The sequence below is a fragment of the Haloferax sp. Atlit-4N genome, assembly GCF_003383025.1.
GTDB classification, from domain to species: domain Archaea; phylum Halobacteriota; class Halobacteria; order Halobacteriales; family Haloferacaceae; genus Haloferax; species Haloferax gibbonsii.
In genome coordinates this window covers 57,672-173,014 of sequence record NZ_PSYY01000003.1, presented here as the reverse complement: position 1 = coordinate 173,014, position 115,343 = coordinate 57,672, and the positions used below count along the sequence as shown (strand labels likewise).

Annotated in this window: 94 protein-coding genes (2 of these 94 cut by a window edge); 54 read left to right on the top strand and 40 right to left on the bottom strand. The window is 63.8% G+C overall.

Annotated elements, in window-relative coordinates:
- Together C5C07_RS16210 and C5C07_RS16205 are read right to left on the bottom strand one after the other, a co-directional pair.
- A protein-coding gene (locus tag C5C07_RS16210) for an FAD-binding and (Fe-S)-binding domain-containing protein (RefSeq protein ID WP_115805562.1) crosses the window boundary here: on the bottom strand, positions 1-2,073 show its 5' portion. Its footprint begins 1,062 nt before the window's first position; 2,073 of the gene's 3,135 nt are visible here — the first part of the coding sequence; the start codon lies at positions 2,071-2,073; the stop codon falls past the left edge of the window.
- Positions 2,074-2,079: 6 nt separating this feature from the next.
- The gene (locus C5C07_RS16205; protein ID WP_049968805.1) at positions 2,080-3,048 is read right to left on the bottom strand and encodes a D-2-hydroxyacid dehydrogenase; all 969 of its coding nucleotides are present in this window, start codon (positions 3,046-3,048) and stop codon (positions 2,080-2,082) included.
- Positions 3,049-3,175: 127 nt separating this feature from the next.
- Between C5C07_RS16205 and C5C07_RS16200 the strand changes: the two genes are divergently transcribed.
- Both C5C07_RS16200 and ilvA read left to right on the top strand, forming a co-directional pair.
- Positions 3,176-4,483: an amidohydrolase gene (locus C5C07_RS16200; RefSeq protein WP_115805561.1), complete on the top strand. Its 1,308-nt coding sequence runs from the start codon at positions 3,176-3,178 to the stop codon at positions 4,481-4,483.
- Positions 4,480-5,778, top strand: a complete 1,299-nt coding sequence (gene ilvA, locus C5C07_RS16195) for a threonine ammonia-lyase (protein WP_115805560.1) — start codon at positions 4,480-4,482, stop codon at positions 5,776-5,778. The genes C5C07_RS16200 and ilvA overlap by 4 nt, the downstream gene beginning before the upstream one ends.
- Positions 5,779-5,853: 75 nt before the next feature.
- On the opposite strand, the gene C5C07_RS16190 is transcribed toward ilvA, so the two are convergent.
- Positions 5,854-7,212, bottom strand: coding sequence for an aminotransferase class III-fold pyridoxal phosphate-dependent enzyme (locus C5C07_RS16190; protein WP_115805559.1), 1,359 nt, complete (start codon positions 7,210-7,212; stop codon positions 5,854-5,856).
- Between the two features lie 185 nt (positions 7,213-7,397).
- The gene (locus C5C07_RS16185; RefSeq protein ID WP_115805558.1) at positions 7,398-9,032 is read right to left on the bottom strand and encodes a BCCT family transporter; all 1,635 of its coding nucleotides are present in this window, start codon (positions 9,030-9,032) and stop codon (positions 7,398-7,400) included.
- Positions 9,033-9,472: 440 nt separating this feature from the next.
- Here C5C07_RS16185 and C5C07_RS16180 point away from each other — a divergent pair, with 440 nt between their 5' ends.
- Complete coding sequence (locus C5C07_RS16180; RefSeq protein WP_008097264.1) at positions 9,473-10,126, top strand: hypothetical protein; 654 nt, start codon at positions 9,473-9,475, stop codon at positions 10,124-10,126.
- Positions 10,127-10,189: 63 nt separating this feature from the next.
- Here C5C07_RS16180 and C5C07_RS16175 read toward each other — a convergent pair whose 3' ends face one another.
- Positions 10,190-10,576 carry a Rid family detoxifying hydrolase gene (locus tag C5C07_RS16175; protein WP_115805557.1) on the bottom strand — a complete coding sequence of 129 codons (387 nt, stop codon included), beginning with the start codon at positions 10,574-10,576 and terminating at the stop codon, positions 10,190-10,192.
- Positions 10,577-10,594: 18 nt separating this feature from the next.
- The gene (locus C5C07_RS16170; RefSeq protein ID WP_008097269.1) at positions 10,595-11,974 is read right to left on the bottom strand and encodes an aspartate aminotransferase family protein; all 1,380 of its coding nucleotides are present in this window, start codon (positions 11,972-11,974) and stop codon (positions 10,595-10,597) included.
- Between the two features lie 158 nt (positions 11,975-12,132).
- Between C5C07_RS16170 and C5C07_RS16165 the strand changes: the two genes are divergently transcribed.
- Positions 12,133-13,800, top strand: coding sequence for an aldehyde ferredoxin oxidoreductase family protein (locus tag C5C07_RS16165; protein WP_115805556.1), 1,668 nt, complete (start codon positions 12,133-12,135; stop codon positions 13,798-13,800).
- 69 nt (positions 13,801-13,869) lie between these two features.
- Here the strand turns inward: C5C07_RS16165 and C5C07_RS16160 are convergent, their stop codons facing one another.
- Both C5C07_RS16160 and C5C07_RS16155 read right to left on the bottom strand, forming a co-directional pair.
- A complete protein-coding gene (locus C5C07_RS16160; RefSeq protein WP_115805555.1) occupies positions 13,870-14,667 on the bottom strand; it encodes an IclR family transcriptional regulator in 798 nt (265 codons plus the stop codon).
- A 654-nt stretch (positions 14,668-15,321) separates the two neighbouring features.
- A complete protein-coding gene (locus tag C5C07_RS16155) occupies positions 15,322-16,125 on the bottom strand; it encodes an inositol monophosphatase (RefSeq protein WP_115805554.1) in 804 nt (267 codons plus the stop codon).
- A 1,558-nt stretch (positions 16,126-17,683) separates the two neighbouring features.
- Here C5C07_RS16155 and C5C07_RS16150 point away from each other — a divergent pair.
- A complete protein-coding gene (locus tag C5C07_RS16150; protein ID WP_008097293.1) occupies positions 17,684-18,295 on the top strand; it encodes a molybdenum cofactor guanylyltransferase in 612 nt (203 codons plus the stop codon).
- Here C5C07_RS16150 and yqeC read toward each other — a convergent pair.
- Positions 18,292-19,023, bottom strand: coding sequence for a selenium cofactor biosynthesis protein YqeC (gene yqeC / locus C5C07_RS16145; RefSeq protein ID WP_115805553.1), 732 nt, complete (start codon positions 19,021-19,023; stop codon positions 18,292-18,294). The genes C5C07_RS16150 and yqeC overlap by 4 nt on opposite strands.
- 51 nt (positions 19,024-19,074) lie before the next feature.
- On the bottom strand, positions 19,075-20,829 hold the full coding sequence (locus tag C5C07_RS16140; protein ID WP_115805552.1) for an aldehyde ferredoxin oxidoreductase family protein: 1,755 nt from the start codon (positions 20,827-20,829) through the stop codon (positions 19,075-19,077).
- Positions 20,830-21,106: 277 nt separating this feature from the next.
- Here C5C07_RS16140 and C5C07_RS16135 point away from each other — a divergent pair, with 277 nt between their 5' ends.
- From C5C07_RS16135 to C5C07_RS16125, 3 genes are all read left to right on the top strand, one after another.
- A complete protein-coding gene (locus C5C07_RS16135; protein WP_115805551.1) occupies positions 21,107-22,222 on the top strand; it encodes a GTP-binding protein in 1,116 nt (371 codons plus the stop codon).
- 142 nt (positions 22,223-22,364) lie between these two features.
- Positions 22,365-22,754 carry an IS200/IS605-like element ISHvo18 family transposase gene (tnpA, locus tag C5C07_RS16130; RefSeq protein ID WP_115805550.1) on the top strand — a complete coding sequence of 130 codons (390 nt, stop codon included), beginning with the start codon at positions 22,365-22,367 and terminating at the stop codon, positions 22,752-22,754.
- The gene (locus C5C07_RS16125; protein ID WP_115805549.1) at positions 22,751-23,986 is read left to right on the top strand and encodes an RNA-guided endonuclease TnpB family protein; all 1,236 of its coding nucleotides are present in this window, start codon (positions 22,751-22,753) and stop codon (positions 23,984-23,986) included. The genes tnpA and C5C07_RS16125 overlap by 4 nt, the downstream gene beginning before the upstream one ends.
- A gap of 68 nt (positions 23,987-24,054) precedes the next feature.
- On the opposite strand, the gene C5C07_RS21780 is transcribed toward C5C07_RS16125, so the two are convergent.
- The 3 genes from C5C07_RS21780 to C5C07_RS16115 form a co-directional block, all read right to left on the bottom strand.
- Entirely contained in the window at positions 24,055-24,219 is a 165-nt protein-coding gene (locus tag C5C07_RS21780) for a hypothetical protein (RefSeq protein WP_193493643.1), read from the bottom strand.
- Positions 24,220-24,288: 69 nt separating this feature from the next.
- Complete coding sequence (locus tag C5C07_RS16120) at positions 24,289-25,446, bottom strand: glutathione-independent formaldehyde dehydrogenase (RefSeq protein ID WP_049968816.1); 1,158 nt, start codon at positions 25,444-25,446, stop codon at positions 24,289-24,291.
- A gap of 579 nt (positions 25,447-26,025) precedes the next feature.
- A complete protein-coding gene (locus tag C5C07_RS16115; protein ID WP_008097301.1) occupies positions 26,026-26,301 on the bottom strand; it encodes a hypothetical protein in 276 nt (91 codons plus the stop codon).
- A 223-nt stretch (positions 26,302-26,524) separates the two neighbouring features.
- Here C5C07_RS16115 and C5C07_RS16110 point away from each other — a divergent pair, with 223 nt between their 5' ends.
- Both C5C07_RS16110 and fdhF read left to right on the top strand, forming a co-directional pair.
- Positions 26,525-28,045: an NADH-ubiquinone oxidoreductase-F iron-sulfur binding region domain-containing protein gene (locus C5C07_RS16110; protein WP_115805548.1), complete on the top strand. Its 1,521-nt coding sequence runs from the start codon at positions 26,525-26,527 to the stop codon at positions 28,043-28,045.
- Complete coding sequence (gene fdhF, locus C5C07_RS16105) at positions 28,042-31,368, top strand: formate dehydrogenase subunit alpha (RefSeq protein WP_115805547.1); 3,327 nt, start codon at positions 28,042-28,044, stop codon at positions 31,366-31,368. Before C5C07_RS16110 ends, fdhF begins: the two co-directional genes overlap by 4 nt.
- 302 nt (positions 31,369-31,670) lie before the next feature.
- Here the strand turns inward: fdhF and C5C07_RS16100 are convergent, their stop codons facing one another.
- The 5 genes from C5C07_RS16100 to C5C07_RS16080 form a co-directional block, all read right to left on the bottom strand.
- Positions 31,671-32,132 (bottom strand): nucleoside deaminase, encoded by a 462-nt coding sequence (locus tag C5C07_RS16100; RefSeq protein WP_304999722.1) that lies wholly within the window; start codon positions 32,130-32,132, stop codon positions 31,671-31,673.
- A gap of 60 nt (positions 32,133-32,192) precedes the next feature.
- Positions 32,193-32,336 carry a rubrerythrin-like domain-containing protein gene (locus C5C07_RS16095; protein WP_004971811.1) on the bottom strand — a complete coding sequence of 48 codons (144 nt, stop codon included), beginning with the start codon at positions 32,334-32,336 and terminating at the stop codon, positions 32,193-32,195.
- 116 nt (positions 32,337-32,452) lie between these two features.
- Complete coding sequence (locus C5C07_RS16090; protein WP_115805546.1) at positions 32,453-35,317, bottom strand: bacterio-opsin activator domain-containing protein; 2,865 nt, start codon at positions 35,315-35,317, stop codon at positions 32,453-32,455.
- A 742-nt stretch (positions 35,318-36,059) separates the two neighbouring features.
- Complete coding sequence (locus C5C07_RS16085; protein WP_049968647.1) at positions 36,060-37,625, bottom strand: PAS domain S-box protein; 1,566 nt, start codon at positions 37,623-37,625, stop codon at positions 36,060-36,062.
- Positions 37,626-37,714: 89 nt separating this feature from the next.
- Positions 37,715-38,590 (bottom strand): hypothetical protein, encoded by an 876-nt coding sequence (locus tag C5C07_RS16080; protein ID WP_115805545.1) that lies wholly within the window; start codon positions 38,588-38,590, stop codon positions 37,715-37,717.
- A 131-nt stretch (positions 38,591-38,721) separates the two neighbouring features.
- On the opposite strand from C5C07_RS16080, the gene C5C07_RS16075 reads away from it, so the two are divergent.
- From C5C07_RS16075 to C5C07_RS16065, 3 genes are all read left to right on the top strand, one after another.
- Entirely contained in the window at positions 38,722-39,906 is a 1,185-nt protein-coding gene (locus C5C07_RS16075; protein WP_049913698.1) for an outer membrane lipoprotein carrier protein LolA, read from the top strand.
- A 343-nt stretch (positions 39,907-40,249) separates the two neighbouring features.
- On the top strand, positions 40,250-40,621 hold the full coding sequence (locus tag C5C07_RS16070; protein ID WP_008096768.1) for a helix-turn-helix domain-containing protein: 372 nt from the start codon (positions 40,250-40,252) through the stop codon (positions 40,619-40,621).
- A gap of 1 nt (position 40,622) precedes the next feature.
- Entirely contained in the window at positions 40,623-40,934 is a 312-nt protein-coding gene (locus C5C07_RS16065) for a hypothetical protein (protein ID WP_008096769.1), read from the top strand.
- 110 nt (positions 40,935-41,044) lie between these two features.
- On the opposite strand, the gene C5C07_RS16060 is transcribed toward C5C07_RS16065, so the two are convergent.
- A complete protein-coding gene (locus C5C07_RS16060; RefSeq protein WP_115805544.1) occupies positions 41,045-42,475 on the bottom strand; it encodes a DUF6498-containing protein in 1,431 nt (476 codons plus the stop codon).
- 73 nt (positions 42,476-42,548) lie between these two features.
- Positions 42,549-42,896, bottom strand: coding sequence for a hypothetical protein (locus tag C5C07_RS16055; RefSeq protein ID WP_115805543.1), 348 nt, complete (start codon positions 42,894-42,896; stop codon positions 42,549-42,551).
- Positions 42,897-43,016: 120 nt separating this feature from the next.
- Here C5C07_RS16055 and C5C07_RS16050 point away from each other — a divergent pair, with 120 nt between their 5' ends.
- The 4 genes from C5C07_RS16050 (at position 43,017) to C5C07_RS16035 (ending at position 47,525) form a co-directional block, all read left to right on the top strand.
- Positions 43,017-44,303, top strand: coding sequence for a DUF6498-containing protein (locus tag C5C07_RS16050; protein WP_233510416.1), 1,287 nt, complete (start codon positions 43,017-43,019; stop codon positions 44,301-44,303).
- A gap of 167 nt (positions 44,304-44,470) precedes the next feature.
- Complete coding sequence (locus C5C07_RS16045) at positions 44,471-45,736, top strand: hypothetical protein (protein WP_115805541.1); 1,266 nt, start codon at positions 44,471-44,473, stop codon at positions 45,734-45,736.
- A complete protein-coding gene (locus C5C07_RS16040; RefSeq protein WP_049968655.1) occupies positions 45,733-46,395 on the top strand; it encodes an ABC transporter ATP-binding protein in 663 nt (220 codons plus the stop codon). Before C5C07_RS16045 ends, C5C07_RS16040 begins: the two co-directional genes overlap by 4 nt.
- A gap of 38 nt (positions 46,396-46,433) precedes the next feature.
- Positions 46,434-47,525, top strand: a complete 1,092-nt coding sequence (locus C5C07_RS16035; RefSeq protein WP_233510415.1) for an ABC transporter permease — start codon at positions 46,434-46,436, stop codon at positions 47,523-47,525.
- An 87-nt stretch (positions 47,526-47,612) separates the two neighbouring features.
- Here C5C07_RS16035 and C5C07_RS16030 read toward each other — a convergent pair whose 3' ends face one another.
- The 6 genes from C5C07_RS16030 to C5C07_RS16005 all read right to left on the bottom strand — a co-directional run bounded on the left by C5C07_RS16030 (position 47,613) and on the right by C5C07_RS16005 (position 52,951).
- Positions 47,613-48,353 (bottom strand): ABC transporter ATP-binding protein, encoded by a 741-nt coding sequence (locus C5C07_RS16030; RefSeq protein WP_115805539.1) that lies wholly within the window; start codon positions 48,351-48,353, stop codon positions 47,613-47,615.
- A complete protein-coding gene (locus C5C07_RS16025; RefSeq protein ID WP_115805538.1) occupies positions 48,353-49,234 on the bottom strand; it encodes an ABC transporter permease in 882 nt (293 codons plus the stop codon). Before C5C07_RS16025 ends, C5C07_RS16030 begins: the two co-directional genes overlap by 1 nt.
- A complete protein-coding gene (locus C5C07_RS16020; protein ID WP_115805537.1) occupies positions 49,231-50,169 on the bottom strand; it encodes an ABC transporter permease in 939 nt (312 codons plus the stop codon). Before C5C07_RS16020 ends, C5C07_RS16025 begins: the two co-directional genes overlap by 4 nt.
- A 2-nt stretch (positions 50,170-50,171) precedes the next feature.
- Complete coding sequence (locus C5C07_RS16015) at positions 50,172-51,275, bottom strand: extracellular solute-binding protein (RefSeq protein WP_115805536.1); 1,104 nt, start codon at positions 51,273-51,275, stop codon at positions 50,172-50,174.
- 161 nt (positions 51,276-51,436) lie between these two features.
- Entirely contained in the window at positions 51,437-52,411 is a 975-nt protein-coding gene (locus tag C5C07_RS16010) for a deoxyhypusine synthase (RefSeq protein ID WP_115805535.1), read from the bottom strand.
- Between the two features lie 96 nt (positions 52,412-52,507).
- Positions 52,508-52,951, bottom strand: a complete 444-nt coding sequence (locus C5C07_RS16005; RefSeq protein WP_115805534.1) for a DoxX family membrane protein — start codon at positions 52,949-52,951, stop codon at positions 52,508-52,510.
- Positions 52,952-53,708: 757 nt separating this feature from the next.
- Between C5C07_RS16005 and C5C07_RS16000 the strand changes: the two genes are divergently transcribed.
- From C5C07_RS16000 to C5C07_RS15955, 10 genes are all read left to right on the top strand, one after another.
- Positions 53,709-54,446, top strand: a complete 738-nt coding sequence (locus C5C07_RS16000) for a 2-phosphosulfolactate phosphatase (RefSeq protein ID WP_115805533.1) — start codon at positions 53,709-53,711, stop codon at positions 54,444-54,446.
- Positions 54,439-55,236: a sugar phosphate isomerase/epimerase gene (locus tag C5C07_RS15995; RefSeq protein ID WP_115805532.1), complete on the top strand. Its 798-nt coding sequence runs from the start codon at positions 54,439-54,441 to the stop codon at positions 55,234-55,236. Before C5C07_RS16000 ends, C5C07_RS15995 begins: the two co-directional genes overlap by 8 nt.
- 327 nt (positions 55,237-55,563) lie before the next feature.
- Positions 55,564-56,370, top strand: a complete 807-nt coding sequence (locus C5C07_RS15990) for a hypothetical protein (protein ID WP_049968823.1) — start codon at positions 55,564-55,566, stop codon at positions 56,368-56,370.
- 19 nt (positions 56,371-56,389) lie between these two features.
- The gene (locus C5C07_RS15985) at positions 56,390-58,207 is read left to right on the top strand and encodes an ABC transporter ATP-binding protein (RefSeq protein ID WP_115805531.1); all 1,818 of its coding nucleotides are present in this window, start codon (positions 56,390-56,392) and stop codon (positions 58,205-58,207) included.
- Complete coding sequence (locus C5C07_RS15980; protein ID WP_049968662.1) at positions 58,204-59,163, top strand: energy-coupling factor transporter transmembrane protein EcfT; 960 nt, start codon at positions 58,204-58,206, stop codon at positions 59,161-59,163. Before C5C07_RS15985 ends, C5C07_RS15980 begins: the two co-directional genes overlap by 4 nt.
- Before the next feature lie 204 nt (positions 59,164-59,367).
- Positions 59,368-60,657 carry a sensor histidine kinase KdpD gene (locus C5C07_RS15975; protein WP_115805530.1) on the top strand — a complete coding sequence of 430 codons (1,290 nt, stop codon included), beginning with the start codon at positions 59,368-59,370 and terminating at the stop codon, positions 60,655-60,657.
- Positions 60,658-60,758: 101 nt separating this feature from the next.
- A complete protein-coding gene (rdfA, locus tag C5C07_RS15970) occupies positions 60,759-61,400 on the top strand; it encodes a rod-determining factor RdfA (RefSeq protein WP_115805529.1) in 642 nt (213 codons plus the stop codon).
- 204 nt (positions 61,401-61,604) lie between these two features.
- Complete coding sequence (locus C5C07_RS15965) at positions 61,605-63,548, top strand: archaea-specific SMC-related protein (protein ID WP_115805528.1); 1,944 nt, start codon at positions 61,605-61,607, stop codon at positions 63,546-63,548.
- 568 nt (positions 63,549-64,116) lie between these two features.
- A complete protein-coding gene (locus C5C07_RS15960) occupies positions 64,117-64,566 on the top strand; it encodes a TRAP transporter large permease subunit (protein ID WP_233510414.1) in 450 nt (149 codons plus the stop codon).
- Between the two features lie 126 nt (positions 64,567-64,692).
- On the top strand, positions 64,693-65,460 hold the full coding sequence (locus C5C07_RS15955) for an SDR family NAD(P)-dependent oxidoreductase (protein WP_008096802.1): 768 nt from the start codon (positions 64,693-64,695) through the stop codon (positions 65,458-65,460).
- Here the strand turns inward: C5C07_RS15955 and C5C07_RS15950 are convergent.
- Complete coding sequence (locus C5C07_RS15950; protein WP_115805527.1) at positions 65,455-66,495, bottom strand: NAD(P)-dependent alcohol dehydrogenase; 1,041 nt, start codon at positions 66,493-66,495, stop codon at positions 65,455-65,457. The two genes, C5C07_RS15955 and C5C07_RS15950, sit on opposite strands and share 6 nt — an antisense overlap.
- Positions 66,496-66,983: 488 nt before the next feature.
- Entirely contained in the window at positions 66,984-70,154 is a 3,171-nt protein-coding gene (locus tag C5C07_RS15945; protein WP_115805526.1) for a right-handed parallel beta-helix repeat-containing protein, read from the bottom strand.
- A gap of 986 nt (positions 70,155-71,140) precedes the next feature.
- Between C5C07_RS15945 and C5C07_RS15940 the strand changes: the two genes are divergently transcribed.
- The 8 genes from C5C07_RS15940 (at position 71,141) to C5C07_RS15905 (ending at position 78,049) form a co-directional block, all read left to right on the top strand.
- Complete coding sequence (locus C5C07_RS15940) at positions 71,141-71,917, top strand: IclR family transcriptional regulator (RefSeq protein WP_004971879.1); 777 nt, start codon at positions 71,141-71,143, stop codon at positions 71,915-71,917.
- A gap of 105 nt (positions 71,918-72,022) precedes the next feature.
- Complete coding sequence (locus tag C5C07_RS15935) at positions 72,023-73,183, top strand: amidohydrolase family protein (RefSeq protein WP_049904896.1); 1,161 nt, start codon at positions 72,023-72,025, stop codon at positions 73,181-73,183.
- A complete protein-coding gene (locus C5C07_RS15930; RefSeq protein WP_004971883.1) occupies positions 73,180-73,578 on the top strand; it encodes a Rieske (2Fe-2S) protein in 399 nt (132 codons plus the stop codon). The genes C5C07_RS15935 and C5C07_RS15930 overlap by 4 nt, the downstream gene beginning before the upstream one ends.
- A gap of 50 nt (positions 73,579-73,628) precedes the next feature.
- Positions 73,629-74,315 (top strand): RraA family protein, encoded by a 687-nt coding sequence (locus tag C5C07_RS15925; protein WP_081605171.1) that lies wholly within the window; start codon positions 73,629-73,631, stop codon positions 74,313-74,315.
- Positions 74,316-74,658: 343 nt separating this feature from the next.
- On the top strand, positions 74,659-75,600 hold the full coding sequence (locus tag C5C07_RS15920) for a glycine betaine ABC transporter substrate-binding protein (RefSeq protein WP_081605172.1): 942 nt from the start codon (positions 74,659-74,661) through the stop codon (positions 75,598-75,600).
- Between the two features lies 1 nt (position 75,601).
- The gene (locus C5C07_RS15915; RefSeq protein WP_004971890.1) at positions 75,602-76,351 is read left to right on the top strand and encodes an ABC transporter permease; all 750 of its coding nucleotides are present in this window, start codon (positions 75,602-75,604) and stop codon (positions 76,349-76,351) included.
- Positions 76,348-77,385, top strand: a complete 1,038-nt coding sequence (locus C5C07_RS15910; protein WP_004971892.1) for an ABC transporter ATP-binding protein — start codon at positions 76,348-76,350, stop codon at positions 77,383-77,385. The genes C5C07_RS15915 and C5C07_RS15910 overlap by 4 nt, the downstream gene beginning before the upstream one ends.
- Positions 77,378-78,049: an ABC transporter permease gene (locus tag C5C07_RS15905; protein ID WP_004971894.1), complete on the top strand. Its 672-nt coding sequence runs from the start codon at positions 77,378-77,380 to the stop codon at positions 78,047-78,049. Before C5C07_RS15910 ends, C5C07_RS15905 begins: the two co-directional genes overlap by 8 nt.
- Positions 78,050-78,149: 100 nt before the next feature.
- Here C5C07_RS15905 and C5C07_RS15900 read toward each other — a convergent pair whose 3' ends face one another.
- Both C5C07_RS15900 and C5C07_RS15895 read right to left on the bottom strand, forming a co-directional pair.
- On the bottom strand, positions 78,150-79,313 hold the full coding sequence (locus C5C07_RS15900) for an MFS transporter (RefSeq protein ID WP_004971896.1): 1,164 nt from the start codon (positions 79,311-79,313) through the stop codon (positions 78,150-78,152).
- 240 nt (positions 79,314-79,553) lie between these two features.
- Positions 79,554-79,898, bottom strand: a complete 345-nt coding sequence (locus C5C07_RS15895; protein ID WP_115805525.1) for a hypothetical protein — start codon at positions 79,896-79,898, stop codon at positions 79,554-79,556.
- 137 nt (positions 79,899-80,035) lie between these two features.
- Between C5C07_RS15895 and C5C07_RS15890 the strand changes: the two genes are divergently transcribed.
- Both C5C07_RS15890 and C5C07_RS15885 read left to right on the top strand, forming a co-directional pair.
- Positions 80,036-80,842, top strand: coding sequence for an aldo/keto reductase (locus C5C07_RS15890; protein ID WP_004971900.1), 807 nt, complete (start codon positions 80,036-80,038; stop codon positions 80,840-80,842).
- A gap of 2 nt (positions 80,843-80,844) precedes the next feature.
- Positions 80,845-81,891 (top strand): zinc-binding dehydrogenase, encoded by a 1,047-nt coding sequence (locus C5C07_RS15885; protein WP_049904898.1) that lies wholly within the window; start codon positions 80,845-80,847, stop codon positions 81,889-81,891.
- 71 nt (positions 81,892-81,962) lie between these two features.
- On the opposite strand, the gene C5C07_RS15880 is transcribed toward C5C07_RS15885, so the two are convergent.
- A complete protein-coding gene (locus tag C5C07_RS15880; protein WP_004971905.1) occupies positions 81,963-82,190 on the bottom strand; it encodes a hypothetical protein in 228 nt (75 codons plus the stop codon).
- 169 nt (positions 82,191-82,359) lie between these two features.
- Between C5C07_RS15880 and C5C07_RS15875 the strand changes: the two genes are divergently transcribed.
- The 7 genes from C5C07_RS15875 (at position 82,360) to C5C07_RS15845 (ending at position 90,332) form a co-directional block, all read left to right on the top strand.
- Positions 82,360-83,607, top strand: a complete 1,248-nt coding sequence (locus C5C07_RS15875; RefSeq protein WP_115805524.1) for a saccharopine dehydrogenase family protein — start codon at positions 82,360-82,362, stop codon at positions 83,605-83,607.
- A gap of 341 nt (positions 83,608-83,948) precedes the next feature.
- Complete coding sequence (locus C5C07_RS15870) at positions 83,949-84,359, top strand: EamA family transporter (RefSeq protein ID WP_004971910.1); 411 nt, start codon at positions 83,949-83,951, stop codon at positions 84,357-84,359.
- A 60-nt stretch (positions 84,360-84,419) separates the two neighbouring features.
- Positions 84,420-84,866, top strand: coding sequence for a universal stress protein (locus tag C5C07_RS15865; RefSeq protein ID WP_004971912.1), 447 nt, complete (start codon positions 84,420-84,422; stop codon positions 84,864-84,866).
- A gap of 127 nt (positions 84,867-84,993) precedes the next feature.
- Entirely contained in the window at positions 84,994-86,442 is a 1,449-nt protein-coding gene (locus C5C07_RS15860) for an aldehyde dehydrogenase family protein (protein ID WP_115805523.1), read from the top strand.
- A 344-nt stretch (positions 86,443-86,786) separates the two neighbouring features.
- Positions 86,787-87,551: an IclR family transcriptional regulator gene (locus C5C07_RS15855; RefSeq protein WP_004971916.1), complete on the top strand. Its 765-nt coding sequence runs from the start codon at positions 86,787-86,789 to the stop codon at positions 87,549-87,551.
- 152 nt (positions 87,552-87,703) lie between these two features.
- Positions 87,704-88,462: an HpcH/HpaI aldolase/citrate lyase family protein gene (locus C5C07_RS15850; protein ID WP_004971917.1), complete on the top strand. Its 759-nt coding sequence runs from the start codon at positions 87,704-87,706 to the stop codon at positions 88,460-88,462.
- 226 nt (positions 88,463-88,688) lie between these two features.
- Positions 88,689-90,332, top strand: a complete 1,644-nt coding sequence (locus C5C07_RS15845; protein WP_004971919.1) for a BCCT family transporter — start codon at positions 88,689-88,691, stop codon at positions 90,330-90,332.
- Positions 90,333-90,938: 606 nt separating this feature from the next.
- Here C5C07_RS15845 and C5C07_RS15840 read toward each other — a convergent pair.
- The 4 genes from C5C07_RS15840 to C5C07_RS15825 form a co-directional block, all read right to left on the bottom strand.
- Positions 90,939-92,492, bottom strand: coding sequence for a glycoside hydrolase 43 family protein (locus C5C07_RS15840; RefSeq protein WP_115805522.1), 1,554 nt, complete (start codon positions 92,490-92,492; stop codon positions 90,939-90,941).
- A gap of 320 nt (positions 92,493-92,812) precedes the next feature.
- Positions 92,813-93,136 (bottom strand): hypothetical protein, encoded by a 324-nt coding sequence (locus tag C5C07_RS15835; protein WP_115805521.1) that lies wholly within the window; start codon positions 93,134-93,136, stop codon positions 92,813-92,815.
- A 155-nt stretch (positions 93,137-93,291) separates the two neighbouring features.
- Positions 93,292-93,945, bottom strand: coding sequence for a ribonuclease HI family protein (locus C5C07_RS15830; RefSeq protein ID WP_115805707.1), 654 nt, complete (start codon positions 93,943-93,945; stop codon positions 93,292-93,294).
- Positions 93,946-94,269: 324 nt separating this feature from the next.
- Complete coding sequence (locus tag C5C07_RS15825; RefSeq protein ID WP_115805520.1) at positions 94,270-97,302, bottom strand: PGF-pre-PGF domain-containing protein; 3,033 nt, start codon at positions 97,300-97,302, stop codon at positions 94,270-94,272.
- Positions 97,303-97,753: 451 nt separating this feature from the next.
- Between C5C07_RS15825 and C5C07_RS15820 the strand changes: the two genes are divergently transcribed.
- The 5 genes from C5C07_RS15820 (at position 97,754) to C5C07_RS15800 (ending at position 103,957) form a co-directional block, all read left to right on the top strand.
- Positions 97,754-98,005, top strand: a complete 252-nt coding sequence (locus tag C5C07_RS15820; RefSeq protein ID WP_004971938.1) for a hypothetical protein — start codon at positions 97,754-97,756, stop codon at positions 98,003-98,005.
- Positions 98,006-98,108: 103 nt separating this feature from the next.
- Positions 98,109-99,446 (top strand): Trk system potassium transporter TrkA, encoded by a 1,338-nt coding sequence (gene trkA / locus C5C07_RS15815; protein WP_115805519.1) that lies wholly within the window; start codon positions 98,109-98,111, stop codon positions 99,444-99,446.
- On the top strand, positions 99,443-100,939 hold the full coding sequence (locus C5C07_RS15810) for a TrkH family potassium uptake protein (RefSeq protein WP_115805518.1): 1,497 nt from the start codon (positions 99,443-99,445) through the stop codon (positions 100,937-100,939). Before trkA ends, C5C07_RS15810 begins: the two co-directional genes overlap by 4 nt.
- Positions 100,940-101,206: 267 nt before the next feature.
- Positions 101,207-103,012, top strand: a complete 1,806-nt coding sequence (locus C5C07_RS15805) for a PAS domain S-box protein (RefSeq protein WP_115805517.1) — start codon at positions 101,207-101,209, stop codon at positions 103,010-103,012.
- A gap of 90 nt (positions 103,013-103,102) precedes the next feature.
- Positions 103,103-103,957 (top strand): MBL fold metallo-hydrolase, encoded by an 855-nt coding sequence (locus C5C07_RS15800; RefSeq protein ID WP_115805516.1) that lies wholly within the window; start codon positions 103,103-103,105, stop codon positions 103,955-103,957.
- Between the two features lie 370 nt (positions 103,958-104,327).
- Here the strand turns inward: C5C07_RS15800 and C5C07_RS15795 are convergent, their stop codons facing one another.
- On the bottom strand, positions 104,328-105,392 hold the full coding sequence (locus tag C5C07_RS15795) for a TrmB family transcriptional regulator (protein ID WP_115805515.1): 1,065 nt from the start codon (positions 105,390-105,392) through the stop codon (positions 104,328-104,330).
- Positions 105,393-105,499: 107 nt separating this feature from the next.
- The gene (locus C5C07_RS15790; RefSeq protein ID WP_199522751.1) at positions 105,500-107,509 is read right to left on the bottom strand and encodes a glycoside hydrolase family 15 protein; all 2,010 of its coding nucleotides are present in this window, start codon (positions 107,507-107,509) and stop codon (positions 105,500-105,502) included.
- A 97-nt stretch (positions 107,510-107,606) separates the two neighbouring features.
- Here C5C07_RS15790 and C5C07_RS15785 point away from each other — a divergent pair, with 97 nt between their 5' ends.
- From C5C07_RS15785 to C5C07_RS15770, 4 genes are all read left to right on the top strand, one after another.
- Entirely contained in the window at positions 107,607-109,097 is a 1,491-nt protein-coding gene (locus tag C5C07_RS15785; protein WP_115805514.1) for an extracellular solute-binding protein, read from the top strand.
- Between the two features lie 63 nt (positions 109,098-109,160).
- Positions 109,161-110,153 (top strand): carbohydrate ABC transporter permease, encoded by a 993-nt coding sequence (locus tag C5C07_RS15780; protein WP_008096891.1) that lies wholly within the window; start codon positions 109,161-109,163, stop codon positions 110,151-110,153.
- A complete protein-coding gene (locus tag C5C07_RS15775; RefSeq protein ID WP_049968680.1) occupies positions 110,153-111,151 on the top strand; it encodes a carbohydrate ABC transporter permease in 999 nt (332 codons plus the stop codon). The genes C5C07_RS15780 and C5C07_RS15775 overlap by 1 nt, the downstream gene beginning before the upstream one ends.
- A gap of 2 nt (positions 111,152-111,153) precedes the next feature.
- The gene (locus tag C5C07_RS15770) at positions 111,154-112,332 is read left to right on the top strand and encodes an ABC transporter ATP-binding protein (protein ID WP_115805513.1); all 1,179 of its coding nucleotides are present in this window, start codon (positions 111,154-111,156) and stop codon (positions 112,330-112,332) included.
- 81 nt (positions 112,333-112,413) lie between these two features.
- Here the strand turns inward: C5C07_RS15770 and C5C07_RS15765 are convergent, their stop codons facing one another.
- Positions 112,414-113,424 carry a HEAT repeat domain-containing protein gene (locus tag C5C07_RS15765; protein WP_115805512.1) on the bottom strand — a complete coding sequence of 337 codons (1,011 nt, stop codon included), beginning with the start codon at positions 113,422-113,424 and terminating at the stop codon, positions 112,414-112,416.
- A 124-nt stretch (positions 113,425-113,548) separates the two neighbouring features.
- Between C5C07_RS15765 and C5C07_RS15760 the strand changes: the two genes are divergently transcribed.
- Positions 113,549-113,863 carry a hypothetical protein gene (locus C5C07_RS15760; protein WP_233510412.1) on the top strand — a complete coding sequence of 105 codons (315 nt, stop codon included), beginning with the start codon at positions 113,549-113,551 and terminating at the stop codon, positions 113,861-113,863.
- 45 nt (positions 113,864-113,908) lie between these two features.
- Here the strand turns inward: C5C07_RS15760 and C5C07_RS15755 are convergent, their stop codons facing one another.
- Together C5C07_RS15755 and C5C07_RS15750 are read right to left on the bottom strand one after the other, a co-directional pair.
- A complete protein-coding gene (locus C5C07_RS15755) occupies positions 113,909-115,165 on the bottom strand; it encodes a PQQ-binding-like beta-propeller repeat protein (protein WP_115805510.1) in 1,257 nt (418 codons plus the stop codon).
- Positions 115,155-115,343: the end of a PQQ-binding-like beta-propeller repeat protein gene (locus C5C07_RS15750; protein WP_049968684.1), read on the bottom strand. The gene runs 1,002 nt beyond the window's last position; only the last 189 of its 1,191 coding nucleotides appear in the window; its start codon lies beyond the right edge, outside the window; its stop codon occupies positions 115,155-115,157. Before C5C07_RS15750 ends, C5C07_RS15755 begins: the two co-directional genes overlap by 11 nt.

The window sequence follows — 115,343 nt, the reverse complement described above, 5'->3', positions numbered from 1 at the left end:
GAACTCGGTGTCCGTCGCGTCGGCGTCGAGGTCGCCGCTCATGGCCTGCCAGAGCATGTTCGCGCGACCGCGGGTGGAGAGCCCCTCTTCCTCCGTGGCGCGGTAGGTCGGACACATCACGCCGCCGGTGGTCGACTGGTCGCCCCGACAGCCGCCGCAGCCGTGGCAGAGTTCCGCCATCCCCTGAAAGCCGTTTTCGGTGTCCCACTCGAGTTCGGGGTCGAAGCCGGCGTCGAACTCGTAGTCGGGGTCGAACCGGAGGTTCTCGGTCATCGACACGTCGCCGCAGACCTGCCCCGGGTTGAGGAGCCAGTCGGGGTCGAACGCGGTCTTGAGGTCGCGGAAGGCGTTCCAGAGGCGGTCGCCGTACAGTTTGCGGTTCCACTGGGTCCTCGCGCGGCCGTCGCCGTGTTCGCCCGACACCGACCCGCCGGCTTCGACGACGAAGTCCGTCACCTCGTCGGCGATGGTCTCGAACGAATCGAGGCCGTCGAGCGTCTTCGTGTTGACGAGTGGGCGGACGTGCAGCACGCCCGGCCCCGCGTGGGCGTAGAAACTCGTGTTGGCGTCGTGGTCGTCGATAACCTCGCGGAACCGCTCGACGTAGCCCGGCAGTTCGTCGGCCGGCACGGCGCAGTCCTCGATGAAGGAGATGTGTTTCTCGTCGGTCGTCCGGGAGAGCAGGATGGGCGCGGCGGCCTTGCGCATCTCCCAGAGCCCCGCGCGGGCCGCCTCGTCGTGGGCTTCCAGCGCGTCGAACGCGCGGGCGTCGTCGGCGACGCCGACGCCCGAAGATGGCGTCGCCTCCGACGTCACCGAGGGTGCGCGAGCCGTCAGCAGGTCGGCGACCTTCCGCCGGCCGTCAGCGTCGGAGTCGGCGTAGAACTCGACCAGCAGGGCCGCGCGGGTCCCGTCGGGGAGCGACGCGGCCACGTCGTGGAACTCCGCGGTGTCGAGCGCGAGGTCGATGAGCACGTCGTCGATGAGCTCGACCGCCGCCGGGTCGTGGTCGAGGATGGGGGCCACGTCGGCGGCGGCGTCGAACACGTCCTCGTAGGTGAGGAGCGCGACGGCCTTGGTCTCCGGGAGCGATTCGAGCGAGACGGTCGCCTCGGTCACGACGGCGAGGGTCCCCTCGCTCCCGGCGAGCAGGCGCGCGAGGTTCACGGTCCCCGACTCGCAGTCCGGGTCGGTTCCGGTCCCGTCGGCCAGCGGGCGCTCCCCGCGGGCCTCCTCGACCAGCGCGTCGAGGTTGTAGCCCGAGACGTTGCGCTTGAGGTCCGGGTAGCGGGCGTCTATCTCCGCTCGTTCCTCGTCGAGCACGCGGACGACCTCGGCGTAGATTCGGGGGAGAAGCGGACTCTGCGGCCCGTCGGAACCCCACGCGTCGCTCTCGGGGTCGGCCTTCTCCCGGAGTTCGTCCACGCGCATCTCGTCGAAGCGGTGGACGCTCCCGTCGGCGAGGACGACCTCGCACTCCTCGACGTAGTAGTCGGTCTTGCCGTACTTCAGGGAGTGCGCGCCGGTGGAGTTGTTGCCGATAGCGCCCCCGAGGACGCTCCGGTCGCCCGCGGCGGGGTCCGGGCCGAACGTGAGACCATGGTCGGCCGCGGAGTTATTGAGGTCCGCGAGCGTAACCCCGGCCTGCGCGGTCGCCGTCGCCGCCTCGGAGTCCACCGACTGGACCCCGTCCATGTGCCGCGAGAGGTCAAGGACGACCGCCTCGTTGACGGCCTGTCCGGCGAGGCTCGTGCCGCCGCCGCGGGGGAGGACGGGAATCTCGCGGTCGGCGCAGTACTCTACGACGGCCGCCACGTCGGCGGTCGAGGTCGGCATGACGACGCCGACGGGGAGCACCTCGTACGCTGAGGCGTCGGTCGCGTACAGTTGTCGGGTGTACTCGTCGAACCGCACGCCGCCGTCGACGAGGCGTTCGAGGTCGCTCACGAGCGCCTCGCGGTCGGTATCGCCGCCGACGTAGTCGTAGTCGGCGCGCGGGTCGTCGCCGGGGTCGACTGCCGGGTCGGTCTGCTGGTCGGCGCGAGAGTCGTCGGGACGTTCCTGCGTCGCCATCGGGAGTCAGTTCGACTCGGCGGCCAGCACTTGGTTCTCCAACTCCTCGCCCTCGTCGAGTCGCCCGAGGTTCCCGGCGACGATGTCGGCGAGGCGGTCCCAGTGTTTCGGCGTGTGGCCGCCCGTGTGGGGCGTGATGAGGCAGTTCTCCAGCCCCCACAGCGGGTGGTCGGCGGGAAGCGGCTCGGGGTCGGTCACGTCGAGCGCGGCCCCGCGAATCTTGTTCGACCGCAGCGCCGACACGAGCGCGTCGGTGTCGACGATGCCGCCGCGGGCGGCGTTGACGAGCACGGCGTCGGTCGGCATCGTGGCGAACTCCGCCTCGTCGATGAGCCCGCGGGTCAGGTCGTTCAGCGGACACGCGACCACGACGTACTCGCTCCGGGAGAGCGCGTCGTGAACCGCGTCGGGTTCGAAGCCGGCGACCTCGTCGGTCGGGCCGCCCTTCGACGGCGTGTAGCGGATGCCGATAGTCTCGACTTCGAAGCCCTGCAACCGCTGGGCGACGGCCTGCCCGATGGAGCCGAGGCCGATAATCGTCACCGTGCTGTCGGTGAACTCGCCGGACTGGAAGTGCCGCCATTCGGCGCGCTCCTTGCGCCGCCAGCCCTCGTGGAGGCGGCGGGCGAACACGAGCATGTTGCCGATAGCCTGCTCGGCGATGCCGGGCGCGTGGATGCCGCCGGCGTTGGTGACGGCGACGCCGTGTTCCGCGAGCGCGTCCATCGGGACGTGGTCGGTCCCGGCGAACGTGCAGGCGAACAGTTCGAGTCGATCGGCGTGGTCCAGCAGGTCCTCGTCTATCGTGATGCCCGTGACGACGCGGGCGTCGGCGACGAGTTCGCGTTCCTGTTTCGGCGTCCGGGCGAGCGTCACGGTCCGGTCCGGGAGGCGCTCGCGGAGCGCGTTCGCGTACGATTCCATCGAAAGGCCCTCGGTCCCCTCGCGGAGGACGACGATGTCTGTCTCGGTCATGGTGTGAGTCGCGCGTCGCGGGCGCGGTTGCTACATCGATTGGGTGATGTTCCCTTAGTCTTTTTGTGTAGCCGGTGTCCACGGATACCGTTTATGCTTAAGTGGGTGGCGAGTGGTACGTGTACGCATGGCCGACGCCGTTCGAGCGCGACTAGCGGAGCTTCGCAGAGACCTCCACCGCCACCCCGAACCCGGCTGGTGCGAGTTCCGGACGACCGCGCGGCTCGTCGAGGAACTGCGCGCCATCGGCGTGGACGAACTCGCCGTCGGCGCGGACGCTTACGACCCCGACGACCGGATGGCCGTTCCGAGCGACGACCGACTCGACGAGTGGTACGACCGGGCGCTCGACAGCGGGGTCGACCCGGACCTCCTCGAACCGCTCCGCGGCGGGACGACCGGTTGTGTCGCCGTCCTCGACCGCGGCGAGGGGCCGACGGTCGGCCTTCGGGTCGACATCGACGGGCTGTTCATCGAGGAGTCGGACGACGCGGGCCACGACCCCGCCGCCGAGGGCTTCCGCTCGGAGACGGGCGAGACGATGCACGCCTGCGGCCACGACACCCACATGACGTGGGGGCTGGCGACGCTCGAAGCCGTCAAGGAAAGCGACTTTTCGGGTCGGCTCGTCGTGTTCTTCCAGCCCGCGGAGGAGATCTCGGGGGGCGGCGCGCCTATGGCGAAAAGCGAGTACGCCGCCGGTATCGACTACTTCTTCGCGGTCCACGTCGGCCTCGACCACCCGACGGGGGAGGTCGTCGCCGGTATCGAGAAGCCGCTCGCCATGTGCCACATCGACGCGGAAATCGAGGGGACGACCGCCCACGCCGGCAAGGAACCGGAAGCCGGCGCGAACGCCATCCACGCGCTCGGCACCGCCATCGAGAGCGTCTACGGGATTCCGCGGCACTCCGACGGGATGACCCGCGTCAACGTCGGTCGGGTCGAAGGCGGCACCGCGAGCAACGTCATCGCCGACGAGGTCGAAGCCGTCGCCGAGGCGCGCGGCGAGACGACCGAACTCATGGAGTACGCCAAGTCCGAACTCCGCCGGCGGTTCGAGAAGGCCGCCGAACTGCACGACTGCGAAGCGACGGTCGACGTGGTCAGCGAGAGCCCGCGGGCCGACAGCGACCCCGAACTCGTGGAGGCCGTCGCCGACGCCGCCGAGGGCGTGCGCGGCGTCGACCGCGTCGTGCCGACCGCCGACTTCGGCGCGAGCGAGGACGCCACGTTCCTCATGGAGCGCGTCCAGCGCGACGGCGGCCTCGCATGTTACTCCATCGTCGGCACCGACCACCCGACGAGCCACCACACCGCGACGTTCGACGTGGACGAGCGAAGCCTCGAAACCGGCGTCGAAGTCCTCACGCGGTCGATTCTGTCGGTCGCCGGCGTCGAGTCGGTTCCAGAAATCGCGGGAGCGAACCGATGAGCGACGGGCGCGTCACCGGCGAGTCGGCACCCCCGGCGTCGGAAGTCGTCACCGCCGACGACGTTGCGGACGCCCACGAGCGACTCGACGGCGTGGTCCACCGGACGCCGCTCGATAGCTCGCGAACCATAGCCGACCGCTGCGGGGCCGAGCGGGTCGACCTCAAACTGGAGAACGTCCAGCGGACGGGGTCGTTCAAGATTCGCGGCGCGTACAACGCGATGGCGCAGCTCCCCGAGTCGGTGCGAGAACGGGGCGTCGTCGCCTCCAGCGCCGGCAACCACGCGCAGGGCGTCGCGCTCGCCGGCGACCTGCTCGACATCGACACGACCATCGTCGTCCCCGAAATCACGCCGGCGGTGAAAATCGACGCCACCCGCGGTTACGGCGCGGAGGTCGTCGTCGAGGGCGACCTGTACGAGGAGTCGTACGAACACGCTCTGCGACTCGCCGACGACGAGGGACTGGAGTTCGTCCACCCCTTCGACGACGCGGCCGTCATCGCCGGACAGGGGACCGTCGGACGGGAACTCGCGGCTGACGCGCCCGACGTGGATACGGTTCTCGTCTCCATCGGCGGCGGCGGCCTCATCTCCGGTATCGCCACCGCGCTGAAGGCGCGGAACCCCGACGTGCGCGTCGTCGGCGTCCAACCCGAGGGCGCGGCCCACGCCAAGCCCTCGCTCGAGGCCGACGAGATTCGCATGCTTTCGGAGGTCGATACCGTCGCCGAGGGCATCGCCGACGCGCGGCTGTTAGAGCGGACCTTCGCGGTCGTCCGCGACCGCGTCGACGACGTGGTCTCGGTCGACGACACGGACCTCGCGGTCGCCACCACGGTCCTCGCCGAGCGGGCGAAGACCGTCGCCGAACCGGCCGGTGCGGCCCCGGTCGCAGCGCTGCTATCGGGCGCGGTCGACGTCGAGGGCGAGCACGTCGCGGCCGTCGTCTCCGGCGGCAACGTCGGCCTCTCCGAACACGCCGAACTGACTCGCGTCGGGATGGAGGTGCTCGGACGCGCCGCCGAAGCGCGACTCGAACTCGACGACTGGCCGGCGGTTCTCGGCGACCTCTCCGAGGCCGTCGCCGCGTCCGGGGCCGAACTCGATAGCGTCGAGCGCGCCGCCCGAACCGCCGCCGACGAACCGAATCGGGTTCCGGTCGAGGTTCGCCTCGACGGGAGCGGTCCGGACCACCTCGCGGACGCGCTCGGCTCGCTGGCCGCGGTCGACGGCGTCGAAGTCGCTTCGCACTCGCTGGACAGGTGCGTCGGCGAGTCTGCTGACTCGGCCTGAGTAGTCCGGAAAAACGGGACAGACCGCGTCTCGGGTCCGTTTTTTCTCACGCTGTTCGTCCGGCGAAACCCACGCTCACGCGACCGCTTCGGTCGCCACGGCGTCCATCGCCTCGCAGAAGATGCCCACGCCCAGTTCGATTTCGCGCTCGGTGGAGTCGAGCGGGGGTAGGAGGCGAATCGTCTTCTTCCCGCAGCCGAGGGTGAGCAGGCCGCGGTCGAGCGCCGCTTCGACGACGGCGTCGCGGCGCTGTTTGGTGTCGAACTCGACGGCGAGCATGAGGCCCTTGCCGCGCACGTCGACCACGTGGTCGGGCGCGTCGTCGGCGAGGAGTTCCTTCGCCTGCCGGCCGCGCTCGGTCGCGTTGTCGAGCAGGTCGTACTCCTCGATGGCGTCGAGCGTGAGCGCGCCCTGCATCGACGCGAGCAGGTCGCCGCCGCCGAACGTCGACCCGAGGCGGTTCTTCTCGGTCGGGAAGACGTCGGACCTCGAGACGGTCGCGCCGACGCGGAGCCCCTTCGCGCTGGCGATGACATCGGGTTCGATGGGGTAGTGGTCGGCGGCCCACATCTCGCCCGTCCGCCCGACGCCCGACTGAATCTCGTCCACGACGAGCGGGATGTCGTAGGTGTCGCAGACGTCGCCCACCTCGGCCATGAACTCCTCGCTCGGGAAGCGGTAGCCGCCGACGCCCTGAATCGGTTCGAGAATCGCGAACGCGACCTCGTCGGGGTTGACGTGGCCGCCCTCCGGCGAGAGCGAGTTCCGCAACTGCGACCCGCCACCCGCGAAGAAGCCGCAGTCGCAAGAGTCCGCCGAACAGCCAGAATCCGAGCAGAACGGAACCGTCTCGATGCCCGCGACTTGCGGGTAGTGGCGGGTGTAGACCTCTTTCGATTTCGTGAGCGAGAGCGTCCCGAGAGTCCGGCCGTGGAAGCTCTGGTCGAAGGCGTAGCCGTACTTCGCGGGGGCCTTGTGGTCGTGCGTTATCTTCATCGCGTTCTCGACGGCCTCGGCCCCGGAGTTCGACAGGAATACCGTGTCCATCCCGTAGTGAGAGGACACGTCGGTGAGCTTGTCCATCAGGTGGCTCGACCCGGGGAACTCGGCGGTTTCGGGGTCCGGTCCCGCGCCGAAGTACATGTCTTGGCCGGCGATTTTCATCGGTTCGACGAGGTCGAACTCCCGGAGCTTCGACAGCACTTTCTCGTTGTTGTAGCCGAGCGGCGCGGCCCCGATGTGGCAGGTGAAGTCCAAGAGGACGTTGCCGTCCACGTCGGTGACGAACGGACCGTCGGCCTCGGCGGTCACGTCCCAGACGAACTCGTGGGAGTACTCGCTGGGCGCGGCGTGCTTGTGGTGGAACTCGACCCACTGCTTCGCGTTGGGTCCGGGCAGCGCTGCTGCGTCCGGTTCTGCGGTATCCCGATCCATACACAGGATTTGTTGATACCGTACATTAAAACTTGGTATCATAGGAGCTACCACACATCACGGTTCGCGGTCCGCCTCGGCGACCGCGCCGGCGGCGCTCTCGGTCGGTACGGGCCTTCGTAGAATGGAGATGACGGAGACGGGGACAGAGACGGGGACGGAACCGCGTTCGGCTGGAGTCGGCGTCAGTCGTCGTCGTGGCTGGAGACGTTCGCGGCCGGTGCCTGCCCGCCGGTCGACTCCGACTTCCCCCAGAGGTTCGTCTCGTCTTGGAGGAGCAGGCTTCCGTAGTCGTCTTGGAAGGTCCGGATGAGCCCGAGCGTCGCTATCACGCAGATGACGGCGAACGGCGCGCCCGTGATAATCGCCGCGGACTGCAGGGCGTTCACGCCGCCGACGACCATCAGGATGGACGCCACCGCGCCCTGGAGGACGGCCCAGAAGATGCGGTTGAGCGCGGACGGTTCCTTTTTACCGCCGGTCGTCATCATCGACACAGCCAGCGTCGACGAGTCGGCGGAGGTGACGAAGAACGTCGTCACGAGCACGAGGAACCCGAACAGGAGCAGCAGTCCGACGATGGGGAGATTGCCGAAGAGGACGTACCCCGAGACCGCTTCGCCGTACTCGGAGACCGGCCCGAGGACGTTCGCCGCGCCCGTGTGCTGCATGATGACGCCCGCGCCGCCGACGATAGCGAACCACGGGACCGTCGCGAGTGAGGTCGCACCGATGCCGGCGAACGCGACCTCGCGGACGCTCCGACCGCGCGAGATGCGGGCGATGAACAGGCCCGCGAAGGGCGACCACGCGAGCGGCCAGAGCCAGTAGAAGACGGTCCACGCGTTGACCCACTTACTGGCGCTGGTCGCGGTGGCCTGCGTGAACAGGCTCATCTGGAAGAAGTCGCCGATGAAGCCACCGGTCGCCTGCGTGCCGAGTTCGAGGATACGGAAGGTCGGCCCGAATATCAGCGTCGCGAGCATCAACAGGGTGAACACGACCATGTTGAAGTTCGAGAGCCGTCGAATCCCCTTGTCGACGCCCAGCACTAACGAGATGGTGAAGATGACGACCATGCCCGTGATGACGAGGATGGTTCCCACGTCGCCAAGTTGGATTCCCCACTGGAAGTTCAGGCCGGTGATGAACTGGCTTCCGATGAAGCCCAGCGAGGTTGCGACGCCGCCGAGGGTCGCGAACACGGCGAGGATATCGACGGTTTTCCCTATCGCGCCGTCGACGTTGTCCGCACCGAGAATCGGCGTCAGGACCGCCGACACGCGAAGCGGCGCGTCGTAGTTGTAGACGAAGTAGCCGATGGCGAGACCCATCACGGTGAAACACGACCACTGGGTCAGACTCCAATGGAAGATAGAGTACTGGACCGCCAGCGGCATCGCCGCCGAGGACTGGGCCTCGGCCCCGTACAGCGGCGGGACCGTCGAGTAGTGGAACAGCGCCTCCGCGGGACCCCAGAAGACGATACCCGCCGCGAGGCCGGCGGAGTACATCATTGCGAAGTACGAGAGGAAGCCGTACTCGGGGTCCTGGTCTCCGAGCTTCAGGTTACCCCACGGCCCGAAGATGACGAAGCCCAAGAACAGGACGAACCCGAGCATCGCCAACAGGAAGAACCAGTTGAACGTGGCGAGAATCCACCGGCGAATCCCGAGGACGAAGTCGTAGGAGGCCTCCGGATTGAGGCTGAACGCGCCGACGAAGAGCAGCGTTATCGCCGCGCCGAACGCGAACACCACCGGCTCGATTTCGTCGAGGAACTCACTCACGACGCCGTTTGAGGAGCTCACCGCCGACACCCCCCGTGCGTAATCGCCCCGTTCGACCCCGTCTGAACGAGACTGCCACCTCCCGACTGACTGGTCGAGGCCCGCGCCTCGAACTGTGCGCCACGATGACCGTTGCACCCGTGTGCTGTAATGTGGTCTGTCATACTATCGCTCCGACGGACACCATGCTACGTGATGTCTCACATCACGACAAGTGCAAACATTACCATAAAATTTGTGGTTATCGGTGACGCCGAGAACGAAATCCGTTTACAAACGGTCGGAAAGTCGGACGTCGACCCGCTGCAGTCGTGCGCTTTCCCCGCTGCGTAGCGCCTCGCTCCGCCCTCGACCGGTGCGTTCACACGAACTGTAGACGAGACTTCGGAATACCCCGGCTATCGCCCCGATTCGTCCGGATATTCGGCCCGTTCGTAACGCTTAATCGAATTCGTACACGCGTTCTGTATATGGCAAACGACGCCGACGGAACGGACGGCACCGACGACCTCGCCTACGCCGCCGACCGCGGCCGCGGCATCCTGACGCCGAGCGACCGCGAGTTCCTGCTCGGCCGGAAGACCGACTACACCGACCACTCGAAAAAGCAGAAGCGAAACCGGATTCGACGCCGCCTCCGCAACGCGATACTCGATTTCACCATCCTGTTCGAGTCGCTCGAAGACCGCGACCGCGAGACGGTGTTCAACCCCGACGCCGCCGACCGCGAGGCGTACACGCGGGGCATCACCGACATGCTCGCGTTCCTCCACCTCGGGACGATGGGCTACTACACCCCGTTCAAGGACATGCTCTCCGAGGGCGTCAACAAGGCCGAGCAGGAACTGGCCGGCTCCGACTACCGGATGGTCACGGTGGATTTCAACGTCGAACCGGTCGGCCAAATCGACGTCGACGCCGTCATCGACAAACTCGAACGCGGCGCGTTCGACCAGCTCACCGACGAGGAACTACAGGCGTTCGTCAGGCTTCTGGCGGAGTCAGACGACTTCTCGGCGACCGACCTGCGCGCCGATATGAAAGCCCAGATGTCCGAGTTCGTCGAGCGAATCGACGCCGCGAACGAGCGGCGCGACCGCCGAGTCGACGAACTGAACGACTGAGCCCCGGTTCGACTGGGCCGCGAATCTCCCGGGCGTCCGGGCGGCGCCGCCACGCGCTGCGGCCTACCCGAGATACGCTATCGCGTCCATCTCGACGCGAACGTCGCCGGGCAGGCGCGCGACCTCGACGCAGACGCGCGCCGGCGGCACCTCGTCGAACCGCGCGCCGTACGCCTCGTTGACCCGTTCGTAGTCGTCGAGGTCGGTGACGTACACCGTCAGTTTCACCGCGTCGTCGAGGCCGTCGCCGCCGGCCTCGGAGACGACGGCCGCGATGTTGTCGAGCACGCGGTCGGTCTGTGCTTCGATGTCGCCGTCGACCACCTCACCCGTCTCGGGGTCGACCGGGCCGTAGCCCGAGACGTAGAGCGTGTCGCCGGCGACGACGCCCTGCGAGTAGGGGTTATCCGTACGCGGGGCGTCGTCCGTGATGACTCGTTCGGGTGGCATCGTGGTGTTCGACCGTGGTTAGACTCGTTGCGTTTCGGCCGTGACCGCTTCGATGCCGTCGGTGATGACGTCGAGCGCCGTCTCCGCGAGGTCGTGGGTGAGCACGAGCGGCGGGAGCAGTCGCAGGATGTTGCCGTGCCGGCCGGCCTTCCACACCAGTACGCCGCGCTCGAAGCAGTACTGCTGGAGCGCGTCGGCCGCCTCGCCGTCGGGGTTGCCCTCGGCGTCGACGAACTCCGCGCCGATGAACAGGCCCTTCCCGCGAACGTCCACGATTCGGGGGTTGTCCTCCGCGACCTCCGAGAGCCGGCCGCGGATGTACTGGCCGAGGTCGCGGGCGTGCGCGAGGAGGTCGTGTTCCTGGATATACTCGATGGCGCGGGTGCCGGCGCGCATCCCGACGACGTGGCCGCGGTACGTGCCCGCGTGGTCGCCCGACCCCCACGTGTCGAGGTCCTCGTGGTAGATGGTCGCCGACAGCGGGAAGCCGGTCCCGCCGAGCGCCTTCGCCGAGGTCATCACGTCCGGCGTGACACCGTACCACTCGCTCGCCCACCACTTGCCGGAGCGGCCGAGGCCGCTCTGAATCTCGTCGAACACGAGGGGAACGTCGTTGTCATCGGCGATGTCGCGGAGGCCTTTCAGGAACCCCTTCGGCGGGGTGACGACGCCGCCTTCGCCCTGAATCGGTTCGACGAAGATGCCCGCCGGGTTGGCGAGGCCGCCGTAGGGGTCCTCGAAGATGGCCTTGACCTCTTCGAGACAGTGGTCGACCGCCTCCTGCGGGCCTTTACCCATCTCGACCGTGTTCGGGTAGGGTGCGTGGACCACGTCGGGGAGGAGCGGCGAGTAGTCGCCCTTGAACTTCTTGTTGCCGGTGAGGCTCATTGCGCCGCTCGTCGCGCCGTGGTACGCGCCGCGGAAGGCGACGAGACCGGTCCCTTCGGTGTTGTACTTGGCGAGTTTGATGGACGCCTCGATGGCGTCGCTCCCCGTCGGACCGCCGAAGACGACGCGGTTGTTCCCGCGCAGTCCCTCTGGCGCGATTTCGTCCAACTTCTCGATGAGGTCGAGTCGGGCCTCCGTCGGGAAGTCGACGGTGTGGACGAACTTGTCGGTCTGCTCGTGGACCGCCTCCAACACGTACGGGTTCGAGTGACCCACGTTGAGCACGCCGATACCCGCGAACATGTCGATGAAGGTGTTGCCGTCGGCGTCGCGCACCGTCGCACCCTTCCCGCTTTCGAACGCGATGGGGATGTCCTCGGGATACGAGACGGCGCTGCTGTCGATTCGCTGCTGTTTTTCGAGGAGTCGCGTCGATTTCGGCCCCGGAACGTCGCCCACGTTCGGTGCGTCGTCGAAGTGCAACTCGTGAATCGGCGGACCTGCGACCATGCCTCAACCCATGTAGAACAGTCATAAATAATTTGTCCACGCTTCTTATTGATGACGTACACAGTATTCGGTTTCGGGACTGGTATCCCGCGGTGATTTGGTTAGCGACGTAACAGTAACCACAATGGATTTGTGCGAGGCAAGTCCTTCTTTTTCTAATGTTACACGCAAAAGGTCCGCTGCTCACGGTCGACTTAGGGGACGAGACCAGTCGGACGGAAGACATCGACGAGATTCTCGAATCCTACGTCGGCGGCCGCGGGGTGGCCACCCGTCTCGCCCACGAGCGCGTCTCATTCGACGTTGACCCCTTCAGCCCGGAGAACCGCGTCTACTTCAGCACCGGTCCGATGCAGGCGTCGAACATGAGTTTCACCGGTCGCACGAACTGCACCAGCGTCTCGCCGCTGACCGGCGGCCTCTGCTCGTCGAACGCGGGCGGGTTCGTCTCGCGGAACTTCGCGGACGCGGGCTACTCGGCGGTCGAACTCACGGGCGCGAGCGACGAGTTGGTCGTCCTCCACGTCACAGACGAGGGCGTCGAGTTCGAGTCCGTCCCGGACCTCGCCGGCGCGACGGTCCCCGAGACGGTCGCGTACCTCGACGACGAACACGGCATCGAAGCCGACCGGACGATGGTCGTCGGTCCCGCCGGCGAGAATCTCGTGCGCTTCGCCTCCATCATGACGAGCGAGGAGCGCGCGTTCGGCCGCGGCGGTCTCGGTGCCGTCCTCGGGTCGAAGAACGTGAAGGCGCTCACCTTCGGCGGCGACTCCGCGCCCGACATCGAGATTCCGTCGTCGCAGATGGAGATTCACCGCGAGGCCGCCACCGACGACCACATCATGAAGCGGCAGGGGACCGTCGCCGTGCTGGACCTCGCCAACGAGATGGACGGCCTCCCGTCGTACTACTTCTCCGAGCGCCACTTCGAGGGCGCGGAGGGAATCAACGGCGACGCCATCGAGCAGAAGAAGTACAAGAAGGGCACCTGTTCCGCCTGCGCGTTCGCGTGCAAACTCCCCACGAGAGACGAGGAGGCGGGCGTGGAAACCGAGGGCCCCGAGTTCGAAGTCACTATGGCGTTCGGGTCGAACTCCGGCGTCGACGACATCGTCGAGGTGATGAAGTCGAACGAGCTGTGCGACCGCTACGGCCTCGACGCCATCTCGGCCGGCAACACCGTCGCGGCCTACCTCGCCAGCGAAGACGAGTTCGGTAACACCGACCTTATCCACGACCTCGTGGAGAAAATCGCGCTCCGGGAGGGAATCGGCGACGACCTCGCCGAGGGCATCGCCCGCGTCCACGACGACCTCGGCGTGGAGAACTGGACGGTCAAGGGGATGGACTTCGCCGCCCACGAGGGGCGGGTCCTCCACGGACAGGGTCTGTCGTACGCCGTCGCCAACCGCGGCGCGGACCACATGTACGCGGTGTTCTACTCCCAGGAGTACCCGCTCGTCGGCAAGGACGACGCCTACCCACCGGAGGGGTTCGAGGGCAAGCCCAAGCGCCTCATCGAGAAGGAAAACCAGATGGCGCTCAACGACAGCGGCATCGTCTGTAAGTTCTCGCGGGACTTCATGACTCCCGAGCGCTACGAGATGCTGTTCGGCGCCGACTTCGAGGACCTGCTGGCCGTCGGCGACCGCATCGTCACGCTCGAACGGCACTTCAACAACCAGCGCGGCTTCGACCGCGGCGACGACACGCTCCCGTACGCCGACGAGTTAGACGGGTTCGAAGCGGCGCTCGAAGCGTACTACGAGCGTCGCGGGTGGACTGACGACGGCGTCGTCCCGTCGGGCAACGTCCCGGCGTAACGCGCCCGATTGACCGACTCGCGTCGGTCCGACGAACGTTTCTCACTTCTCACTTTTCGCTTCTCGCACTCACCCTTCGTTCGCCTCGTCCGCTTGAGTCCGATATAGTTCCGCGACGCCCTGTTCGAACCGCTCGGCGGCGCGTTCGAGCAGTTCCACCTGCGTCGCCCGCGTCTCCTCGTCGATAACGTAGGCGGGACCGCTCAGATTCAGCGACCCGTACACCTCACCCCGCGGCGACTTCACGGCCTTTCCGATGGCCCAAAAGCCCTCGACCGCCTCGCCGCTGTTCTCGGCGTACCCTTGCTCGCGGACCGTCGCCAGCTCCGCGAACAGTTCCTCTTCGGTCGTGATGGAGTCGTCCGTCGCCGCCGGCAGTCCCCAGCGGTCGATGATGTCCCGCACCCGCGTCTCCGGGTACTCGGCAATAATCGCCTTGCCCGAACACGTCGTGTGGACGTGAAACGGACTGCCATCGATGAGAAATCGCGGGGAGTTCGCGAACTCGAGGTCGCCGTACAACGAGACGATGCGGCCGTGTTCTTCGACCGCGAAGTCCGCGTCCATCGACGACTCGCTGTCGAGCCACGAGACGGTCTCTTGGGCGACCCGGTAGTAGTCCTTGCGCGTTCTGACGTAGTCGCCGAGGTGGCAGAACTTCGCACCTAACTGGTACTCGTTGTCGATGTTCACGACGTAGCCGTACTCCGCGAGCGTCTTGAGGTGGGCGTGGACGGTGCTCTTCGCGAGATCCGTCGCCTCGACCAACTCGCCCATCGTCGCTCCCTCCAGTTCGAGGATGTGGTCGACGAGCGCCAGCGAGGCGGCGGTCGTCTTGAGCACGCCGGACGGGTCGTGTCTATTCATGGAGGGGAATCCACGGTCAGGGGTTAAAGATGTACCTCCGTTTGCGGGGGCCAGCCATACCGACCAGCGACCGAGACTCGATGCTGAACGCCCGGGGGTAAACGACCGGTCCTTTCTGCTCGGCGACGCAGTTGGTTCCGGAAAGTCGAACGTTTATACGTGCTCTCTGAGATTGACAATGGTTAACACACGTCTTAGAGATATTTACGAAGGATACAGGTTGGAATTATCTGTTTTCGGCGGGGGAACCGACTTGCCTCTATATACGTATTCGGAAGTTAGGAACGCCGAGTCTCCCGAGACGCGTGAGGTTCGAATTTACGGGCGAGTGAGGGCTTGAGACCGCCTCACTCGTCACGGCTTTCGGACGCGTGAACGTTTAAATGAGGTCGCGGACTGGGCGATGCCACCGAACTAACATCCGCACCACGTGTCGGCGGTCCGTGGTCTCGGCTTTCGTTCTCGGTCGGTTCACGGCGAACTCCCGTCCGTAGCCTCGTGACAGAATTATTATGTTCGTGGGGTCTCTCGGGGGTTACGTCTCTCACCGACGGGGTTTCTCCCCATCCTCATTACAGACATAACTGTGTAATTCTGATGCCCCGGCCACCCGTCACGAAGTCTGTCCGGTCGGGTGGTGGGGGGGCGGTGCCGTTATCGCGTCGCCTCGAACGCCGCCTGCGCCGCTTCGAGCACCTCGTCGTGTGCGTGTCCGTTCGACGCGACGAGACCCGGCTGACCCGGTCCCCACCTGTTTCCGTGGAGGTCGGTTACGGTTCCGCCCGCGCGTTCGACGAGGTAGGCCCCGGCCACGGTGTCCCACGCGTTCGGTTGTTCGTCGAGCCCGACGACGGCGTCTATCGACCCGTCGGCGAGGCGCGAAAGCGTCAGTTGCGTCGTCCCGAGCTTCCGCATCTCGCCGAACGTGCCGAAGATGTCTCCCGCGAGTCGCTCGATTCCCGGCCGGTCACCGTCCTGATACCGGAGCGTCGAGGAGACGAGAAACGCGCTGGTGTTCGACTCGTCGTTGACCGTGATCGGCCGCCCGTTTCGCTCGACTCCCTCTTCCGTGGCGATGTAGGTGTCTCTCGTCTCGGGAGAGACGTTCACCGCCGCAATCGGCGTCTGGTCTTTGACGACGGCGACGCTCGTCACCCACTCGCGGGCACCTCGGGTGTAGTTTTGCGTCCCGTCTATCGGGTCGATAATCCAGGCGTATCCCGACTCGGGGACGGTCTTCAGTTCGTCTTCCTCCTCGCCGACGACCGCGTCGTCGGGGAACCGCTCTCGAATCGTCGAGATAACCCGCCGTTGTGTCTCGCGGTCGACTTCCGTGACGAGGTCTATCGCGTCGCCTTTCTGCTCGATATCGAGTTTGGTTCTGAAACGCGCCGACGCGTGGTCGGCACCTCTCTCCGCGGCGTCGATTGCGACTTCCTCGCGGGGGTCCGTGTCCATAGCGACTATGTACTACACGGCGAGAAAAAGCCTCGGACAGCGGTCAAGCCTTCGCGGTCTTTTGCCGAATACGCGACGGGAGTTATAGTGGCGTTTGCAAGTCAATGCGTACTCAATCGCACGCTGTCGTGCGATTAGATGTGTAACCAGTTGCAAACGCTACTATAGCTGTCGGTTAATTTCTCTCGTGGGTGTACGTGTTCTGAGGGTCACAACGTGCCGACTCGCGGTATCTCGACCGTTCTTCCTCTTAGAACGACCATCCGCGATTCGATACGAGTACGGCACCCCCCAGAGCGGGGCTCTGCGCCCACCCGTGACCCTTCTCCCGAGGTCACGAGTTAGCGCGTGGCCGAAATCAGTCTCTGTAGCGCCTTATTCGCGACTTCACTATCTCTGTGATGAATCACCAAGCGAGGTCGCTACTTGTGGGGGTCGTGCCGAAAGGTGCGGTCGAAGGATCCGATGCATTCTGTCTTCCTGTGTGTATTGGAACTCTCGACGCAGCGGTCTCTTCAGCGCCTGAAGTCTCGGTACTCGAACGAAATCGACCGATTCTATTACTACTTACAATATTTCGTGGCTCACTGTGTTCCCGCTGAACGCCGGGACTGATGGTGAGATGGGCTGCACACCGATCATCTGTTGGAGGGTACGCTGAGACGGTCTCTCCGGCACTGTTCCCTTGACTAATTTGTGGACTGCTCTGGTTCGCCCTGCGTAAGTGGTGGCGCTGTCTATTGGTGAAATCTCAATCGACGCGGATAATCGCGGAGAACTGCCTCGTGTAACCGTTCTTCTGGCCTTTTTCTCCCGTAATACCGTCGAGCCTCTCGACAAAGCCGCGCAAAGTTCCCATCCTCCGAAGTTGTGGCCGTACCGATCCTCAATTTTGTATAGCTATATGTGATTTATTAACTCATCGCCAGCTCATCTACCAATACTACTAATCCTCGTTGTCTACTACAGACAACGATACTAGTATTCAATTCAAATATATTTCATAATCGCCGATTGTCTCGAAAATCCCGGATTCAGATTCGGATTGGTCGGCGGAGGCCCGGTTTGGGTGCTCCGGCCCGGGAGTTGTGGACCGAACAAGCAACTCGCAGGTGAGACATCGGAATGTAGTGGTTGGCTGTTCCAGTGCGTCGCCAGTTCGGTACTGCGACTCGATGTTGAACCATCAAGCGTTAGTTCTGGAAATAGCTTCTTCGGCCCTCACAGTTCTATTCTACGAGGTTCGGGGTGTCGATCTCCTGTTTTCACTCGTCTTGTACCGCAATACGATAGTCGGGGATTCATAAATTGTATAGCGCAATATCATCTGTTGCCATGGAGATAGCTGACTCGGAATTCATTCTGGATTCTCAGCCCATTTTACAATATAGAATAACACAGCTATCTGTGTAATGGTTCCAGTACGTTTTCACCCCCTCACATGTCCCAAAATCAAACGTTCTGACTCCTCAAAAGGCATCGAACACACAGAATGGACCAGATCGATATCCGATTCGTAGCACAACTGCTTTGGACAACGAAAATGAACACGCTTAGTATGCGAACCGGTGTCATCATCGCCGGCGGGTACTCGACGCGGTTCGGTGCGGAGGACAAAGCAGTCGCTTCTCTCGCTGGGACCCCTCTCATCCGTCGCGTCGCCGACCAGATGGTCGGTGTAATCGATAGCCTCGTCGTCAACTGCCGACCGGAACAGGCTGATACGCTCCGAACCGCGCTCGACGGTTACGACCACCCGATAACGATTGCAGAAGACGCAGAGTGCGACGAGGGGCCGATGGCGGGAATCCTGACCGGTTTGCGGGCCGTGGAGACGGAGTACGCGTTCGTCGCCGCATGCGATATGCCCTTTCTCGAACCCGCGCTCATCGACAGACTGTTCGAGCGGGCGGGCGGTCACGACGCTGCCGTGCCGCGGGTCGGTGACGGCTGGTTCCAGCCTACTCACGCGGTGTACCGAGCCTCGGCGATGGCCGACGCTTGTGAAACCGCGCTAGCTGAAGGGAGCCACAAAATCATCGACCCGCTGTTCACGCTCGACTACGTCGTCCTCGGGGAGGACGAGGTGCGCGAGTACGCGAGCCTCGATACCTTCGAGAACATCAACACCCCCGAAGAGCTCGCTCACGCGGCGGAACAGTTGCGCTAGCGTTCTACGGCGGCCACGACGGGGTCAGACGCCGTCAACTGCGTCAGTACGACGCGTGGGACGTCCGACTGAGCCAGAACGTCCGAAGCAATCTCCCGTGCGACAGCCTCGAGGGCCGCGTCGTCGACCTTGTTCAGCACGGGAATCACTGTCGCACCGTCGGGGACATCCGCGTGGCCGCCACGTTCGCTGGTGAGTACTGTTGCGACGTCGGACGGGCGGATCGTGTCGCCGAGTTCGAGGTCGGTGAGGGTGGTGACCCGCTCCGGGCGGTGGACGCACGCTTCGGTAAGCGGTTCGCCGACCGCGTGGACGCTGGCGATGGGGAGGACGGTGTCGGCAGTCTCCGGGAGTTGTGGTTCGCGGTCACCTGGTGCCTTGAACTCGCGCATCCGCGCGCCGTCGGCCTTCACCAGCACGGCGTCGGTGGCGTCCGATTCTCCGATGGCGTCGACCACGTCGGGGTCGTACCCGCGGTAGCGGTCGTCGCGGTCGCGGTCGGGAACGACGCCCACCGGCCAGTCCGCCACCCGTTCGAGCGCGGCAGCCGGGCGCTCGGTCACGACCACGTCGGCGACGTGCTGGTCGAAGATGGGGATGCGGACGGTGGCCGTCACGACGGCGCGGTCGAGTTGACGCGCCAGCGCGTACAGCGTGGACTTTTTACCGCCCGCGCCGACGACGCAGACCACGCCGCTTCGAGCGCAGAGCAGATCGGCGAGCGTCATATTCGCTCCACGGGTAGTGTACAGTTCGTCGTCCCGCCGTTCGTGTGGTGTTCAATCATGGAGGTGGTCGAAGTCCTCGGTGAGTTCAGTAAGGTCGAGGCGGTCGATAGTCTGGGCCGTCGGCACGCCGTTTTCGTCCCAACCACGGCGGCGGTAGTACGCGTCGAGCATCGAGTCGAAATCGTCGCTCTCGACGACTGCACCTGCGCGTGGCCCTGTCCCAAGCGGCTCTTGGAGCGTGGCCGGCAGCGCATCGTCCTCGCGCGAGATACCTTCACGGACGTTGAACAGGCGCGTCACGTTCCAAACCCGTTCGCCGACTGTGGCGAGTTCCCCGACGGTTTCGAGGGTGACCGATTCGAGCCACTCCCGGCCGAGGTCGTCGAGCGCGTCGCCGAAAAAGTCATCGGCGATAAGACTCCAGAGTATCGACCGCTGGTCCTGTTCGCGAATGACCTCCGCCGCGGTCCGGTCGGCTCCCCAGTTCCCGTCGAACACCTCGCGCTCGATGGGTCGCGCCCGCCGATGGCACGCACCCCGATCGCTGGTCGCGTACGCGAGTGCCATGCTCTGCGCGCCGCGCGGGTCGTAGGCAGGGAGCTCCATCGACTTCACCGTGGGGACGAGGTCTCGCCCGCCGAACTGCGTCGCCGCCGCTTCGACTCCGTCCGCGAGCGCGTCGCCGAGGTCTGACTCGCGTTCCGCAATCTCCCCTAAGAGGGCGCGTGCTCCGTCGGGGTCACCGAACGAGAGTGGGCGGTCGAGTACGTCGGCGGCGTTGGCCTTGATGGTCCATGCGACTGCGCTACCAGCGCTAATGAGGTCTATTCCGAGCCGATCACAGGTCTGTCCCAACGCTCCGACGGCGTCGAAGTCGTCGATGTCGAGTCCGGCTCCGAGCGACATCGCGGTGGCGCCGCGTGGGACGTAATCGCCTTCTTCCGTGGCCACGCGATACCCTCCCGGAGTCGTCGCCTCGGCGTATTCGCGACCGACGGCTCGGTCTTCGACTGTCGTGATTCCTACTTCATCCGTCTCGTCGAAGTGTCCGCCACTCCAGCCTCGCGTCGAGAGTGCGCCGATTTCGTTCGCGAAATCGATCGTCTCGACGGTCCCGCTGGCACGTAGCCACTGTCCGGTAGAGGTCTCTCGGTACTTCGTCGTGTAGGCCTCTCGCAGGTCGTCTAACCCGTCAGGGGGGTCTCCTTTCGCGATGATCGCCTTCAGCCGCTTCGAACCCATCACCGCTCCCGCTCCCCCTCGGCCCGCGTGGTGGTCGCCGGCGTCGGAGGCGATCGTGGCATATGCGATCTGTCGTTCTCCCGCGGGGCCGATACACGCGACAGACGCGTTCGGGAACGCTCGGGCCGTTTCGACCGTACTGGCTCCCCACGTCTCGGCGGCTTCGATTGTTGCGCTCCCGTCTTCGATGACGAGGTGAACGGGGTCGGACGCGATGCCCGTTACGAGCAGGCCCATGTGCGACCCGAGCGCGCCGGCCAGGGAGTCGGGAAATTCACCCCCCGCGTACGAGTCGAGAAAACACCCTGTCAACGGGGATTTCGTGATGGCGGCGTATCTCGAGTCACCCGGGAGATAGCCCGTGAGCGGGCCAAGCATGAACAGAATCGCGTTTTCTTCGCCGAGCGGGTCGACGCCGGCGTCGAGTTCGTCGTAGAGATAGCGGGCACCCAACCCTTTTCCGCCGACGTATCGCTGTCGCCACCCGTCCAGAATCGGCGTACTCTCGACCGAGCCGGCGGACAAGTCGACTGTGAGGAGTCGGTCAGCGATTGGAGGCGCCATCTGGTCGTTCGTCAGTACCGGCGACCAAAAAGATGATGCCGTTCTCGCGGACCGTCGAGCGATTTCGAGGGGCGAACGTCTCCGACAAAGACGCACAGCTCGGTTTGTTCGGTGTTCGAGGTGCCCAACACGAACGGACAGGAAACCAGAAGTATCAAAGAATAGTCATGATGTGTTTTCACGACGGCAGTTCGGAGAACGGCGGGTTCTGTCTCCTGTGTGAGTCGGCCGCCCCAGTCTTCATTACGACCACTCGTGAGGCGTCACACACATCGACATGTCCACAGCCGAAATACCGATTACGGTCGTTAGCGGTCCACTCGGGGCGGGTAAAACGACGTTGGTCAATCGACTCCTGAACGACCCCGGTGACAGAGACATCGCCGTCGTCGTCAACGATATGGGCGAATTGAACGTCGACGCGGAATTAGTCGCGTCAGAGGCTGACGATGGAGTCGTCGACCTCTCGAACGGCTGTATCTGTTGCCGGTTGCAAGACGACCTCGTGACTGAGGTGACGCGGTTGGCGGAGACGCGTTCGTTCGACTATCTCCTCATCGAGGCCTCGGGAATCAGCGAACCGCTCCCGATTGCGCGGGCGCTGACGGGCGAGTCGAACGAGGGCGGTCTGCCGGAACGACTCCGGTTGGATACCACGGTCTCGGTCATCGACGCCTACGGGTTCTGGAAGGCGTTCGACCCGGAAGAATCGCTTCCGGACGCCGCCCCCGACCCGGAGCGTCCGCTGACGGAGGTACTCGTCGAGCAGGTCGAGTTCTGTGACGTGCTGTTGCTGAACAAGTGCGATATGGTCCCCGACGATGCGTTGGACGCCGTCGAGGCCGAGATTCGAGAGCTCCAGCCGCGTGCGAGCCTCCACCGGACGACCTACAGCGAAGTCGACCCGACGCGGGTTCTCGATACGGGACGCTTCGATTTCGAGGCGACGAAGCGCCATCAGGGCTGGAAACGAGCCCTCACGGGCGACGGAGCCGAGGCGGACCACGACCACGAACACACCCACGACGATGCCGCCTCGGCAGCGACGGCCCACGGCGTCGAGTCTTTCGTCTACCGTCGAGACCGTCCGTTCCATCCGCAGCGTCTCGACGCGTGGCTCGACGACTGGCGGGGGAACGTCGTCCGCGCGAAGGGGTTCGCGTGGGTCGCGAGTCGTCCCGAGGCGGTTCTCGGCGTGAGTCAGGCGGGACCGTCGGTGCAGGCCGGTCCCATCGGTCGATGGGGAGATGATGACCCCGAGACGCGACTCGTGTTCATCGGTCGCGACCTCGACGAAGACGCAGTAACCCGAGAACTCGACGAGTGTCTGGCGACGACGGACGAGCGAAGGGCGGCGTATCCCGACGACCCGTTTCCCCGCGAGTCCGCCTGATACATAGTGCGAGCGCATACCCGCGTCTTCAGGCGCGGGTCAAGCGGACAATAGCGTACACAACCACCGACGGTAGTACGGCTGGATTTCCCACCGTGTAAGGTGGTTTTAAGACACACGCTACGTATAGTGTGTAGTACGGATGAAGACCACACGGCACGCAACGTACAACCTCAACTACCACATAGTGTGGATACCGAAGTACCGTCGGTCGGTACCCGTCGGTGACGTTGCAACCCGTGTGCGAGACATCCTCCACGAAATCGCTGACGAGAAGGGGTTGGAGATTATCGACCTCACTGTCCAACCCGACCACATCCACCTGTTCGTCAGTAGCCCGCCGAAGCACGCTCCGTCACTTCTCGCCAACTGGTTCAAAGGCATCAGTTCGCGGAAGTACAACCACCGACACGCCGACCACGACAGTGAGAAAATCAAGTGGGTGCGAGGCTACTACGCGGGGACAGCAGGACACGTTTCGAGTGAGACTGTCGAGAAGTACATCCAGCGTCACGAGGAGGACGAACAGTGACCGAACTCACCGAGACGCTGGAACTGAAGCTTGTGGAACCGAACACCCACAAGCATCGGAAACTCTGTGAGACGGAACAGGCGTACCAAGACGCCCTTGAATCCGCGTTCAACGCTAACTGCACCACACAGTCGGCGGCGAACGACGTGGTAGTCAACTACGACCTGAGCGGCTACGCCAAGAACGCGCTCAAGAAGTACGTCCCACAACTCTGTGGCGGAAGCTACGACGCCAAAGAGCTTCACGACGACCACCCCGTTCGGTTCACGAACGAAGGCCCGAAGCTCGACCACAAGCCACAGAACGCTATCGAGTGGTACGTCAAAATCCCGCACCACGACGACTACAACCTCTGGTTGCCCGCGCAACCGAATCCCGAACAGCGAGAGTGGTTGGAAGCGTTGCACGCAGGAGACGCAAAGATGGGCGAATGTCGGTTGTTCGACCGTGACGGCGAGTGGTACTTTCACATCGTCGCCACGCGGGACGTGGAGGAACGAGAGACCAGTTCGGTGGAAACGCCGATTGGGGTAGACATCGGGGAAGCCTCTTTGTTAACGGTGTGTCACCGTGACGAGCGCGGCTCCCCGACTGCACCCAACCTCTGGAACGACGAAGGCATGCGAGTACGGCAACTCCGTGAGACGTACTTCACGGCGACTCGACGCCTTCAAAAACGCGGAAGCGAACGTATCGCTGAATCCTACGGCGACGAGTTGTGGCGACACATCGACCACATCCTTCACACGGTCACGTCGGAGGTCGTCTCCTACGCCGACCGATTCGAGAATCCCGTGTTGGTTCTGGAAGACTTGACGCACATCCGTGAGAACATGGACTACGGCGCGTTCATGAATCGACGGCTTCACGGATGGGGCTTCGCCAAGATGCACGCTCAGATTCGCTACAAGGCGTCTGAGAAAGGGATTCGTGTGGAGACAGTGAATCCCGCGTACACCTCGAAAACGTGCCACTGTTGCGGAGAGACGGGCTACCGTCCGAAGCAGGCGACGTTCAAGTGTTCCAACTCGGCGTGTTGGGTTTCGGAGTACCAAGCAGACGTTAACGCCGCGCTCAATATTGCAGACCGCTACCTCAGTGGAGAGAGTCATTCAAGAGAACACACGGATGGCGATGACTCGGCTGAGGAAGGGGGACATTTGACCGTCCCACAAGACAGCCAAGCCGATGCTGACACCCAGCAAGAGACGCTTGGAACGTATGCGTCTTGAAACCTTAGGGCCGCACTCGGCCTGAAATCCCATGGTGGGATTCCCGCGACTTTAGGCGCGGGAGGAGGTCAATAGGCCGCGCCGAAGTCGACCTCGTCTCGGAGTTCGTCCCACGATTCGTGAAAGCCGTAGGTCGACTCCGACTCACCGCTGATCACCGTCTGATACACCTCGTCGTACTCCAACAACTGCGTCCAACCGTCGTGGTACCGGTAACTGCAGTACTGACACATAGAACGCGATACCGGGCAAACCGGCAAAGGAGTGTCGGTGAGGGGGCCGAGTTGAGAGACTCCGCTACGTTAGGGTTCCAGCAGTACCTTCGTGACTCCCTCCTCGCGGTTGTCGAACTTCTCGTACATCTCGGGCGCGTCGTCGAGGCCGACGCGGTGGGAGACGGCCCAACTCGGGTCGGCGCGGCCTTCGATTATCATGTCCCGGAGTTGTCGGTTGTACTCCTTGACGTTACACTGGCCGGTGCCGAGTGCCTGACCTTTCTCGAAGAGGAGGCCGAAGTCGATGCCGAGGCGACCCTGAGCGGCCATCTCGTCGGGAGCGCCGGGGTCGTCTGGCACGTAGAGACCGGGAATACCGAGTTCGCCGGTCGGTCGGACCGTCCGAATGAGGTTGTTGATGACGACAGCCGGGTTCTCGCGAGCAGGGTCGTACGCGGCGTCGGCTTCCTTGTCCGGGTCGATAGCCTGGTAGCCGACCGCGTCGACGCCCTTGTCGACGCCGCCGCCGTGAATCTCTTTGATCTGTTCGACGGGGTCGCCCTCCTCGAAGTTGATGGGCGTGGCGTCGCAGTGCTCCTCGGCGAGTGCGAGGCGACTGGGAACGCGGTCGACGACGTAAATCTCGGCAGCGCCCTTGAGCTTGGCGCTGTAGGCGGCCATCAGGCCGACCGGACCGGCACCGTAGATAGCGACGGAATCGCCGGCTTCGAGGTTAGCGAGTTCCGTGCCGTGCCAGCCCGTCGGGAAGATGTCTGCGAGCAGCGCGAACGAGTCCTCGTGCTCCCGTCCGTCCGGTAGCTTGAGCGCGTTGAAGTCGGCGTACGGAATGCGGAGCTTCTCGGCCTGCCCTCCTTGATAGGGTCCCATGGCGACGTACCCGTACGCTCCCCCGGCGAACCCCGGGTTAACGTTCGTACAGAAGCCGGTGTAGCCGTTCTCACAGTTCTCACAGAAGCCACAGGCGACGTTGAACGGTGCGACGACGCGGTCGCCGACTTCGAGACTACTGACGGCCTCGCCGACCTCTTCGACGATACCCATATTCTCGTGGCCGAACACGATTCCCGGCTCCGCGGCCGTCCGTCCCTCGTACATGTGGAGGTCGGACCCGCAGATGCAGGTCGTCGTGATGTCGATGACGACGTCGTTTGGATGTTCGATCTGGGGCTCTTCGACTTCTTCGACTGCGACTTCTCGTTCGCCTTTGTAGACGACTGCGTTCATAGACATTGTGCGGACTCCACTCGGCCTCTGCGAACGGTTGCTATTTATATCTCGGGTCGATTCAGCCTTCCTGATATCGGACACTTCACGCTTGAGGAGGGTTTAGTAATGCATTCTCAAAATATCAGAAAAATTATTATGTGTGTTTTCTATGTTGAACCCGGTTCGATTACTCGCTCACTGAAGCTCGAGTTCGAACTCGACGGTCGCGGCCGCGTTCGGCGCTATCTGTCCGACCGACTGTCGCAGGACCGTACCACAATCAACTTCGCCGGAGTCTGTATCTCACGTGCGAGCCGAGATATCCCACAAGCACTCTGTTTTCTTACATGATGTGCGGGGCGTTCGCCCCCGGAATGAATCCACGACGGACCGCCCAAAACGGCTGGCGATGAAGCGCATCAGTAGCACTTCGACACCTCGGCAGTTGTTGGCGCATACTGTCAGGTAACGACGGACAGCGATTTGGTTCTCACCGTGGGACGGCGTCCGCTCGCGCCCGACGCGGAGCGACTCGGTGACACGTCCGACACGTCCCGACGAGAATGCGCTTCCGAACACCCGGTACCAGAGTAATGACTACTTCAATCGCATGTTCTCGGCTCGCTCCGCCGCGAGGTCGGTAATCTCCTCGACGTCGCTATCGGAGCGGTCCGCGAGGACCCGAACCAGCATCCCGAGTTGGACGGCCGCAGTCTCGCGTAACTCCGACGCCTCTTCGGTATCGTTGGCGAAGTAGTACTCGTGTCGACCGTCGTGGTGGACGAGCCCGGTGTACACGGACAGGACGTCGTCTTCGCGAGTCGCATCGGCCGCCTTCTCTCGAACGTCGTCGAACCGTGGGTTCGTCATCATCACGGTAGACGGCACGTCGCCGCCTTAGGTCTTTGCTCCGCTCGCTGTCCCGTCCGGTGCAGTCACCTGTCTCCCGCCCAATCGCGCTCGCGCCGACTTCGACGCGTTCGGGAAACCGAACTCGAAGCCGGTTCCGAACTCTCTCGAATGCCTCGACCCCGCGCTCCGGCGCGCGTGGGTTGGGATGATTTTTTAACCCCGCCGTGTCTCTTCATCCGTGAGAATGAATCGCACAGGCGAAGGGCTCCAGTCGCCGACTGTCCGGGTCTCGGGAGCCGGACGAACGGAACACGGCGAGCGCGTCTTGAGCACCGCACGTGCCGCCGCCGACTCCGTCACGGTCCTCCGAACGGGACCCACCGGAATCAGCGAGTACGACCCGTTGGTCCTCGCGACCGACGCGGGGCGGACTGTGTTTTTCCCAGCTCCGGAGACGCCGAAGGTCCGAGACCTCGTCGCCGCCATGGAAGATGGGGAGTTACCGACGGACGGTGGCGCAGCAGTCGTCGAACATGACGTCGAGACGACGACGCTTCCGGTTCCGACGGACGGGCCGTTCGCGGTGGGGGAGCGGCGCGTCCTCGGTCCCTGTGGGTGGGTCGGCCCCCTGGACCCGACAGCGTACCAGTTTCACTCGCTCGATAGAGACGCGGGCGCAATCGCGGACGCTGGGCTCGTCGGTCGCGGCAGAGGTGATGCCACCGCTGACGAACCGGTCGCGGACGCTTGGCGACGCGCACGAGAGGCCGACGGCGACCCAGTCGTCGTCGTGAATGCAAACGACGCGGACGACCGGCAGCGGGCGGACCAAACGCTCCTCGCCGGGTCGCCGATGTCGGTGCTCGACGGAGTGGCGGCCGTCGCCGAGTACCTCGATACGACTGATGCGGTCATCCACCTCGCAGAGACCGACACCGAACTCCGGGAGCGTCTTCGGCAGGCCATTGCGGCCGCTGCGGACGAACTACCGGTCGTTCCGGTACTCGTCGCAGGCCCGGACGAATACCGTGCCGGCGAACCGACGGCGGCGCTCGAAGCGATAGAGGGTGCGGATAGAATTGAGCCCCGTCTCCAGCCACCGTCGCCGGCCGAGTACGGGCTCTACGGTCGCCCCACGGTCATCCATACGCCGCGGACCTTCGCCCATATCCATCTCGCGCTCTCGGACCCGGAGGAGACCAATAGAAGCGGGTCTGGATCGGCGACGCGACTGCTGACTGTCACCGGCGACGTGACTGCCCCCGCGACGATAGAGTTGGGTTCTGACGCCCACCTCTCGGCGGTTCGGAACGCCGTCGAACTGGAGGGTTCGTTCAAGATGGCCTGCGTCGGCGGGGTTTTTGGCGGAGTCACCCGGACGCTGGATATCGCGCCAACCGTAGCCGGACTGACTGCGGCTGGCCTCGGAACGGAGGGCGTCGTCGAACTGTTGAACGATGAGCGGTGTGCGGTTGCGACTGCCGGAGACCGAGCGCGCTTTGCCTCGGAAGCCAACAGCGGGCGGTGCGTTCCGGGACGAGAAGGGACCGTTCAACTCACCGAGCTGTTGCGAGCGGTCTACCGAGGCTCGTTCGACCGGGGGAAGATACGCGAACTCGGCCGGGTCATGACTCAGTCGAGCAACTGCCTGATCGGTGCCCATGCACCGCGTCCGGTCCTGACTGCGATGGACGAGTTCGAATCGAGTTTCGAAGCACATGCTGACGGCCGCTGTCCGAGCGGCACCTGTACTGACAAACTATGAGTACTGACGACCCACTCCCGGGCGTTCCGGAGATAGACGACCCACAGCACGAGACAGCGGTCACGGCGGAGTTTGAGACCGGGACCGCGAACGACCCACCCGTCGGAACCGGCGGTGAGAGTCCAACGACAATCACGGTTAACGGAACACGGGTTACCGTTCCACCGGGGTCGACTATCATCGACGCCATGCAGGCCGTCGACGACGAGATAGTGAGCGTGGACCCCGGTGCCGACAGCCTCGACGAGGACGCTGACGTTCCGGCGCTCTGCTACTACGACCGCGAAGGCGATGCGAGCGACGAAATCGGCCCTCGGAGCGAGTGTCGAACCTGCATGGTCGAAACGGACGAACACGGGGTTGTCCCCTCCTGTTCGTTCCCAGCTGAGGATGGGCTGACGGTCGAGACCGACACGGCGACCGCCGAGGAGTGCCGGAGCGTCAATCTCGACCTCGTCCTCTCTAACCACAATCTGCGCTGTACGACCTGTAACGGAAACGGACGCTGTGAACTACAGGAGACGGCCATCAGCGAGGGGGTCGACCACCCGCGCTACGGCGTCTTCGACGAGCGCAGCGAATACGAACCGCTCGACGACAGTTCCTCGTTCATTCAGATCGACCGCAACAAGTGCATCCTCTGTAACCGGTGCGTCGAGGGCTGTAACGACGTTCAGGTCGAAGGCGTCCTCCGCATCGAGGGCTCCGGAGCGGACACCCGAATCGGGTTCCAGTCCGACGCCGAGACGATGGCCGACTCCGACTGCGTCTCCTGCGGACACTGCGCCACGGTCTGTCCGACCGGCGCCCTGACCGAGAAGGATATCGGCGGTGCCGGGACGCTCCCGCTGCCGGGATTCACACAGCGGAACTCAGTCGGACGAGTCATCGAACACGAGGAGGTAGAGACGCTCGACGACACGACGGCACCGAACCGCTCGCCCGCTCCCGGTAGTGCGGGGAGTGCTGGGGACGAAGCCAACGCAAGACAGGAGGAGCAAAGCGGTGTCGCCCGCTATATGGCTCAGAGCAAACGCCGGGCGTCCGACTTCCTCGAAAAATACGGTCGGAAGGCCGTACTCGCGGGCGAACACACCGCGGAGAACATTGCGGCGCAGACGCTGCCAGAGGGTCGGCTATTCGACATCGCGTCGCTCGTCAGCGACTACCGATTGGGCAAGGTCGACAAAGCGGAGACGACGTGTGGGTTCTGTGCGGTCGGCTGTCGGTTCGAGATGTGGGGCAAAGACGGCAACGCCCTCGGCGTCCAACCCGTCGACGACCCGGACAATGCACCGGCCAACAACTTCTCGACGTGCGTGAAGGGGAAGTTCGGACACGACTTCGCCAACAGCAAGAAGCGGCTCACGAAGCCACTGATTCGAAACGAGGACGGCGAGTTCGAGGCGGCCTCGTGGGACGAGGCGCTCGACTACGTCGCCAGCGAACTCCACGGGATTCAGGACGAACACGGCGTCGACGCGGTTAGTTGCCTCGCGTCGTCGAAGGGGAGCAACGAGGAGGCGTATCTCGTCCAGAAGTTCGCTCGACAGGTGCTCGGCACGAAGAACATCGACAACTGCGCCCGACTCTGTCACTCGTCGACGGTGGCGGCGCTCCAACAGACGCTCGGCTACGGCGCGATGACGAACCGCATCAACGAGGACATCGGCGAGGCCGACGCCTACCTCATCAGCGGGTCGAACACGACCGAGTCGCATCCGGTGTTGGCGACTCGCATCAAGCAGAACGTCCGCGACGGGGCCGACCTCGTGGTGTTCGACCCCCGGAAAATCGGCATCGCCGAGCACGCCGACCAGTACACGAGAACGACGCCCGGCTACGACGTGGCGTGGCTCAACGGACTCATCCGATACCTCATCGAACACGACCTGCACGACGAGACGTTCATCGAACGGAATACGAACGGGTTCGAGGAGGTCAAGCAGAAAGTCCAGGCGTTTACACCCGAGAAAGTCGAGGAACTGGCCGGCGTCCCTCCAGCAGAACTGCAGTCGGCCGCCGAGACGCTCGCAAACGCCGAGAACGTCGTCTTCGGCTGGGCGATGGGGATGACCCAATCCAGCCACGGGACGGAAAACCTCCTCGCGATGGCCGACCTCGCGCTCACGCTCGGGCAGGTCGGGAAACCGGGTGCCGGACTCTCTCCCTTCCGGGGCCAGAACAATGTGCAGGGCGGCGGCGGCGACATGGGTACCCTGCCCGGCAGTCTCCCCGGGTACCAAGACCCGGCCGACGACGAGGTCGGCGAGAAGTTCGCCGAGGTGTGGGGCGAACGTCCGCCGGCCGAACCCGGGCTCAAAGTCCCGGAGATGCTCAGCGAGGCCCACGAAGGCAAACTCCGCGGAATGTACATCGTCGGGGAGAACCCCGCGCTCTCGGAACCCGATATCCAGCACGCCGGTGAGGCGCTCGACGGCTTGGACTTCCTCGTCGTACAGGACATCTTCATGACGGAGACTGCAGAGCACGCGGACGTGGTTCTGCCGGCGGCGACCTCGCCGGAGAAACACGGCACGTTCACCAACACCGAGCGTCGGGTACAGCGGGTTCGAGCGTCGGCGGAACCGCCCGGAAAGGCGCGGCAGGACTGGGAGATTACGCAGGAACTGGCGGCCAGACTGGGCTACGACTGGGGCTACGACCACCCGCGGGAAGTGATGGACGAGATTAGCGAGCTGACGCCTATCTACGGCGGCGTCAGCTACGAGCGTCTCGAATCGGGCGACGAGCACGGACTCCAGTGGCCCTGCTGGGATGAAGACCATCCCGGTACGCCGTATCTCTACGACTACGAGGAGGGAGAGTTCAACTTCGACGACGGTCTCGCCCGCTTCGTGCCGGCAGACGGCGGCCATCCCGGTGAACTACCGGACGAGGAGTACCCCCTCACGCTCACGTCCGGGCGGGTTCTCTATCACTGGCACACCGGACAGATCACCCGACGTGTCGAGGGGCTTATGAGCCACGTCGGCGAGAGCTTCGTCGAAATCAGCCCGACGACCGCCGCGGAACTCGGCGTCTCGGACGGCGAGTACGTCAGGGTCGAATCCCGCCGTGGCGACATCGTCGTCAAGGCGGAGGTGACCGACCGTGTCGGCGACGGAACGCTCTTCATCCCGATGCACTTCGCGGCCGGTGCGGTCAACAAACTCACGCAGGAAACCTTCGACCCGCAGGCCGGCATTCCGGAGTACAAAGTGTCGAGCGTGCGCGTCGAACCGCTCGGACCGGATGCTGACCCGGACGTGCTGCGGACTCCGGACGCAGGTGCTGGGAGTGTCGCACGCGACGACGACTGATTGCCGCGGGCGCTTCGTTTCGGTGTACTCTTTCTCAACGACTCGTGTACTGACTTCTGCTGAAGCTGACGCTATGGTGACCGGTTCCGTGCCTGCCGCGTTTCATCCCGCGAGCGTGACTCGAAACGGCCATACCGCGAGTGACCTGCCATCACTTGTGCAAACTAGACAAGACTGAAGTGAGATTTTAAAAAATCTAGAAAATTCAAGGAAGTCAGATTATCTGAATAATCCAAAAAGACAGCTATCGCTTGTCTGCGCCGACGGTCGACCACGGCTGAGCGAAGCTTTCGAGCCGTCGGTTACCACTCGTACGCTCGGTGAATCTGCCGGGCCTCCTCGTTCAGTACCGGGCCGACTACCTCGGTGACGCCGTCGAGAATCGCCGCCGACCGGACGCCGGGATTCGACCCCGTGAACGCTCCGACTTCGTCGCCGCCGACGCCGTACACGACGCGCGCGAAGCCGGCGGTCGCCATCCCGCCGGCGCACATCGGGCAGGGCTCCGTGCTGGTGTACATCACCGTCTCCGCCCGCTCGTCGGAGTCGTACTCTCGGCACGCCCGATAGGCGAGCTGTAACTCGGGGTGCCGACGAATGTCGGACTCCGTCACGATGCGGTTCGAGTCGCGCATGACGACCTCGTCGTCGCGGACGAGGACGGAGCCGAACGGTTCGTCGCCGCGGGCGGCGGCCTCGCGGGCGAGTTCGAAACTCTCGCGCATGTGCGCCTCGTGGTCGAAGTCGTCGAGGTGAGTCGTCACGTCGCCTACGGTCTCCACGCCGAGCGGCTTAAATCGAACGACGGCCGCGCCCTCGCGCGGTTACTCAATTGCCGTCCGTCGGTTGCGCATCGCTCCTCCGCAGTCCGGGCAGCGTAGCGGGTTGTGTTCGGTGAGGACGATACCGCCACACTCGAAGCATTCGTACGTTCCTTCCTCGCCGGGGGTGGATTCGACATCTCTCATGGTTCGCGAGCGCCGGTCGTGTCCCGGACGCTCTGCCCATGCGTAATAGGTGTACAAGGGAATATGAGGTAGTTACACACCAAACCAGTCGAGAGAATACCGGCTAGATAACGAACCTACCCGCCTCTTCCGGTGGCGGAACCGGAGTGCTCGTCGAACAGCGTCGCGAACAGTTTCCGCTGGACGGTCCGCACGTGTTTGTAGAACGCCGGTGGGGAGATACCGAGCGTCGCGGCGACGTCTTCGCCCGTGTTCTCCCGTGGCGATTCGAAGTAGCCGCTGTAGTAGGCCGTCTGGAGCACCTCGAGCTGTCGCTCTGTCAGCTTGTCGAGGAACCGCGAGAAGAGGTCGCGCTCGGTCGAGCGGTCGAGCGTCTGTTTGGTGCGGAGTTCGACGCCGGCGAACGCTTCGTCGACGAGGTGCGTGACGTTCCGAACGTCGATGCTCTCGGGGACGTCGACGACGAGCGTCGTCTCCTCGGGGGTCGCTCGCACCTCGCCGAGGACGGCACCGTGGTCCGCAAGCTCCGGTGCGAGAAACGGCTGGGTCAAGCGTAGGCGCAGGACGCCGGCGTCCCCGTCGGTGCTTATCCGTCGTACGTCGGCGACGGCGACCAGTTCGTCGGCCGCGGCCGCGACGGATTCGACCGCCCCGTCTTCGACGGTGACGAACACGTAGTTTCCTTCGGCGGACTGTTGGACCCCTCCACGGTAGGTGAGCGTGCACCCCGCGTCGCGGGCGAGTCGCGAGAGGACGAACGTGGGGTCGTCGACGGCGAACCCGACGCGGGTGACGGCCGTGGTGAGCAGTGCGTTCTTCCGTTCGAGGGCGCTCAGCGCCGACGCGATGGTCTCGCCGAGTTCGGCCAAGACGGCGGTCGCCGTCTCGTCGAAGGCGTCGTGCGTCGTCGCGTACACCGTCAACACGCCGTGCGAGAGGTCGTTATAGACGAGCGGGATGCTGAGCACCGACAGGTAGTCTCGGGTGAGCGCGCCCTTCCGCCAGGGTTCGTCCCGGAAACCGGACGCGACGTTGGGAACGGTAGTCACCTCTCCGGTCGCCGCCGTGCGTCCCGCTGGTTCGACCGACGACGCCGCGACTTCGAACGTCGTGCTGTCGAGATAGCCCCGTTCGTCGCCGGCCCACGCGCGGGGCTCGACCGTCTCGCCGATGGGGTCGACGGAACCGACCCACGCGAACGCGAACCGGTCGGCGGCGGTCAGTAGCTCGCAGACGGTGTAGTCTATCTCTTCGCGCGTCTGGGCTCCGACGAGCGCTTGGTCGATTTCGCGGATGGTCTCGTTGATTCGGTTTAGCTCGGTGAGCCGGTCGTTCTGTCGCTGGAGCGTCCGGTCTTGTTCGCGGAGTCGGGATTCGCGCGTGACGCGGTCGAGCGCCGCCTCGGCGGTCACCGCGAGCAGGTCGGTCAGTTCCCGCGCCACCGCGTCGAAGGCTCCGACCTCGGTCGAGCCGGCGACGAACACGCCGTGGTCTCCGAGTGGGACGTACGCGACGCTCCGGAGACCGGTCACGGAGTTCTCCAACCGGCCGGCCTCGTGCACGTCGTCGAAGTACAGCGCACTGTCCTCGACGAAACTGTGGCTCGGGAGCGTCTCCCCGTCCGCGGGCACTGTCGGGAGCGGGCCGTGGGCCTCGCGCATCGCCGGCGAGTACGCCGCCGGTCTGAGCGCGTTGGCGTCGGCGTCGAAGAGGTAGACGGCGCTCGCATCGAGCGCGAGCACGCCGGGCGTATCGTCGACGACGCGCTGGGCGATTTGTCGGTGAGTCCCCGTGTAGAGGAACTCGCGAGCCGTCTCGTGGAGCGTCGTCAGCGCGTCCTCGCGCTGCTTGCGCTTCGTGATGTCGCGGCAACTGAAAAGCAGCGTTCCGTCCCGAATCGAGACCTCACGGACGTTGACGAGAAGGGTGTGCTCGCGGCCGGCCTTGTCGGTCACCGTACTCTCGATGTTTTTCAGGACGCCGCGCTCCGCGAGTTCGTCGCGGTCGAAGAGGTCCTCCCCCAGCAGTTCGTCGATGGGGACCCGTTCGCGCAACTCGTCTGCGGTGTAGCCGAAGATGAAGTGGACGTTTGGACAGACGTAGGTGTAGGCCCCCGACTCGTCGGTGATGAGGACCGTATCGGTCATGTTGTTGAGCGTGACGCGGTGGAGTTCCTCGGAGCGGCGGAGGTCTCGTTCGAGGGACACCCGCGCTGTGATGTCGATACCCTCGACCACGACCGACGCGACCTCCCCACGCTCGTCGGTCACGGGGCGGACCGATAGCTCGACGATGCGTCGTCTTCCGGTCTCCGACGGCTGTGGGACCACCGCGTTCCCGGCCGTCCCTCCGAGCGCGTCCTCGACGAGCCGTCGCACGTCGTCGCTCGTCGGGTCGTCTCCGTTCGACCACCACGGGAGTGACCAGAAGGCCCCGCCGACGAGCGGGTCGACGGGCGCGTCGAGGAACTCCCGCGCCGTCCGGTTCGCCCGAGTCAGCGACCCCTCTCCGTCGAGCACCCACGTCGCCGTCCGTTCGTCGTCGAACATCGCGTCGAACTGCCTGGCGCGTTCGCGCTCGCCGGCCGACTGTCGCGCCGACCGGAGCGCCCGTCCGGTCCGCGCGAGGAGTGTTTCGACGTCCGGCGAGTCTGCGTCAAGCGCGACGTAGTCAGTCGCGCCCGCACCGAGGACCTCGCTAGCGAGGACGTCGCTCCCGCCGTCCGCGGCGACGACCACTGGAAGGGTCGCGACCGTCGAGCGAACGTCTGTGAGGAGGTCGACGACGGCCGCGTCCGCGAGGTCGGCGTCGACGACGACGCAGTCGACCTCGTCCGCTTCGACTGCGCGGAGTGCCGCCGCCTTCGTCTCGGCTTTCAGTACGGTGACGCCGGGTCGCGAATCGAGTCCCTCGGCGAACCGCGTCACCCAGTCGCTCTCGCCGACGACCAGCACGCTGCCAGAATCGGAGACACCGGACATGGCTAGAGACCAAACCCCCGTTGACAAAGGCGTTCGCTATCTTACCATCGCAACCTTGAGTAATTTAGATACCCTCGATTTTCCAAGTTCATCAGATTATGTGGATATTTTGAATATTCTAGATTTGTCAGGGAATGTGGGTTCTTCCAACTACGCAGGTTGTCCGCGGTCGCTCTCTCCTGTGCACCACGTGGAGTAGCCGGGTTGCTCAAACTATGTGCGTGTCTTCGACTATTCAACTAATCCAGATAATTTAGATTGCTCACACGTCGTCACCACCGCACGTTACCGACCTCACAGAGATTCTACGCGAGATGTGGATTATTCAGATAACCACGAGAATCTAAGCGACCCACACGACTCGGGTTCGGTGCATATGTGGATAACTGGAACTACGCGGGTAGCCTCGATAACGACGACTTTTCCACTAGCTGGTGCTCTCAGTACTGCGGTTACGGTGCTCTTTTGACCGTGTCTCTCCGTCGGATGCAAGTGAGACAGCCCGTCTTCGACCGCTCCGAGGGTCGAACCAGACACAGTAAATAATCCACCTAATCTAAATTTCTCGGAGTGTGATGCTGTTCTGGGTCGTGCTTCTCGACGGCCATCTTCGCAGTACCGGCATTGTTAGGATACTGTGAGTATCTTGACGAACCTCCATTACCAGAAGAACCCAGCAAATCTGAATTATCTGGAATATCTGGGTCACCTGAATAGTTCAATTAATATCAAATACGCCGCGTCAGTTCTCCGGCGCGGGGAGTCTGAGTTCGACCGTCGACCCGCCCTCGGCGCGGTCCAAGATAGACACCTCGCCGTCGAACTGCGTGACGAACCAGTGGACGGTCCACAGCCCCATTCCGCTTCCGTGCGTCAGGGGGGTCTCTTTCCCGCGTTTCAGAATCTCCCGCTCGGTCTGCGGGATACCGGGGCCGTTGTCCTCGACCGCGATTGCGACCCGCTCGCCTGAGAGGCGTCGCGACCAGACCGCGACGACGGGGCGGTCCCTGTCGTTGTGGACGATGGCGTTCTGTACGAGTTCGTCGAGCGCGAGGTACAGCGAGTGCGTGCTCGCGAGCACGGTCTGTTCGCTCGGTCCGATTTGAACCTCCGCCTCGGGGTGCTTCCGTTCGTACGTCCGTTTGAGATCGGCGAAGACGTCGCTGACGCCGACCGGGTGTCTGTCCGTGCTCCCCTCCACGGCGTTCTCGAACTGCCGGGCTTTCTCGCCGGTCGACACGAGGCTGTCGGCGTTCTCGATGATTCGGTCCGTCTTCGAGACCATCGCCTCCGTCGAGAATCGGCTCGCCGCGGCGACCAGCGTGTCGAGCGTCCGCAGTTCCGAATCGATACCTCTGGTCGTCTCGCTGAGTTTCGCCAGCGTCTCGTGCAACCGCTCGTAGTCGTCTTCGTCTATCGACGGGCTGTCGAGCGCTTCGAGGTCCCGTTTCAGCTCGCTCGCGTACCCGCTGACGACGTTGAGGTTGTTCCGAAGGTTGTGGCGAAGCACTCGGTTCAACACCATGAGCCGCTCTTCGCGCTCTTTCCTGTCCGAGATGTCGCGCACCGCGCCGCGGACGTTGGCGCCGCTGTCAGTCGGCTCACCGCGAACTTGCACCCATCGCGTTCGCCCCGTGGCCGTTACTACCCGCATTTCGACGTCAAAGGGGTCGCCGTTGACCCGCGCACTCTCGATGGCCTCGTCGATGACAGCGCGGTCGTCCTCGTGAAAGAAGTCCCCGAGTCCGTCGAGCGTCACCTCCGCGTCGGACGGGATATCGACCAGCCGCTTGGTCCCGTCAGTCAGTCGTAGCTCGCCGGTTTCGTAGTCGACCTCCCATCCGCCGATGTCGGCCAGTTGTTCGGTGCGTTCGAGGCGGTCGCGGTTCCGCTCTAACTCCTGTCGGTACTCGTAGGTCTCGGTGACGTCTCGGACGATTTTCGTGAAGCCTCTGAGCTCCCCGTCGTCGCCGCTCAGCGCGCGGACGATTACGTGCGCGAGGATGCGCGACCCGTCCTTCCGGACCCGCCACCCGCGTTCCTCGTAGCTTCCCTCGGACTCGGCGATTGAGAGCACCGTCTCGGGAGACTCGCCGTCCCCGTCGGTGGGATAAAAGACAGACAGGTGACGACCGATAATCTCGTCTCGCTCGTAGCCCTTTATCCGTCTCGCACCCTCGTTCCACGTCGCCACGAACCCGTCCGCATCGAGGAGAAATATCGCGTATTCGGTCACCTCCTGAAAGAACTCTCGAAGAATGAGGTCGGACTCGATGTGTTCGAACAGTTCGCTCCGCTCACATGACATTACTGGTTGAGTACCATCCACATGCTGATAAACTGCTCGGCGATTCGGACGGCGAACGGACGAGAGAGCGTCGCTGCTCGGGCGGTGAGTCACCCGTCAACGAACCGACCGACGAGCGTCGTCTCGGCGACGAACGCCAGATAGCCAGCGAGCGCGACCGACCCGACGACGGGAATCGCCGGCACGACGACCGACGAGCCGAGGAACACCGAGACGCCGACGACGGCGAGGGCGAGCGTCACAAGTCCAACCGCGAGCGACAGCGAGAGCGCCGACACCAGGAGCAGGACGAGGTACTCGCGCGCTCGGTCGCCCGCGCGGTCGCCTTCTGTCCGGGCGTAGCCGGCGGCGGCACCGACGCACGCGGCCGCGACGATTCCGGCACCGCCATTGAGACTGTAGTTCGTCTGCGTCGCCAGAAGATACCACGAGTAGACGACGAAGCCGAACACCCCGACCAGCACGCCGGTACAGCCGCCCGCGGCCCCGCCGACGAGTCGGTTTCGCCGCTTTCGGTACCACCCCGCCTCGGCGCGGTAGGCGAGGAGCGACGCGCCCGCGAAGACCGAAAGCGCCGTGAGCGTCGGGAGGACGAAGTACGGGACCGTGAACAGACGCTCGTCGAGGACCAACTGAAACACAGCGGTCGGGACGATAGCCAGCGCCCAGCCGACGAACAGCGCCCCGACGAAAACGACCCGCTTGCGGTGTGCCGACGCCGACGCGGCCGATCGTCCACTCGTCACCCAGCGATAGCCGCCGAAGCCGCCGACGAGGAGGCCGAGTGGGGCGGCGAACTGAATCGAGACCACCCAGTCGGGTGGGAACGCGACACCCGTCGTCGCGCGGTAGTAGTTCCGAAGGAATCGGCCGAGCGTGTCGAGGACGAACGCTTGGACGAGTCCCCACTGGAAGGCGCAGAGCCACGCCCGCCTTCGGGTTGCGGAGCTAGTGGAGGGCGACATGTCCCGGCCATCTCACCCGCGAAGGGAGTAGCTATCGGTCCGCTCGGGTTTCGAACGCCCCCGTCGTCCAGAAGTATTTAGCCGTCGGCCCCCCGACACGCAGTCGAACTCCCTGTCAGAGTGCTCCCAGTATGACTCGCCCTCCACTCCGACCCAACCGACGTACACTCGCCGTGTTCGTGCTCGTCGCCGTCGCGCTCCCCGCGGTCCTCTGGACGACGGGCGGCGCGATAGGCGACGCGAGCCCCTCGGTCGACGCGAACGTAACCGAGCGCTACCGCGCAACCGACGCGCTCACCGGAACGCAGACGGTCGAGATTCGAACCGATGGAACGGTCACGTCTCGAACCGTCGCCGACGTGACGCTCGTCCCGGAGACGGAACGGAAGCGCGTTCACTTTCGGAACGCGGCGAACCGACAGTACGACCGGCAGGTCTCGAACGGCTCGACGCTCTGGCTTCACGACACTGACCGGGACACCGTGACCGCCATCGAGCTGACGGGCCCACCGACCGAGTCGCGGACGGCCGAGCGACTCCAACTCCTCGTCGCGGCCGCGGGGCTGACCGACGACGCCGGTCGCCCGCAGTCAATCGGCGTGTCGCCGCTACCCGTCGTACCGCGACATGCCGGTGCCGCCCCGCAGGCTGACGCGAATCACAGCTACGTCGTCGAATTCGTCGAGACCGACACCGTCGACGGGCGCGAGGCGTACGTCATCGATATCGCGCCCGAGGCGAATCGAAGCGAGGCGGGCTACCACCAGCGGCTGTGGCTCGACGCCGAGCGGTTCTACCCGCTTCGCAAACAGACGTCGTGGACGGCAGACGGGTCCCGACGCTCTGTGACGACCACGTACACGAACGTCACGTTCGATGCAGCCGTGTCGGCGGACGCGTTCCGGCCGGAAATCGGTGCGAACACGACCGTCGAGCGACCGAACACGCCGAACACGGAGTGGTTCCGGAGCAGGGCCGACCTGGAAGCGCGGAGTTCGGTTTCGGTCCCCGAGCCGACGGTCCCGCCCGCGTTCGAACTGGTCTACGCCACGCGGACCACCGGTCGCATCGACGGGGTCGGACTCCGCTACGCCGCCGGCGGCCGCGAACTCACGGTCGCGAAGTTCAACTACACGCTGGACATCGACGCCGACGAGCGCGACGCGACGGTGGGCGGCCGGCCGGCGACTATCGACTACGGTCCGACCACCTCGGTGTCGTGGAACTGCGACGGCTACGGCTACACCGTTCGCGGGACCGGCGTCGAGACGGACCGCCTCGTCGAAGTCGGTCGCTCGGTCGGCTGTCCCGCCTGAAACCGCGCGAGTTTCTGGGTCAGAAACTGGCCCCCTTTTTATATTATCTCCCGGCGCATCGGTTGAACTGCGATGGGCCCCGCCGAACCGACACCGTACTGCCCTCCCGAGCAGTACCGTTCTGTGCCCTCTGACAGCACTCCGGCACCCATCGCGGTCATCGCTGACGCGACAGTCCCTCCACAGCATCGCCGTACTGCCCCGCAGTATCCCCGCGCTAACCCGCAGCCCCACCGTGCTATCCCGACAGCCCCATCGTACACCCGTCCCGAATCGGTCGCCGCGACCAACAGGGGTGGAAACCCATGGGCCTATTAGTCCGACGAGCAGTCATTCGACCACCGTGAGTGAGGAACCGGCGCTGGGCGATATTCTCGACCTCCTCAGCGACGAGTACGCCCGGGACATCCTCGCAGCGACGAGTACCAAACCAATGTCCGCACAAGAGCTTGCCGACGAGTGTGAGATGTCCAAACCGACGGTCTACCGTCGGGTGGAACGATTACAAGCGTACGGACTCCTCGACGAACAGACCGAGATTCGAACCAGTAACAACCACTACAGCGTCTACGCCGCCACGCTCTCCGAGTTCTCCGTGGAACTAGACGACGGGTCGTTCGAGTCGTCGCTGACGCGCACCGACGACGAGTCGTTCCCCGGCCAGGGGGAGACCGACACCGCAGACCGGTTCAAACGGATGTGGGAGGACCTCTGAGATGACGACGCTATCCGCGGTCCTCGACTGGCTCATCGTCTCGCTCGCTCTCGGGTCGACGCTCGTCGGGAGCTACGTCGGCTATCAGGCCTATCGCGGCTACCGCCGTCACGACAGCCGGACGATGCGGTCGCTCTCCGCCGGTCTGTTCCTCCTCACGGCCGTCGCGTTCGGCGTCGCCTTCGTCGGGTCGGTGCTCCTGCGCGAGGGCTACATCGGCCTCCAGTACCAACAGCCGCTCACGCTCGTCACGCGGCTGTTTCAGTTCTGTGGCGTCGTGCTCATCGCCTACTCGTTACATTCGCGAGGGTAGTCCGTCCCCGGGTCGTCTCGGGCGGCCTCGTCGGGGCTCTACTCGTTCACTCACGCGTCTTCTTCTCCGCACTTTTTGGTTCGCTCACAAACCGCTCTGGTCGTCTCGCCTCACGAGTGCGCGAGCTTCCAGAACCCCTTGGGGACGATGGCGAAAACCGGGAACAGGAACAGCGCGGGCAACCAACTCGTGGACGGACCGAGCGGGGTGACAATCACGGTGACGACGCCGATCGCGGTGAGGACGACCGAAGCGATGGCGGCCCCGACGAACCGGCGGTCGAGCGGCGGGAGGTCGGTCGAGCCGACCGGGAGGTCGAGCGCTTCGACGAACTCCCCGGCGTCAGCAACAGGCCCGAGCGTGCGTTCCGTCTCGTCGTCGCCCCAGCCGACCGTCGCCGCGATGGTTCGCGTTCCGAGGTAGCGGTCGGTGGGTCGAGTCGCCACGACCTCGGCGTCGCGGAGGTCGCCGACCGCCGTCGCCCACTGCGACTCGTTCGTCAGGCGGTCGTGAACGACGAGGCGGTCGCCGAAACGTCGGTAGGTCAGCCACCCGCTCGCGAGCACGCTCTCGACGATATCGCCGACGAGCATGAACGCGAGGAGGCAGAGCCCGAAGAGACCGAACCCGACCCAGACCGCGAGCGAGGTGGTCCCCTCGACGACGAACGCGGCCCCGCCGATCCAGACCATCGCGGCCATGGTGACGTAGAACGGTCCCGTCGTGGTGACTGCGCGCCAGACCGCGGCCGCGACCACCGCGCGACGGTCCGCGTCGATTGCGACCGAGGGGCGGCCGCTGGGAACGTCGACCTCGTCGCGGGTCGCGTCGCTGTCGGGGCCGGAGAGCCAACTCGTAAGCCGGCCGCCGCCGCCCTGCTCTGCGCGGAAGCCAGACCACTCGAAGAGTACTTTCACGAACACGAACCCCACGAGCGCGACTGTCGCGCCGCCGAGGATGACGACGAACAGGAAACACGCGAGAAACATCGCTTGCCGGGCGGGAATCTCGACGAGGGCGTACGGAGAGCGCTCCGCGTATCGGTTCCCCCGGAGGAACGTGGCGGTGGTCTCGCCGGCCTGCCCGACGACGAGCGCGGCGACGCTGACGACCGCCTCCGGGCGGGCGAGTACGTCGAGCACCGAGATGACCTCCGAGAGCGGCGCGAGGAGGAAGACGCCGACCCACGCGCCGCCGCCGATGACGGCGGTCGCAAAGGGGACGTTACGCGGGTACACCGGCGGGAGCCGGTCGTGGATGGTGACGCTTCCGCGCTTGTCGATGAGGTCGTTTTCCGACAGGCTGAAGACGCCGTCCTCGCGGGACGAGGTCGGCGGCCGGCCGGCGAACAGCGCCTTCACGCCCGAAAGCGGGAACAAAAACAGCAGTTCGAGGACGTAGACCGCGAGGAGCGTCCCGGGGTTCCAGCCGAACCACAGCACACCGGCGAGCGGGAGGAGATTTGCCGAGAGCACCGGGAGGAACCCGATGCCGGCGGGTAGAGACGAAGTCGGGGCGTCGCCGTACCGTGGAGGGGCCATCGGATGTGTCGTTTCGGTCATCCGGTCATATATCTGATGAAACCCGTCCTCCAACCGCCTCGACGGCGCGCCACTACTCGGGGAGCGACTCGTAGTCGGCGACCGTGAGCGCCTGTCCGAAGAACATCAGACCGATTCCGGTGATTCCAGCCGGGACCGAGAGGGAGAGCAGCAGCGAGAAACTGAGCGCGCCGATGCCGCCCCCGATCGCACCCCGCTTTCGGTCGCTCCAGCGTTGGTCTCCGAACCGGAAGAGTCGCTTCCACCCGTCGCGGTGACGGAGGACGAGCGCGGTCGTCGCCGCGTACAGCGGAGCGATTGCCACGGGAAACAATCCCGGCGCGTCGGGGGCCGAGACGGCCACACCGGCGACAACGAGGCCGACGACGAGGGAGGCGAGGTATCGAATGGAGGGACGCACGCGTTCTAGATAATTTGTTGACAACATCAATCTTTTTTCCGGGCGCGGAAACGCGGTTCCGACCGCCCGACGCGAGTCAGACCACCTAACTGCCCCGGGGGAAATGTCTCTCTATCAACAATGCTCACACCCAGCGAGAGACGACGAGCGAAGGTGGCGGTGTTGATGGCGGTCAACGCCGTCCCGCTCGTCGGCGTGCTCGCGCTCGACTGGTCGCTCGTGGCGCTGTTGGCGGTCTACTGGGTCGAACTCGGCGCGTGCCTCGTCGGTGCCGCGGTGAAAGCGCTGTTCGCGGAGGGCAAGCCGACTTACAACGCGGACGGCTTCTCGTGGCTCGTGTTCGGTGCCCTGTCGGAAAAGCGCGGGCGAATCAGTCTCCCCGTCCTACCGCTGTCGATTCAGGTCGCGAATCTCCCGGCCATCCTGATGACCCTCGCCGTCGGCAGCGTGGGCTGGGCCCTCTTCGGTGCAATCGGTGTCGGGGGTGTCGGGGAGACCACGGGCACGGCGATGACCGACGCCGAAACACTCTCCGTCGGCCTGGGAGTCGTCGCCGTCGTCTTCGGCCGAGCCGTCGACGTGGGTCGGTACTTACTCGGTGGAACCTACGCGTCGGTCCCGCCGCAGCAGCCGCTTCGGTCGGCGCTCACGTCGATGGCCGGGACCGGCTCGGCGCTCCTCATCGGCGGGGGGTTCGTCATCGCGGGTGCACCCCCGCCGTTCGTGCTGGCGTTCGTGCTCGCGGTGAAACTGCTCGCCGACATCGTCGGCGTCTACCGCGACCGACTGGAGGCGTTCGACGAGCGCACGTCGGTCGAACTCGGATTCGCTCCCGACACTCCCGAGTGGGAGCGAATCGAGAGCTCGCGGGACGGGTCCGAAATCGTCCGACCGAAGCCCGCGGCCGTCGTCGTGGGTGGGGTCGTCCGCGGGCTCCGCTCCCCGCTCGCGCTCGTACTGGGTGGGGCGCTGACGCTGTTTGGCCTGCTCAGCACCGCGACGACCGACGGCGTCGCGGTCGAACTGCTCGGGGGAGCGGTGGTAGTCGCTGGGGCGTTCACCGCGCTGGGCGTCTTCGACTGGTCGTTCCGGTATCTGGCGATGGAGTACCGCACCGCCAGCGAAGAAATCGGGGGTGAGAAACTCGTCGGCTACGACCGACTGCTCGGGCCACAATGGCGACTCTCCCGCGAGTCGCGCGCCGAGATGGAGCGCGCTCGGACTGTCACCGACCGACTGTTCGGAACCGAGACGCTCCGGGTGGAACGCGACGGTCGAGAGTACCGACTTCCCCACCTCCCGCCGGACGCCGCGGGAATTGGCGGGCAGTCGCCGAGTGTCGCCCGAGAGTTCCGCTTGGTGTCGGAGCCCTCGAAACCGCACGCGGGGAACGAGGGTCGGGGGTGAAGTAGATTAGTCAACCAGAAAATAATTAACAGTAGACATTTTTTGGTTACACGAATGCGGAACGTAGCCCTCCACCACAACTCCAAACGGCACCGTACGAAACAGGGTGCCGCGTTAGTCGCATCGACCGCTGAGTCCCCGAACTACCCCTCATCGAGAGGGAGTGTATGAGACGAACACGAGTCGTTTCGCTCGCGCTGCTGCTCGCCGTCGTCGTGAACGCCGGCGTCGCCTCCGTCGGTCTCACCTCGGCCGAGCAGGCGAAGGCGTCGATATCCGGCGCTTACGTCTCGACGGAGAACCCTTCGCCGGGACAGCAGTTCACCGTGACGACGAACGTCACGAACGTCGCGACGAGCTCCGATAGCATCACGCTGACCGACATGTACGTGCGCTCCGTCAGCGGCACGGAGGAACACGCTCGGGTCGAGGATGTTGGGTCGATATCACCCGGGAACACGCTCTCCGTGCCCCTCTCGCTGTCGCTTTCGGACGTCGGTACCCACAATCTCCGGGTTCACGCCGTCGTCAGGTCCGACAGCGGTGACACCCAGCATCTGAAGTACCCGCTTTTGATCACCGTCACGAAGCGGAGTTCGGTCATGGTCTCGGTGCAGGCGTCCGAGCCGACGGCCAACACCGACACGCCGGTCAACGTGACGGTTGCCAACGGCGATTCCAACGCGATTTCGACCGTTCGGCTGCAGCTCTCCGGCAACGGGTCCGTCGTGGACCCCGAACGAGTGACCGGTTCTATCGACCCCGGTGTCGACCGGACGTTCCGATACAACGTGACGTTCGAAGAGGCCGGACCGAAGACGCTCAACGCGACGGCGACCTACACCACGAACGACGGGTCTCCGAAGACAGTCTCCGACGAAACCGTGTTCAGCGTGGTCAACGAGTCCGATGAGGACCAACTCGAAGGGAGAATCCAACTCGTCGGCGTCGAGACGTCGGGTGACGGCATCGTCACGATCCAGGGCGACGCCGCCAACGTCGGCGGGACGAACGTCAAGTCCGTCCTGTTGCGCGTCGAGGACACGGCGTCGGTGAGTCCGATGGGCGCGTCCGGCGAGTACTTCGTCGGCGCGGTCAACGACAGTAAGTTCGATACGTTCGAGCTGATAACGCGAACGAAGAGCGACGCGACGGAGGTCCCGATTCGCGTTCGGTATCTCGTCGACGGCGAGCGCCGGACCGACACCGTGACAGTCAACCTCAGTTCGACGAGCGCCGGCGCGGGAGCCGCGGCGGGACCGGCTCCGAACATGGGCGGTCCGAATCAGGCAGGGGCCGGCCCTTCCGACAGACGTTCACAGCCACAGCCCCGGTCGGGTGGTGCGCTCGGCGGTCTCGGCGGGCTTGTCCTGCCTCTCGTCGCCGTTGTCGCGCTCGGCGGCGGCGCGTACGTCCTCTGGAAGCGACGATGAGCGTCATCGAACTCTCCGACGTCGTGAAACGATACAATAACGGGGACGAGGAGATAGCGGCGCTGAAAGGCGTTGACCTCGCGGTCAACCGCGGTGAGATGGTCGCGATTATCGGCCCCTCCGGGTCCGGGAAGAGCACGCTGTTGAACGTCATCGGCCTACTCGACACGCCGACTGAGGGCACAGTCACCCTCGACGGTCAAGACGTGACGGACCTCGGGACCGACGGACTCACCGACCACCGTCGGGAGAGTATCGGCTTCGTGTTTCAGGCGTACCACCTGCTTCCGATTTTCACCGCGGTAGAGAACGTTACTGTCCCCTCGATGTGGGACTCGACCGTCGACCGGACGGACCGAGCGAGAGAACTGCTCGACCGCGTCGGTCTCGGTGAGCGCCTCTCGCACAAGCCGAATCAGCTCTCGGGCGGCCAACAGCAGCGTGTCGCCATCGCTCGCGCCCTCGTGAACGAACCGCACATCATCCTCGCGGACGAGCCGACGGGCAACCTCGACCAAGACACCGGTGCGACCATCCTCGACGAACTGACCCGAATGAAAAACGAGGAGAACGTCGCCATCGCGGCGGTCACGCACGACGAACAGTTGACGAACTACGCCGACCGGACGGTCGAACTGGTCGACGGAGTCAGGCGGTGAGCTGAGTGGACCCCAGACAGAGATTCCCGAGCGTCGTCATGGCCTGGCGGAACCTGTGGCGTAACAGGCTTCGGACCGTCTTAGCGGCGCTCGGAATCGTCATCGGTGTGGTCGCCATCGCCGGACTCGGTATCACCGGCTCGGCGCTCAGGTACGGGACGGCCCAGCAGTTCAGCGACATCACGAACCAGGCGACGGTCATGCCCGGAGAGGACGCCGACCAGCGACACCTGACGGAAGCGCAGGTCAGCGCCATCAGGGAGGTCGCCTCGAACGCGACGGTGATTCCCATCAAGGAAGGGAGCCTCCAAGCCTCGTCGCACACCGCCGAGACCTATACGAGAATCGAGCAGGTGACCCATCCGAGCGACCTGTATAGCGCCCACCGAGGGACGATTCCACAGCCGTTCCGCACGGGCGTTCTGTTGAACAACGAGACGGCGGCGCAGCTGAACGTCACGGTCGGCGACCTCGTCATCGTCGGAGACCAGTCGTACAAGGTCCGCGCGATTCTCGCGGAGGGCGGCATCGGCTTCCGCTCCAGCGGCGTCGTGGTCTCGCCGCCGGCGCTCGACAAACAGGGCTACTCCTCGGTGACGATTATCGCCGAGGACGGCGACGCGGCCCAGCACCTTGCCAACGCGACGGAGGCCCGGTTCAACACCGGCGAGGAAGTCGTCCGAACGTCGTCGTTCGGTGGCCTCAATCAGCGCGTCGGCTCGCTGTTCAGCACTCTGAACCTGGTGCTTCTCGGCATCGGCTCGATATCGCTCGTCGTCGCCGGCGTGAGCATCCTGAACATCATGCTGATGAGCACTATCGAACGCCGGAGCGAAATCGGCGTGCTCCGCGCGGTCGGCGTCCGCCGACAGGACGTTCTCCGGATGATTCTCACGGAGGCGACGCTGCTGGGACTCATCGGCGGCGCGGTCGGTGCCGCGCTGTCGGCGCTCATCGGCGCGGTCCTGTACAACGCGCTCTACAGCTCGCCGATGCTCGTGTTCCGGTGGGCGAGCGCGAGATACCTGCTCATCGGCTTCGGGTTCGGCGCGTTCGCGAGCGTTCTCAGCGGCATCTATCCGGCGTGGAAAGCCGCCAACAAGCGCCCGGTCGAAGCGATTCGAAGCTAGCGCTAGCGGGTCGGTGCCGCGGTCGGACCGAGGTGACCGTGTCCTCGGCTTTTCGCCGTCCACAACCGCGTCTCTTGCCCCCGCGAATCACCACCTAACGAACGGAAGGTCCGGCGCGTCGAGCGCGACGAACTCCGAGACGAACTCGTTCGCCGGCGACTCGTATATCTCACGGGGCGTTCCGACCTGCTCGACGCGACCCTCGCTCAATACGGCGACCCGGTCGCACATCACCATCGCCTCCTCCTGGTCGTGGGTGACGTAGAGTCCGGTGACGTCCAACTCCGCCAGTAGCGCGCCGATTTCCGTCCGCAGGCGCGCCTTCAGTTGGGCGTCGAGCCCCGTCATCGGCTCGTCCAACAGGAGGATGTTCGGCTCGATAGCGAGCGCGCGCGCCAGCCCGACGCGCTGTTGCTGGCCGCCGGAGAGCGTCGTCGGGTCGCGGTCGCCCATCTCGCCGATGTCGAGCATTTCGAGCAGTTCCTCGGCCCGATTCCGCCGCTCGCGCTTCCCGACGCCTCGCATCTTCAGCCCGAACGCGACGTTCTCGGCGACGGTCATGTTGTCGAACAGGGCGTACTCTTGGAACACCAACCCGACGTTTCGGTTCTCCGGGGGGACGTTCGTCACGTCCTCGCCGTCGAACCTGACCGTCCCGTCGGTCGGCGTCTCGAAGCCGGCGACGGTTCGAAGCGTCGTCGTCTTCCCGCACCCCGAGGGGCCGAGCACGCCCAGAATCTCGCCGTCCGAGACGGTAAGCGAAACGCCGTCCAGCGCCGTCGTGTCGTCGTAGTCCTTTCGGACCGCGTTTAGTGTCACGTCTGCCATTAGCTACCTCTGGTGTCGAATCCGCGGCGACCGACCCGCTGTAGGAGGAGGGTGACCGCGACGATGATGAAAAAGAACATCGACACGGCTGCCGCCGCCTTGGTGAACGAGCTGTTCGAGATGTGTCGCTGCAAGAAGAGCGCCAGCGGCTGGGTACCTTTCGCCCAGACGATGTACGAGAAGTTGAACTCCGCGGCCGCGAGCGCCCAACAGATAATGGCTCCCGAGACGATACCCGAGCGGGCGTTCGGTACGATGACCGTCAGAAACGTCCGCGGCCACGACGCGCCCAGCGAGCGAGCCGATTCCTCCAGTTGCCGCAGCGGCATCGACTCGAACTCGCTTTGGACTGCCATCACCATGAACGGCGCTTTCAAGAGCGAGTAGCCGACGATGAGCCCGAAGCTCGTCGCCGAGAGGTCCGGATACGCCCGGAGGAACGCGACGCCCAAGATGACACCCGGCACGAGCGGGAGCACCGAGACGGCGTTGACCCACTCTTTCCCCGGGAACTCGTAGCGAGCGACCGCGTACGCGATGGGGACGCCGACGACGAGGTTGATGAGGACGCCGCCGAGCGCCAGCCCGATGCTGAACGCCAACTCTGTCGGGACCAACACCGTCAGCGTCTCGCCGCCGAGCGGGAGCCTGAACAGGGGGCGCCATCCCATGCTGCGCTGTGAGCCAATCGTGTCCGCGAGCCCCAGCACCGCCCGCCAGTTCTCGAAGGTGACGAACCCCGATGGGAGGACACCGGTCCAACTCGTCGCGAACGAGGCGACGACGGTGAGGACGATGGGTGCGATGAGGAACGCGACCGTCGCGAACAGGGCCAGCGTCACGATAGACCGCCCGAATCGACGCGAGAGGGACAACGTCATATCCCGACCTCCGCGCTGGTGTACCGAAGTCCGAGAACGGTGAACAGGAACGTGAACGCGAAGTAGACGGTCGCCATCGCACCGGCGACCTGCACGTCGTAGCCGACGCCGAGTTCCCGCGAGAGCTGGAGCGTCCAAACGACGAGCGTCTGGATGACGACGAGCGTCCCGAAAATCGCTAGTCCCGTCCGGAACGTGAGAATCAGCGCGCCGGTGATGCCCGGTCGAATCTGCGGGAGCGTGACGTACCGAAACGTCTCGAACGGCGTCGCACCGAGCGCCTGGGCTGCCTCCTCGGCGGCCGAGTCGACCTCGGCGTACGTCCCGCGGAGGATGAGCGTCGCGCGCGGCACCATCGAGTACACGAAGGCGACGAACAGTCCCGGGACGCTGACCGCGAACGCAAGGTCGGTGGGTCGAGCCCCGGTGAGGGCGGCCGTGACCGCGGTGACGACGCCGTTGTTCCCGAACAGCACCAGAATCATGAACGCGGCGACGATGCCGGGGAGACTGATGGGAAACGAGACGAGCGTGACGAGGAGGTCCTCGCCGGGGAGGTCATATTTTTCGAGGGCGTGCGCGATGGGGACGGCGAGTCCGACCGAGACGAGCGTCGTCCCGGTGGCCAGCCACAGGGAGTTGAACGCCACCTGTCGGTAGTAGGGGTCGCCGAACAGCGTCGCGTAGGCGTCGAGCGAGAACCCGACCGACCGGTACTGGGCCGTCGAGACGCTGATGCGAACGACTTCGGAGAGGGGATACAGGCCCGCGACGAGCAGAAGCACCGAAAACGGCGCGCACAGCGCGACGATGCGGCGGTACTCGCGCTCTCGCTCGGTGACGGGGTTCGCGACGGTTTCGAACGCGCCGACCACCCGCGCCGTGAGCGCCCGGAGCGTCGAGAGCGGACTGTTCTCGGCGTGTCGGTCGGACATCCTCAGATGTTCGCGCCGCGCGTTATCTCTCGGATGATGTCCTCCTGCCGGTCGACCAACTGACCGTAGTCGACTTGGAACTCCGTCCGGTCGTACTCGGCAGGGTCGATGAACTCGTCGGGAAGCTCCAGCTCCGAGGAGCGAATCGGCCTGACGTAGGCGTCGAGGAACTGCTGTTGGCCCTCCAGCGAGAGGACGTAGTCCATGAACAGCTTGCCCGCCGCCGGATTCGGCGCGCCCTCCAAGAGCGCGTAGCCGTACGGCATGTTGAGCGCGCCCTTATTGCCGTTTTCGCCGCCCAAGAGCGCGACGCCGACGTTCTCCTCTGCGACCTCGTCGTTGTTGTACTTGAGGTCGAGCCCGGAGTAGTCGTACCGGACGAACGTCGCGTACTCCCCGCGGGAGAACTGCGCGAGGAAGTTGTCGGTGAACTCTGCGCCGCCCTCCTGAATCCGCTCGTAGTAGTCGATGACGGGCTGAAGGTCGTCCATGCTGCCGCCGCGGGCGTTGTTGACCGACAGCGCCGCCGCGAGCCCGACCGCCGCCTGCGGGGTCTGGAGTGCGAGGTCCTGCATGATTTCGGGCTGGAGCAGGTCCTCCCACGTGGTCGGCTCGTCGAGGCCGCGTTCCTCGTAGATGTCCTTCCGGTAGGTCACGGCCGTCGTTACCCGGCGGGTCGCCGTGACGTGCCCGTCGTCGGTCTTGAGCGTGTCCGGCACTTTGTCCCACCCCTGCGGCTTGTACGCCTGTGTAAAGCCCTCGTTCCGGGCGACGATGCCGTAGGTGTAGCCGCCGTTGTACCCGGAGTGAGTCATGTTGTTCGAGTGCGAGCGCATGTGTTGGAGCGCCTCGCCCGACGAGCGATCGTCGTCGTGGACCGCCACGCCGTAGGAATCCTCGAACGACTGCATAAGCGACGGCCAGTTCATCCACCCGGACTGCACGCAGTAGAAGTACAGCGTATCGGGGAACGCGGTGGCCTCGATGTTCGTCTGGAAGTCCTGATACCCGACCTCGTACGTCTCCGCGTCGCCGCCGCCGGAGCCAGTCGAAGAGGCGTCACGTTCGGAATTACTCGTCGTCAGACAGCCGGCGAGACCCGCCAACGCCGCGGCAGAACCCCCGATGAAACTTCTCCTGGTTGATACCATCACTCGGGCAACACGACCGGCCGCTAAAGGGAATTGCTATGAGCCTAACGTAGCCGTTTCGACGGCTGAGACTCCAACATAGCGCTACAAAGGGAACAATAGGATACGGAGTCCCGCTAGTTCTTGAACGCGCCCGCAACGAGAAGCGGGAAGACGAGCGTCGCCTCGGCTTCGATTTGCGTGTAGTTCGTGTCGTGGTCCTTGATTTTCCCCCACGACACGGCCTCGTTCGGGGGCGCACCCGACAGCGAGCCGTCGCCCTCCATCCCCGTCGAGATGTAGACGACGTAGTCCGCGCCGCCGCGGAAGAGGTTCGTCATGATGGCGTGGTGCTTGGGGACGCCCCCGCCGACGGCGATAAGACCGGTTTCGTCGGCGAGCAGCCCGTTCTGGATGAGCGAGTCGTAGTCGTCGAGAATCTCGATGCCGACGTCCTTGTCGTAGCCCTGCCGGTAGTAGTACAGGAAGTTGCCCACCTCGGCGTCGGTGAGCGCCGGGCAGTAGACCGGTACGTCGTTGTCGGCCGCCTGCTTCAACACCGAGTGCTCGTCGTCGAGCGTCTCGCCCAGCTCGCGGGCGAACGCCGTCGGCGTCCGCACCTTCTCTTCGGCGAAAAAGTCCTCGAAGAAGTCGTAGAGGTACTCTTCGAGCCAGATGTACCGGTCGGAGGGGACATAGATGTTGCCGAGGCGGTTGATGCCGCGCTCGCGGAGTTCGCCCTCGTCGGCGTCCCACGAGCCCATCTTGAACGGTTTCGCGGTCTTGATGACGTCCTCGGTCAGCGAGCCGGAGGTGGTGATGAGTACGTCGACGAAGCCCTCGCGGACGAGGTAGGCGACGGCCTCGCGCAGCCCCGACGAGATGATGTTCGAGGTGAACGTCAGGTAGACGGTCGCGTCCGCGTCTTGCATCTCTTCGGCGATGTCGATGGCTTCGGCGAGCTGCGTCGCCTGAAAGCCGGTCGTCGCGTACGCGTCGAGGAACTCGTCGAAGTCGAACGCGCCGTCGAAGTCGTAGCCCCGAACGTCGGCCGAATCGATGGCCTCGTCGCTCCCGGGGACGACGTGGTCGTGAGTGTCGTCTTCGGTCATCGGCTACGGCTCGCACCGGCGCGCTTGAATCAGTTCCGTTCGGTTCCGAAAACAGCCGGACAGCGTGGGGGTAGACACCAATCCACTCGATGACTGTCACCGGTTCGACGACGAGTCGACGCCGCCGTCGGACTCCGGGCGAGTGTACCACCACGCCCACGCGACGAGCACGCCCTGAAGCGGCAGTCGGAGCCACAGGGCGGCGTCGGAGGGCTCCCGAAGTGACGCCGGAACACCTTCGAGCACGATATCGCTCGTCGCCATGTAGACGTTCGCGGGGAAGACCGCGACCAGTAGCGCGATGAGTCCCCACGCGGCGATGCGTTGGGTGCGGCGGAAGACGACGCCGACGCCGAGGACGATTTCGGCGACGCCCGAGATGTAAACGAGCGCGAGCGCCGCCGGGAAGACCGGCGGGACGACCTGCGCGTACGCGTTCGGCACGACGAAGTGCAGCACTCCGGCGAGGACGTAGAGCGCGCCCATCACGTAGCGGAGCGGCGTCTTGAACCGGCGGAGTCGTTCGGCGGCGAGAACCATTTCGAATCGACGTTGGACCGGCGGTCAAAGACGCTGTCGGCGTCGGCCGGCGTTGGTACCGAACCGGAGACCGAAACCGCAGCTTTCGAAAATCAATACTCGTATAGTAATAATATATGGTATCTGATATATTTGTCACTGAGTCTGAGGACTGCCGTTGTGAGATTGCGACACCACTCGGACGCGCTTCCCGACCCGCCGTGACGGACGCGAGACGTTCGCAATTGAACCCCTCCCATTCGTCGTAACCAGTCTTTTCAGCAGCTTCACACGTTTAACCGGGAGAATGTCTGTAACGCTCGCCCCGGAGAACCGCGCTACCGAGTGCGAGTAACCTACCGACGACGCTTGTACTTGAAAACGTATTCTTGGGCCGTAGTTAAGCCGTTTCCCGCAGATACTATCAAGTGGGTCGAACTCGCAGTCGTGGTGCGAGAACGCAGCCGAAGCGGCTCGGGTAGCTCTCGAGTGACGGCACGTTCGGTGCCTAATTTCGGGATATAACTGGTGAGTTAGATATGTAATTTTTCAGTTATATTTTAGTCTTACTTTCTTACAATTTTTATCGAAGCGATAGTCGCGAGCCCGCTATCCGTCGATTCGAACACGGTTCTACACGACCGAACGACGCGGTACGCGCGAGTGACGAGTCGTATTGCCGGGGAACTACCGGCGGGCGAAGCGAACTACGGACAGTACGGTTCGATATATATCGCTACTAGCAATTGACTTGTAGGTGTTGTAGAGAACGTGGGCTATGTCCGCAGATGGACGACAGACAGCGGTGTTCGCAGAGACATTGATAGAGGGCTGTGAGAACATCCCGGCAGAACCGGCTCCGGGCGACTACGTCGTGGTCGACGTGACCCACTTCTCGGCGACCGTGGCGGAACTGCTCGCGCTCGGTGCGGAGTACGTCCACGTGACCGACGAACGCGGCGACGAACCGGCGTATCAGGAGGACCACCCCGAGTGTCTCATCGGCGGCGGCAAGACCGACGACTACGAGCCGAACCCCGGCTACGACTTCTTCAACTCGCCGAGCTACGTCCAGCGACTGGACCTCGACGGGCGACCGACCGCGATGACCTCCACGAACGGCGGGCGCGCCGTCTCGACGCTCCGCGAGCGCGGAGGTCCCGATGTCGAGGTGTTCGTCGGCGGCTACACGAACGCCGCGGCGGTCGCGGACCTCTTGGAAGACCGCGGGCGACCGATAACGATCGTCGCCAGCGGGTCGAGCGGTCAGCCGACACCCGACGACACGCTCGGCGCGGCGCTCATCGACGACTACCTCCACGGCGACGGCCTCACCGACCGCGACCGCGAGCGGTACGCGCGCCTCCTCGTGACGGCGAAAGGGCCGCGATACGAACAGAAACACGAGATTCGGCGGCGCGACCTCCACGAGTTCGAGACGGCCATCGACTCTCGCTCGGTCGTGCCCGTCCTCCGCGGCGACCGCCTCGTTCCCGCGAGCCAAGTCGATGTCTGAGGCGACGCCCGTCCAGCGACCGCGGTTCGGCGCGTCGATGGACATCCGCTATGCGGCCAACGTCGCGTCGTTCGCCGAGTTCCTCCGCAGATTCGACCTGAATCACGTCGAACTCCGTGCGGGCTATCTGGACGTTCGGGCGGACGAGCGAGACGCCGAGCGCCTGCGGGCGGTCGCCGAGGAGTTCGACGTGAGCTACACGGTCCACGGCCCGCACCTCGACGTCGCCCCCGGGAACGTCAACGAGCGCCTTCGGAAAGCCGCGGTCGCGGCGACCAAAGAGGCAATCGAGCTCGCCGCGGCAATCGACGCCGGCGGCGTCATCGTCCACGGGGGCTCGGTTCGGGCTCGGTACCCCGAACACGTCCGCGAGCACACCCGCGCGCAGGCGGTCCAGACGCTCCGCGAGTGCGCCGAATTCGCCGCCGAGGCGGGCGTTCCGGTCTGTCTCGAAAACCAGCGCGACAAACCGGGAACGCGTCGGCACACGGCGACTCCGGACCGACTCGCAGCGTTCCTCGACGACGTCGGCGTCGACGGCGAGTTCCTGAAGCTGACGCTCGACGTGGGCCACGCGAAGGCGACCGGCGTCGACTACCGACGGTTCGTCGAGCGGTTCGGCGACCGAATCCAAGTCGCGCACCTCCACGACAACGACGGGACGGAAGACGCGCACGAACCGCTTCCGTCCTTCCGGTCGGTGGCCGCGGACATCGACGCCCCGTACAACGTCTTGGAGATGAAGTCCCGCGCAGACGTCGAGCGCTGCGTGGGCGCGACCGACGCCTGACGGTCGGCGTCGGTGTCGGTGTTGGTGTCGGCGTCGCCACCGCTCAGTTCATTTTTCGACGCGAACAGTCACTCAGGAGCACCCGAATCGGTCCGCGAGCGCCGCAACCGCAGAGCGTCCGAAGTACGTCCGGAGGGAATCCAGAGCGCAATATATCGACGCGATTGCTATGTACTGCCACCGACCACTCCACAGAGTACAGTCCGATATACAGTCGTACGTCATACTCATACCAAGCGTTAAACAGGTTGCTTAACCACCACCACCCGGATGGTGACAACGTCCAACAACTCGAGTAGTGCGTTCAGTTTCGACCATAGGGACATGATGGCGTTCATCCTCGTCATGTCGCTACACGGTCTGCAGAGCATGATTACGGAGCTCCTGCCGGAGTTCTCGATAGGCGGGTTAGGCGTCTCCATCGGACCGTTCTGGTTCGTTGCGATGTCGGTCGTCCTCCTGTTCCGCTCGTTTTGGGCCTGTCTCGCGATTCCGGTCGGCGGCATCGTCTTCGGAGAGATTCTCATCGGTGACTTCAGCGCGCTCGGAGCGGTCGAAGGGCTAATCGTCGTCACGCTGTCGTGGTTCTTCGTGATGTCGCTCATCACGGACCCGAAAGACGTCAAGCAAATCGCGGCGCTGGGCTTCCTCGCGAAGGCGATGGAAGAGACCGCGGCGTGGTTCATCGACGTCGGGAAGTTCTACATCGGCGTCGAAGAGCTCGAAGCGATTTCGTGGCTCCCCGAGACCGTGTGGGCCACCGAGGGAATCGGTGCCCTGCTTCAGATTATCATCGCCGGCGTCGTCTTCGGGGCGATTCCGACCCTGTTCCTCTACCCGCGGCTCCGCGGGAAGATCGAACCGCTACTCGGCATGAGTCCCGTCGAGGGGCGCGACGGCCCGATGTTCACGCGCACGTCCCTGAAGCGACTCATTGCGTGGGTGGCGCTGATTCCCGTCGCGTTCGCGTTCGAGACGCTGAGCGAGACCAGCGGCGGGCTCATCACGTTCACGCCGGAGTTCGTCGAAACGTACGGACAAGCGTTCCTGTTCGTGCCGATTGCCATCGCGGCGGTCATCTCGTTCGGGCTCGTCGCCTACCGCCAGCGCAAGGTCGGCGGCCTGCAGGACTGAACCCCATCGCTTTGTTTTTATGAGCAGCAACAACATCGTCGTCGAGAACCTGACGTTTCAGTATCCCGGCGGCAACGAGGCGGTACTGCGCGACGCGAGCGTGACGATTGAGCCGGGCGAGTTCACGGCCGTCGTCGGTGGCAACGGCAGCGGAAAGACGACCCTGTGTAAGACGTTCAACGGCCTCATCCCACACTTCTTCGAGGGGACGTTCGACGGGCGGGTCACCGTCGCCGGCACCGACACCCGCGAGTCGGACGTCGCCGAACTCTCGAAGACGGTCGGCTACGTCTTCCAGGACTTCGAGAACCAACTCGTCCAGGAGACGGTCCGCGACGACGTGGAGTTCGCACCGCTCAACTACGGCCTCGACGACTACGCCGAACGGGCGACCCGCGCCCTCGAAACCCTCGGTCTCGACCACCTCGAAGACCGGTTCATCTGGGAGTTGAGCGGCGGCCAACAACACCTCGTCGCGCTCGCGGGGGTGCTCGCGATGGATCCCGAGTTCATCTTCGTCGACGAGCCCGCCGCACAGCTCGACCCCCGAAACGCCCGCGAAACGTACGAACAGCTCCGACGACTCAACGAGAAGCGGGACAAGACGGTGATCGTCATCGAACACCACTCCGAGTTCATCGCCGACTACTGCGACGAGATGGTGCTCGTCTCCGACGGCGGGGTCGCCTGGAAAGAGCCGGTCGAGGTCGGGCTCAACAGGCTCGACGACCTGCTCGCCCACGATATCCACCCGCCGCAGGTCACACAAATCGCCGACGGCCTGCCGACCGAAGTGGGAACCCTGCCCAGCGGTCGGTATCCCGTGACCGTCGACGAGGCGGCAACGGCGTTTCAACCCGCGGCGACGTGCGGCTCTCGGGCCGCCGTCGACGGCGGCGCGGTGGCAACAGGTACAGACGCCGCCGAGCTGACCGAGCGCGAGCGGGACGGGGACGCGGTAGTGACGATGCGGGACGTCGGTCACGGCTACCCGACGCTTCGCGAGGGGTACAATCGCGTGCTCGACGGGCTGGACCTCGAACTGTACGAGGGCGACCGGGTCGCATTGGTCGGTGCCAACGGGTCCGGGAAGTCGACGCTGTTGCGGTTGATTACGGGGTTAGCGTCCCCGGACCGAGGGACGGTGACGGTCCTCGGGCGCGACACGAGCGAGACGCTCCCCGAGCAACTGGCCGACGACACCGTCTACATCCACCAGAACCCCGAGGAGATGTTCGTCGAGGACACCGTCCGCAAGGACGTCGCCTACTACCTCGAGAACCGCGACGCCCCGAACGTGGACGAACGCGTCGACGAGATTCTCGCGTATCTGGACCTCGAACACCTCGCGGACCGCGACGGCCGCCTGATGAGCCTCGGCCAACAGCGCCGCGCGTCGCTGGGAATCGGGCTTGCGACCGACCCGACGGTCGTCCTCTTGGACGAGCCCACGGGCAGTCTCGACCTCCAGAGCCGCCGCGAGGTGACCGGAATGCTCCGGAAGGCCGAGAGCCGCGTCGAAACTGTCGTCGTCGCCTCCCACGACCTGCAACTGGTCGCGGCGTGGGCCAATCGCGTCCTCGTCATGGGCGAGGGCGAAGTGCTCGCGGACGCACCGCCGGAGGCTGTGTTCTCCGACCCGAACCTCCTCGCAGCGACCGATTTGCGACAGCCGCAGGTGGTCGAACTGAGCCGGCGACTCGGGCTGAAATCCCCCGCGCTTAGCACCGAATCGATGTGTGAGACGCTAGCCCGGTCGTTCGAGGACGACGCACTCGCCGACGACGGTGTCGCCGATGTCAGCCCCGGAGGCGAGTCGAGCGGAGGGACGCGATGAAGTACGTCGACGCGCTCACCGACATCTCGGTCGCCGACATCAAGGTCGACTTGATGCGGACCGCCTACGACAACGAGGACGCGCTGTTGAACAGCTTCGACCCGCGAGTCGTCCTGCTGTGGACCGTACTGTTCATGATTATCCCGTGGCTGTTCTACGACACGCTTCCGCTGGCCATCCTGCTCGCGGCGGCCTTCGTGCTCGCCGCGCTCTCGCAGGTCAGCAAGTACCTGCTCGCGTTGCTCCTGTTCGGCCAAGTCACCAACGTCGGCTTTTTCGTGGTGTTGGTCCCGCTCATCGGCGGGACGATTCGGGCGGTCGGTCACTTGGGTGAGAACGCCGGTCGGGTCGTCGCGGGCGTCATGGCGGGCGACGCGAGCGTGTTCGCCGAGACCGGGACCATCGTCGCGGCCGCGGTCGGCCGGGGTATCCATACCGCCACGACCAGCCAGGAGGTCGGCATCGACGCCGTCGGGGCGCTCGTCCCGTTCTTCCTCAAGCTCACGATTATCTCGGTCATCAGCCTCGCCGTCTTCTCGGCGATGAGCCCGCAGAAACTCAGCAAGGGGATGTTGCGCTTGGGCGTCCCCCGACAGCTCACGTTCGCAATCGCGTACGGCTACCGGATGATGCCGCTTCTCGTCGAAGAGTACCACGCGCTCATCAACTCCTTCCGCCTTCGAAGTAAGGTACCCGAAAAGCAGGGGCTGTTCAGGTGGCGCTACTTCTACTACCTGCTGACGCTCTCCGTCAAGGCGTTCTACCCGCTGATTTTCAACGTGGCGAAGCGCGCGCGGGTCACCGTGGAGGCGATGGAGACGAAGGGGTTCTCGCGCTCGCTGGGCGACGAACAGAGTCAGTCCCTCCGGACCGAGGGCATGATGGTTCGGACGCGAGACGTCACCTTCGTCTTCGGGTCGCTGCTGTTCGTCGCCGCAGTCTGGGTGTTTACCTGACCGACGCTCGGCGACCCCGGACTATTTTCGACTCTGTACGGCTCCGTACGACTACCGAACACAGGGTGCAGCTACCGAACGGAAAGTGAGGCAGACAATCCACATAGCAACCACTTCGTCGGTCATCGCCGTCGACGAGAGTATGCGAACGAAACAGAAGCCGACGGTCGTCCGCGGGAGGCGCTCGGGGCGTGGTGTCCCGAGATGAACTCCGAAGCTCGGACGGAGAGAATACCCGCTACCGAACCGGAATCGACGGGCGAGGAACCCACCGGAGCCGCACATCGATTCCTCCCGTGGGTAGTCGCCGTCGGGTCGGTTATCCCGGTCGGCGCGCAGGTCGTGGTGCTCCCGCCGGACCCGACGACGACAGCGCTCGACCTCGTCGGCGAGGGCGTCGTCGTCGCCGTCCTCTTCGCGTGCCTATTCGTGGTCCGACGAGTACACGCACCGTCTGTCTTCTACCCGCTGGCGGGCGGCGTCGCGGCCTCGTACCTGTTCGCGCTGACCGACTTCCTCGACGAGTTCGTCGAACAGCCCGTCTGGTTCAGCTATCTGTTCGAAGACGGTGCACAGGCGGTCGGCGCGGCGCTCCTCGTGTTCGGCATCTACCGGTGGACCGTCGCGCGTCAGCGACGGGAGACCGAACTCCGCCAACAGCGCGAACAGCTCGCCGTCCTCAACCGTGTCCTCCACCACGACATCCGAAACGACGCGCTGGTCATCCGCGGGTGGGCGTCGGTCGTTCGGAAGGAGGCGGGGTCGGCGGCCGACGAGCGGCTGGAGAACATCGTCGCCGCGAGCAACGGCATCATCGACCTCACCGAGAGTACGGCGCAGTTCACCGACGTGCTCACCTCAGAGCGGACCGCCGACCTCGAACCGAAGCCGCTGGCCGAGACCATCGAGACGGAGCTTCGGAAGGCTCGCGCCGCGCACGACGCCGACGTGGTCGTCTCCGGAGACCTCCCCGACGTGGACGTCCTCGCCCACAGCATGCTCTCCGCGGTCTTCCGAAACCTCCTCGTCACGGCCGTTGAGCGGGCGGACGCCGAGCGTCCGCGAATCCGCCTGCGCGCCGAGCGCGGCGCGGAGACCGTGACTGTTCGCATCTCCGACGACGGCCCGCCGTTCCCGGAAGACGCCTTCCCGGACGCGGGCGAGACCGTCGCGGGCTCTCCCGAGTCTCGGTCCGGTCTCTCGCTCGTCGCCGCGCTCGTCGAGCAGTTCGACGGAACCGTCGCGGTCGAAAACGACCCCGACGGCGGTGTCACCGTCGCCGTCAGGCTCAAACTCGCCGAACACGCCGCGACCTCCCCCGCCGACCGAGTCACTGAGGGGGTCAGTGACACCGAATCCTCGTCCTCGACGTCGCGCCCGGTGACGGACGTCGACGCGGACGACCGAGAGGACTTCGCCGCCGTGCACTCGGACCGCGAATCGCCGGCCGGTCGGGGGGCGTCGACCGGCCGCGGCGACGCCGCTAACTACTGACGCCCCGTCTCGACTTCGCCTTTGTACCTTTTTTGACCTTCCCCGGTATCGCGTCTCACAGCGCGTCAAGCATATGTGTACTCCCCGAATAGCAGTCGGTAGTGAGCGACCCACACGACTCCCCGGGTGGAAAGCGCGGCCCCGAAAGCAAGGTCAGCCGACTGCTCCGCGAGCGCGGTCTCGACGGGTTCGGCGCGGAGCTCGAACGGCGGTGGACCGCCGAGGCGGACGCGCGGTCGAGCCTCCGTGACCTCGCCGACGCGTTCAACCGACGGCTCCTCCGCGCGGCGCTCGACGAGCGGAACGAGCGCGTCATCGACGGCGAGGTCGAGAATCTGTACCGCGTGCTCACCGACGACGGCGTTTCGAGCGGGGCGCGAACGGAGGCGGTCCGCCGACTCGAACGCGCCGGCGTCGACGTAGAGCGACTCGAGACCGATTTCGTCTCGCACCGGGCGATGCGGACGTATCTCACCTCGTACCGCGGCGTGACGCCGCCGTCGGAGACCGACCGCGACAACGGAGACCTCAGCGAGCGCCGGTCCCAAACCATTCGACGCCTGCTGGGTCGCGTCGAGCGCGTCACCGACAGGTCGCTGTCCGACCTCGCGGCCGCCGGCGAACTCGACGTCGACCCCGAGACCGCCGAGGTGTACGTCGACGTTCGCGTCCATTGCCCGGGCTGTAACTCCCAGTACACGGTCGACGACCTCATCGACCGGGGCGGTTGCGACTGCGAGTAGTCCGTTTCGCGCTTTCCGAACCGCGGTATGGAGCGACCAGTGACGACCGAACTCTCGCGAGCTCTCGGGTCGAAAAGCGTTCCATCGATAGCTTTGGAACGTGTTTGTGGCACCCGGGACAAGAGACACGTTCCAATGATAGCGTTGGAACGAGTTTTGGAAGCGTCACCAACTGTTTTCACGGACCCCCGTGTCGAACATCGTATGGCCACGACGAACGGACCGGCCCGCCTGACCGTCACGCGATTCGCCGGTCTCGACGACGCGACCGTCGAGTTCGAGCCCGGCGTCTCCGTCGTCGCGGGACGGAACGCGGCCGACCGAACACCGCTCCTGTGGGGTCTCGCGGCCGCGCTGGGAAGCGATGAACCCTCATTTGAGGAGAGCGCTGACGGCGGCCGGGTCGAACTCGCCGTCGAGAGCGAGGTGTACACGCGGGCGTTCGTGAGGGAGGGAGACCGCGTCGTCGCGTCCGGCGACCCGTATCTCGAAGACTCGACGACCGCGGACCTGTTCGCGTTCCTGCTCGGCTCCAACGAGACCCGGCAGGCGGTGACCGGCGACCGCGACCTGCGGGAGTTCGTCACGCACTCGGTCGACACCGACGCCGTCAGCGAGGAAATCGCCGACCTCCGCGCCGAGCGCGCCGAGTTAGACGACCGAATCGCGGAGCTGTCCGCGCTCGAATCCGAGCGCCCGCGACTCCGCGAGCGCCGCGACGAACTTGACGCGGCTGTCGAGCGCTTGGAAGCCGAGTTGGCAGACCGACGAGAAGCGCTCGCTCGCATCGAGCCGTCGGCGGTCGACGCCGACGCTGACGCGCGGAGGGAAACCGACACCGATACGCCGGACGCGGAGGCGCGAGCGGACCGATTACGGGAGTTGAACGCGACGCTCGACAATGCCCAGTTCGAACTCGAGGCCCAGCGGGAGTCACTTGACGCGCTCGACGCCGAACTCGGCGAGGTCGAATCGGAACTCGCGTCGTGTCCCGCCGACCCCGCCGGCGAACTCGACGGTCTGACCGACGAACTCTCCGAGTCGCGCGTGCGAAAACGACGGTTAGACGCGGATATCACCGACGTTCAGCGAACGCTACGGTTCAACGAGCAGTTCCTCACGTCGGGGACATCGCCCGTCGCCACGAGCGCGGGCGAAGACGGCGGGCCCGACGGCGACGGCCGGGTCGTCTGCTGGACGTGCGGGACCTCCGTCCCCGAAGCGAGCATCGAATCGACGCTCGACCAACTCCGGACGCTCCGCGACGACCGTCGCGAGGAGCGCGCCGAACTCACCGAGCGTCTCGAACGACTGCAAGAACGCCGGTCGGAACTCGAAGACCAGCGACGACGGCGACGCGACCTCGAAACACGACGCGAGGAGTTACGCCGCGAGCGCACCGAGCGCCGGGCGCAAGTCGAGGACCTCGAAGCCCGACGCGACGACCTCGAATCGGATATCGCCGACCTGAGACGTGACGCCGGGGCCGCGGAGGCGGACGACCGCGCCGCGGTCCTCGCTGCCCACCGGGAGGTCACCCGGGTCGAGTTCGAGTTGGAACGGCGACGCGAGGAGCGCGCCGCCGTCGTCGATGACCTCGATTCCCTCGAAGCCCAACTCGACCGACGGGCGGACCTCGAAGCACGGCAGGACGGAATTGACGACCGAATCGGCGAGCTTCGCGGTCGTATCGAACGACTCGAACGCGCGGCCGTCTCGGCGTTCAACGACCGAATGGCGGACGTTCTCGACGCCCTCGAATACGACCGCCTCGCCCGTCTCTGGATCGAGCGACGGAACGACGGAGACTCTCTCGATGACGCGGACGCGGCTCCCGCGGGGCGGTTCGTCCCGCACATCGAGCGCCGGACGGACGATGGTACCGTCTACGAGGACGTTATCGACCACCTCCCGGCCTCCGAGCGCGAGCTTATCGGTCTCGTGTTCGCCGTCGCCGGCTACCTCGTCCACGAGGTGTCCGACGAGGTCCCGTTCTTCGTTCTCGACTCGGTCGAGGCCATCGACGCCGAGCACGTTCGCAGGCTCCTCGCCTACGTCGGTCGGGATGCCGACTACGTCGTCGTCGGCCTATCCGGAGAGAACGCGCAGGGTCTCCCGGACTCGTACCGACGACTTCGGGCTCCGTGACCACGAGTTGCGGTCCGAAACGACCCGTCTGTGACAGACATAGCTCTGTAATTACAATCCGATAAAACCGAATTGCTCGAGGAGGTACCCGAGCCCACCAAGAGTTACACGGGTAGGCCTGTTATGCACGGCAGGCCCCATCCGAAGCAACATCACAGGGACCGCATGTAGCCGGGACGCGAGCGGCGGAGCTCGCGTGCCCCGTCGGCTCGTTTCGTGCTGGTGAACCCGTCCGAAACGGGAATCGGCGACAGAGCCTGTTGTTCGCGACGGATCGCGATTCTACTAATAGTAGAGTCAAGTGACGCGGACGAGCGCCTCTGTTCTCGGTGTGCCGCGTGGGCACACGTGACTAATTGAACGGGAATCGAACCTCACGTATCGAATCACTCACCGATTTGGATTAATTATGAACATTCGTCAATCACCAGAGAGCCACCCCACGGTATCGGTACGACGGCAGCGAGGGCAAACCCGCGTGCGACGGCGTCGGTTGCGGTCGCTCCCGACTTCGTGGGACGTTTCCACCATCAGTAGAATTCATCTGTCCCGCTCCGAAAGGCGAACCATGGCACCTAACGAAAGCGAAGGCGGCGGCAAGCGCGTGAAGGCGGTCATGCGCTCGTACCGGGTAATCGCACAGGCCATCACGGGCGTCTCGACCGACCCGCTCGTGCTCATGTTGCTCATCGCGGGCGTTCTGTTCATCGTCGGACTGATGTTGGAGACGATTGCGGCGATAACCATCCTCACACCGGTGTTCCTCCCCATCGTCGAGCAGACCGCTATCAGCCCGATTCACTTCGGCGTCGTGATGATCGTCACGCTGATGATCGGCCTGCTCACGCCGCCGTTCGGCGTCATCCTGTTCGTGCTCAACGCCGTCACCGGCGTCTCGCTCGAACGGATTACTCGGCACATGGTCCCGTTCTACCTGCCGCTTCTATTGACCCTCCTGTCGATTATCGTCTTCCCGGAGCTCGTCCTCTGGCTGCCGCGCGCGATAGGGCTCGCCTGAGCGGCGCTCCAATTTCTTTTTACAACGGCTACCGCCGGCGCGTAGATGACGGTCCGGGAGCGATTCGCTTCGCGAGTTCGTCTGTCGACCGCAAGAGTTAGCATGTCGTAGTCGGTGGAATCGGATATGGTGGAGACATCACCCACGGTTACCGTATCGGATAGCGCTGCGGTCGTCATCGGCGGCACGAGCGGCATCGGTCGGGCCATCGCGCTCGCCTTCGCCGACGACGGTGCCGACGTTGTGGCGACGAGTCGCAGCGCGGACGCCGTCGAGGAGACCGCCGAGGAGCTCCGCGACCGCGGCGCGAAGACCGCCGAGGTGACGTGTGACGTCCGAGACGACGAGTCGATAGAGAACCTCTACGAGGTCGCCAGCGACGCCATCGGAGACGTCGACATCCTCGTGAACTCGGCGGGGTCGGTCGCGAGAGCGTCCGTCTCGGAGATGAGCGACGACCAGTGGAGTCAAGACATCGACGTGAACCTGACGGGCGTCTTTCGGGCGTGCCGCGTCTTCGGCCGCGAGATGGAGTCCGGGAGCATCGTGAACATCTCCTCGATGTCAGCACGGCAGGCCCGCGAGGAGCGCCCGGCCTACTGCGCCGCGAAGAGCGGCGTGAACGGGCTCACGCGCGCCGCGGCGGCCGACCTCGCGCCCGACGTGCGCGTCAACGCAATCGAGCCGGGGTTCGTCAATACCCCGCTCGCGGGCGACGGCTTCAACGAGGGAACCGAACTGCGAAAGAAGATAGACGAGGGAACGCCGATGGAACGCGTCGCGACGCCGGACGAAATCGCGGGCGCGGCCGTCTACCTCGCCAGCGACGCGGCGTCGTTCACGACGGGCGCGGTCATCACCGTCGACGGCGGCTACAACGACAACGCGTTATAGCGCGTCGCTGACGCGGATTACGCCTTTTACTTCTTCGGGCTCGGCTGCGCGGTCAAACGCGGCCTGCGTGTCCTCGAACGACGACTCGAAGGTCACGATACTGTCGACGTCGAACCGACCCGTCTCGATTCCCTCGATGGCCTTCGGGTACGTGTTACTGAATCTGAACGACCCCTTCAGGTCGTACTCTTGCCCGATGGTCTCGACGATGTCGGTGGGGAACTCGGGTTCGAGGGGGATACCGACGAAGACGACGGTGCCGCCGCGTTTGACGGCCTCGGTCGTCGTCTCGATGGCGCCGCCGAAGCCGGAACTCTCGAGGACCACGTCGACGCCGCGTTCGTCGACGTGTTCGCGAATCGTCTCGACGGGGTCGGACTCCGTCACGTCGACCGCGTAGTCGACGCCGCGGGACTCGGCCAGTGCGAGCTTTTCGGGGACGACGTCGGTCAGGACGACCGTCTCGGCCCCGCGGGCCATCGCGACTTCCGAGACGAGCTGACCGATGGGGCCGCCGCCGGTGACCAACACCGTGTCCCCGTCGGAGACGCCGCCGCGCTGACAGGCGTGCATCGCGACGCTCAGCGGTTCCGCGAGCGCCCCTTCGCGGAGCGACACCGAGTCCGGAAGCGCGTACAGGTATTCGGCGGGCCACGCGACGTACTCGGTCAGCGCGCCCTCGACCGGCGGCGAAGACATGTACTCCATATCCTCACAGAGGTGGTAGGTGTCGTCGCCGGCGCAGTACCCGCACTCTCCGCACGGGAGACCGGGTTCGATTGCCACGCGGTCGTCGGGACCGATGCGGGAGACCCCGTCGCCAACCTCGACGACGGTACCGGCGGCCTCGTGACCGAGGACGTGGGGGAACTCGACGACGTTGCCCCCGTTTTCCCCGTGTTGGTAGTAGTGTAAGTCGGACCCGCAGATGCCGACGCGGTCGATTCGAACCAGAACTTCGTCGGGGGCGATTGTCGGGAGGTCTCGCTCGACAAGTGTGAATTCACTAACAGCTGTGAGCTCGCAGGTTCGCATGCTTGTACCGAAGAGAATTACGGTTATATTCCTTTTGCCGTGTGGGTCACGATGGTCGATGGCGTGGAGTGTATTCACCGCGCTCGGCCGGTGGGCTCGCTCTCTTAGAGGATTGGTGACTGATTCAGACTAATCTTAGCATAGTTCTATATCTGAGCATTACCACGCACCCAGAATAATCTAAAATACTCGAGTTATTTACATTACCCATATTATATTCCGAGTTTGTGGGGTTAGAAATCACAAATAGACACAGGTTACATTCGAATATTATCATCCACAACAATACATCGAGAGTTCGGCCGACAGAATTGTTCAATTCACACACTAAAACGACCGCTTCTATTCCGGTTTTGCACTGATTGAGGTAGGACACGCGACAGAACCACAGCGTGACACGCCTGCTGCCGCGGGGCCGAACGTCACGATACGCCGTGGCGTGGTGGGACTCTCCCCGCCGCGGTCGTCGTGGGGCGCGTTGGCCGCGTTCATCCTCGCATCGCCAAGACGTACGCGACGCCGGTGAGTCCGGCCCACGTGACACCCGCGGCGAGACCGACGCCGATCAGCGAAGCGGTGCCGACGAGGCCGCCGACGAGCCAGACGAGGACGGCCGCGCCCGCCAACAGTTGTATTCGAAGGCCGCTCACCGGGGGCGACCGACGCTGAAGCGTCAGCGCCATCCCGTAGCCGCCGAGACCCAGCGCACCCACGTAGAGCCCGCTTCCGAGAAGCCCCCACATCGAGGCCAGTCCGCCGAGGAACCCGTCGTCGGTCGAATCGTTCGTCGGCGACTGAGACGTGGTCGTCGCCCCCGCCGTGTTCGGCGAGGCCGCCGTCGTCACCGATGGAGTCGCTTCGGGCGCCGCGACACCAATCGTCGCCGTGACGGTGTCGCTGTCGATACCGAGTCGGCTCTCGACGGCTAACCCGACGTCGAGGGGCTGCTCGCTCATCGTGACGCTGAGTTCGGGGGTCGATTGCACCCGCTCGGTCCCGTTCACGAAGAAGTGATAGCGACCGACTGGGGAGGTGTCGCTCGTCGAGCCGGCCCCGGACAGTCGGAGGTCGTCCGCGGCGGTCGCTGTCGCCGGGGCGTCGATTCGGGCAGTCGGCCGAGTGTACAACTCCTCGGGTGCCGCGGTTCGGAACGGAGTGAAATCGACCCAGCCGCGCTCGGTGACGACGGGGTTCCCCTCTCCGGACGGGAGAATCGACGAGTGATACGGACCGCTGGCAGCGCCCCAGTAGTTGGACTCGGCGTCGACGGTGCGAATCGGGTCCACCACGATTCGGGCGGTCGCGTTCGCGCTGATCAGCCGCTCGATATCGACCGTCAGACCGCGGTCTTGGCCGTAGATACTGTTGTTGACGACGTGGTGGGTCCTGGTTCCCTCGCCGGCCGTTTGGACCCCGATGCCGGTCGGAAGCGCGCCGCTCACGCGACGAATCGTCAGGGCGCTGGCTTCCGCGCTCCGCGTCTCGCTCTCGCCGTCCGTCCGTAGGACGACGACCGTGTCGTCCCAGAGCCGAGCGACCGTGAGCCGCTGTGTCAACTCGGGATTGGCGACGAGTTCTTCCAGCGGAACCGTCGACTCAGCCTGGTTGATGATCGCACCGGACGCCCCCTCCGCGACGTACACCCCCGTTCCCGGCGTCACCCTCGAAACGGGAACCGGGTCCGCAAAGGCGTTCGTGTTGAACACGATGTCGTTGTCCCGGACGTCGGTCTCGACGACCCCGCGGACGACGACGCCGTAGGAGTTGGCGGCGATAGTGTTGTTGGCGACCGAAAGCTCGCCGCGGTGCGTTATCGGGCTGGCGACGAGCAGCCCCGCGCCGGCGTTGTTCGCCAGTCGGTTCTCGCTGACGTTCGTCCGGTGAATAATCAGGTCCGAGCGGACCGAAACGGCGTGACCCCCGTTATCGCGGACGGTGTTATTCCGGACGGCGACCTCGCGTGCCGCCGCTCCCGTCCGGAGCTCCAGTCCCGCTCCTCCGTTGTCCCGGACAGCGTTGTCCGCCAGTGTGAGACCCGACACGACGGTCCCATCGAGGGCGAAGCCGTCGCCGCCGTTCTCGACGAGGCGGTTCCCGCGAACGTCGCTTCCCCGCGTCAGCCAGTTGTTGACGTGGACGGCGTCCCCGCCGTTACCGCGAATCGCGTTGTCGGTGAGTTGCAGATTCAGTTCGAGACTGCGAGCGGTGAGGTCGACGCCGTGACCGACGTTGTCCGCGAGCGTGTTGTCACGGATGGTAACCGCACCCGGCCGGGGGAGTTGGGTCCCCGACTGGCGGATACGGATGCCAGTCTGAGCGCTGCGAACCTCGTTTCCGACCACGCTCGCCGTCGTCTCGTCGCGAGCGTCGAGTTGGATGCCGGCGTCATCCGCGGTGATTTCGTTGTTCAACAACGTCGAATCGCTCCGAGCCGCGCGAACCGCAATTCCGCTCCCCGCAGTCGCCGAGATATCGCTGTTCAACACCCAGAGCCGGTCGACGCTGTCGGCGGCGGCGAAGACACCGCTCCCGTTGATATCGCGGAACGTCGACTCGCGAACGGTGAGTTGTCGCACGCGCGTCGTGGACGCGGCGCGCTCGTCGACCGGCGACGTGACGTTTCCGACGACGAGCGAGCCCCGAACGCCGTCCGAGAGTTGCGGAATCCCCGAGTTCCGGAGGTCGACCGCAACGGGGTAGATTCCGCGCGTCTCCGGGTTGACCACGTCGCCGTACTCCGCGAGGAGTCGGCCGTCGCTCGGAATGTTGACCGGCCTCGACAGCGAGATTCGCACGCGACCGTCCCGCGCCGAGACGTCCGTGACGAACGAGTCGAACGACCGCTCTATCGTTCCGTTTCGGTTGCTGTCGAGACCGATGCGGGCGATGCTCTCCGCGTCGACGTCGTCGACGGATCCGGCGTCGGCGTACCGGAGTTCTATCGTGTCGAAGGTCACGCCGACGCCGGCATCGAGCGACAGCGTGTGGTTCGACCGCTCATCGCGCTCCGTGGGTGACGCCGTAATCGAGGTCTCGCCGGTCGCGCCCGTCAGGGGCGTCGCCCGAACCGCGTGCCCGTCGATGCGTCGGAACGTCGACCGCTCGATGGTAATCCGGGGCGTCGACGCGGTGTCGCCGACCGACAGCCCGGCCTTCGAGAAGTCCCGGAACGTCGAGTCGGTAATCGTAATCGAACCGTCTGCGCGGGCCACGGTGACGCCGCTCGTCCCGCCCTGTAGGGTCGTATTGCGCACGACGAGCCGGGACTCGCTCGTCCCGTTGTAGCGGATGCTCGCCCACCGGCGGTCGGCCGCGGCACCCGCGGACCGTGAAACCGTTACCGGTCGGTCCGCTGTGCCGTCGACGACGAGCGAGCCGTCGACGGAGAGCGTGATTCCCTCGGCGAGCTGAACGTCGGTTCCGGGTCGTATCGTCAGCGTCGTCCCGGGGTCGACGTGGACGCTCTGGATGATTCGGTAGGGGCCATCCTCCGGCGTCCACGTCGTGTCCGCGGCGATGTCCGATTCCACGAACGTCGTGCTGGTCTCGTTTTCGACGGCCGCGACCGGGCCGACGAGGGGGACGAAAAGCGCCGCCACGACGAGTACGACGAGCGCCTGTCGAGTCCGAGTGAGATGGGAGGAAGTAGAGAGCGTCATGCGTCGGTCGGAGATACGTTGTAAGTGCCTTCCGCGTGATATAAATGAAGTGGTACTCGGCTCTGAAATCGACGGCGGTCAGCCGGCGGCCGTCACGACTTAATTTTCACACGGCAAGACGCCGACCGTGATGCGAATCACTGGCTGGGTAGATAAGTATACAATATTGAAATGAACTAGGATATATAAGATATCAATAATAACTTACTAGTAGGTCGCCGACGAGACTCCGAACTCGAACAACAGTGAGAGATTAGCAATGAGCGCACGCAAACAGGACGCTCGCTGCTATCTTTGCGAGTTAAATCGAATAGCGAGCGAACAAGTAGTAGATGAGAGACAACTTTGTTACAGAAGTATATTTCCGCTATTCAAACCATATTTGTCTACAATACTGTAGAAAAATGTTAAGTTAGAGAATTCTAACCTGTTATAGACGATTTGTAAATCGTTATTGAAGACTGAATAGTTCTGAAATCTCAGTACGAAGAACTCGTCACACGGAGAATCTATAAATTTTGCAGAATGAATTTATTTCCTATATATTACGAGAACCTCGGTACACCAGTGAGGAATCACGCAACGACCCGTGAAGTCTCGCGCCATGGTATCGGGGCAGTACAGGACGTGTGCGAGATAGACGGTGGTCAGAGATTACACCAGTACTACTGTAATCTAAATCTCGGCTGCTGCGAGTAGCCACGCGGTTATCCACCGCGGCAGTAACTCGTAACGCGACTTCGGTCCGACAGCACTCGTCGGAAGGTGTCGAGAGTGGATAGCGAACCCCGCGTTTCGTGTGATAAAACGGGCGCGCTGGCAGGCGGGACGATTTACAGAAACTTCAAACCGGATCCCGCTTAGATTGCTCGCCTCAGGACGAACACAGTCGTACGCAAGCGTAGTTCGAGCCGGTGTCTCAGAACACGATACGTTCGATTTCGTGATGCGAAACAATAAAGTCCCCACGAAACCGACGCTAGCATATGACACACAAAGCCAAAAATCCCATCAACTCCGATTTGACGTTGCTCGAAATCCTCAACGGACTGGAGGAACTGGGCGGAGGGCGCATCCAAGACATCGCCGACGAGACGGGAATCACCAAAAGCACGGTCCACAACCACCTCAGTACGCTCCGTCAGCAGGGGTTCATCGTTAAGGACGGAGACCGGTACTATCTGGGGCTACGGTTCCTCAGACTCGGGGAGGTCGCACGAAACCGCGGGCCGCTGTTCTCGTTCGGTCGCCCGGAAGCGGACAAAGTCGCCAACGAGACGGGGGAGTTAACCAACTTATCGACCGTAGAACACGGCCGCGGCGTCTATCTCTATCGGACACAGAGCGAACATGAAGTGCGATTTTCGACGGCCGCCGGCGAGTACCACGACCTCCACTGCTCCGCGACGGGAAAGGCGATACTCGCCTTTTCGCCGGACTCGGTGTTAGACGAATTCGAGGACGTCCACGGCCTGACGAGATACACTCAAAACACTATCACGGACCGCGCGGAGCTCGAAGAAAGCCTCGAAACGGTTCGCGAACGCCAACTCGCGTTGGACCTCGAGGAGTACGAAAAGGGGCTTCGGTGCGTTGCGTCCCCGATTCTCGACAAGGACGACCGCGCGCTCGGTGCAATCAGCGTCTCCGGGCCAGCGATGAAATTCACCGGAGAGTACTACCGCGAAACCCTCGCGGAGGCCGTCAAGAGTGCGGCGAACGTTATCAGTCTCAACATCACGCGAACCGAGGGAACGTACTAATCACCCGGAATCAGTCCTGTTTCGTGTGACAAAATATTTCGATTCATCTCCGGCACTCTGTCTGAGGAGAACATTTATAACGATTGTATCCAACATTGGAATCGTATGGCTGACCAACGCAAGCGACTCGCCGAACGTAGTGAGCAAGCCAGGTCAAACCCCCTCGCAGACCAGCTCAAGGAAGTGCCGGTCATCGACATGGACGTCCACACGTCCTTCAGAAACGAGGAGATTCAACGGGACCTGCTGAAGCACCTCGACGACCCGTACAAGCGGGAAATCGAGTACTACCTGCAACCGGGGACGTCCTCGTACGACGGGATGTACCCGACGGACAACTACAACCGCGACCTGAGCGGGAAACTCCCGACGGAGCTGATGCAGGTCACGGAGCCGAAAGAGGACATCGACGACGTCCTGTCGCGGGAGTTCCACGTCGACTACCCCATCGTCAACATGCTGCCGGAGCTCAACATGGTCCGGCAGACCGACAAGGCGGTAGCGCTCAACGAGGCAGCCAACAAAGTGCTCGTCGAGCGCTTCCTCGACGGACATGACAACTTCCACGGCCTGGCGTCGGTCGTCCCACACGACCCGTCGGCCGCCGCGGAGGAAATCGACCGATTCGCCAAGGAAGACCAGATCTGCGGCGTGTTCCTGAACTCGACCGGGACGAAGACGCCACTCGGCGACGAGAAGTACGACCCCATCTACCGCGCGGCGGAGGATAACGACCTTCCCGTCGTCTTCCACGGGGCGGCGGCTCCGGGACTCGCCCTCGACTTCCCCACGCTCCAGCACGAACTGCAGACGTACATGGCGAACCACGCGCTCGCACACGTCTACTCCCAGTTCCTGACGCTGACGAGCCTCTTCGAGAACGGGACGCCGGCGAAGTTCCCCGGGGTCGACTTCGTGTTCCAGGAGGCGGGAATCGCGTGGCTCTCGCTCATCTTCCGTCTAAACCGGGAGTACAAGCAGCGCCGGAGCGAGGTCCCGCTGCTTGAGAAGACGCCGGAGGAGTACGTTCGCGACCAGTTCTACTTCGCCACGCAACCGCTCGACGAGCCGAACGACCCGGTCATGATGCAACAGCTCGTGGAGATGTGGGGCGGCGACGTGCTCATGTTCGCGACGGACCACCCCCACTTCGACATCGACAACACGGAAGCGCTGCTGAAATACCTCGGTAACTTCTCCGAGGAGGACCGTAACAAGGTGTTGTACGGAAACTCGGCAGAAGTCTTCGACATCGACGTCTCATGAGCAAGAACGCACAGAATCTTCCGCTCGACGACGACGAACACGTCGTCGCGCGGTCCGACGAACTCACCGACGGCGAACGCGTCATCGCGCTCCTGAACGGGAAGGAGATCGGCGTGTTCAACATCGACGGCGAGCTGTACGCCTACCCGAACTGGTGTGCTCACCAGGGCGGCCCCCTCTGTGAGGGGATGGTGAGCGGAACCGTCGAAGCGGAACACGACCGGGACACGCTCACGACCGAGCTCGAGTGGTGCCGAGAAGGAGAGATTCTCAGCTGTCCGTGGCACGGCTGGGAGTTCGACGCTACGACCGGCGACTGCCTCGTCGACGACGGCTGTAAACTCCGGTCAATTCCCGTTCGCAACGAGTCCGGCTACGTCGTCGTCACGCTGTAATCGCTATCCGAACACCACACCCCCCAACCACACCACACCAACCCAAACCGATGAGCAATCAATCCACTACAGAAAGAAAACGACAAGTCGACAAGGAACTGCTCGCCAAATACGAAGACCTGTACACGCCGGCGGTGGCAGACGTGATGCACGAGTACGGGTACGAAGAGCAGACGCTCGACCCCGAACTCACGCCGCTCGACGACGGCATGACCGTGGTCGGAAGCGCGTTCCCCATCGTCGGGCGACCGAACCGAAGCGTCAACGCCGACGAGGTACTCAGGCGCTTCCTCGAGATGCACGAGGACGTTCCCAAAGACGGCGTCATGATCTACGACACCAACGACACGAACTCGGCCCACCTCGGCGAGCTCGAAGTGACCTCGCTCCAACCGTCGGGCGTGGCCGGTGCCGTCATCGACGGCGGCGTCCGCGACACGAGCGTCATCCGAGAGCGCGGCTTCCCCGTGTTCAATCGGTACACGACCCCCGTAGACTGTATCTTCCGCTGGGAACTGCTCGACTGGGGCACCGACGCCGTGGTCGGCGGGGTCGAAGTCTCACCCGGCGACATCGTCGTCGGCGACGGAGACGGCGTCGTCGTCGTTCCCCAGGAAATCGCTGAGGACGTCGCCGAGGACGCCCACGAGATGGCGTCGTCCGAAGACGCGGTCCGGGCCGCCCTCGAAGAGGGTGTCGGGGCGTTCGACGCCTACGAGGAACACGAGACGTTCTAGGCGTTTTCGAGACGACAGCGGAGCGTCCCATAACAACCTGCGAAGGACGACGGCGCGACCCCGAATGGGTGAGCACGGAGCAGCACGCTACTCAGTCGCTCGGAGAGGCGGGATTGCGGTCGTGAGCGAACCCGCTCCCGCGAGACCGGCTTCCGAGGTCGTCCGGCGCTGCTCCGATCCGCTGGACGGGAGAGCGAGAGCGGATGTTAATGTTGGTTAGATGCTATTTTTGAATGTGCGTGCGTCCATCATCTAAGACGCGCAGGGTTCGCCCAGTTCGGGCGGCAAAAACTGTCTGAGGATAAATTATAAATATCTCCGGGCAAGTTCATCAGGATGAATCATGCACAACAGTAGGAGAGCGTTCCTTCAGTCAGCGGGAGCAATCGGTATCGCAAGCATGGCGGGCTGTTCCAGTATCGTAGACGGCGGCGGCAGCGGCGACAGCATCACCATCGGTTCGAAGCAGTTCGCGGAACAGGAGATTCTCGGGCACATGGCGATTGCCGCCCTCCGGGAGAACACCGACCTGACGGTCAACGACGAGACGGGGCTCGGCGGCACCTCCCAGTGTTTCAACGCGCTCAAGAACGACGAAATCGACTGCTACTGGACGTACACCGGAACGCTCTGGCACCAGATTCTCGGGAAATCGAACGTCATTCCCGACGGGGAGCAGATATACAGCGAGTCGAAGAGCGCCGCCGAAGAAGAGTGGGGACTGACGCTGACGGAACCCACGGGGGCTGACGCGTCGTGGACCATCGTCGCCCGCCCCGATTGGGCGAGCGAACACGGCATCGAAACGATCAGCGACTTCGCCTCGTACGTCAACGACGGGAACACGGACATGACGTTCGTGTCCTACACGGAATACGCGGAACGAGAGGACGGTCTCCCCGCCCTCATCGATGACTACGGCATCGAGCAGTCCGCGTGGGACGAAGTGAAGCTCCGGAAGGTCGGATACGGCGGCCTGAACTACCAGATTCTCAACGACGGCCAGGCCGTCGCGACTTCGGGCTGGCAGACGCAGCCGCAGATATACAAGTACGACCTGCGCATCCTCGATGACGACAAGGGTCACTTCTCGAAGTACTGGATCGTCCCCATGATACAGCAGGCTGCCGTCGAGGAGAACCCCGTCGTCAAGGAGACGCTGGACGAGGTGGCACCGAGCGTCACCACCGAGAAGATGCAGCAGATGGCGCTCGAGGCCAGCGAGGAAGACAGGGACCCGGCGAGCATCGCTCGCGACCACCTGAGCTCCGAAGGACTCATCTGACATGCCATCAACGACATCCCTCGAAGCGGCTCTCACCGCCCTCGCGTCGGTGACGTTAAACTCCACGCTCGGAGAGTACCAGTCGTTCGTCTCCCGGTACGCCGGCGACCTGCTCGTGTTGACGCTGGAGCACATCGATATCATCGCTATCTCGATGCTGCTCGCGATACCCATCGGTATCTCGCTCGGCGTCCTGATAACGTTCAACGACACCGCGGCCACGGTCGTTCTCTGGCTCGCCGGCGTCGCCATGACGGTGCCGAGCATCGCGCTGTTCGGACTGCTCATCCCCGTCTTCGGAATCGGGGAACCGCCGGTCATCGTCTCGCTGGTGTTGTACTCGCAGCTTCCGCTCGTCAGGAACACCTACGTCGGGCTCAACGGCGTCGACGACGCGGTCATCCAGTCCGGACGGGGGCTGGGTATGACCCGTATCGAGCGCCTGCGACAGATTCAGGTCCCGATGGCGCTCCCGGTCATCATGACCGGACTGCGGAACGCAGTCGTCATCATCATCGGCGTCGCCGCCATCGGGGCGTTCGTCGGAGCCGGCGGGTTGGGGGATTTCATCTTCCAAGGCATCCGCGAGCGTAATATCCCGATGATAGTCGTCACGACCGTCGTGCTGGTGGTGCTGACGCTGGCGTTCGATTACTGCTTCGCGGTCAGCGAGCAGTTGTTCAGACTTCGTAACGGAGAGCAGATAGACCAAGCACGACCGACCCGCGCGATTTGGAGGATACTCTCATGAGTCAACACGCAATCGAGTTCGAAAACGTTCGGAAAGAGTACGGGCAGACAGTGGCGCTCGACGGTGTGAGTTTCAGCGTCGAAGCGGGGACGACGACCGTCCTCGTCGGGCCGTCGGGCTGCGGCAAGACGACCACGATGAAGCTCGTCAACCGCCTCGAAGACCCGACCGACGGAGCGGTCCGGTTCGAGGGTGAAGACGTACAGAACGTCGAGAAGACGAGCCTTCGGCGAAGCATCGGTTACGTCATCCAGGACATCGGCCTGTTCGACCACATGACCGTCGCGGAGAACGTGGGAACGGTCCCGCGGCTGAAAGGCTGGGACGAAGACCGCATCGAGAGCCGGGTCGACGAGCTCCTGTCGCTCATGGACCTTCCTCCGGACCAGTACCGGGAGAACTACCCGCGGGAACTGTCCGGCGGCCAGCGCCAGCGCGTCGGCGTCGCCCGCGCCCTCGCGGCCGACCCGGACCTGATGTTGATGGACGAGCCGTTCGGGGCGCTCGACCCCATCACCCGCGACAACCTCCAAGACGAGTTCCTCGAGATTCAAGAGCAGATCAACACCACGATTCTGTTCGTCACCCACGACATCGACGAGGCGCTGAAGATGGGTGACAAAATCGCGATTTACGACGTGGGCGAAGTCGTCCAGTACGACACGCCCGAGAACATCCTCGAGAACCCGGCGAACGAGTTCGTCGAGGACTTCATCGGGTCGAACCGCGGCCTGAAGAAACTGCAGGTGCTGCCGGTCGAAGACGTCATGGACACGGACGGCTCGCTCGTGGGGAAGTCCGTCTCCGAACTGGCTCGGGAGCGCCCGGAGTTCGAAGCCGCCGCGGCGGACGGCGCGGGAACGCCGCCGTACGTCACCGCCGGGCAAAGCGCCGAGACGGCGCTCTCGGTGCTGCTCGAATCCGACTGCGACGACCTCCCGGTCGTCCGAGACGACAGCGTCGTCGGGACGGTGACCCTCAAACACCTCCGCCACAGTAACGGACCAACGCGGGAGGAACTCACGCATGAGTAACCTGCTCGTCGAGGCGACGAACTACCTGCTCAACAACTTCGACACGTTCGTCGACCTGCTGCGCGAGCATCTCATCTTGGTGCTCGTCGCGCAGGTCGGTGCGATAGTCGTCGCGGTGACGGCAGGTATCCTCGCGACGCGAAACGAGCGAGCGAAGACGTGGGTGCTCTCGTCGGGGAACATCTCCCAGACGGTCCCGCCGCTGGCCGTCATCGCGCTCGTCTTCCCGTTCGTCGGCATCGGCTTCAACTCGGCGTTGCTCGCGATGTGGGTGTACGCGCTGTTGCCCATCATCACGAACACCATCGCCGGCATCGAGGACGTCGACGAGGGAACCATCCGAGCGGCGGAAGGGATGGGCATGACCGACCGCGAAATCCTCCGTCAAATCCAACTCCCGTTGGCCGTCCCAGTCATCTTCGCCGGCATCAGGACCAGCACCGTGATGAACGTCGGAACGGCGTACCTCGCCATCTTCATCGGTGCCGGGGGGCTCGGCGACTGGGTCGTCACCGGCATCCAACTGTTCAACACGCCGCAGATTCTCGCCGGCGCGATTCCCGGCGCGGTGTTGGCGATTTCGCTCGACACCATTCTCGGCGTCGCCGAGCGGAACCTCAACACGCAGACCACGCAGAGCGGCGGTGCAGTCGCGGAGGCCTGAACCGACATCCGCCAAACGAGTCCCCGATACGGTTGCCCCTCGTACCCTCTTGTCACCGCATCGTCGGCAGCGACACGACACAGCCGACGAGCCGTTCGAATCAGCGTCGCCCGAGCCACACCAGCGGTATCGCTGCGAGCCCGAAGCCGACGAGCAGGCTCGCGAACGCCGACGTGTAGCCCAGTCGCGTGGCGGCGGTCCCGATGTACGCGGGGCCGAGACTGCCGACGGCGAAGTACACCGTTCTGAGGACGCCGAGGTCGCCGCCGATCGTCTCCGTCGCCAGCACGTCGCTGAGATAGACGTACATGACCGGCCAGATGGCAGTGATGGCGACGGCGTAGGCGACGAGTCCGAGCCCGACGCCGATGGGGGAGTCGACGAGCACGAGCGTCGAGAGCCCGACGACACCGAATCCCATCGCGGTGACGCCCATCCCGGTGGGAGACCACGCGTCGCTGAGCGCGCCGGCGACGGGCGTAACCACCATGCCGACGACGAACATGCTCGCGAAGGCGACCGTCGCCTCGAACGACGAGAACGACTTCACCGCCTGCAGATACGCCGGGAGAAAACTCGCGCTGCCCTGCCAGAGGAACATCGAGACGGACATGACAACGAGGACGGCGTACGTCTCGCGCTCCCGAAAGAGCCGAGAGCACACCGCTTTGGGGTCGAGCGCCACGCGCGAGACGGCGTACTCGCCGCGGTTGAGTCTGTGGGTCCCGACCCCGACGAGAACCAGCAATACGACGACCGGGACGAACGCGTCCCGCCACGAGAACGTCCCGACGATGGCGACCGCGAGCACCGCCGACAGCGCGCTTCCGAGGTTGACGGCCGCGTCTCGGATACCGAAAGCGCGCCCGCGGTTCTCCTCGAAGTGAGTCTGCAGCAGGACGAATCCGGCGGGTTCGAACAGCCCGTAGCCCGCGCCGATGAGGCCGAGCCCCGCGACGAACACCGGGAACGTCGTCGCCGCCGCCAAGACGAGGAATCCGAGAATCATCACGCCCTGGCTGCCGAGCAACACGACGCCGGCCGAGAGGCGGTCGGAGTACCGACCGCCGGGGAACTGCGCGGCGGCGTTGCACGCCCACATGAACGAGATGGACACGCCTGCCTCGGCCGCGCTGACCCCGAAGTAGTCGATGATCTCCGGGAGCATCGGTGCGACGACGAGCAGACCGGAGAGCGATACGACGATACCGAGCGCGTGGAGGTTCAGTTGTCTGCCGTTGTACCCGCGAAACGTCTCTAGCATTGGTGTGGGTGTGTCATGGTGTCTGGTGAGTCGTCAGTGAGTCTCGGTCGTCGGTGAATCTCGGCCGCCATCGGGGGCGAGTAAGCGAACTGCTCGCACGGTCGAGGGGGCGGCCCGAACCGCGGGAGGAACTCCGCCCGGAGCGTGACGAGACGAGCGACCGGTCTCAGGCTCTGCTTGCAGCGTGTTATGTCCCGGTCCACGGCGATGGCAATTAAAATTGCCGAGTGAGACGTGCGGTCACTCTCGCTCGGCGACCGCGTCCTCGACGAGCGATTTGAACGCCGACGACGTGATAGAGAAGACGGTGTTCGCGCTACTGTCGCGCGACCGGTGGACCGACTCGATTGGTTCGCCGTCGAGCCGTATCTGCCACGTGCTCAGTTTCGACGGCGACGGGTCGACGAGCCGGATGTTGCAGCCGTGGCTCGCTTCGAGCTCCTCGACGACCGTGTGGACGTAGACGTCGTCTTCGAACTTCGGTGCGTCGTAGCCCGGGAGGTCGAGCTCCTCGCGAATCTCCACGTTCTCGTCCCACCACGGCGGAACGTCGTCGGGGCGGTCTGTGTCAGAACTGTCGGTCATACTCACACCTCGTCAAGCAACCGCAAAGAAACTTCGCCTCGGTCCCGACCTGGTCGGAGTCAGGTACTTCCGAGGGGCAAAGCGTTATACCTCGCTCGTTGGTAGTTGGTGTCGTGAGTCATAGTAGCACGTTTGAGATGGGTATCGGAACCTGGTACCCTGACCAGCGACAGAGATGCGTCGACAGCGTTCTCACTGCGCTCGGTCACGGCTATCGGCACGTCGACACCGCACAGCAGTACGACACCGAGAAATACGTCGGTGAAGCTATCCAACGGTCGGACGTCCCGCGCGAAGAGATAACCGTCGCGACGAAGGTCCGGCCGAGCAACCTCAGCTACGACCGCGTGCTCGAAAGCACGAAAGAGAGCCTGGACGCGCTCGGCGTCGAGACCATCGACCTGCTGTACGTCCACTATCCACTGAAGGCCTACGACGTCGAAGAGACGATGGCGGCGTTCACGGAACTGTACGAGCAGGGACTCATCGACAACATCGGCCTCAGCAATTATTCGATACCCTTGCTCGACGAGGCGATGGACGTCCTCGACGTTCCCGTCTTCGCCCATCAGGTCGAGATGCACCCGCTCTTACAGCAGCAGCACCTGCTCGAACACGCCCGGAAACACGACTACTGGCTGGTCGCGTATCGTCCGCTCGTCGGGGGGAAAGTGATGGAGATGCCGGCTCTGATCGACATCGCCGAGAAGCACGACGTGACCCCAGCACAGGTGAGTCTGGCCTGGTTGTTGAGCAAAGAGCGAGTCGCGGTGGTTCCGAAGGCGACCGGCGACCATGTCGCGGCGAACTGGGACGCCCGACAACTAGAGCTCACGGCGGACGACGTCGCCCGAATCGACGCCATCTCCCGGGAAGAGCGAACCGTCACACGCGAGTCGAGCGTGATGATCCACGACGAGCCGATGCCCTGGGAAGAAACCTAAATATGGCACCGGAGACCATGAACGCAGTATTGCTCACCGGACACGGTGGGCTGGAGAAGTTAGCGTACCGAAAAGACGTTCCGGTGCCCCAGCCCGGTTCCGATGACGTACTCGTCGAGGTCGAAGCGTGTGGACTGAACAACACGGACATCTGGACTCGGGAGGCGGCATACGGCGACGACGATGCCGGCTGGAAAGGGCGGCTCGATTTCCCGATCATCCAGGGAGGAGACATCGCGGGGACAATCGCCGACGTCGGTCCGAACGTCTCGAAGGACCGAATCGGTGAGCGAGTCCTCGTGGATAACGCGCTCTACGCTGACGCTCCCAGCGAGTTCCAATCGCTTGTGAACGCGGACCTCGTCGGAAGCGAACGCGACGGAGGGTACGCGGAGTACTCGGTCGTTCCGGCCGAAAACGCACACGAGCTAGAGAGTTCCCTCTCTGCTCCTGAACTCGCGACGTTCCCGACGGCGTACGTGACGGCCGAACGGATGTTGAATCGCGCGAACGTCGGAGCTGGCGACGACGTGCTCGTCACCGGTGCCTCTGGAGGCGTCGGGACCGGACTCGTCCAACTCGCACGGCGACGCGGTGCACGCGTGCTCGGACTGACGAGTAGCGGGAAATCGGACGCGGTTCGCGAGGTGGGTGCAGACGCGGTCATCGCACGCGACGAAGCGGACGTCCCGTCAGCGATAGAACACTGGACCGAAGACGGGCACGTCGACGTCGTGGCCGACGTCGTCGGTGGCGAGTTGTTCCAGGCGCTTCTCGAAGCGCTCCGACCGGGCGGCAGCCTCGTGACCGCCGGTGCTGTCGCCGGTCCCGTCACCGAAATCGACCTCCGAACGGTGTATCTGAAGCAAATCGACGTCGTCGGGTCGACGATGGGGACGCGAAGCGAGTTCCGAGACTTGGTTCGCTACATCGAGAACGGCGACATCGAACCAGTGCTCGCCGAGACGTACCCGCTCTCTGAGGTCCGCGAGGCACAGCGTCACTTCGCCCGGAACGATTACGTCGGGAACATCGTGGTGGAACCGTAGCGCGTATTCGAAGAGACCGGTACGCTCGACACGACAAAATTCCCGAAGGGCGATGTAGTACGTTATCGTTCCTAACCCGAGAAAGAGACCGCCTGCGAGTGCGAGTCCGGTCCCTTCGTGGAAACGACGACCGGTCCGCCTTGCCAGAGGAGATACCCGGTCGCGGCGGTGAGCCCGGCGACGTACGTGTAGATGACGGCCTGCTCCGGTGGCAGGGTTCGTGTCGGGAGTTTGGCGAGAAACGCCCAGCCCGCGTAGAGCGCCATCGCCGCGAACGCAAAGAGCGCTGTTTTCGACATGATGTTCGTACAGCTAGTATCCCAGCGAGGTAGTATAGCCTCTTGGACGCCTCGCCGTGCCATCGAGAACGTGAGTGTTGGTGAGATTGATGTCCGCAAATCAGATGATTACAGGTACTGTGAGAGCCCATAGAATTAAGTCGGTTAATCATGCATATCCTACTGTATTATGAGCGGTAAGACCGTAGTCCTTGGCGGTTCCGGAGCGATGACCTCCGCCTGCGTGTACGACCTGTACCGAACCAGCGACTTCGACGAAATCGTCGTCGCGGACGCCGACGAGAAGAATGCCCGCCGGCTCGTCGAACTAATCGACGACGACCGCGTCACGTTCGAACCCGTGGACGCGACGAGCGCGGACGACATCGCCCGCGTCCTCGACGACGCGGCGTACGTGGTGAACGGACTCCCGTACCAGTTCGAAGAGAACGTCCTCGACGCCATCGTCGAGGTCGGCGACCTCACCGGTGTCGACCTGAACGCCTTCGACTTCGACGCCGTGCTCAGCCGGTCCGACGAGTTCGCTGAGGCGGGCTGTTCGCTGTGGTTCGCGAACGGCGGCCTCGTCAGCACGATCGCGCTCGGCATGGTCGGCTGCGACGAGTTCGACGACGTCGAGGACGTGAACTTCTACTGGGGGATGTGGCGGCTCCTCAGCCAGACGACCGCCGGCCTCACCGACACCGTCACCTACGAACACGACCCGAACGTCGACGAGCGGGCCCGCTGGGAAGACGGAGAGGTCATCAACGACCTCCCGCCGTTCTCCCAGGAGCGGACGTTCGAGTTCCCCGGCCCCATCGGGGAACAGGAGACGTACGTCATCTCCCATCCCGAACCCATCACGTTCCCGAAGGCACCCATCGCACAGGAGACGAACGTCGACCGAATCATCACCCGCGGCGTCTGGCACGACGAGTGGACCGAATACGAGCGGACGCTCCACGCGATGGACGCGTTCGACGCGGACCCCATCGAGGTCGAAGGCGGGACCGTCGACCCCCTCGAAGTCGCCCAGTCGCAGGTCAAGCGCGCCGGCCGACAGCGAGACGCCGAGTGGCAGGCACCCGAGGAACTCTCCAGCGAGACGGAGTGGACGCCACAGACGATTCTCTCGTCGGAAGTCACGGGGACGGCGGCCGGAGAAGCGGGGACCGCGGTCTACCACTTCGAACAGCCGTTCCCGTTCTTCGACGGCAACGAAATCTCGATGATGCGGGAGTACGGCTGCTACGTCGGCGTGCCGCTGTCGGTGACGCTTCAGCTCATGGCCGAGGGTGCCGTGGACAAGGACGGCATCTTCGTGACCGAGACCAGCGGTATGGACGCCGACCGATACTTCGAGATGATGGAAGCGCGCGGCTTCGAGCTGACCGAAGAACAGACGCCGCCTAAGCAGGCCGCGACGTCCACGTAAGCGAACGCGCCGAGAGTATCGGTCGCTGTCCCTCTTGATTCGACATTTGTCGTATAAAGATTTAACCTACTGTCGAGACGACGTGGTCCCGTATGCGATGTCCAAACTGCGACGAAACCCTCGTCGCCGTCGAGACGTACCACGACAGCGAGTTCGTCTGTAGAACGTGCGAGTACTACCTCCCCAGGGGGTCTGATTGACCCGACGAGCGACGCGTTCCTCGGACGCAGGCCGAGCGGGAGGGAGAGAGGGACGTGGGCAGGCTTTCTTCCGGGTGAGTTCCGTCACGGACAGCCAAAGAATCAATACCGGTTGTCCCTGACATACGGGTAACGCACGCTATGTCGAAGACAGTTATCTTCGCGTTCGGGTCGATGGCGCTCTACGCGGGCTGGGCGTTTCTCGCCAAAGTCGCAACGAAGTCACTGCCGGCGGAGCAAGCCGTCATCTACACCTACGTCGCTGGACTCACCGCAGCCGCCTCGTACCTCCTGTGGCGCGGCGGTCCGGTCGTCGTCTCCACAAGGGGAATCGGGTTCGCACTCGCGGGCGGACTGTTCCTCGGACTCGGAACGATCAGCTACTACATCGCGCTCAGTCAGGGCTCCGCCGCCGTTGCGACGAGCATCAGCGGAATGTACCTCCTCGGAACGACGCTCCTCGCGGTCGTCTTCCTGGAGGAATCGCTCGGTCAGGTCAAAATCGCGGGCATCGCGCTGGCGGTCGGCGCAGTGATACTGCTCGCGCAGTGAGCGACGTAGGGCTATACCGCCTCCCAAGGAAATTAGTCACCTGACCTCTATACGGAGGATATGGCAATCGTGACCGCAATCGACGATTCGGACCGAGCAGCGACCGTACTCTCGAAGGCGTCGGCTCTCGCCGCGGACCTCGACGAACCGCTTCACTCGCTTCACGTGCTCCAGCGTACGGACCTCGTTGACACCCTCGAAAAAGAGGTCGAGGGGCAGGAAGTCACCGAGAACCACGAGGTCAGACGCGTCGGAGCGGAGATTATCGAGCGGGCGGCGGCGAACGGAGAACTCGAACACGAGACAGCGGAGATAGAGAACGTCGTCCGCGTCGGCGACCCGGCGGAGCAAATCACGACGTACGCCGACAGCGTCGACACGCGCTACATCGTCGTCGGGGGACGACGCAGGTCGCCGACGGGGAAGGCCCTGTTCGGAAGCGTCACGCAGCGCGTGATGCTCAGTTCCGAAGTGCCGGTGCTCAACGTCCCAACGAGTAGCCAGTAGCGGTACGCGCCACTCCGAGACCACCGGCGTAGCCCGGGAGAGAGACGGCGACCGCGAACGACCGCGACGGCGCCCGTATTGACAAGACCGACAGATATTATAATGAGGGTTCTGTGAATGAGAGTAGATGCCGGTGTTCAATAACTACTGTAACGGCAAGTGGACAGGCTCTGAATCAGGCGAGACGTTCGAGGTGCGGAACCCCGCGGACCCGGACGACGTAATCGGCGAGTTCCCGTCGTCGACGGCCGACGACACCCGAGACGCGGTCGATGCCGCGGTCGCGGCTCAAGCGGCGTGGGAAGACACCCCAGCGCCCGAGCGCGGTGCGATTCTCCGCCGCGCCGCGTCGCGTCTCGAATCCCGGTCCGACGAGGTCGCAGAACTCCTTGCTCGGGAGGAAGGAAAAGCGCTCCCCGAGGCGACGGGCGAAGTGGCCCGGGCCGTCGGTATCCTGTACTATTTCGCCGAGAAGGCGCTGGACCTGGGTGGCGACGTCAAAGCTTCGAGTTCACAGGACACGCGCCTCGAAACTAAGACCGAGCCGCTGGGCACGGTCGGGCTGATCACGCCGTGGAACTACCCCATCGCCATCCCGACGTGGAAGCTCGCGCCCGCGCTCGTCACCGGGAACACCGTCGTTCTCAAGCCCGCGTCTCGAGCGCCCGCTGTCGCACACGAAGTGGCCAAGTGCCTCGATGAAGCCGGCCTTCCGGACGGCGTGCTCAACGTCATCACCGGCTCGGGCAGCGAGGTCGGCGGCACGCTCACGACCCACGACGACATCGACGCGATTTCCTTCACCGGGAGCACGGTCGTGGGACAGCAGGTCGGCGAGACGGCCGCGGCGGACGGCAAGCGCATCCAACTCGAGATGGGCGGGAAGAACCCGACGGTCGTGATGCCGAGCGCCGACGTCGGCACCGCCGCGGAAATCGTCTCCGACGGCGCGTTCGGCGGGACCGGACAGGCCTGTACCGCGGCGTCCCGAGCCATCGTCCACGAAGACGTCTACGACGAGTTCGTCGACGAACTCGTGGCCGCCGCGGAGGACATCAGCATCGGACCGGCACTGGACGGCTACGACATGGGGCCGCACGTCAGTAAATCCGAGCTCGAAGGCACGCTGGACTACATCGACGTCGGCGTCTCGGAGGGTGCGACCCTCGAAACCGGTGGGTCCGTCCCCGAAGCACCGCGCCACGAGTCGGGCTACTTCGTCGAGCCGACGGTCTTCTCGGACGTATCCAGCGAGATGCGCATCGCACAAGAGGAGATTTTCGGGCCGGTCGTGGGCGTCATCCCCGCGAGTTCCTACGAAGAGGCGGTGACGCTCGCCAACGACACGAAATACGGCCTCTCCGCCAGTATCGTCACACAGGACCTCAGCGAGGCCCATCAGTTCGCCGACGACGTCGAAGCCGGCGTCGTCAAGGTCAACGAGAAGACGACCGGTCTCGAACTCCACGTCCCCTTCGGCGGCATGAAGTCGTCGTCGAGCGAGACGTGGCGCGAACAGGGTGACGCCGGCCTCGACTTCTTCACGACGTCGAAGACGGTGTATCTCAACTACTGAGCCCGGTTCCGGGTTCACGCGCCCCGCACTTTTCGCCGTTTTTTCTTCCCGACCACGCAGAGCGTCGCGTCCGCATTCGACAGGGTACTAACACGACGAGACCACGGGACGTCGACGGGGCGTTCTATGACATCGAACGGGTTCGTGCCTGCCGAGCGGTCGTTTGTCCGCCAAATTCGTTACAAGCATAGGCCTGTAAAACATGTCCGTACCAAAACAACAGTCCACCAGCGGTGTCACAAACCGTCACCAAAGGCGTCGATAATTTTTCAAACGAGCGTTCGACCACGCTGAACGATTATCGGTTGGGAAACATTCTATGGGCTGGACGCGGTAGGGGTCACATGACCGAGAAAGCGACCCGGCCGATACGGTCGGACGAAACGCTGCTGGCGATACTCGAGGCGCTGGAAGCGCGGACGGCCCCGAGCGTCAGCGACGTAGCCACTCACGCGGGAGTCTCGAAGAGCACGGCTCACAACCATCTGAGCACGCTCCGCGAACACGGGTACGTGGTCGACGGCGAGCGAGGCTACGAACTCAGCCTCCGGTTTCTGGAACTCGGCGAGAGCGCCCGCACGAACACGGAGATATACGAGGTCGCTCGGCCGCACGCCGACGAGCTCTCTCGGGAGACCGGACTACTCGTCAACATCAGCGTCGAGGACCGGGGGAAGGGCGTGTACCTCTACCGGACGAGAGGCGATGACCGCATCCGCCTGTCGACGCGGGCCGGCGAAGTTCACGAGCTACACTGCACCGCCACCGGAAAGGCGATTCTCGCGCACTTGCCGAAGCGTCGGGTCGAATCGATTCTCGACCAACACGGCCTTCCGAAGCGGTCGGAAAACACGATAACGGAGCGCGAGACGCTCCACTCGGAGTTAGCCGAGATACGCGAGCGAGGATACTCGGTAGACGACGAAGAGTACGGTCAGGGACTGCGATGCGTCGGGGTTCCGGTTCTGAACGGCGATGACGCTGTCATCGGTGCGCTGAGCGCGTCGGGGCCCGCGACGGAGGTAGTCGGTGAGCGGCTGACGACGGAGCTACCCACGCACCTCAAGCAGGTCAGAAACCGGATCGAGTTGAACCTCCGCGATTACTGACGCGCGGGGCTACCGTTCCCCGGTCCCTCGGGCGCGCTCGAAAGTGCCATCGGGAGTCCCCCGCGACGCCGAACAGTATTCTATCACGCGAAACACCCGGAGTAGTGCGGCCAGCGGCAGATTGATACTTTGGCCCTCGAAACGTGGTCGATATGCCTGGAAATTCTCTCCGCGAGCGGATCGTAGACGGTGATTCCGTCCTCGGCACGTTTCAGATCGTGAACTCGATGATGGTCTCCGAAATCGCGACCGTGGCGGGGTTCGACTTCGTCGTCATCGACCAAGAACACGGCCCCGCCACCGCTCAGTCGACCATGCGGGCCTGTGCCGGCGCGCAGTCACAGGGTGGGTCGGCGGTCGTTAGGGTCCGGGAGAACGCGCCGGGCGAAATCCAGCGGGCCCTGGACGTCGGCGCCGACGGCGTGCAGGTCCCGCAGGTGGAAACCGCGGACGACGCTCGACGCGCGGTGAACGCGGCCAAGTTCCACCCGGTAGGTGAACGCGGACTCTCGCCCTACGGCCGCGCCGGAACGTACGAGGGGGGACCCGAGTTCGAATCGACGCAGAACGAAGAGACGGTGCTGGCGTTGCAGGTAGAGGGCGTTAAAGCGGTCGAGAACATCGATTCCATCCTCGACGTCGACGGCATCGACGTCCTGTTTCTGGGACCGTACGACCTCTCGCAATCGCTGGGCGTCCCCGGCGACGTACAGCACGAAGACGTCGTCGAGACCATGCGGTCCGTCGTCCGCAAGGCCAAAGACTCCGGCACGGTCGTGGGAACGTACGCCGACACGCCAACGCAGGCAGAAAAGTGGCTCGAGACGGGGGTCCAATACGTCACGCTCGCCGAGGACGCCCCCGTTCTCCGCAACGCCTTCTCGGAGTTGGCCGGGGCGGTCGAGCGCTGAGCAGTCACGACACGGCGGCGGCCGCTGTGCGCGACTACCAATTTGAGTAGAGATCCAAAGGATTTAAATATATAAAGATTGACCACACGTAGTGTATGTCAGGTATTAACAGGCAGTTTGTGGGAACTGCGGAACGCGTACTCCGTCTCCGAGTCGCGGAGACGCAGAAGACGTTCTACCGGCTCGGGCCAGTGCGCAGTAACTTCACCCGGACGTAACTATTCCAATGACAGGCTCACCAATCCGCGATGAGATCGCCAACCTGTACGACGAGATCGACACCCCCGTGTTCGCGATCGGGGTCTTCCTAACGGGCGTTCTCGTCTCGGCGTTAGCCTTTTACCCGAAAGCGTCGAGCACCGTGATCGGGAACGTCAACGAAGTCATCACGACGAACCTCTCGTGGTACTTTCAGGCGCTGATTTTCGCGCTCGTAATATTCTTCCTGTTCGTGATGATCAGCCCGTGGGGAGAGATTAAATTAGGCAAGCCGGACGAGCCGCCGGAGTTCAGCTACGGGTCGTACATCATGATGGTGTTCGCGGCGACCTTCGGGGCCGGAATCGTGTTCTGGGGGGCCGCAGAGACGCTGTCTCACTACGAGACCGTCCCTCCCTTAGTCAACGCGCAACCACAATCGGTCGGTGCGATGATCGGCGCGATGCAGTACACGATGTTCCACTGGGGCATCTCGCCGTGGGTCAACCACATGATACTCTCGGTCCCGCTCGCGTACTACGTCCACCGCAAGGACGCGCCGATGAAACCCTCCTCGGTGTTCGCACCGCTTCTGGGCGTGAACAACTTGGATAAGCCATGGCTGAAGGTCGTCGACGTCATCGCCGTGGTCGCCGCGGCCGGCGGCGCGACCGTCACCGTCGGCCTCGCCGCCCAACAGTTCATCACCGGACTGTCGTACAACTACGGCGTGTCGGTCGGTGACTTCGGGATTATCGCCCTCGTGACGGGGCTGACGGTCGGCTACACCGCTTCGGCCGTGTTGGGAATCGAAAAGGGAATAAAGCGAGTGTCCACGTTCAACGTGGTACTCTTCCTGTTCATCCTCGTCTGCATTCTCGTCTTCTCGCCGTTCGCGTCGATATTCAACCTCGGGACCGCTGGCATGGGGAGGTACATCGCGAACTTCGTCGATATGTCGCTGTACGTCAACGTGGGCGGCGGGCAGTCGTGGGTCGGCTCGTGGACGGTGTTCTACTGGGCGTGGTGGATTAGCTTCGCCCCGATGACCGGCATCTTCATCGCGCGCATCAGCCGCGGTCGGACGCTCAAACAGGTCATCTTCGGCGCGATGGTCGGCGGTACCGCCGCAACGCTTCCGTGGTTCGTCACCATGGGCGGCTACTCCATGCTGCTCCAGCACTCGGGGCAGGTCGACCTGCTGTCCATCATCGATTCCTACGGAATCTCAGTCGCCACGTACCCGATTCTGGCGCAGTTACCGTTCGGGGAACTGTTCGTCGTGCTGTTCTTACTGCTCGTGTTCACCTTCCTCATCACGACCATCGACTCCGCGACGATCAGTTTGGCCATCCTCACCACCAGCGGGGGAACACAGCACCCGTCAATTGCCAATCGGTTCGTCTGGGGCGTGGTTATCGGGCTACTCACGTCGCTGCTCCTGATAATCGGCGGCGTGGGAATCCTCCAGAACTTCACGATTATCGCCGGGCTCCCGATGGCGCTTCTCGCCTTGGTGACGGTGGTCGGGTTCGCGTATCAACTGGAGAAGAGCCGTCCCGTCCTACTCACGCGCGAAGAAGACTGGGGGTCGTCGAACGCGCTTGTGAACTGGATCTCGTCGGCGAAACAGTCACAAAGTAATTCTGATAAGAGTACGGACAATGATTAGTCAAATATCGGCAACGAATCGGATTTGATGTAGTTCGGGACTTCACCAAGACCCGGTCAATTGTTTCTCCACACCATCGGGAGCGGACCGACCGCGCGACGGCCGAGTATTGTGAGAGCAGTCGATAGCTGCCCGAGACTGGTGGAGTCTCCCGACCATGGCTGCTCGTGAACGTCTCAGTACTCGTTTGACGCTGTAGCGCTATTACCCCAGAGATGAGTTGAACGTTCAGTTTGTATTCGGGATTTCGGTTCGAACGGGTCGGAGATGTCGAATCCGGCACGCCCGAACAGGGAACTCTGAACGAATAGTGTTGGACAGAATTTACAAGCCATCTACCGATCCCTCAGCCGGTGTTCGAATCCCACTCTCGGGGTTCGAATCCACAACTTGCAGTGGGTGATCGGGGTATCACCACCCGAATTCGCTGCCAGACACCGCTTCGTTCTGGCGTTAACCACATCGCCCCCGAACGTACGGTTATCGCGTTCCCTCTCGTGACCCCTTCACTTCTATATTGTATGTTTATTTTATGTTACTATGTCCCTAAAAGACTTATAAAATTACTGTTAAATAGACGAAATAGTTCGCGTCTCTGGAGACAGCTTAGTCGCTGACCTCGAAGTACTCGAAGTCGCAGTATCCACCGTCGACCGCAGATTCGCTCGACTGCGCGACGAACAGACCGATTTTGGCACCGATCCAGCGTCCCTGCTGGGCTTGGAACGGCTCTCCAATCGACTCGAAGCCGGTATCGTCGGTCGCGTACGCGAACTGGACGCGGCCCCCATCTTCGACAGTCGCCCGCAGTCGTGCGGACGAGCCCCGGAGGGGTACTCGTTCAATGACCGTGTCAGGGTCACCCTCCGACGGGCTGGTGTTGCGACCCTGTATCAGACTGACTCCGTCCGTGGTCTTGCGGACACTGAGGTAGGCGTACTCGGAGCCCATGACGAGAAGCCCCCCGTGTCCGGCTCCCTCTTGGAGACCGCACCGGACTTCCGTCGTCGCCGTGAACGCCGGGGCGGGGAACTTCTGGAGGAGGAGGCTCGGGACGGACCACAGATTCTCAGACGCACCGACACGCTGTTGGAATAAACGGAGTGCGTCGGGGCGGTCAGTAAGCGAGTGCCAACCGAACTTCGGGTTCCCGTGCCACTGCCACTGGAGCCCTAAGCGGGCCGCTTCGAAGTCGTCGGAGGTCTGCGGGACCATCGTCGGAAGCGTCTCAGCGGCGACGTCGGGCTTTTCGTGCGTTCGGACCGGCTCGCCGGTCCCATCGCCGTCCTCGTCGCGACCGATGACGGGCCACCCGTCGGCCCAAGCGACCGGCTGGAGGTGGACGATGCGGCCGTACGGGTCGACCTCTTGGAAGTGGACGAACCAGTCCTCGCCGCTGTCCAAGCCCACCAGTGCTCCCTGATGCGGCCCGTTAATCGGTGTCTCCCCCTGGGCGAGGACGATTCGGTCGTCGTACGGGCCGTAGATGTCGTCCGAACGCAGGACCGTCTGCCACCCGTCGCTAACGCCGCCGGCGGGCGCGAAGATGTAATAACTCCCGTCTCGCTTGTACAGCTTCGGCCCCTCGATTGTCGGGTGGTCGTCGCGGCCGTCGAACACCTGTCGGCTTTCGCCGGTGATGTGTGTCCCGTCGGGTGCCATCGGGGCGACGTTGAGCACGCTGTTGAATCCGGCACGGCTCTTCGCGAACGCGTGGGCGAGATACGCGTTCCCGTCGTCGTCCCACAGCGGTGCCGTGTCGATCCACCCCTCGGCCTCGTGCACGAGCGTCAGGTCGGACCACCGACCCCGGGGGTCGTCGGTCTTGGTCATGTAGACGCCGCGGTCGGGGTCGCCGTAGAAGATGTAGAACGTCCCCTCATGGTGGTTGATGGAGGGTGCCCAGACACCGTTCCCGTGCTGCGGACGGTCGAAATCGGGTGGTAGCTCGTCGATGGCGTGGTTGATGAGTCGCCAGTTCACGAGGTCGCGCGAGTGGAGTATCGGAAGCCCCGGGACGGCGTTGAAGCTCGAAGCTGTCATGAAGAAGTCATCACCCACGCGAACCACGTCGGGGTCGGAGTAGTCCGCGTAAATGATCGGGTTCCGATACCGGCCGTCGTCGAGGTTCGGGTCCCAGACTGCCGAGGTGTGTTTCATGATAGCCGACAACAAGTAATGCATGAATAAACGTTGTGTTCAGGCCCCTCGATTGCACGGCGTTGAGCGCTCTCACCAGACATTCGGCACTGGGGGCATCGGGTGGCCGACGACCGATGTGTCCCGCGTGAGACGAACCGAATCGAGTTGCAGTCGACGACCCCGCCGCGAGCGACGTTCATCCATCCGAAACACAGCGTAACTCCCACGAGCAGACCGGCCGGATTCGGTGTCCGTATGAACTGTATTAGTTCTGCAAAACATCCTGTCGGATTCATGCCCGCGCTAAAGCATGGGGCTATCTCCTCAGACTTCCGTAATCAGGAGACGATTTGGTCGATAATCTCTTCTTCGGCGGCCCGGGTCTTCATCTCCTCCCACGTCTCGAAATCAGTTCTGCCGGCGACGTACTCGTCGAGTCGGGCACGCGAGACGTCCCGTACGTCGGCAACGTCGTCGAACGCCCACGGGCTCTGATCGCAGAACGCGGCAAACGAGTCGAACTCGGTGTGGTCGCGCATGAACGGTTGCGAGAAGAAGGTGTCCGACTGGATCCGAGTACCCGCTTGCAGTTCGCCGATTCGGTTGAGGGCGTTCCCGACTCGTTCCTCGAGATCCTCCAGTCCAGTAATCTGAAGGTCCATACCGGAGGTGATGTCTCGATGCTGGTAAAAGCCACGACCACTCACTGGCGTCAGTTCGAAACGATGTGGCGCATGGTGACCGGGTGGGTTGCGACTCGCGCGAGCGGAGTGGGAACGTCGCCGACGGGAGTTCGGGACACCCGCGACGAGACGAGCTATCCCGGCCCCAAGGCTGCGATGTCGGCACCGACTGTCGCCAGTGCATCGGCGGGGTTCGGGTCGCGGTCAGCCAGATGCGTGTACCGGTGGTTCGGAACGCTCGACAGCGCTGCGGCGATAGCCTCGCTGTACGTCTCGACGCCCGGTTCTGTCGGCTCGTTACCTCCCCAGACATCGCGGATGACTGTCATCGAGTCGATTCGGACTTCGAGGCTGTGTGGCTCGTAGCGAGACACCAGTTCGGATAGCCCGAGTTGGAGGGCGACGTACTCGGCGGTGTTGTTTCCCGTCCGAGACCCGACGGGACGGCCGAGCCGTGCGAGTTGGTTCTCTTCTGCGTCCATGATGACCGCGCCCGCACCCGCCGGACCGGGGTTGCCGCGCGAACTGCCATCGACGTACAGGATGAACGAATCGTCGGTCGGTGCGGGGACTGGCGGGTGAGTGAGTTCCGACGACAGCAGGTCATCGAGCGCGCGCCGCAACTCACCCGGGGTCGTCGCGGGGTCGAACAGGCCGCCGTAGCCGGGGACGGCGTCGTCGATGACGTCGGTGGCGGCTGCCATCTCGTAACCGACGCCCGCGAGGACCTCGTCGACGAGCGTGGCGAGTGGTGAGAGGTGTTCGGCGGGAAGCGACTCCTCGGTCACGTCGCCGACACCTCTCCACGGCTTCCGCTCCGGTCCCTCGCCCTGTCGCACCTGGATGCACTCACCAGCCCGTCGAACAGCTACATAGCAGCACTCGGTCGTCGAACGAGATAATTCCTTCAGGTTGGTTGGCGAGGGACGTCGGTACGACACCCTCCTCGGGTAGAACAGCGGTGGCACTTCACCAGACGGCACTGTCCAGTTCAAGACGAAGCCTCACGTCCGGTTCGGACCTCGCCGGTCGAAACGGACGCGTTCGACCCACACCCACGCAAGTCGTGACCGTGTCTGGCGGCACTCACTTCGTGAACGAGATCGCCGGTCTCACGGTGAATCGGAGTCCTCTTTCGACCGGTACCCAGCTCGTCGGACGCCGAAAGCGCTAACCAACATCGCGATTACTGTCAGCCCGACGCCGAATCCAGGCGCGTCACCAGCCGTCGTGGCCGGCTCGTCAGTTGTGACCGTCGTGTCCGTGGTGTTCGGTTCGGTCGTCGTGGTTGGTTTGTCAGTTGTGACCGTCGTGTCGGTCGTATTTACAACTGGAGCCGCTCCGATCACGAACGTCGACAGTCCTGGCGAGGTGGCTTCCAACGTATACTGTGCATCAGTCTCCTCGACGATAGTGGTCGGCAGCCGGTTCCACTGGGTCGTCTCGTCGCGGTAAAGTGCGACAGAGTCGGGATCGAGGTCCGAGTCGGCGAGGCGTGACTTGCGGAGACTAACCGTGAATGTGACGTTTTCGACATCCTCGTCGGCAATTGTGTGGTTGACGGCGATCGTCCCCACCGACTGCGACCCCGTTTCAGCGGTGAACGACGGCTCGGTTTCGTCGCTTCCGGCGTCGCCGGTCGTGATGTCGAGTTCGAAATCCGAGCTGTCGTCGACGTTCATCCGCAGACCAGTGAGTGATAGGTCGCGTTCGGCATCGTCAGGACTGGTCTCTCCGAGCAGAATCTCGACCGACTTGTCGGTCGAGGGGTCCGAGACGTCGACGCGCCACGTGCCCTCGGCCCCGCCGTCGCCGACGGTTACGCGAACGTCGGGCTCATCACTGGACGACGAGGACGACGAAGACGACCCCGAGCGACGGGCGGGTTCGTCGACGCCGATGATCGTTACCGTGATCGTCCCACGTGCAGTATCACCGTCGACATCCGAAACGGTGTAGGTGAAGTTGTCCGTCGTGTTCTCCCCATCATCGAGGGACTCGAACTGCCCGTTCGGGTCGTACGTCCAGCTTCCGTTCCCGTAGACGGTGAGATTCGCCCCCGAGCCGAGCGTGAGGACTCTCCCGTCGCTGAACATCGTGCCGTTGACCACGGTCAGTGAGTTGCCAGCGTCGGTGGCGGTCCCTAGTTCTAGGAGGTCGGCACTCTCGCCGTCGGCGATCGAGAGCACAGTGTCCTCGCGAGTCGTTTGTGAGCCGTTGTCGGGTGCGAGCCGGGGTTCGGCAGCATCGCTCACGGTGACGGTGATCGTCTCGGTGGTGTTGATGCCGAACTCATCAGCCGCCTGCACGTCGACCACGTACTCGTTGTCTCCGTCGGCATCGGTCGCGTTCTCGAAGTCCGGTGCGCTGTCGAACGAGAGGGTGCCGGTGGTGGCGTTGGTGTTGAACGCTGACCGATCCACTCCACCGACGAGCGAGTAGATGATGTCGGTGTCGTTGCCGTTTCCGTCGGTGGCGTTCACGTCGGCTGCAATGACGGTGTTTTCGGCGACGGTCCAGTTCTCACTGGAGGCGAACGACGGCCCCGTGTTGTCGACGGCGAACGACTCGCCGTCCGTATAGCTCCCGTCGGGACTCCCGGCTGCTCCGGCTTCGACCAGCGCGTTCCCGTCCGCGTCGGTGATACTGTCGTCGTCGACGAGGTCGACTCGGAGGTCGCCCGTGCCCGAGACGGTGTCGACGGTGACGACGTATCGGCTGTCAGCACCGGTAACCGAGATGTCGTCGTCCCCGTTGGTTGTTGTCGCGGTGCCAGTGGTTGCAAGCGTGAAATCGTCGGCGTCGACGCCGGTGACCGGCTCCGAGAACGTCACGGTGAGGTTCACGCGTTCGGCGGTGGTTGCCTGAACGTCTGGGTCGTTCCGGGTAATGGACTCGACGACTGGCTTTGCGATACCCTGCGCTCGAAGCTGCGCCGTCCGGTCGATGCCCCGCAGTATCGGATAGCCGTCCGTCGCCGCGTCCGTCTCCTCGCGTTCGACCATCTCCCACGTGGTGGTGAAGTCGAGGCCGGTCATGTTCGTCTCCGCACTCGCCCCCCGCATCTCGGGAGCGGGGGCGGTATCGACCGTCGCTCCGAAGCCGTCGACTTCGGTCACGGTTATCGGGTCCCAGCCATTTCCATGGTTCACACTCGACTCGTTCGTCGTTCCCACGTCCCAATAGGACCGCTCCACGGTAACAGGACTAACAGCGGAGCCACCGACAAGGCCACCGATACCCTGCGTCTCGTCGCCGATACTGAGTGCCCCGGTGGCGTACGAACGCTGAACCGTCCCCCCGGAGGCCATCTGGTAGGCCCCGAGCACCCCACCGACGTACCAGCTTCCGGAAACCGCGCCAGTGGCGTAGGAATCCGCTATCGTTCCGGTGGTGACGCCGACGAGCCCACCAACAGAAGCGCCATCGAAGCCGCCCCCCTCTCCGATGACGGCTCTCGCCGCGAAGGAGCGAGTAACCGTCCCCCGGTTGTAACCGACCAGCCCGCCGACCCAGTCGTCTGCACTACTGCGGTCCCCGTTGGCGTAGGAACGACGAATCGTCCCGTCGTTCCGGCCGACCAGGCCGCCAACCCGTTCCCGCCCGGTGACCTCACCGGTGGCGTGGGAACCCTCGACCGTCCCATTGTTAAACCCGGCGAGCTGTCCAACCCTTCTGGCACCGGTGACGAACCCGCCCTTGAGGCCAACCGCCCTGACCGTTCCTCCCGGACCGACCTCGCTGAACAGGCCAACGGAGTACGCCCCACCTCGGTTGATAGTCAGCCCCGAAATCGTGTGATTGTCACCGTCGAAGGTGCCCATGAACTCATTGCTTTTGTTGCCAATCGGGTCGAACCCATTGCTGCTGTCCCACGTCGACGTCTCGCTCGCGTTGATATCTCGGGTCAGGACGTAGTTGTTTCCAAGTCCCCTGTCCTCGATACACTGGAGTTTGTCGAGACTGTCGACCTCGTAGTACGTTTGTCCCGAAATGGTCTGATTCGTCCACGAAATAGCGCTACACTGTGAGGCATCCGGCATATCGGCGGCTACCGCCCCCGAAAAGACGGTGGCACCGACACCCAACGAAACGACGAGGAGTGTTATTACCACGAGTACGCGGCGGCTGCCCGTCGTGCCCATCAGGCACTCACTCCGTCCAACCCTCGGCTGCGCCGACTGCGGTCGACGGCCGTCCGTAACGCGGTTTTATTCATATATTCAGTACGAATTCAACCGCAAGTATAGTCATTGGCTGAGACGGTGTTTCACGGCATGAGATAAATGTCATTTAAGAAATCATAACCGTAGTCGCAGCCGTGTGGCGGTGACGCCGACACGCCGGCGGGTGTGATGCACTCAATCGAATAGGATAATTCCGACGAGCGGAAGGACGTTGGCTATGGATAGTCCAAGCAAGGTGCGTCGCCACATCCGGAGTCTGTTCTCCATAGTCACCCGAGGGTTTCTCAGTAATTAGTTAATTCTTTATATCCAATAGGTCGGGTCGTTAATCGGAGTGGCCTCTGCACTGCAGATTCCCTGTGCGTCCGGAAGTACTAGTTAGCGTTGCTGGTTCTACTGCTGGCTCGCAGTGCTGGTGATCTTCCTGCTGGCCTGGATCAACTTCAACGCGGAGATTGCCTCGCCGTCGCTGGCACTTCGGGCCGGCAAGGTGCTCCGGTACATCGCCCTCGTTGGAACCGCCGGCGCCGTCGTCACGACCGGGTTCGCGTGGCGCGATGGCTACTGGACTCGGTCCGCTCGGTTACACTACTCGGTGGTGACGCTCCTCGCTCTGCTGTTCGTGTGGCAGCTGTCCCTGCTCCGCATCCTGCCCCTGTAGCACCCAGTCCGAGAAAGATGATTCCAGACCCGGAACACCGAGAACGGCTTTTTAGTAGGTCCCATGCGTTAGGTATCCTAATGGTTACGTCCAGAGGACAGCCATGCGCGTGATTGTCGTCGGGGCTGGTGAAGTCGGAGCGAACATCGCGATCAGTCTCGCTGAGAGTCACGACGTCACCGTCATCGATGTTAATCCGGAGAAAGTCGAGGAACTCACGTATTCGAGCGATATATTGGCGATTGAAGGGGATGGGACCTCGCTCGGAATACTCGAAGAGGCAGGCATCGCCGAGGCGGATATGCTCATCGCCAGCACGGACGACGACGAGACGAACTTAGTCACCTGCGGGACGGCGAAGACGACGGGCGATGTCTTCACTATTGCTCGGGTCCGGAACGCAAACTTCCTCGATACGTGGACGCGATCAGAGAGGGCGTTCGGGGTTGATTTCATGGTCTCGACGAACCTGCTGACGGCCAACGATATCGTCCGCGTCGTCGGGCTCCCGGCCGCCGTCGACGTCGACCCGTTCGCCGGTGGACTCGTCCAGATGGCCGAGTTCGAGGTGGCGGCAGATAGTGAAATCGTCGGACAGACCGTCGAAGAGGCGGACAAGTTCGATGCGCTCACGTTCGCTGCACTAGTTCAGGAGGGCGATGTCGTAATCGCCCGTGGACAGACCCGAATCGAAGCCGGAAACAAAGTGATCGTCATCGGCAGTCCGGAGAGCGTCCAAGCGTTTTCGAAAACTGTTGCCTCAGCCGAAACCGCGGATGAGGCTCGCGATATCGTCGTCGTTGGTGGGAGTGACATCGGGTATCACACGGCTAGGCTGCTCGAAGAGCGCGGCCTCGAACCCCGTCTGATCGAACAAGACGCGGATCGCGGCCGCCAACTCGCCGAAGACCTTCCCGGAACAATCGTGATGGTACACGACGCGACGGACGTGGACTTCCTTGTCGGTGAACACATCGACCGGGCGGACGCAGTCATCGCGGCGACCGACAGCGACGAGAAGAACCTCTTGGTCTCGTTGCTCGCAAAGAACATCGGTGTCGCTCGTACGGTCGCCGTCGTCGAGCAAGGCCAGTACGCAAGCTTATTCGAAGCGGTCGGAACCGACGTCGCGATCAACCCCCGTGAAGCGACCGCGGAGGAAATCGTCCGCTTCACACAGGAGGGACAGGTCGAAAACCTCTCGCTCATCGAAGGTCGCCAGGCAGAAGTGCTAGAGATCGAGGTCGACGAGGCAAGCGTGCTCGCGGGACGCCCCATCCACGAGAGCGTTGCTGAGCTTCCATCCGATGTGGTTATCGGTGCGATCACTCGCGATCAGGAGTTCATCGTTCCCCGTGGCGGGACCGTCATCAACGCAGGTGACCACGTCGTTCTCTTCGTAGCCGCAGACGTCCTCTCTCGCGTTATGGAGCTCGTATGAGAATTCGCGTCGATTGGCGGGTTAGCTGTCGACTGGTCGGGACGATTCTCAAATGGCTGTGGGTGCCACTCCTCCTTCCTCTCGGAATCGCTCTCTACGACGGAACGGCGCTGCTCCCGTTCATCCTCCCGATACTTGGTACAACGCTCCTCGGGGTCGGGCTCGAACAGCTCACCGACGAGCGTGACCTCCGAGCGCGGGAGGCGTTTCTGATGGTCTCGCTGACGTGGTTGAGCATCGCGCTCGTCGGTGCGGCCCCATTCGTTCTTGCCGGCGATGGAATGCTTGCAACGCCGGTGAACGCCCTATTCGAGAGTATGAGCGGAATCACGACGACCGGCGCGACGGTCATCGTGGATTTCGAACGCCACTCGCGGGCCATCCTCATGTGGCGAGCGGTCCTGCAATGGCTCGGTGGACTCGGTATTCTCGTTCTGGCGACGGCTGTCCTCTCCCAACTGTCCGTCGGCGGTGCACAGCTCATGGAGACCGAAACCCAGATACAGGACGTCAACAAGCTCACACCCCGAATTTCGGAAACAGCCGCCCTTCTCTGGAAGATCTATATCGGCCTGACCGGGCTCCAGGTGGCAGTTCTCTACGGACTCCATTTGATCGGATACGCGCCGGAGATGACGCTGTACGACGCCGTAGCGCATGCGTTTACGACCATCTCGACGAGTGGCTTTTCACCCCGTGGAGACAGCATCGCCGCCTTCTCGCCCGCCGTTCAGTGGGCGATTATCCCGTTCATGGCAATCGGTGCCACGAGTTTCATTCTACTGTACTTCGCCTTTCAGGGGAACTTCGAACGACTCCGGAATAGTGACGAATTCCGCTTCTACGTCGGACTGCTCGGGTTCTTCACGGTCGGTGTCGGGGGAGTGTTGTTGGTCGACGGTGCTCCCTATACGAGCCTCGAACAGATAGCTCGGCACGCACTCTTTCAGGTCGTCTCGATAATGACGACGACAGGGTACGCGAGCACGGATTTCAACCTCTGGTCGGCAGCGGCCAAACACCTCCTGTTCGTCTGTATGTTCATCGGTGGGATGGCCGGTAGCACGACCTGTTCGATCAAGACCCTCCGGTGGCTCGTCGTCGTGAAAGCATTCAGCCGAGACCTGTTTACGGCCTCGAACCCGAGCGCGGTCCGGCCAGTCCGCCACAGTGGGAACGTCGTCGACGAAGAGACGGTCCGGGACATCTACGCCTACACGCTGGTTAGTCTCGTGTTCTTCATCGTCGCGACAATCTTCGTCGTCGTCGACGCATCCCGAGTACAGCTGTCAGTCACCGAATTCGAGGCCATGAGCGCTGCGGCAGCCACGTTCTTCAATGTCGGACCGGCGTTCGGAATCGCGGGACCGCTCGAGAGCTACGAGCCGTTCCCGCAGTCGACGAAGGTCGCGATGACCTTCCTCATGTGGGTCGGCCGGATCGAAATCATCCCGGTGCTGGTGTTACTGACGCCGTCCTACTGGCGGTCGTGAAACGCGAGGAGAGATACTATAGTAGCGTTTGCAAGTCAATGCACACTCAATCGCACGCTGTCGTGCGATTGGATGTGTAACCAGTTGCAAACGCTACTGTAGTTTACTTGCGTTCCACTTCTCGATGGCCGGGCGCTCATCACCCTCTTGGGACTCGTCGGGTCACGCTGAGCGTGGAGGTCAACTACTCCGACACGGGAGAGTCGTGTCCCTCCGACCGCGCCCACCCTTAAGTATCCACTTAGCGAACATTCAGGCGGGATAGATATGAGCGAGCTAGTGGACGAGGTGGTCGTCTTGTACGTCGACGACGACGAGGACTTCACCGAACTGACGGCGACGTTCCTCGAACGGGAACACGACCAGTTCCGGGTCGAGACGGCCACCTCGGTCGCCGAGGGGCTCGACCGCGTGGCAGACGCGGAGTTCGACTGCGTCGTCTCGGACTACGACATGCCCGAGCGCGACGGATTGGACTTCCTCGAAGCCCTCCGCGAGGACGCGCCGGACCTCCCTTTCATCCTCTTTACCGGCAAGGGAAGCGAGGAGGTCGCGAGCGACGCAATCTCCGCGGGCGTCACCGACTACCTCCAGAAGGAACACGGGACCAGCCAGTACACCGTACTCGCCAACCGTATCGAAAACGCGGTCGAGCAGTACCGCTCACGGCGCGCGCTCGAGACGAGCGAACAACGCCTCTCCCTGTTCATCGAACAGTCGCCGCTCGGCGTCCTCGAGTACGACAGCGACTTCCAAATCGTCGGGCTCAACGAGCGCGGCGAGGAGATTCTGGGCTATACCGAAGCGGAACTCCGCGGCCACAGCTGGGAACTCATCGTCGCGGACGACAGTTACGACAACGTCGACGCCGTCACAGACCAGCTCGCAGTCGCGGAGGGGGGCTACCACAGCATCGACGAGAACGTCCGAAAGGACGGCGAACACATCCGCTGTGAGTGGCACAACCGAACCATCACGAACGACGACGGCGCGGTCGTCGGCATCATCTCGTTGTTCCAGGACGTGACCGAGCGAACCCACCGTGAGGACGAACTCGAACGGACCAACGCCCTGCTCTCGACGCTCATTCGGTCGCTCCCGGTCGGCGTCCTCGCCGAAAACAGCGACCGAACCGTCCTCGCGATTAACGAGCGACTGGTCGAACTGTTCGATGTCTCGGAACCGTCGACGGAACTCATCGGCGCAGACTGTCGGGAACTGGCGCAGATGGCAAGCGAACTCGTGGTTGACTCGGAGGGCTTCGTCGAGCGCGTCGACGAACTGATCGCCGGGACAGAGTCGGTCCACAACGAGACAGTCGCTCTGACGAACGGCCGGACGCTCAACCGAAGCTACGAACCGATCGAACTCCCCGAGGGGACCGGCCACCTCTGGATGTATCGCGACACGACCGAACAGCGAAAGCGAGAGCAACAGCTCCAGCGCCAAAACGAGCGGCTGAGCGAGTTTGCGAGCGTCGTCAGCCACGACCTCCGGAACCCGCTGAACGTGGCTGCTGGGAACGTGGAACTGGCCCGCCAAGACCACGAAAGCGACCGTCTTGCGACCGCCGCGCGGGCGTTGAACCGCATCGACGACCTCATCGAAGACCTGCTCACGCTCGCCCGAAAGGGCGACAACGTCGGCGAACTGGAACCGGTGTCCTTGGGTCCGCTCGTCTCCGACTGCTGGGGAACCATCGAAACGGCCGACGCTGAACTCCAGACGGATTTGACGGCGACGGTCATCGCTGACCGAAGTCGGCTCCAACAGCTCGTCGAGAACCTCGTCAGGAACAGCATCGAACACGGTGGAGACGGCGTGGCGGTGACTGTCGGTGAACTTCCGGACGGCTTCTACGTCGAGGACGACGGTGTCGGCATTCCAGCCGAGCGCCGCGACACCATCTTCGAAGCCGGCCGCACAACCTCGCGTACGGGTACCGGATTCGGGCTCGCAATCGTCAAGCAGGTCGCCGAGGCCCACGGATGGAACGTTAGCGTCGCCGAATCTGACGCAGGCGGGGCACGGTTCGAGGTTACGGGAGTCACGTTCGCTGATGTCGACGACTGAGCCCCACGCCGGAAGCTTTTACAGGCCCCGTGCGGACCGCTGTCACATGTACTATCACGGCGAATCCGGCAGCGCGGCGCGGAGCGTACGATGACGATTACGAGCGATTGGGGCGAATGGTGGGCCCGGGAGGAACTCAACGGCGTCGACGTCGAGGAGGGAGTCTCGCTGTGGTATCTCGGCGTCGCCGGCTGGGCGATACGGACGCCGGAGACCGCCATCTACATCGACCCCTACTTCAGTACCGAGCGGGACCGCGAGTACGTCGCTCGGATGTCGCCGGTGCCGATGGAGCCGCAGTGGGCGGACGCCTGCGACGCGGTCTTCTGCACCCACGACCACCGCGACCACTTCTGGCCGCCCTCGTTCGGCCCGCTTCTCGACCACGGCGGCGACGTCCACGCGCCTGTCGAGTGCTACGAGAACTTCGACGTGAGCGCGATCGACGAGGACAAGCGGACGGCCGTCGAACCCGGCGACAGCTACGAGGTCGGCGACCTCACCGTCCACGTCAGAGGCGGGTGCGACCCGGACGCGACCGGCACGGTGACGTACGTTATCGAGCACGAGACGGGAACCATCTTCCACGGCGGCGACAACCGGCCCTGCGAGGCGTTCCACGAGATCGGTGTGGAGTTCGACATCGACCTCGGGATGCTCTCCTACGGAACCGACGCCCGCGTCGTCCAAGACGGCGAGGTCATCACGCGCAAGCTCTACAACGACGCGGACGAGATCATCGAGGCCACGAACGCGCTCGGCATCGACCGCCTGATTCCCGAGCACTGGCGGCGCTGGCGGTCGATTCACGCGGACCCCGGCGCGCTCTCGAAGGCCGCGACGACGTTCGAGTACCCGCACGTGATCGAGGAGGTCGAAGTCGGCGACCGCTTCCGACTCGGCCGGCCGGGCGTCGTCCCACCGGCGCGCCTCGGCGGTGAGTAACTCTCCAACTCGTCACCGAACTCTTCTGCCCCACAGGCGACGTCGCGCGGCGCTCCCATTCAACGGCGATGTCGTACTGTACCACAGAACTCGCCGACAGGTCAGTCGGCGCACGGAAGTTCGACGACGAAGACGCTGGTCGGTTCGTCGTCTTCGGGCCGAGTCGGATGAGTACCGGCACAGGAGTCAGACGGCAGAGTAGCCGGCGTCAAAGCTCCATCCTGAAGCGTGAGCCAGTTTTGGATGCAAAGCGGCGTTCGCGCTACTCGAGTGACGTCGAAGGCGGTTGGGTCGACCCGACCGGGAGGAAAGCAGCGGCGGCCCACGCACGACAGTCCATCGCGACTGGTCGGTAAGCAAGTGCAGAAAACTAATCCGATTCCGCATCGCTGACCGACCGAAAGACGACGCGCCGGGCCTCGAAATCTTCCAAGAACGCCTTCGAGCCACCGACCGTAAACGTGTCGTCAGACGTCTCAACCACGAACGATTCCTGGGTCGGAAAGTCGTTCGAGAAGGGCCGAACGAGGCTCTGTTTCACCGCCACGATCGTCCCAGTGGTCGTCTCGAACGCCGCGTTGCTCTGGGTGGGGCGGATGTCCATCTCGGCCGTGACGACAGCTCCGTCCATCAGATGTAGCGTCGCGTCGAACACCGCGTGACGGAAGCTCGTGAATGTCGCCGGCAGTTGGCTTTTCGACCCGACGTGCACCTGCTCGCCCATCGGCCAGTAGTTGGCGATAAACGAGTCAAACAACGAGGACACGATGTGCTCCTCAGCGTGGTAGATGGCGTACTCATCGGAGTTCGAGTTCAGTATCGCATCTGCCGAGGCGATGATACCGTCACCCCGGTCAACGGTAAGCGTCACTGGTGCCGGGGCGCTCCACGTCTGGATGATACTCGCGGTCGCACCGTCGATCGAACTCGTGCCGTCGTACTCCGTGACGAGAAGCATACAGAATACTCCCCGACTCTGCGCCTCTCTGAGAGAGTCCTCGACCCGATGAAGCACCGATGCGGGAAGTGCGAGAACGAGTTCTGATTCGGCGGCGTCGATCAGCTTATTGAGCTGAGCGAGTATCGTCCGTCGAGATTTGATGATACTGAACTTCTGCTGTTCGTAGCTCTCGGAGTCAAACAGGTCCTCTAACTGGGACTCGACGGTCTGTAGTTGGGAAACGAGGTTGTCGATGCCCTCTGCGGGCGGAATCGCTCGCAACTGCGTCGGTTGGACGTGGTCGTCGATTTCGATGAGGTCGCGCTCCTCGAGTTTTCCGACGATATCGTACGCGTAACTCTTAGAGATGTCAGCCTCTTCAGAGACGACTCGGATTGTCGTCGCCCCGTTACGGAGTATCGTCACGTATGCCCGCGACTCCTTGTCCGAGAGCCCGATCCGCATGAGGCTGTCCACCACCTCGTCTTCCACCATATCCAAGTGTTCGGCCAAGGCGGGGGATAAATCTTAGTATGGGAGTACAGACAGGGTGCTGTCCGGCGCGTGACCGCCTCGAACTCCGTTGTTCGAATGTAACAACCCTACTCGGTGCGGGCACCTCGGGTGACACGGGACGCGTGCGTGGCCAGTCGAATGGCGTGGGACCAACCCAACGGCGTTGCGCTGTCCGGCGCACCGGTGTCGAAGAACTGCTCTGGGAGGTAGCCCGATGGAAGGCACAGACTACCGTCGAGATCTATTTCGTCGAACAACCGATCCGCCCACGTTTCGGGGTCGTACTCGTCAGTCGACGAGAAGAGTCGAATCGACTTCTCGGCCGCGTACGCGCCCCAGCCAGTCGAGACGGTCCAAACCTTCTCGCTTCCCTGCCCCCGCCGCCGCCACGTATCGCCCTCGAATCGCGTGAGTCCGGAGATGTCGCCGGTCTCTTTCCAGAGCCTGGAGAACGCGGTTTGGAGGTGACACTCGAGTCGCCGCAATCGCGTGTCGCCGATATCCTCGATGGCTCGGTAGGCGAGGTAGGCGTCGACGAGCGAGAACGTCGTGCTGTCGACTCGGTCGTCCAAGTCACCGTCCCCGTCGTCTAATCGGAGCGCGTAGATACCCTTGTCGGCGGCCCACGCCATATCGAGCGCGTCAAAGACCTCCGTTGCCCGCGTCGCTGCGCGCTCGCTGGTGGCGGTATCGTACGTGACCGCCGCAATCGTACTGTAGGCCTGAACGAACTTCGCGGCGGTGTGCGTGAAACGACCATTCGTATTCTCCCACGCGTTTTCGCATACCGTCGGAAAGCCATCGTCTTTCAGCGAACTGTCGAGCCCATCGACTCCCGACTGTAACGCGTTCTCGATGGCCTCGACCGTGACGTTTCGGAGCGACTGTCGGTATGTCGAGAGGTACTCGGCGAGGAAGACGAGGACACTCGCAGTCTGGTCGGCTTGGTACTGCGTTTCCGTGCCCTCGATGTGGCCGTTCGCCCACCCCGGCGCAAGCCGGCCGTTCATCGGCCACACCCGATGAGGCCACCGGCCGTCAGGTAACTGCGTCTGCAAGTAGAACTCGGCGCTCTGTCGGTGTGCCTCGGCTGCGCCGAACCCGAGCGATTCGTCGGCTTCCAAGAGAAACGTCGAAACTTCTCCGTCGTCTCGAAACCACGTGTAGCCATAGCCGCCGGAGTACTGGTAGTATGGGTCGAAATCCGGCCCCGCAATTCGGGCCCCAGTCGGTGCGGAGAGCAACTCAAGGACCGAAAGGTCAGTCGCGACGAGTCGGTCCGTGACCGTGGGATACTGTCCTGCCCGCCGTGCCGTCGCGAGGAGCGCGGCTGAATCGCTGTTGGTTCGTCGCGTCCGGGTCGCGACCGCAGAGAGCGCATCCGAGCGCGACTGCGTTTCGATGTCCGACAGCAGGGTGACGAGACTGGTCTCACCGTCCTCGAAAGCGACGCGGACGCCAACACCTCCGGTGAGGCGACTCTCCTCGTACTCTTCGGACGCACCGAACTCCGGAAACGACCGCGATTCCGCGGCGAGTATCTCGTCGAACCGCTCGAGTACTTGGGGCGTACACTCCACGAACTCAGTCGAGGCGCCGAGGTAGTCGTGTTCTCGGTTGTGGTACACCTCGATGGCGTCGTCGTGGACTAGCTGCCCGACGCGCCCATCTCGCCCCTCCGGACTGATCTCGATGAACGCGGCCAGTTCGATATCCTCCGGTGCACCGTCGCCAAGCTCAAACGCCGTCGTGTGGGCGAGCCCGTCGGTAACGTCGCGTTGTACCACGTCGAACCCATCGAGACGGTGCGTCGTCTCGACGAGCGACCGACCCGCTCGGTACGTCTGAATCCCCGTGTCGAGCGCATCGAACCACTCGATGGTGTCACCGATACGGACGCCGAAACGCGAGGACACGATGCCGCCGAATCCCGAAAGTGGGTACGAGTAGTCCCGTAGTGACCCGGCCGGTGACACGTGAACGAGGCGTTGGTCCGACCCGCTGAATCTGCCTCGCCGCGTGCGCCGTTCGCCCGGAAATACGTCGGTCGCGTCTTCGTTCTGCTTGTAATCGTCGAGTGACCGTCGGAGTCCCATACACCTACTGGCCACAGAGTTCAGATAAAGTTCTTGTGATATCTCAAAGATAATCCCTAAATTATAAGTGGCCCTATTTTGATGAACAATTCGGACGATGACAACGAACCCAGAGACGAGCAAGACGACGAAGAAGAGCGTCTCACGACGGCGGTTTATCGCCGCTGCAGGTGCGACGGGAGTCACAGCGGGCCTCTCCGGCTGTGCGAGTATGTTCGGCAACGGCTCCGACACCGGTGGACAGGTCGGTGAGTCCGAAAGCGGCGGAACGACCGTCGTCTGGGGCTTTGACGCGACTGTCGCACAGGACCACGCGGACCAGCTCCGTACTGCGCTACACGAGAAAGGGGGACTCTCGGACGACATCCGCGTCGAGTTCCAGCCGGGCCAGCCGGACAGCGGGAAGCGTCGCTCGACGTACAACCGGCTCTTGAGCTCTCAGGAGACGACGCCGGACATGTTCATGATGGACAACGGCTGGGTGAACATCTTCATCCAGCGGGGACAGCTCGCTAACCTCTCTGAGGTGCTCCCCGAGAGTGCGCTTTCGACCATCGAAAACGAGTACTTCGGCGGGTTCACTGAGACGGCCATCGACCCCGCCAGCGGGGACCTGTTCGGTGTTCCGCTGTACCCCGACTACCCGACGATGTTGTACCGGAAAGACCTCGTCGAAGAGGCCGGCTACAATCCGACCGAGGAGAACTGGGCCACCGAGCCGATGACGTGGAAACGGTGGTCGAACATCGCTGCCGAGGCACAGGAGCTCTCGGGCGTCGATTACGGCTTTACCACCCAGTGGGATATCTACGTCGGCACCGCCTGCTGTACCTTCAACGAGGTGCTGTCCTCGTGGGGCGGCGCCTACTTCGGTGGTCGCGAGAACCTATTCGGCCCCGTCGGCGAACGACCCGTCACCGTCGACTCGGACCCGGTCGTCAACTCGTTGAATATGATGCGAAAGTTCGTCCACGACGAGAGCTTCGACGGGCAGTTTAGCGACTACGGCGGCGGCTTCACGCCGACGAACATCCTCGGGTGGATCGAAGACAGTTCACTCGCACCGTTCGTCGACGGGAACGCCGTGTTCCACCGCAACTGGCCGTACGCGATTAATCAAGCAGCGTCGGAGTTCGGCGACGACCTCGGGACGATGCCGCTTCCCTACGGTGTCCCCGAAAGCGAGGCGCAGTTCCCCGGAACCGGTGGGTCCACCTCCGCACTCGGCGGCTGGCACATTACTGTCAACCCGAACAGTCAGAAGCTCGACGCAGTCACACAGGTCATCCAAGCGTCGATGCGCGAGGAATTCCAATTGTTCCTTCTGGAGGTCGAGGGGTGGCTACCGCCGCGGGCGAGTCTGTTTAACTCCGAGACGGCTGCGGAGCTCGAACCGGCCGGTGACTACATGGACACGCTCCGCGTCGCCGGTGAGAACACAATGGCTCGACCGGTGACGGCAGTCTGGAACAACCAATCGAGTAAAATCGCGGAGCAGGCCAATCGCGCGGTCGGACAAGAGGTGTCTTCGTCCGAGGCGATGGCGACGCTCCAGTCCAGTCTCGAAGAGACTGAGAGAGACAACTGACGAGCTGAGAGCTTTACACTCAACAGATCAAATCATGAGTTCCACACCTCTCAGAGGGGTAGTATGAGCGCCGATACGACTGCAAAGTCGGTACGCGAGTCACGGCAGTCGGGGCCAGTCGTCGCCTTCTTGCGGTGGCTGGAGAACCTGAGCGACACGCAGTACGCGTACCTGCTGTTGACCCCGGTATTCGTCCTGCTCGGTATCGTGGCCATCTACCCGCTCTTGCGGACGTTCGAGCTGTCACTATACGCCGTCTCGACCGACCTCTCTAGTGTCCGTTTCGTCGGTCTCGACAACTACGTCGCGCTGTTCACCGGGGAGAAAAACCGGTTCCTTCCCGGTGGGACGACGTTCCTCCCGACTGGGTTCGACGCCGCGAGTCTCCTCGATAGCGCCCTCGTAATTACCCTCATCTTCGCCGTGGCCAGCGTACTGTTCGAGACCCTCATCGGACTGGGGCAAGCGCTCGTCTTAGATCAAGACTTCTATGGCCGGCGGTGGGTCCGTGCGGCGATTATCATTCCGTGGGCCGTCCCAATCGTCATTCAGGGGATGATGTTCTTTTTAATGTTCGACTCAAACGTCGGGTTCGCCACGCCGATTCTCGCCGACCTCGGAGTAGTGGCGCCGACCAACACATTGAACGACACGGTCAGCGCGACGTTCATCATTATCGTCGCCGACATCTGGAAGACCTCGGCGTTCATGGCGCTACTCATCCTTGCCGGGCTCCAGAGCATCAATCGTAGCCTGTACGACGTGGCTCGTGTCGCCGGTGCGAGCAAGTGGCAGCAGTTCAGATACATCACGCTCCCGCTCATCCTGCCGACCATCGGGGTTGCGGTGTTATTCCGCTCGGTGCAGGCGATGCGCGTGTACGGTATCATCGATACTGTCTCGAGTTGTACCGTCGTCCCCTCACTCTCCTGCATGGTCGTCTCGACGTTCAACACGCACGAGGGGACGTCGGCCGCCATCGCGTTCGTTACGGCGGCCATCATCGGCGTCGTCGTGATGGGAATCATCCTGTGGCAGGGGGAGGACGCGATATAATGTCCAGCGAAATCGAGGATACGTCAGACGATACCGGGCCGCTCGCACGGTGGGCGCGGAATGCGATCCACAACCCACGACGCGTGTACCGAGCGTTGTTCTACGTCGCGATGGCGTTTTTTATGGTCACGACAGTGTTCCCGTTCTACTGGTTACTCGTCCTCGCGGTGACACCACAAGAGAATCTACTTTCCGGGAGTTTCCTCCCAACTGTCGACCTGTTCGGCGTCAGCGGTACGTTTCCGCTCCCCGTTCCGAAGGGATTCAATCCGACAGCGTTCGTTACCGTCTTCGAGCAGGTTCCGTTCCATCTGTACGTGCTGAATAGCTTCGTGCTAGCTGCCACGACGACAGTTATCGTCCTCGTCGTCGCGAGCCTCGCAGGTTACGTGTTCGGACGGATCGAGTTCCCCGGGCGCGCGCTGTTGATGCTCGGTATCCTCGCCATCAGTTACTTCCCGCCGGCAGCGTTCGTCATCCCGCTGTTTCAGGCGTTCGCCGGTAACGCCCCGATAACGATTCCGTTCGTGGGTATCCCGCTCTTCACACCACCCCGACTGCTGAACACCCCGGGGTCGATGGTCATGCCGTTCAGCGCGCTGTTCCTGCCGCTGTCGATATTCATCCTCACGACCTTCTACGGGCAGATTCCCGACGGGTTGGAGGACGCGGCGCGGGTGGAGGGAACGACCCGACTGGGCGCGCTGTTCCGCGTCATCGTGCCGCTTTCGGCACCCGGCGTGGCGACCGCGGGCGTCCTCACGTTCATCAGCGTCTACAACGAGTACTTTTTCAGCTCGATTATGGCGACGTCGCCCGAAGCGTCCAAGTGGTCGCCAATCGTCGGCGGGATTCTCAGCTACCAGACCCAGTACACGACGCAGTACAACCTCATGGCCGCAGCGAGCGTTGTGGGGGTCATCCCGGTCGTCGTCCTCGTCATCATCGCACAGGAACGCATCGTCAGCGGACTGACCGCAGGAGCACTTAAAGAATAACAATGGCACGACTACGACTCGAACACGTAAGCAAGCACTACGACGACGTAACGGCGGTCGACGACATGAACCTCGACATCGACCACGGCGAATTCATCTGCTTTGTCGGCCCATCGGGGTGTGGGAAGTCGACGACGATGGAAAGCATCGCTGGACTTACGAAGCCGAGTGAGGGCGAAATCCACATCGGCGACCGCAAGGTAACGAACCTCCCGCCGAAGGACCGCGGGGTCGCGATGGTGTTCCAGAACATCGCGCTGTTTCCCCACATGGACGTCTACGACAACGTCTCCTTCGGGCTTCGCCTCCGCAACTACGACAAGGAGGAAATCGAGCGCCGCGTCGAACGCGCCGCCGAAATCGTCCAACTGGAGGGAATGCTCGACCGTATGCCCGACGAGATGTCCGGCGGGCAGCGACAGCGCGTCGCCATCGCCCGCGCCATCGTCCGTGAGCCCGATGTCTTCCTCATGGACGAGCCGCTAGCGAACCTCGACGCGAAGCTCAAGGTGCACATGCGGACTGAACTCCAGCGCCTGCACAAGGAACTGGACACGACCATCATCTACGTCACCCACGACCAAGAAGAGGCGATGACGCTCTCGGACCGTATCGCCGTCCTCGACGCCGGCCAGCTCCAGCAGATCGACCCGCCGCTCGTCTGTTACAACGAGCCGGCGAACCTGTTCGTCGCCGGCTTCATCGGCTCGCCGTCGATGAACTTCGCTGAGGCGACAGTCACAGAAGACTCGCTTTCGACGGCGAACTTCTCGCTCGCGTTCGATCCGGCGTCTGTCGAGGCTGTGGACGTGGGTGACGAGGTGACTGTCGGAATTCGTCCCGAAGACATCTATCCCGGCGGAACGCGCGTCGAAGTCGAAGACCCCTCTTCGCTCATCTCCACGCGTGTCGATATTCTCGAACCGATGGGCGACGAGATATTCGCGTACATGCTGTTGGGCGAAGGCCGAACCTCGATGGACCAGTCAGGGGCTGATGACCAGTTGCTGATGAGCGTTGAGCCCGACTCGACGATTCGGGAAGACACGGACGTCGAAGTGGTGATAGACCGGGGGAACGTCCACCTCTTCGATACGGCGTCAGGAAACGCACTCGTCCACGGCCTCTCCCCGGTTTCAGCCGAGTTAGAGACCGAGACGACGGCCGACGCAGACGACTGAAGCGACCCGGCGGCCCTCGCCGTCGGCGACGGCGAGACGCAGTAACTCCCGGAGGCTACCGGAAGTAACCGCGCGCTCGACTCAGTACGGAGCGCCACAGCTCGGACACATCGGCGGCGCGCCCTCGGGAAGGTCGATACCGCAATGGGGGCACTCCCCGTCCACGTCTGGCGACGTCATCTCGTCGACTGCGTCGTCGGTCGTGCTCCGAACGCCGGCCAGCGACCCAACGCCTTCGACCGGTGACTCCGCTGATTCCCCCTCCGACGCCGCCCGGAGAAATCGGACCCGTTCGGCGACGAACTCGGCCGCCTCGTCGGATTCCGCGTCGAGCACCGAATCCGGTACCCGAACCGCCTCGCCGCCCCCGCGGACTGACAGTCCGAGCGCTTCGGCGGCGCGGCCCCGGACGAAGGCGTTCTCGTCGGCGAGCCGAGCCGAGAGCGCCGCCCGAGCCTCGGCGAGCGAGTCCGGCGCGTCGCAGCCGACGACCGCCACCGCCGTACAGAGGTGATAGCGAACGAGTTCGTCCCGGTCGTCGAGGTGGTCTGCGAGCGTCGAGACGCGGTGGCGAAGTCGACCGGGGTCGCCGAGCGCAACGCATTCGAGCGCCTTGGCCAGCTTCTGTTTCACCTCGGGTTCGTCGAACGAGAGGCCGACGCGGAGGTCCGCGAGCACCTCCGGCGAGGCGACCGCATCGGAGTGTTCGAGCGCGACGTAGCCCAGCGCCTCGGCCGACCGGGCGCGGACGTAGTAGAACTCGTCCTCGTCGGCGAGTCGCTCGGCGAGCGACGGAACGGCGGGAGCGACCGCGTCGGGAGCGGCCTCCGCGACCGCGACGAGCGCTTTCGCGGTCAACAGCCGGGCGGCGCGGTCGTCGTCGGTGAGAAACGGCGTGACAGCGGGGAGGAGCGACCCGAACGCGGTCGGCCGGTCGTCGGCGAGGCGTCGAAGCTCTCGGAGCGCCCGTTTTCGGTCCTCGGTCGACGCCGTTCGGAGCTCCCCGAGCGACCCGCTCACCGCCTCGTAGGCGCGGTTTTCGACTGCTTCGACGAGGCGCTCCAGCGGGGGCGCGTGACGTGTGTCGTCCATCGGTTCGTGCTCCTCGTTAGCGAAGTATCTCCTCGGTACGTCAATAAGTTGGTGGGAGACCGCGTCGTCGACACCGAACAGAACAGACAAAAAGACTACATTTTCGCGGAGCGACGACAGAACCGTGAGCCCGACTACGCTTGCCGCGGCGGCGCTCCTTGGGAGTGTGGCCGCGGCCGCGACGTATCGACACGCGAGACGCCGCGACCGAAACCCGACGAGGTGGAGCGCGGAGGTCGGAGCGACGTTCCTGCTCGCGCCACTTCTCGCGGCCGGAGTGGGACTCGACGCCGTCCGAACAACGCTGGTCGCCACGTCCTCGGCTGGGGTCGTCGAGGCGGTCCCTCCGGTGGCGTTCCACGGCGTGACTATCGCTGTTGGGCTGGTCGCCGGTGCGGCGGCACTCGTCCACTACCGGCGTGCCGCGGTGGCCGGGTAGTCGAGTCGAAGCGACGCGAGGCAACGAACCACGTCGTCCTCGCGGTCACTCCAGCGGGAACCGCGCGACTGCGCCGTCGTCGACGTACGAGACGAACACCGACGCCGGCTCGACGCGGAGGGAAAGCCGGCTGTGCGATTCGGGTTCGTACGACCACCGCGTCTCGCCCGTCTTCCGGGAAAGCACCTCGAAGCCCCGGTCCCAGACGGCGACGACGCGGGAACCCGTGACGGCGAGCGAGTCCAGCGACGGGAGTCCGGTTACGGTCTGCCACCGCCGCGTGCCGTCGAGGTCGAATCGGTCGATTCGGCCGAGAATCCCGCCGTCGGGGTCGTCGACACGGCTCCCGACGAACACCGCGTCGTCCGTGGCCTCGACCGCCCGAATCTGATAGCCCACGGGGTTCGCCCACCGCTTCTTGCCCGTCTCGCGGTCGAACGCGAGCAGTCCCTGACGGCCGTCCGGTCGGTCGTGGGAGAGATACACCTGCGACCCGAGGACAAGCGTACGTCCCACGTCACCGATGGAAATTCGCCACCGAACACTCCCGTCCGACGGTCCGTAGGCCGTCAGCGTCCCGTCCCACGCGGCGACGACGAGCTGGGAGTCCGCGACGGCCCTCGGGTACCACCGCTGGGATTCGGTCCGCCACCGGACGCTCTCGTCCGCCGGCGAGAGCGAGACGACGCGCGATTCGGTCTCGCTCACCGGTACGCGAACCACGACCGAGTCGTCGGCGACACCGTCGAGGGAGTACGACGAAACCGCCCGTTCGAAGCGTCGGTCGCCAGTCTGTGGGTCGTATCCGGTGAGCGTGCTCTCGGGGCCGGCGAAGTCGAGTTCGGCGACGAGTGACCCGGTGCGGACGAGTCTCGCTCGATGGGCCGTGCCCTCGTCGCGCCACAGTTCGTCGCCCGAAGAATCGACCGCGTAGAGGTCGCCGTCGGTGCTGTGGACGTGGTACGGGCCGCCGGACGGCGGGGCGACGGGTCGCGTCTCTATCGGGCCGCCGGTCTCGAACCGGACGGCGGTCGACCCGTCCTCGCGCCGCAGGCCGTACAACGCCTTGTCCTGCATCCCGGCGAGGACCAGTCCGTCGGTGACGGCGGGCGGGCCGGCCATGAACGCCCCGTCGATATCGCGTCGCCAGACCGGTCGTGGCCCGCCGAGCCCCGGAATCGAGCTACAGCCGGCGACGGAGAGCGAGCTGACGGCCGCGAGCGTCCCGAGCACCTCGCGGCGGGTGACGGTTTGCTCCCGGCTTCCGGCCGAACCCGTCCGCTCCGGAGGCTCACTCGGCATCGAGCACCTCCGCGTCGAGGCGAGCGAGTTGCCATTCCTGTCCGACGTAGACGCCGTCGCCCGCGGCGACGACCCAGTTCACCGTGCCGCCGTCGAGGTAGCCCTCGAACCGGTATTCACCGAGGAGAGCGCCGTCGGTCGCGTGGACGTACAGCGCGGTCGGGTCGAACGGGACGGT

Coding starts and splice junctions, on each gene's coding strand:
- C5C07_RS15810 (WP_115805518.1), top strand. CDS start 99,443: ATGAGAATTCGCGTCGATTGGCGGGTTAGCTGTCGACTGGTCGGGACG.
- C5C07_RS15960 (WP_233510414.1), top strand. CDS start 64,117: ATGGCACCTAACGAAAGCGAAGGCGGCGGCAAGCGCGTGAAGGCGGTC.
- C5C07_RS15855 (WP_004971916.1), top strand. CDS start 86,787: ATGACCGAGAAAGCGACCCGGCCGATACGGTCGGACGAAACGCTGCTG.
- C5C07_RS15755 (WP_115805510.1), bottom strand. CDS start 115,165: ATGCCGAGTGAGCCTCCGGAGCGGACGGGTTCGGCCGGAAGCCGGGAG.
- C5C07_RS16140 (WP_115805552.1), bottom strand. CDS start 20,829: ATGGCGCCTCCAATCGCTGACCGACTCCTCACAGTCGACTTGTCCGCC.
- C5C07_RS15880 (WP_004971905.1), bottom strand. CDS start 82,190: ATGTCGAAAACAGCGCTCTTTGCGTTCGCGGCGATGGCGCTCTACGCG.
- C5C07_RS15845 (WP_004971919.1), top strand. CDS start 88,689: ATGACAGGCTCACCAATCCGCGATGAGATCGCCAACCTGTACGACGAG.
- tnpA (WP_115805550.1), top strand. CDS start 22,365: ATGAAGACCACACGGCACGCAACGTACAACCTCAACTACCACATAGTG.
- C5C07_RS16115 (WP_008097301.1), bottom strand. CDS start 26,301: ATGATGACGAACCCACGGTTCGACGACGTTCGAGAGAAGGCGGCCGAT.
- C5C07_RS15765 (WP_115805512.1), bottom strand. CDS start 113,424: ATGGACGACACACGTCACGCGCCCCCGCTGGAGCGCCTCGTCGAAGCA.
- C5C07_RS15865 (WP_004971912.1), top strand. CDS start 84,420: ATGGCAATCGTGACCGCAATCGACGATTCGGACCGAGCAGCGACCGTA.
- C5C07_RS16000 (WP_115805533.1), top strand. CDS start 53,709: ATGTCCGCAGATGGACGACAGACAGCGGTGTTCGCAGAGACATTGATA.
- C5C07_RS16170 (WP_008097269.1), bottom strand. CDS start 11,974: ATGGTCGCAGGTCCGCCGATTCACGAGTTGCACTTCGACGACGCACCG.
- C5C07_RS15965 (WP_115805528.1), top strand. CDS start 61,605: ATGGCCACGACGAACGGACCGGCCCGCCTGACCGTCACGCGATTCGCC.
- C5C07_RS15870 (WP_004971910.1), top strand. CDS start 83,949: ATGTCGAAGACAGTTATCTTCGCGTTCGGGTCGATGGCGCTCTACGCG.
- C5C07_RS15935 (WP_049904896.1), top strand. CDS start 72,023: ATGGCTGACCAACGCAAGCGACTCGCCGAACGTAGTGAGCAAGCCAGG.
- C5C07_RS15990 (WP_049968823.1), top strand. CDS start 55,564: ATGGCGTTCATCCTCGTCATGTCGCTACACGGTCTGCAGAGCATGATT.
- C5C07_RS15980 (WP_049968662.1), top strand. CDS start 58,204: ATGAAGTACGTCGACGCGCTCACCGACATCTCGGTCGCCGACATCAAG.
- C5C07_RS15975 (WP_115805530.1), top strand. CDS start 59,368: ATGAACTCCGAAGCTCGGACGGAGAGAATACCCGCTACCGAACCGGAA.
- C5C07_RS15985 (WP_115805531.1), top strand. CDS start 56,390: ATGAGCAGCAACAACATCGTCGTCGAGAACCTGACGTTTCAGTATCCC.
- C5C07_RS15950 (WP_115805527.1), bottom strand. CDS start 66,495: ATGCGAACCTGCGAGCTCACAGCTGTTAGTGAATTCACACTTGTCGAG.
- C5C07_RS15930 (WP_004971883.1), top strand. CDS start 73,180: ATGAGCAAGAACGCACAGAATCTTCCGCTCGACGACGACGAACACGTC.
- C5C07_RS16065 (WP_008096769.1), top strand. CDS start 40,623: ATGACGACGCTATCCGCGGTCCTCGACTGGCTCATCGTCTCGCTCGCT.
- C5C07_RS15835 (WP_115805521.1), bottom strand. CDS start 93,136: ATGGACCTTCAGATTACTGGACTGGAGGATCTCGAGGAACGAGTCGGG.
- C5C07_RS16075 (WP_049913698.1), top strand. CDS start 38,722: ATGACTCGCCCTCCACTCCGACCCAACCGACGTACACTCGCCGTGTTC.
- C5C07_RS15945 (WP_115805526.1), bottom strand. CDS start 70,154: ATGACGCTCTCTACTTCCTCCCATCTCACTCGGACTCGACAGGCGCTC.
- C5C07_RS15875 (WP_115805524.1), top strand. CDS start 82,360: ATGAGCGGTAAGACCGTAGTCCTTGGCGGTTCCGGAGCGATGACCTCC.
- C5C07_RS16095 (WP_004971811.1), bottom strand. CDS start 32,336: ATGAGAGATGTCGAATCCACCCCCGGCGAGGAAGGAACGTACGAATGC.
- C5C07_RS15775 (WP_049968680.1), top strand. CDS start 110,153: ATGTCCAGCGAAATCGAGGATACGTCAGACGATACCGGGCCGCTCGCA.
- C5C07_RS15795 (WP_115805515.1), bottom strand. CDS start 105,392: ATGGTGGAAGACGAGGTGGTGGACAGCCTCATGCGGATCGGGCTCTCG.
- C5C07_RS16030 (WP_115805539.1), bottom strand. CDS start 48,353: ATGGCAGACGTGACACTAAACGCGGTCCGAAAGGACTACGACGACACG.
- C5C07_RS15790 (WP_199522751.1), bottom strand. CDS start 107,509: ATGGGACTCCGACGGTCACTCGACGATTACAAGCAGAACGAAGACGCG.
- C5C07_RS16120 (WP_049968816.1), bottom strand. CDS start 25,446: ATGAACGCAGTCGTCTACAAAGGCGAACGAGAAGTCGCAGTCGAAGAA.
- C5C07_RS15800 (WP_115805516.1), top strand. CDS start 103,103: ATGACGATTACGAGCGATTGGGGCGAATGGTGGGCCCGGGAGGAACTC.
- C5C07_RS15860 (WP_115805523.1), top strand. CDS start 84,994: ATGCCGGTGTTCAATAACTACTGTAACGGCAAGTGGACAGGCTCTGAA.
- C5C07_RS16190 (WP_115805559.1), bottom strand. CDS start 7,212: ATGGATCGGGATACCGCAGAACCGGACGCAGCAGCGCTGCCCGGACCC.
- C5C07_RS15905 (WP_004971894.1), top strand. CDS start 77,378: ATGAGTAACCTGCTCGTCGAGGCGACGAACTACCTGCTCAACAACTTC.
- C5C07_RS15940 (WP_004971879.1), top strand. CDS start 71,141: ATGACACACAAAGCCAAAAATCCCATCAACTCCGATTTGACGTTGCTC.
- C5C07_RS21780 (WP_193493643.1), bottom strand. CDS start 24,219: ATGTGTCAGTACTGCAGTTACCGGTACCACGACGGTTGGACGCAGTTG.
- C5C07_RS15770 (WP_115805513.1), top strand. CDS start 111,154: ATGGCACGACTACGACTCGAACACGTAAGCAAGCACTACGACGACGTA.
- C5C07_RS15805 (WP_115805517.1), top strand. CDS start 101,207: ATGAGCGAGCTAGTGGACGAGGTGGTCGTCTTGTACGTCGACGACGAC.
- C5C07_RS15995 (WP_115805532.1), top strand. CDS start 54,439: ATGTCTGAGGCGACGCCCGTCCAGCGACCGCGGTTCGGCGCGTCGATG.
- trkA (WP_115805519.1), top strand. CDS start 98,109: ATGCGCGTGATTGTCGTCGGGGCTGGTGAAGTCGGAGCGAACATCGCG.
- ilvA (WP_115805560.1), top strand. CDS start 4,480: ATGAGCGACGGGCGCGTCACCGGCGAGTCGGCACCCCCGGCGTCGGAA.
- C5C07_RS16040 (WP_049968655.1), top strand. CDS start 45,733: ATGAGCGTCATCGAACTCTCCGACGTCGTGAAACGATACAATAACGGG.
- C5C07_RS16020 (WP_115805537.1), bottom strand. CDS start 50,169: ATGTCCGACCGACACGCCGAGAACAGTCCGCTCTCGACGCTCCGGGCG.
- C5C07_RS16085 (WP_049968647.1), bottom strand. CDS start 37,625: ATGTCATGTGAGCGGAGCGAACTGTTCGAACACATCGAGTCCGACCTC.
- C5C07_RS16060 (WP_115805544.1), bottom strand. CDS start 42,475: ATGGCCCCTCCACGGTACGGCGACGCCCCGACTTCGTCTCTACCCGCC.
- C5C07_RS16150 (WP_008097293.1), top strand. CDS start 17,684: ATGCGAACCGGTGTCATCATCGCCGGCGGGTACTCGACGCGGTTCGGT.
- C5C07_RS16035 (WP_233510415.1), top strand. CDS start 46,434: ATGGCCTGGCGGAACCTGTGGCGTAACAGGCTTCGGACCGTCTTAGCG.
- C5C07_RS15890 (WP_004971900.1), top strand. CDS start 80,036: ATGGGTATCGGAACCTGGTACCCTGACCAGCGACAGAGATGCGTCGAC.
- C5C07_RS16090 (WP_115805546.1), bottom strand. CDS start 35,317: ATGTCCGGTGTCTCCGATTCTGGCAGCGTGCTGGTCGTCGGCGAGAGC.
- C5C07_RS15850 (WP_004971917.1), top strand. CDS start 87,704: ATGCCTGGAAATTCTCTCCGCGAGCGGATCGTAGACGGTGATTCCGTC.
- C5C07_RS16160 (WP_115805555.1), bottom strand. CDS start 14,667: ATGAATAGACACGACCCGTCCGGCGTGCTCAAGACGACCGCCGCCTCG.
- C5C07_RS15825 (WP_115805520.1), bottom strand. CDS start 97,302: ATGGGCACGACGGGCAGCCGCCGCGTACTCGTGGTAATAACACTCCTC.
- C5C07_RS15900 (WP_004971896.1), bottom strand. CDS start 79,313: ATGCTAGAGACGTTTCGCGGGTACAACGGCAGACAACTGAACCTCCAC.
- C5C07_RS15910 (WP_004971892.1), top strand. CDS start 76,348: ATGAGTCAACACGCAATCGAGTTCGAAAACGTTCGGAAAGAGTACGGG.
- C5C07_RS16110 (WP_115805548.1), top strand. CDS start 26,525: ATGAATCGCACAGGCGAAGGGCTCCAGTCGCCGACTGTCCGGGTCTCG.
- C5C07_RS16165 (WP_115805556.1), top strand. CDS start 12,133: ATGTTACACGCAAAAGGTCCGCTGCTCACGGTCGACTTAGGGGACGAG.
- C5C07_RS15785 (WP_115805514.1), top strand. CDS start 107,607: ATGACAACGAACCCAGAGACGAGCAAGACGACGAAGAAGAGCGTCTCA.
- C5C07_RS16180 (WP_008097264.1), top strand. CDS start 9,473: ATGGCAAACGACGCCGACGGAACGGACGGCACCGACGACCTCGCCTAC.
- C5C07_RS15885 (WP_049904898.1), top strand. CDS start 80,845: ATGGCACCGGAGACCATGAACGCAGTATTGCTCACCGGACACGGTGGG.
- C5C07_RS16155 (WP_115805554.1), bottom strand. CDS start 16,125: ATGGACACGGACCCCCGCGAGGAAGTCGCAATCGACGCCGCGGAGAGA.
- C5C07_RS15955 (WP_008096802.1), top strand. CDS start 64,693: ATGGTGGAGACATCACCCACGGTTACCGTATCGGATAGCGCTGCGGTC.
- C5C07_RS15915 (WP_004971890.1), top strand. CDS start 75,602: ATGCCATCAACGACATCCCTCGAAGCGGCTCTCACCGCCCTCGCGTCG.
- C5C07_RS16205 (WP_049968805.1), bottom strand. CDS start 3,048: ATGACCGAGACAGACATCGTCGTCCTCCGCGAGGGGACCGAGGGCCTT.
- C5C07_RS15920 (WP_081605172.1), top strand. CDS start 74,659: ATGCACAACAGTAGGAGAGCGTTCCTTCAGTCAGCGGGAGCAATCGGT.
- C5C07_RS15925 (WP_081605171.1), top strand. CDS start 73,629: ATGAGCAATCAATCCACTACAGAAAGAAAACGACAAGTCGACAAGGAA.
- C5C07_RS16080 (WP_115805545.1), bottom strand. CDS start 38,590: ATGTCGCCCTCCACTAGCTCCGCAACCCGAAGGCGGGCGTGGCTCTGC.
- C5C07_RS16010 (WP_115805535.1), bottom strand. CDS start 52,411: ATGACCGAAGACGACACTCACGACCACGTCGTCCCCGGGAGCGACGAG.
- C5C07_RS16135 (WP_115805551.1), top strand. CDS start 21,107: ATGTCCACAGCCGAAATACCGATTACGGTCGTTAGCGGTCCACTCGGG.
- C5C07_RS15780 (WP_008096891.1), top strand. CDS start 109,161: ATGAGCGCCGATACGACTGCAAAGTCGGTACGCGAGTCACGGCAGTCG.
- fdhF (WP_115805547.1), top strand. CDS start 28,042: ATGAGTACTGACGACCCACTCCCGGGCGTTCCGGAGATAGACGACCCA.
- C5C07_RS15895 (WP_115805525.1), bottom strand. CDS start 79,898: ATGACCGACAGTTCTGACACAGACCGCCCCGACGACGTTCCGCCGTGG.
- C5C07_RS16025 (WP_115805538.1), bottom strand. CDS start 49,234: ATGACGTTGTCCCTCTCGCGTCGATTCGGGCGGTCTATCGTGACGCTG.
- C5C07_RS16050 (WP_233510416.1), top strand. CDS start 43,017: ATGCTCACACCCAGCGAGAGACGACGAGCGAAGGTGGCGGTGTTGATG.
- C5C07_RS16045 (WP_115805541.1), top strand. CDS start 44,471: ATGAGACGAACACGAGTCGTTTCGCTCGCGCTGCTGCTCGCCGTCGTC.
- yqeC (WP_115805553.1), bottom strand. CDS start 19,023: ATGACGCTCGCCGATCTGCTCTGCGCTCGAAGCGGCGTGGTCTGCGTC.
- C5C07_RS16005 (WP_115805534.1), bottom strand. CDS start 52,951: ATGGTTCTCGCCGCCGAACGACTCCGCCGGTTCAAGACGCCGCTCCGC.
- C5C07_RS15840 (WP_115805522.1), bottom strand. CDS start 92,492: ATGAAACACACCTCGGCAGTCTGGGACCCGAACCTCGACGACGGCCGG.
- C5C07_RS16175 (WP_115805557.1), bottom strand. CDS start 10,576: ATGCCACCCGAACGAGTCATCACGGACGACGCCCCGCGTACGGATAAC.
- C5C07_RS16200 (WP_115805561.1), top strand. CDS start 3,176: ATGGCCGACGCCGTTCGAGCGCGACTAGCGGAGCTTCGCAGAGACCTC.